The sequence below is a fragment of the Streptomyces sp. NPDC000345 genome, assembly GCF_042898825.1.
Taxonomy (GTDB): Bacteria; Actinomycetota; Actinomycetes; order Streptomycetales; family Streptomycetaceae; genus Streptomyces.
The window spans coordinates 169,218-282,923 of record NZ_JBIAZE010000010.1; the positions used below are offsets into that span (position 1 = coordinate 169,218).

Sequence of the window (113,706 nt, forward strand, 5' to 3'; positions counted from 1 at the left end):
CCCAGCCCGCACAATAGATGCGATGCCGGAATACGAATTTGTCGACGTCTACGTACCGCGCGGGGTTTCCCGCAAGGAGGCGACACGTCTGCTGACCGACCATGCCGAGTACGGACACTGGGAGTTGCACCGCCTCAGCCTGATGCGTGACGGCAGCCGCAGGGTGCGGCTGCGCCGGCGGATCATCCGTCAGGTGCGCGCCACCTGGTGAGGTGAGCGACACGGACGGAGCGGGCCCCGCCGAGGCGGGGCCCGCTCCGTCGTGCGGCGCCGGGGGGGCGTCACAGGGAGGCGCGAGCCTTGCGGTAGATCAGCGAGCCCGCGAGCAGCGCGCCCGCCCCGGCGGACAGGGCGAGGCCGATCGGCAGCTCGCTTCCGGTCTCCGCGAGCTGCGCGCCGCTCGCGAGGGAGGTCCCGGTGCTCTGGTGGCCGGTCACGGAACGGGCCGGCGTCACATGGCCCGGGGTGGACGGCACGGCCTCGGGGCCGGAGGGGGTGGTCCGGCCGTGCTCGGCCGGCTTGCCGGGGGTCTGGTGTCCCGGCTTGCCGGGGGCCTGGTCGCCCGGCTTGCCGGGGGTCTCGTGGCCGCCGGCCGGAGGCGTGCCGTAGCCGTGGTCGTGGCCGCCGCCGTTGTCGCAGTCGTTGCCGTACGTCGGGTTCAGGATCCCGACGGCGCCGACACTGTTGCCGCACACGTTCACCGGTACGTCGACCGGTACCTGGACGTGGTTGCCGGAACCGACGCCGGGCGAGCCTACGGTGTGGCCGCCCGCGTGCGCGCCGCCCGAGCCCGAGCCCGTGCCGTGGCCGCCGTGACCGCCCCAGCCGCCGTTGTGGCCGCCGCCGTGGCCGCCGCCGTGACCGGTGTGGCCTCCGCCGTGCCGGCCGCCCCCGTGGCCGCCGCCGTATCCCTGGTCCTCGTCGCCGTGGCCCGCCGGTGCGCGGTGGCCGCCGCCCGTGTTGGCGCACGAGTTGCCGAACGCCGGGTTGAGGATCCCGACGACGTCGACGGTGTTGCCGCACACGTTGACCGGGACGTTCACCGGCACCTGGACCGAGTTGCCGGACACGACGCCGGGCGAGTCGGTGGCTGAGCCGATCGCGCCCGAGTCTGCGTGGGCGTAGCCGCCTGCGGCGGCGATCACCCCCGTGGCAGCCGCCACGGTCATGAGGCTTTTGCGGGTGACCTGTCGCATTTCTGTTTCCTGCTTTCGATCTCGTCCTCGACTCGAATTCCCGCATCATTCCAGTTCTCGTGGACATTCGAGTCGTTCGACTTCTTCGGCCATTCCTTCGGAAAAGACCGGTCGGCCCCGGAGCGCATGGCGCGCGCTCCGGGGCCGACGGTGTGGACGGCCCCTCAGCGGGTCGACGTCACTTGTTGATGCAGACGTTGCCGAAGGCGGGGTTCAGCAGCCCGATCGCCGAGATCGTGTTGCCGCAGACGTTCACCGGGACGTGCACCGGAACCTGGATCACGTTGCCGGACACGACACCCGGGGAGTGCACCGCGGCACCCTGGGCACCGGAGTCGGCGACGGCCAGGCCCGCACCCGCGAGAACCAGCCCACCCGTGGCAGCCGCAGCAGCGACGACCTTCTTGATCATTATTCCTCCTTGTTGGCAAAGCGATTCCAAGCAGCGAATCGCATCAGCAACAACGAGGCGGAATTAATGAGGCTACGCGCTTATCGTCGCATTCACTCTTCCCAGTCATGTCCGCACAGGCGACCGATTCATGAAAACCCGGTTCCACCGGGACGATTCAGGACGCGTCGATGAACCGGTCGAGCACCCGCACGCCGAACTTCAGCCCGTCCACCGGCACCCGCTCGTCGACCCCGTGGAACATGCCGGCGAAGTCCAGCTCCGGGGGCAGCTTCAGCGGCGCGAAGCCGAAGCCGCGGATGCCGAGGTCGTCGAAGGACTTGGCGTCGGTGCCGCCCGAGAGCATGTAGGGGATCGCCTTCGCGGTCGGGTCCTCGGCGAGCAGCGCCGACTGCATGGCCTCCACGAGCGCCCCGTCGAAGGAGGTCTCCAGCGCCTTGTCGGAGTGCACGTCCTCGCGCCGCACCTTCGGGCCGAGGATCCGGTCGAGGTCGGCGAGGAACTCCTCCTCGTGCCCCGGCAGGAACCGTCCGTCGACGTGCGCGGTGGCCTCGCCCGGGATGACGTTGACCTTGTAGCCGGCGCCGAGCTGGGTGGGGTTGGCGGTGTTGCTCAGGGTCGCGCCGATCAGCTTGGCGATGCCGCCGAGCCTGGCGAGCGTGGCCTGCATGTCCTCGGGGTCGAGCTCGGTGCCGAGCGCGTCGCCGAGTTCGTCGAGGAAGGCGCGGGTCGTCTTGGTGACCCGCACCGGGAAGGTGTGCCGGCCGAGCCGGGCGACCGCCTCGGAGAGCTCGGTGATGGCGTTGTCCCGGTGGATCATCGAGCCGTGTCCGGCGGTCCCGGCGACGGTCAGCTTCATCCAGTGCATGCCCTTCTCGGCCGTCTGGACGAGGTAGAGCCGCCGTTCCTCGCTCACGGTGAACGAGAACCCGCCCACCTCGCTGATCGCCTCGGTGACGCCCTCGAAGAGGTCCGGGTGGCGGTCGACGAGATAACGGGCGCCGTACGTGCCGCCGGCCTCCTCGTCGGCCAGGAACGCGAGGACGATGTCGCGCGGCGGCCGGCGCCCGGAGCGCAGCCGGTCGCGGACGACCGCCAGGGTCATCGCGTCCATGTCCTTCATGTCGACGGCGCCCCGGCCCCAGACGCACCCGTCCGCGATCTCACCGGAGAAGGGGTGGTGGGTCCAGTCGACCGCGTTGGCGGGGACGACGTCGGTGTGGCCGTGGATGAGCAGCGCGGGCCGGGACGGGTCCTCGCCCTCGATGCGGGCCACCGTGGAGGCGCGCCCCGGATGCGACTCGAAGATCTGGGGTTCGAGACCCACCTCGGCGAGCTTCTCGGCGACCCACTCGGCCGCCTTGCGCTCGCCCGGACCCGAGTGGTCGCCGTAGTTGCTGGTGTCGATCCGGATCAGCTCGCGACAGAGGTCCACGACCTCGTCCTCGCCGGTGACGCTCCTGGCCGTGTCGCTCACGCTGCTTCCTCCCGCTGTCCCTGCCGACGGTCGCCGTCCCTGCCGACGGTGACCGTCACCGCCGGTGGCCGCCGTGACTGCCGGTGGCCTCCTTCATCCTCCCCCTCCGTGCCGCCCCGGCCCAAGACCGCTCCCGGCCCGTCACACGCCGTTCACGCCGTTCACGCCGGGCGCGTCCGCCCGCCGGCCACCTGTGATCGGGGCACCCCGGAAAGCCTGGTAATGTTTACGACGTCGCCGCGAGGGAAACCCCGCACGACAGACACCTTGTCCGGGTGGCGGAATGGCAGACGCGCTAGCTTGAGGTGCTAGTGCCCTTTATCGGGCGTGGGGGTTCAAGTCCCCCCTCGGACACGCGAGATGAGCGAGGGCCGCGACCACTGGTCGCGGCCCTCGCTCGTGTGTGTGGCCGATGTCTCCCCGGCCGAAGATCACGCAGGTCATCTCCCCCGCCCTGCCGTCCCGGCAGCCCCCGAACGGCCGTCCCGGCTGGCTGACACAAGGGGACGACCCTAGCGTCGTACTAAAATTTCCGGCTTGTTACGGAGCCGGCACGGACAACCCCAGGCAGACCTGCGGGCCCGTCGGCGCCCCGGAGGCTTCCGGGATCGAGACGCGAGGACCGATGGCAGCCATACACGAGAGCGGTGCTCTCGGCCTGCTCGACGAAGAAATCGCCCAGCTCGGTGACACGGCATGCTTCTCCGGCGGCCCGGCCACCTCTCCGCGCACGCTCGTCGACGTCTTCGACGCGTCGGTGCGGTCGTACCCGGACGAGCTCGCCCTGGACGACGGCACCACGCCCCTGACCTACCGCGCGCTCGCCGTCGAGGTGGAGCGGCTGCGGCGCCGGCTCGCCGCCGCCGGGGTCGGCCTCGGGGACCGGGTGGGGGTGCGGGTGCCGTCCGGCACCAACGACCTCTACGTGGCGATCCTGGCCGTCCTCGCCGCCGGTGCCGCCTATGTCCCCGTCGACGCCGAGGACCCCGACGAGCGGGCCGAGCTGGTGTTCGGGGAGGCGGGGGTGCGGGCCGTCGTCGGCGCCGGGCACGAGATCGCCGTGCACGGGGTGTCCGACGTGCCGGCCGCCCGGCCCGGTGTCGGGCACGACGCGTGGATCATCTTCACCTCCGGTTCGACCGGGAAGCCGAAGGGTGTCGCCGTCGGTCACCGCGCCGCCGCCGCGTTCGTGGACGCCGAGGCCGCGCTGTTCCTCGCCGAGGAGCCCCTCGGGCCGGGGGACCGGGTGATGGCCGGGCTGTCGGTGGCCTTCGACGCCTCCTGCGAGGAGATGTGGCTGGCCTGGCGGTACGGCGCCTGCCTGGTGCCCGTGCCCCGGTCGCAGGTCAGAAGCGGCGCCGATCTCGGGCCGTGGCTGGTCGAGCAGGAGATCACCGTCGTCTCCACCGTGCCCACCCTGGCCGCGCTCTGGGAGCCCGAGACCCTGAACGACGTACGGCTGCTGATCTTCGGCGGGGAGGCCTGCCCGCCCGAGCTGGCGCAGCGCCTGGTGACCGAGGGGCGGGAGGTCTGGAACACGTACGGGCCGACCGAGGCGACCGTGGTCGCCTGCGCCTCGCTGATGTCGGGAGAGGAACCGGTCCGGATCGGGCTGCCGCTGCGGGGCTGGGAGCTCGCCGTCGTCGACGAGGCCGGTGAACCGGTGCCGATGGGCGGGACCGGTCAGCTGGTGATCGGCGGGGTCGGGCTCGCGCGCTACCTCGACGCCGGGAAGGACGCGGAGAAGTACGCGCCGCTGCGGTCGCTGGGCTGGGAGCGGGCGTACCGCAGCGGGGACCTGGTCCGGGCCGAGCCCGGGGGGCTGGTCTTCCTCGGCCGGGCCGACGAGCAGATCAAGCTCGGCGGGCGGCGCATCGAGCTGGGCGAGGTGGACGCGGCGCTGCGGGCGCTGCCCGGGGTGGCGGGGGCGGCCGCGGCGGTGCGGACGGCGCGCGGCGGCAACCAGCTGCTCGTCGGGTACGTCGTCACGCAGGACGGCTGGGACCGGGCCGAGGCGGTGGAGCGGCTGCGGGCCGCGCTGCCCGCCGCCCTGGTGCCGCTGCTCGCGCCGGTCGACGACCTGCCGACGCGTACGTCCGGGAAGGTCGACCGCGACGCGCTGCCGTGGCCGCTCGACACTGTCGAGGTACCCGCGGGTGAGGACCTGTACGGCACCGAGGCCTGGCTCGCCGAGCAGTGGACGCAGGTGCTGGGCGTCCCGGTCGTCTCGGCCCGCGACGACTTCTTCGCGATCGGCGGCGGCAGCCTGGCCGCCGCCCAGCTCACCACCCGGCTGCGCACGCGCTACCCGAGCGCCGCCGTCCTCGACCTCTATCAGCAGCCGGTGCTGCGCAAGCTGGCCCGCCGGCTGGAGGAGTCGGCGCAGGACGACGGCGGCAGCCGCACGGTCGCGCCGGTTCCGAGGAAGGCGCAGCTCGTCCAGCTCCTGCTGCTCCTTCCGCTGTTCACCCTGCTCGCCCTGCGCTGGACGGTCGTACTGGCCGCACTGGGCCAGCTGCTGCCCGGCTACGGCTGGCTGCCGGCGGCGCCCTGGTGGCTGGTGGCCGCCGGGGCCCTGCTGTTCTTCACCCCGCCCGGGCGCATCGCCCTCGCGGCGGGCGGGGCGCGGCTGCTGCTGCGGGGGGTGCGGCCCGGCCGCCACCCGCGCGGGGGGCCGGTGCATGTGCGGCTGTGGGCGGCCGAGCGGCTGGCCGAGTTCAGCGGGGCGACCTCGCTGACCGGGTCCTGGCTGGAGCGGTACGCCCGTGCCCTGGGCGCCAGGATCGGGCCGGACGTGGACCTGCACGCGCTGCCGCCGGTCACCGGGCTGCTGAAGCTCGGGCGGGGTGCGGCCGTGGAGTCGGAGGTGGACCTGTCGGGGTACTGGCTGGACGGGGACCGGCTGGAGATCGGCGCGGTCAAGGTGGGCGCGCACGCCGTCGTCGGCACGCGCAGCATGCTCTTCCCGGGCGCCCGGGTGGGCAAGCGTGCCGAGGTGGCGCCGGGTTCGGCGGTCGCCGGGCAGATTCCGACCGGCCAGCGGTGGGCGGGGGCGCCCGCGGTCAAGCTCGGCAAGGCCAAGCGGAACTGGCCCGCGCAGCGGCCGCCGCGGGGCAGGTACTGGCAGGTGATGTACGGCCTGACCGGCGTCGCGCTGAACCTGCTGCCGGTGGCGGCGGCCGGGGCCGCGCTGCTGGTGGCCGGTGTGTTCGTCACCCCGGGCCCGGGGCTCGGCGGGGCGCTGCGCGGGGCCGCGGCGGCGCTGGTCCCGGCGACGCTCGCCTACGGGCTGGCGTACGCCCTGCTGCTCCTGGTCGCCGTACGGCTGCTCAGTCTGGGCCTGCGCGAGGGCACGCACCCCACGCACGGCCGGGTGGGCTGGCAGGCCTGGACGGTCACGCAGCTGATGGACCGCTCCCGCGAGACCCTGTTCCCGCTGTACGCCGGGCTGGTCACGCCGGTGTGGCTGCGGCTGCTGGGGATGCGGATCGGCAGGGGCGCCGAGGTGTCGACGGTGCTGGCCCTGCCCAGCCTGACGACGGTCGGCGAGGGCGCGTTCCTGGCCGACGACACCCTGACCGCGCCGTACGAACTGGGGGGCGGCTGGGTGCGGATCGGGCGCGCGCAGATCGGGCGGCGGGCCTTCCTCGGGAATTCGGGGATGACCGCGCCGGGCCGGAGCGTGCCGGACGGCGGGCTGGTCGGTGTGCTGTCGGCGACTCCGAAGAAGGCGAAGAAGGGCAGCTCCTATCTGGGTCTGCCGCCGGTGAAGCTGCCGCGCAGCACCGCCGGCGGCGATCAGAGCCGTACGTACGATCCGCCCGCGCGGTTGCTGTGGGCACGCGCGCTGGTGGAGCTGTGCCGGATCGTGCCGGTGTTCTGCTCGGCGGGCCTGGCCGTGCTGACGGTGGCCGCGCTGTGTGCCCTCGGCGGCTGGGCGCCGCTCCTCGGCGGGCCGGTGCTGCTGGGCGCGGGTGCGGCGGCCGGTCTGCTGTCGGTCGCCGCGAAGTGGCTGCTGGTGGGGCGGCACCGCAGCGGGGAGCATCCCCTGTGGAGCTCCTTCGTGTGGCGCAACGAGCTGGCGGACACGTTCGTCGAGGTGGTGGCGGTGCCGTGGCTGGCGGGCGCGGTGCCCGGTACGCCGGTGATGACGGCGTGGCTGCGGGCGCTCGGGGCGCGGATCGGCCGGGGCGCCTGGGTGGAGAGCTACTGGCTGCCCGAGGCGGACCTGGTGACCCTGGAGGACGGGGTCACGGTCAACCGGGGGTGCGTCCTGCAGACTCACCTCTTCCACGACCGGATCTTGCGGACGGATACTGTGGTCCTCCGTGAGGGCGCCACGCTGGGTCCTGGCGGGATCGTGCTGCCCGGCAGCACGATCGGGGCCCGTACGACCCTGGGTCCCGCGTCGCTCGTCATGGCCGCGGAGTCCGTCCCCGACGACACCCGCTGGCTCGGCAACCCGATCGAGGCATGGCGTCCCTGAATCGGGGCCACTCGGTGACCGCGGGCGGTGCAGCGACGGGTGGTTCGAGTACGGCGCAGGGAACGGACGGGGAAGTGGCAGTGCAGCAGTCGGTGGGTCCGGACCCGTATTTCCCGGGCAACGGCGATCCCCGTTACCGGGTGCATCGCTACGAACTCACGCTGGACTACCGTCCCGGCCCGAACCGGCTGTCGGGGACGGCCCGGATCAACGCGATCGCGGGACGCGCGGCGCTGACCGAATTCCAGTTGAACCTGGCCGACTTCAGGATCGGGCGGATCCGGGTGGACGGCCGGCAGCCGCACTACACGCACCGGGGCGGCAAGCTGCGCGTCCGGCCCGCCAAGGCCGTGCGGGCGGGGGCGGCGTTCACGGTGGAGGTGCACTGGTCGGGCAATCCCAAGCCGGTGTCCTCCCCCTGGGGCGGGCTCGGCTGGGAGGAGCTGGCGGACGGCGCGCTGGTGGCGAGCCAGCCGGTGGGGGCGCCCTCGTGGTACCCCTGCAACGACCGTCCCGCCGACAAGGCGTCGTACCTGCTCTCGGTCACCACGCCGTCGGCGTACGCGGTGGTGGCGGGCGGACGGCTGCTGACCCGTACGACGAAGGCGTCGACGACGACCTGGGTGTACGAGCAGTCGGCGCCGACGTCGAGCTATCTGGTCGGGTTGTCGGTCGGCAAGTACCAGACGGTGCTGCTGGGCGATCCGGGGCTCGGCGGGGTGCCGATGCACGGGCACATACCCGCGCACCTGCTGCCGGAGTTCTCGCGTGACTTCGCCCGGCAGCCGGGGATGATGGACCTGTTCCAACAGCTCTTCGGGCCCTACCCGTTCGACGAGTACGCGGTCGTGGTCACCGAGGAGGAGCTCGATGTCCCCGTCGAGGCCCAGGGGTTGTCGCTGTTCGGCGCCAACCATGTGGACGGGGCCCGGGGTTCGGAGCGGCTGGTGGCACACGAGCTGGCCCACCAGTGGTTCGGCAACAGCGTGTCCATCGCCGACTGGCGGCACATCTGGCTCAACGAGGGGTTCGCGAAGTACGCGGAGTGGCTGTGGTCGGAGCGGTCGGGCGGCCGCAGCGCCCAGCAACTCGCCGCCGCCGCACACCGGTTGCTCTCCTCCCTGCCGCAGGATCTGAAGCTCGCCGACCCGGGCCGCAAGTCGATGTTCGACGACCGGCTGTACGAGCGCGGCGGGCTCGCCGTGCACGCGGTGCGCTGCGCCCTCGGCGACGACGCGTTCTTCCGGATGCTGCGCGGCTGGCTCGGTCTGCACCGGGGCGGCGCGGTGACGACGTCCATGTTCGCCGTCCACGCGGCGCGGTTCACGCCCGAGCCGCTCGACGAGCTGTTCGAGGCGTGGGTGTACGGGACGGCGCTGCCGCCGCTGCCGATGGCCGAGACGCGTGCGAGCGCCTAGCACAATGGCCGTCATGACGACGCGTTCCTGCCCGTGCGGGCTGCCCCGGGCGTTCGAGGCCTGCTGCGGCCGCTACCTCTCCCCGTCCGGGACGAGCTCGACCGGGGGGACCGCCGGCGGTCCCGCCGGCCCCCCGACCGCCGAGGCCCTGATGCGTTCGCGCTACACCGCCTTCGTGAGGGGCGACGCGGCACATCTGATGCGGACCTGGCACCCGCGGACCCGGCCGGCGCGGCTGGAGCTCGATCCGGGGACGCGGTGGACGGGGCTGGAGATCCTCGGCACGAAGGACGGGTCCGCCTTCCACACGACGGGCACCGTGGAGTTCCGCGCGTCCTTCCGGGGCGGCTCGCTGCACGAGAACAGCCGGTTCGAGCGGGTGGACGGGGCGTGGGTGTACGTGGACGGGGACTTCCTGGACTGACCCGACCGGCCGGTCTACGGCGCCAGGACGTCCAGTTCCTGGAGGGCGCCGGCCGTGATCTCGCGGGTGAGGTGTTCGGCGCGCGGGGCGTCGCCCTCGCGGACGGCCTCGGCGAGCTGGACGTGGAGGGTGACGGCGGCCGGGTCGGGGTCCTCGAACATGACCTCGTGATGGGTGCGGCCGGTCAGGACCTCGGCCACGACGTCGCCGAGGCGGGCGAACATCTCGTTGCCGGAGGCCGTGAGGATCACGCGGTGGAAGGCGACGTCGTGCAGGAGGTAGCCCTCCAGTTGGTGGCCGCGTGAGTGGGCCACCATGCCGAGCGCGCACTCGGTCAGCTCGGCGCACTGCGCGGCCGTGGCGTTGCGGGCCGCCAGGCCCGCCGCGACCGGCTCGACGGCCGAGCGCAGGACGGTGAGCGAGCGCAGCTGGTGCGGGCGGTCGGCGCCGGCCAGGCGCCAGCGGATGACCTGGGGGTCGTAGACGTTCCACTCGGCCTTGGGGCGGACCGTCACGCCCACGCGGCGGCGGGACTCGACCAGGTGCATGGATTCCAGGACACGGACCGCCTCGCGCATCACGGAGCGTGAAACGTCGAAGCGCTGGGCCAGTTCGTCGGTCCGCAGCACACTGCCCGGCGGGTAGTCGCCCGCGGTGATGGCGGGGCCCAGGGTGTCCAGTACTCGGCCGTGCAGACCCCGGCCCGGAGTGGTCATGCACACAGAGTACGTGGTGGATCACAGCCTCAAAAAGTCAGATTTATTTGTCACAGGCTCTTGAATTAGTCGTACCTAATCGGTTTCAGTGTCGGTCGACATCAGGTGTCGTCGTCGGACGGCTCGGAAGACAGCGAGGCAGAGATGCACACCCCCCACGTCGTCGCGGTGATGGGCGTCGCCGGCACGGGCAAGACCACGATCGGTCCGCTGCTCGCCGCCCGGCTGGGCGTTCCCTACGCCGAGGGCGACGACTTCCACCCGTCGGCCAACATCGCCAAGATGTCGGCCGGCACCCCGCTCGACGACGCGGACAGGTGGCCGTGGCTGGACGCCATCGGGGCCTGGGCGCGGGAGCGGGAGGGGCTGGGCGGGGTGGTGAGCTGTTCGGCGCTGAAGCGCTCGTACCGGGACCGGCTCCGCGCCTCGGCCCCGGGGATCGTGTTCGTGCACCTCGCGGGCGACCGTGCGCTGATCGAGGACCGGATGGCGCGTCGGCGGGGTCACTTCATGCCGACCGCGCTGCTCGACTCCCAGTTCGCCACGCTGCAGCCGATCCAGCCGGACGAGGCGGGGGTCGTCGTCGACGTCTCCGGCACGCCCGAGGAGATCACCGGGCGGGCCGCGCAGGCACTCGCCGGGCTGTCCGACACCCGTCGTCAGTACCCCTCTCCCCCTCCCCATCACCGCAAGGGACCACCGTGACCAGACTCAGCGTCGAGATGCTGGCAGCGGACACCGCCGAGCCCATCACCTCGGCCGGCCACGCTCAGCTGGGCATCGCCGTACTGGCGGGCATCGCCGTCATCGTCCTGCTCATCACCCGGTTCAAGCTGCACGCCTTCCTGGCGCTGACCGTCGGCTCGCTGGCGCTCGGCGCGTTCGCCGGGGCGCCGCTGGACAAGGTCATCACCAGTTTCACGACCGGGCTCGGCGCCACGGTGGCGAGTGTGGGCGTGCTGATCGCGCTCGGCGCGATCCTCGGCCGGATGCTCGCGGACTCCGGCGGCGCCGACCAGATCGTCGACACGATCCTCGCCAGGGCGGGCGGGCGTTCGATGCCGTGGGCGATGGTGCTCATCGCCTCGGTGATCGGGCTGCCGCTGTTCTTCGAGGTCGGGGTCGTGCTGCTGATCCCCGTCGTGCTGATGGTGGCGAAGCGGGGCAACTACTCGCTCATGCGGATCGGCATACCGGCGCTGGCCGGTCTGTCCGTGATGCACGGGCTGGTGCCTCCGCATCCCGGGCCGCTGGTCGCGATCGACGCGGTCGGCGCCGACCTGGGCGTCACGCTGGCGCTCGGTGTGCTCGTCGCCGTCCCGACGGTCGTCATCGCGGGACCGGTGTTCTCCCGGTTCGCGGCCCGGTGGGTGGACGTCCCGGCGCCCGACCGCATGATCCCCCAGCGGCCCTCGGCGGAGCTGGAGAACCGCCCCGGCTTCGGTGCCACGCTGGCCACGATCCTCCTGCCCGTCGTGCTGATGCTGTCCAAGGCACTGGTCGACATCGTCGTGGACGACCCGACGCACACCGTGCAGCGTGTCTTCGACGTCCTCGGTTCCCCGCTGATCGCGCTGCTCGCGGCCGTCCTGGTGGGCATCTTCACGCTGGGCCGGCCGGCCGGGTTCACGAAGGAGCGGATATCGGGGCTGGTCGAGAAGGGCCTCGCGCCCATCGCGGGCATCCTGCTGATCGTCGGCGCGGGCGGCGGCTTCAAGCAGACGCTGATCGACTGCGGGGTGGGCCGGATGGTCCTGGAGATCTCCGAGGACTGGTCGATCCCGGCGCTGCTGCTGGCCTGGCTGATCGCGGTGGCGATCCGGCTGGCGACGGGTTCGGCGACGGTGGCGACGGTCTCGGCGGCGGGTCTGGTCGCCCCGCTGGCCGCCGACATGTCGGCCACCCACGCGGCCCTGCTCGTGCTGGCCATCGGCGCCGGCTCGCTGTTCTTCAGCCACGTCAACGACGCCGGCTTCTGGCTGGTCAAGGAGTACTTCGGCCTCAGCGTCGGCCAGAACCTCAAGACCTGGTCGGTCATGGAGACCCTGATCTCCGTGGTCGCCGGCGGCCTGGTCCTGCTGCTCTCCCTGATCCTGTGACTACCCCACCGGCCGTCCCCCGGGCCCCGAACCGGATCTCCGGGCGGGCCCGGGCCGGCCGGGTCAGTGGGGCCACAGAGGGTGTTCCCGGTCTGCCCAGTCGCGGCTCACCGAGCCGGTGCGCATGCCGCGGCGGGCCTCAGGGTCGCCGAGGGCCATGCCGATGTGGCCGGCGAGGACGACGCCGATGGTCAGGGCCAGCCAGTCGTGGACGAAGGTCGCGCTGGTGCGCCACATGATCGGGGTGAGATGGGTGAACCACATGATCAGGCCGGTGCCGAGCATCACCAGCGTCGCCCCGGCGATCCAGGCCGCGTAGATCTTCTGCCCGGCGTTGAACTTCGCCGCCGGACGGGACGCGCGCCGCTTGTCCCGGCGCAGGGCGGCGCGCAGCCAGCGGCGGTCGTGCGGGCCGAAGCGGTTGAGGTGACCGAGGTCGGCGCGGAACGCGCGGGAGGCGAGGCCCGCCAGGACGGGGAGGGGCAGGAGCACGCCCGCGATCTCGTGGACGCGGACCACCAGCTCGCGGCGGCCGACGAGCTGCGCGAGCTCGGGGACGTAGAGGAAGGACGCCGTCACCACGCAGACGCCCATCAGGGCGGCCGTGGTGCGGTGGATCCAGCGTTCCGCGCGGGTGAAGCGGGGGATCCTGGTCACGGGGGGTGCCTCAGCTCGTAGGCTCATCGTCCCGCCCGTTCGAACGGCCGACCCAGGCGTCGACGTCGTAGCCCCGGTCCTCCCAGTATCCGGGCTCCACGTCCTCGGTGACGGTGATGCCGGAGAGCCACTTGGCGGACTTGTAGAAGTACATGGGGGCGACGTACAGGCGGACCGGGCCGCCGTGGTCGTGGCCGAGGTCCTTGTCCTGCATGCGCAGGGCGACCAGGACGTCGGCGCGGCGGGCCTGGTCGAGGGTGAGGCTCTCGGTGTAGGTGCCGTCGAAGCAGGTGAAGCGGACGGCGCCGGCCTCGGCCCGGACGCCGGAGGCGTCGAGCAGGGTGGAGAGCCGTACGCCCTCGAAGGGGGTGTCGGGGACCCGCCAGCCGGTGACGCACTGGACGTCCTTGACCATGCGGGTCTGCGGCATGGCCCTGAGCCGGGCCAGGGTGTAGGTGGCGGGGCGGTCGACCAGGCCGTCGACGGTGAGACGGTAGTCCGTGGCGTCCTTGTGCGGGACGGAGGAGGCCACGGAGTAGTAGCGGAAGCCGCCCCCGTTGGGGAGCAGGCCGGTCAGACCGGTGGGGTCCTTGTCGGCGGCGTTGCCGAGGAAGGTCTCCAGGCCGCGCTGGAGCGGGGGCGCGGCGACGACCCCCAGGGCGCCGAGAGCGAGGGTGCCGAGGAAGACGCGGCGGCCGACGGGGGTGCCGCGTTCCTCGGGTGCTTCGGGATTCACGGGTCCATTCGAACACCCGCCGGCCGGGCCGGGCCAGGTTTCCCGGCAGCCGTCAGACTTCCGTCATCACTTCTCTTCCGTCATCACTGCTCACCCGGCTCCCAGCCCGAGGGCGGCGGCGCGGGCCGCGCGGAAGGCCCGGCCGGGGTCGCGGTCCGGGTAGGACCACGGCTCGGGGGTGAGGTGGTCGCCGATGCGCTGGAACAGGGCGGCCGCCTCGGCGCCCCGGCCCTCGCAGACCTTGGCGTGGGCGAGGAAGTTCAGGTCGACCAGCCGGCGGGGGTGGCCGTCGTGCTCCCACTCCAGCCACCAGTCGAAGGCGGCCTTCATCACGTCCCGGGCCCGGGCGTCCCGCCAGTGCCCGCAGGCGGCCGGGTCGGCGGGCGCGAAGCCGTGAGCGGCCAGGACGCGGTAGCGCTCGGCGTGCGCGACCACCGGGAGGATGGCCAGCGGGGAGTCCGCGGGTGCCTGCTCGGCGGCCCAGGCGGCGAAGTCGTAGACCTCGTGCAGCGGGTCGGGGCCGGTGGCCGCGCGGCGCTCGGCGAGCCGGGCGACCATCAGATGGTGCGCGTGGTGGTGGTCGCGGTGGCGGGCCCGGATCTCCTCGAAGATCCGGACGGCCTCCGCGCCGCCGTCGCGTTCCAGCAGGAGCAGGCCCAGCCAGGGGGTGGGGTCGGCGGGCGCGAGCGCGGCGGCGTCCCGGCAGGCCCGGCGGGCGACGGCCGGGTTCTCCTTGCCGCGCAGGGCGCGGCGCACCCGGGCGAGGGCGTGCAGGACGTGTCCGTCGGCGCAGCCGGGTTCGGCGAGCAGCCAGTCGCGGGCCCAGGCGGCGGCGTACGGTTCGAGGGCGAGGACGGCGACGCGGTGCGCGCGGCGGTCCCAGTCGTCGCCCGTGCGGGCGAGCAGGGAGCGGGCGGCCTGCCAGCGGCCCTGGGACAACGCGGCTCGGGCGGCACCCAGTTCGGTGTCGTCGAGAGCCGGGTCGGGGGTCCGTGCGGCGGCACGTCCGCGGCCGCGGCGGGAGCGTGGGAGTAGGGGCACCGCGGGACTTCCTCATCCTCCTCGGCGGCGGCTCTGGCATCGGCCCGCGATCGGCCGATCACGCACAGCAAATCCCCAGCCAACGCCCCCGTCAAGGGCCGGGGGAATGTGACAGGCGTCAAGTTCCTTGAGGAAAGCGGAACTTGGCATGTCCTCCCGCTGGTGGGGCGTCCTGTGGGCGGACCGCGGCCGCCGTGATGTGGCGTACGCCATGGCGCGGCCGGGCGGCAGCCCACACCATGGCCATACGGTCCCCGCGCCCTCGGGCCCTGTCCGTCGGGTGCCGCTGACCGAGTCAACCGCCCGGTTTCCGGGTAGCCCGGGCGCATCCGGGTACTCCCGGAAGCAGATTTCCGGGCGCTCCCGGGGCAGCCAGGGCGCCGGGAAGCTACAGTCGGCCACTACGCACCCCGTCCGTGGTCCGACCGGATGATCGAGGTACGCAGCGTGTCGGTTCTGGTTCTTGTTCTCGCCGTGAGCGCCGCCTGCTGCCTGGGCTTCGGGTTCGTGCTCCAGCAGAACGCGGCCCAGAAGGCACCGCTCGGCGACTTCCTCTCGCCCCGGCTGCTGCTGGACCTGATCAAGGTGCCGCGCTGGCTGGGCGGTATCGCCCTGATGGTGGCCGGCATGGTGCTGGGCGCGATCGCCCTCGGGCAGGGCGAGATCTCCCTGGTGGAACCGCTGCTCGCCACGAACCTGCTCTTCGCCCTCGCGCTGTCGCGGCACCAGACCAAGCAGCCGCTGGGCCGCCAGGGCTGGGCGGGCCTCGTGCTGCTCGCGGGCGGCGTCAGCGCCTTCATCGTGGCGGGTGAGCCGCGCGGCGGCAGCGCGGTCGGCGACCCGCTGCGCCACTGGCTGATCATCGGTGTGATGGTCGGCCTGGCCCTGCTGCTCACCACCTACGCCAAGCGCTCGCGGCTCAGCTCGGGCCCGGTCCTGCTCTCCCTCGCGGCCGGTCTGCTCTACGGCGTCCAGGACGCCCTGACCAGGGTGAGCGGCCAGCGTTTCGCCGCGGGCGGTCTCGGGGAACTGCTGACCGGCTGGCAGCCGTACGCGGTGCTCGCCCTCGGCGTCAGCGGTCTGGTGCTGGTGCAGAGCGCCTTCGAGACGGCGCCGCTGCGCATGTCGCTGCCCGCGCTGACCGCGGCCCAGCCGCTCGCCGGCATCATCTGCGGGGTGGGCTTCCTCGGCGACCAGCTGCGTACCGACACCGGCGCGCTGGCCTGGGAGGCCGCGGGTCTCGCGGCGGTCGTCGCGGGCATCGTGCTCCTCGGGCTGCATCCGGCGATGCCCCGGGGCGTGGCGCCGCGGGAGCAGGTGCCGAGCCTGCAGCCGCAGTAGCCGCGGCCCGGGTCCGGTCCGTCTCCGCCGTGGGCGCGCCTGCTTGGATGGCCCCATGAGCGCTGCTGACGAGATCCTCGACATCGTCGACGAGAACGACCAGGTCGTCGGACAGGCCCCGCGCGGGCGGGCGTATGCCGAGGGGCTGCGCCACCGCTGCGTGTTCGTCCAGGCCAGGGACGCCGAGGGCCGGATCTTCGTGCATCGCCGTACCCCGGCCAAGCTGGTCTTCCCTTCCCTGTACGACATGTTCGTCGGCGGGGTGGTCGGCGCGGGCGAGGCCTACGACGAGGCGGCCCTGCGCGAGGCCGAGGAGGAGCTGGGGGTGAGCGGGCTGCCCCGCCCGGAGTTCCTCTTCAAGTTCCTCTACGACGGCGGCGCCGGCGGGAGCTGGTGGTCGGCCGTGTACGAGGTCCGCTGCGATCTGCCGGTCAGTCCGCAGGTGGAGGAGGTGGCCTGGCACGACTTCCTGCCCGAGGAGGAGGTCGAGCGGCGCCTGTCCGCGTGGGAGTGGGTGCCGGACGGGCTGGCGGCCTACGAGCGGCTCAGGGAGCACCGGGGGACGGGCTCGGCAGGCTGAGCCGGCCGGGCAGGGACTGGTGTACGGGTGACCGCGCCGCGCTTCCGCCGCTGAGCGGGGTGCTGCCGGGGGCGTCCCACGACGGGCTCTCCCAGAGGGGATGCGTGCGCAGCCGCTCCGCCGCGCCGGGCGCCGCCTCCGGGTCCAGGCCCACGGCGACGAGCGCGGCCGCCAGCCTCTCCAGGGCCTGCTGGACGGGCGTGTCCGCGTCGCCGTGGGCGGGGAGCAGCAGGAGCAGCCGCTGGTCGGGGTCGCGCACGCCCTCGCCGTCGGGCGGTGCCGCGTCGGCCACGGCGAGCAGGTCGGGCCAGGACAGGCCGGGGCCGGTGCAGTGTCCGTCGATCGACGCCAGGCGCTGGACGCCCGGCAGCCGGGGATCGGTGCGCAGGTAGTCGACTCCGGGGTCGCCCGGGAGGTTGCGGTGCACGATCCACACCTGGCCGAGCGGGAGCGGTATCCGGTACGCGGGCCACACCCGCGTGGTGTCATGGAGCGCCTCCAGGGCCGCGTCCACGTCCGCCGCGTCCGCGCCGAACGGCTCGGGGTCGTACGCGAAGTCGCCCCAGAACGCGCCGAGGTGGGCCGGCCAGAATCCGGGCAGTCCGAGGTGGTGCTCGGCGGGAACGATGCCGTGTCCGGGCATCGCGTACCCGGCCAGTGCCGTGGGGACCTCCATCCCCGCAACCGTAGCGGGCAGCACCGACAACGCCGGTCCGGCGGGCGCCGGGTAGGGTCCTGCGGGTGATCGAGTTCGTACGGAACGTCCGGTTGTGGTTCGCGCCCGAGCAGGTGCGGGAGGAGGGCAGCACGCCGGACTACCGGTTCTCGCTGGCCAACGAGCGCACCTTCCTGGCCTGGCTGCGCACCGCGCTCGCGCTGATCGGCGGGGGGTTCGCGGTGGACCAGTTCCTGCCGGACCTGCGCTGGGGCTGGCGGGTCGGTCTCGCGCTGGCGCTGCTCGCGGCGGGTGTGCTGTGCTCGCTGCGTGCGGTGAACCACTGGATGCGCTGCGAGCGGGCGATGCGCCGGGGCGAGGATCTGCCCACGTCCCGTTTCCCGGCGCTGCTGAGCGTGGTGGTCGCGCTGGTGGCGGTGGCGATGGTCGTGGTGGTGCTGGCCGGGTGGGCCGGATGAGCGGCGCACCGGACCGGGATCCCGGGCTGCAGCCGGAACGGACCCGGCTGGCCTGGCGTCGTACGACCCTGTCGGGCACCGTCGCCACCGTGCTCGCCGTGAAGACCGCGCTGCACGGCGGCCCGACGGCCGCCGGGATCATCGCCTGCGCCCTGTGCTGCGCGCTGTGGCTGGCCTTCCTCCGCCTCGCCCACCTCCGGATCCGCACCCTGACGACGGCCCCGGCCCCGACGCCCCTCACCCCGCGCCAGGCCACGGCCGCGGTCCTGTGCGCCCTGGCCACGGCCATGTGCGCAGCGGCCCTGGTGCTCTGACCCCGCCCACCGTCCGCCCGGCACCGCGGGCGCCGTCCGGCTAGGTCGGCGGGTTCTCCGTTTCCCAGTCGACCGTCATCACGATCTTGCCGCGGGTGCGGCCCTCCTGGTTGAGGCGGTAGGCGTCGGCGGCGCGGTCCAGGGGGAACGTCTCGGAGACGTGGACGGAGACCACGCCCTGTTCGGCCAGTTCCGCCAGCCGGGTGAGGTCGTCGGCGTCGGGGCGCACGAAGGAGTAGCGGCCGCCGTAGCCGACGACGTCCGGGTCGGCGATCGACACCAGGCGGCCCTCCGGGGCCAGCAGCTGGGCGGAGACCTTCAGCGTCTCGCCGCCGACGGTGTCGAAGACCGCGTCGACGCCTTCGGGGGCCAGCCCGCGCACCCGTTCGGCGAGCCCTTCGCCGTAGGTCACCGGTTCGCCGCCCAGCGAGCGGACGAAGTCGTGGTTGGCCTCGCTCGCCGTACCGATCACCCGCGCGCCGATGTGCCGGGCGAACTGCACGGCGATCGAGCCGACGCCGCCCGCGGCCGCGTGCACGAGCAGCGTCTCGCCCCGCTTGGCCCGCAGTGCCTTGGTGAGCACCTGGTAGGCGGTGAGGCCGACCAGCGGCAGCCCGGCGGCCTCCTCCCAGGTGAGGTTGCGGGGCTTGCGGGCGAGGGTGCGCACGGGGGCGGCGACGTACTCGGCGAAGGTGCCGCGCGAGAGGAAGTCCTCGCGGACGTATCCGATGACCTCGTCGCCGACGGCGTACTCGGCGACGGCCACGCCGGGCTGGACGACGACCCCCGAGACGTCCCAGCCCGGGATCACGGGGAAGACGGCGTCGAAGATGCCGTCGAGATAGCCCTCGCGGGCCTTCCAGTCGACGGGGTTGACGGCCGCCGCCCGGACCTTGACCAGCACCGAGTCGGGCCCGACCTTGGGGTCGCGCACCTCGCCGAACTCGAGCACGTCGGGACCGCCGTAGCGGCTGTAGCTGATCGCCTTCATGGCCACGACCCTCCGGCGTGCGCGAACGCCACGCAACCCGGATGCCCGCGGATGCGCCGTCCTCGTGGGAGTCTGTCCGGCGGACGCCGTCACGGCGCGACCGGAAATCGCATGCCCCGGCTCCTCCCGCTTCTCCCCCGGACGGCCCTCGTCCTAGGGTGGGCCCGATCACGTTCGGTGCGACCACTGGACTACATACCGACCGGTCGGCATGATAGGACGAGTCTCGTTCACCCGTCCGTAGGAGCGACTTCATGAGCCCCGACCACCCGCCCGGACTCGACCTCGACCGGCTGCGCGCCCTCCTGGAACGCGAGCGCCCCGGTCTGGTCTCCGGCCCCCTCACCGGCCGGCTCATCGAAGGCGGCCGGTCGAACCTCACGTACGAGGTCGGGGACGGCACCGGCAAGTGGGTCGTACGGCGTCCCCCGCTCGGCCATGTGCTGGCCACCGCGCACGACATGAAGCGAGAACACCGGGTGATCAGCGCGCTGCACCCGACGGAGGTACCGGTGCCGCGTCCGGTGCTGCTGTGCGAGGACCCCGAGAACGGGGCGGCGCCCGGGGCGCCCTTCTACGTCATGGACTTCGTCGAGGGCACCCCCTACCGCACGGCCGCCGAACTCGCCCCGCTCGGCGAGGAGCGCACCCGGGGTGCGGTGCTGTCACTGGTGGACACCCTGGTCGAACTGCACGCGGTGGACCCGGCCGAGGTGGGGCTGGCCGACTTCGGGCGTCCCGAGGGCTTCCTGGACCGCCAGCTGCGCCGCTGGGGCAAGCAGCTGGACGCCTCCCGCAGCCGCGACCTGGCGGGGATCGACGAGCTGCACGCGGCGCTCGGCCGCGCGCTGCCCGGCTCCCCGGCGCCCGCGGTCGTGCACGGCGACTACCGCCTGGACAACGTCCTGATCGGCGACGACGACCGCATCAAGGCGATCCTCGACTGGGAGATGTCCACGCTCGGCGACCCGCTGACCGACCTGGGCCTGCTGGTGATGTACAGCGTGCCGCTGGAGGTGCCGCACTCGCCCGTCTCCACCACCGCCTCCGCCCCCGGCCACCCCTCCCCCGCCGAGCTGGTCGAGCGGTACGCGGCGCGCTCGGGGCGCGACGTCTCGGACGTCTCCTGGTACACGGCGTTCGCCTGGTTCAAGCTCGCCGTGATCCTGGAGGGCATCCACTACCGCTACACGCTGGGCCAGACGGTCGGGCGCGGCTTCGACCGGATCGGCGAGCTCGTCCCCGTCTTCATCGCCCACGGACTGACCACTCTCCAGGAAGGCTGACGGCCATGGACTTCGCGTTCGACGCGCGCACCGAGGAACTGCGCGCCAAGCTGCTCGCCTTCATGGACGAGCACGTGTACCCGGCCGAGGCGGTCGCGGAGGAGCAGCGGGCCGCGCTGGCGTCCCCGTGGGACACCCCGGCCGTGGTGGAGGAGCTGAAGGCGGAGGCGCGCAGGCAGGGCCTGTGGAACCTCTTCCTCCCCGACGCCGAGTACGGCGCCGGCCTCACCAACCTCCAGTACGCGCCCCTCGCCGAGATCACCGGCCGCTCCCCGCAGCTGGCGCCGACGGCCCTGAACTGCGCCGCGCCCGACACCGGGAACATGGAGGTGCTCGCCCAGTTCGGCGACGAGCGGCAGCGCAAGCAGTGGCTGGAGCCGCTGCTGGCCGGTGAGATCCGCTCGGCGTTCGCGATGACCGAGCCGGAGGTGGCCTCCTCCGACGCCACCAACATCACCACGCACATCGAGCGGGACGGCGACGAGTACGTCATCACGGGCCGCAAGTGGTACATCTCCGGCGCGATGAACCCGGACTGCGCCATCTTCATCGTGATGGGCAAGACGGACCCGGACGGCGACGACATCCGCCGCCAGCAGTCCATGGTGCTCGTGCCGCGCGACACCCCGGGCGTCACGGTCACGCGCGCGATGAAGGTCTTCGGCTACGAGGACCACTACCACGGCGGCCACGCCGAGGTGGTCTTCGACCACGCGCGGGTGCCGGTGACGAACCTGATCGGCGAGGAGGGCGGCGGCTTCGCCATCGCCCAGGCCCGGCTCGGTCCCGGCCGCATCCACCACTGCATGCGGCTGATCGGCATGGCGGAGCGGGCGATCGAGCTGATGTGCCGCCGGGCCGTCTCCCGCACCGCCTTCGGCGGCCCGCTGGCGCGGCAGGGCGTGGTCCACAACTGGATCGCGGACGCGCGCGTGACGGTCGAGCAGCTGCGGCTGCTGGTGCTGAAGACGGCCTGGATGATGGACACCGTCGGCAACCGGGGTGCCCACACGGAGATCCAGGCCATCAAGATCGCGACGCCGCGCGCGGTCGTCGACATCATCGACCGCGCGATCCAGCTGCACGGCGCGGGCGGGGTGAGCCAGGACTTCCCGCTGGCCGAGCTGTACGCCGGTGCGCGCACGCTGATGATCGCGGACGGGCCGGACGAGGTGCACCAGCGGTCGCTGGCGCGGCGGGAGCTGAAGAAGTACCTGTGACCCCGCAGGGGGCGGCGGGGGCGGCCGGGGGGGTCCGCCCCCACCGCCCCCGCCCGTCCCGTCGCTGCCCGGGCGCGCCTCTCGGCCGGCCGGGGGCGGCGCCTTACGGCCGCAGGGCGCGCAGCAGCAGGTCCGCCAGGTGGTCCGCGACCTCCTGCGGGCTCATCGGGCCGTCGGGGCGGTACCAGGTCGACAGGTGGTGCACGGACCCGAAGTGGTAGTCCACGACCAGGTCGGCCGGTGTCGCCGTGGAGAAGACGCCGGCCTCCTGGCCCTCCTCGACGAGCGCGCGGAAGCGTTCGTGGTAGCGCCGGCGCTCGGCGCGGACCTGCTTGTTCTTCTCGGGGCTCAGATGGTGCATCGAGCGGAAGAAGATCATCGCGTCGTCGAGGTTCTCGATCGTCGTGACGACGACGTCCGCCGCCGCGCCCCGCAGCCGCTTCTCGATCGGCTCGTCGGCGTTGGCGAAGGCGTCCAGGCGCTCCTGCTGGACGCGCAGCACGCGCGCGTACACCTCGTGCAGCAGGTCGTCCTTGGATCCGAAGTAGTGGTACAGCGCTCCCTTGGTGACGCCGGCCGCCTCGACGATCTCCTGGACGGAGGTGCGGTCGTAGCCCTGCTCGGCGAAGAGCCGGGTGGCGGCGGCAAGGAGCCGTTGCGGAACAGGGGCCTCTCCGCCGTCCGTCGTCCTGGGCACTGCCGCCACCCGCCTTCCTTGTCGTTCCTCGCCTTGCCGGCGTGGCCTCACTGGCCGTCGTGCGCGCGGGAACGCAGTTCCCGACGGAGGATCTTCCCACTTGCCGTCTTCGGCAGGTCGGGCAGGATCTCCACCTGACGCGGATACTTGTAGGCCGCCAGTCTGTCCTTGCAGTAGGCGGTGAGCGTATCGGCATCCGCGGCCGCGCCGGGACGCAGGCTGATGTACGCCTTGACGGTCTCCCCGCGGTAGCCGTCGGGGATCCCGACGACGGCCGCCTCCCGCACCGCCGGATGGGTGTACAGGACGTCCTCCACCTCGCGCGGCCACACCTTGAAGCCGGAGGCGTTGATCATGTCCTTCTTGCGGTCGACGACGTAGAGCCAGCCCCGCTCGTCCATGAACCCGATGTCGCCGGTGCGCAGTTCGCCGTCCGGGAAGGTCACGGCGGTCGCGTCGGGCCGCCGCCAGTAGCCGGGGACCACCTGCGGCCCCCGTACGACGATCTCGCCCTGCTCCCCGAAGGGCACCTCCGCACCCTGGTCGTCGACGATCCGTACGACCGTGTCGGCCCCGGGCACGCCCACGGCGAGCGTGCCGGAGGCCGGGTCGACCGGTGCCTCGTGCTGGGGCGGGACGGTGGCGCAGGGGGCGGTGCACTCGGTGAGCCCGTAGCCGTTGCGGATGTACGGCCCGAAGCCCGCGCGGAACTTCTCCACCAGGGCGGGCGGCACGGGGGCGCCGCCCGAGGAGATGTTCACGAAGGAGGAGAAGTGCTCCCGGGTCGCGGCCGGGTGGGCGGCCAGCGCCATGAAGGCCGTGGACGGGCCGACGGTGTAGTGCGGCCGGTGCTCGGCGAACGCGTCCAGCACCACACCCGCCTCGAAGCGGTACGTCAGCACCAGCGTGCCCGCGCTGTTCAGGCAGGCGCCGAGCTGGCAGACCATGCCGGTGATGTGGAACAGGGGTGCGAGGGCGTAGTAGACCGGCGCGTCGGGCAGGTGCAGGCCGACGCGCTGCCGCTCGGCGTTGGTCATGATGTTGCGGTGTGTGTTCGTCGCGCCCTTGGGGGTGCCGCTGGTGCCCGAGGTGTAGCTGATCAGGGCGATGTCGGCGGGGGTGAGGCCGCGGCCCTCGGGTGCCTGGTGGCCGGCCCGGGCGGCGGCGGTGAGGTCGTCGGCGTCGGGCGGCTGCGGAAGCCGCTCGAAGGTCAGCACGCGCGCGTCCCCGCGGGTCTGGAAGTCCAGCTCGCACGCGGTGAGCACGATCCGCACCGGCGAGTCGGCCGCCGTGTCCCGCAGATACGACTCCCAGGCCCGGTCGGAGCAGACCAGCGCGGCCGCCTCGGCGTCCCGCAGGACGTGGGTGACCTCCCCCGACTTGTACATGGGGTTGACCGGGACGACGGTCGCGCCCGCCTTCCAGGCGCCGAGCAGGGCGAGGACGAAGTGCGGGGAGTTCTGCAGCAGGACGGCCACCCGGTCGCCGCGCTCCAGGCCGCGGGCGGCGAGGTGGCCGGCGACGGAGTCGCTGAGCTCGTCCACCTCGCGGTAGCTGAGCCGCCCGTCGAAGTAGGCGAGGGCGGTGCGGTCGGGGGCCTCGGCGGCGGACCGGCGCAGGGCGTGCACCAGGGAGTCGTCCGGCGCGACCGGGGCGCGCTGGGCGTCGTCCAGGAGGTCCAGCCAGGGCCTGGCCGCGTAACGGGAGGCGGGCGGGGTCACTCGGCGGCCTCCCATTTCTGCTGGATGTGGTTCATGGTGGCCAGCCAGCGGTCCGGCTCGCCGGCGCGCACCTGGTAGTAACCGGCGACCTCGGGGTGCGGCAGGATCAGGAAACGGTCCTCCGCGATCCCCTTGAACAGGGCGTCCGCGACGTCCTGCGGCTCGATCGCGGTCGGCTTGAGCACCAGGTCGCCCGCGCTGCCGGTGGCGTCCAGCATGTCGGTGCGGACGCCCTGGGGGCAGATGGCGTGGACCTTGATCCCGCGGTGGCGGTAGGTGAGCGACAGCCACTCGGCGAAGGCGTAGGCGCCGTGCTTGGTGACGCTGTAGGGCGCGGCGCCGATCATGGTGAGCAGTCCGGCGGCGGAGACGGTGGAGACGAACCGGCCGCTGCCGCGCTCCAGCCAGTCCGGGAGCAGGGCGTGGGCCGCGCGGACGTGGGCCATCACGTTGACGTCCCAGGCCCGCGCCCAGACGGCCTCGTCGGCCGCTTCCGAGCCGCCGGAGGCGACTCCGGCGTTGGCGCAGTAGACGTCGACGGTGCCGCCGAGTGCCTCCCGGGCCTGCTCGATGACCGCCGAGGCGTCGCCGGGGACCGCGATCCCGCCGATCTCGTCGGCGACGGTCCGGGCACGGCCGGCGTCCAGGTCGTTGACGACGACCCGGGCCCCTTCGGCGGCGAACCCGCGGGCCAGCGCGGCCCCGATCCCGCCTCCCGCTCCGGTGACGACCACTCCGGCATCCTGCACGGTTCCCACCATCGGTCTCCTTCGACGCGCGCGAATCGGCTCAAGAGACAGACTAACCGGTCGGTATGTTGAGGGAAAGTGCCGCCCCAGGAGCGTACGTGTGCGACGCGGCGTGACGTATGGCCAAGTTCACCGGTTAGCAGGACGATGCGCCCCACATCGCACCGCTTCGGGGGACAGGAGCCTGCCATGGCACAGCCGACGATGAGCGTGAGTCCGTACTGGGAGCTGACCTTCGACGCGGACGGCGACGTCGACGCGGCACAGCGGGACCGGCTGCTGGCCGGGGCGAAGCGGCACGGGATCCGTGATCTGATCGTCTTCTCGCACGGCTGGAACAACGACCGCTCCGGCGCCCACCGCCTCTACAGCCGCTTCTTCGAGCCGATCCCCCGCCTGGCCCCGGCCGCGGCCAGGATCGGGTACGCGGGCGTGGTGTGGCCGTCGATGCGGTTCTCGGACGAGCCGATCCCCGACTTCCCGCGGTCCGTCGCGGCGGAGACGTCCCGGCGTCCGGCGCTCGACGAGGACACCAGGCACGCCCTGCTGGAGACGTTCCCGGGCCGGGCCACGGTGGTCGACCAGATCGCGCGGATGCTGGAGCAGCGGCCGCCGGAGGAGAGCGAGCTGGAGGAGTTCGGGCGGCTGGTGCGGCTGCTGGTGGACGCGGTGCCGCCGGGTCCGCAGGCGCTGTTCGCGGCGGACACGCTGGCGGAGGGTGTGCCGCAGGACGAGCCAAGGATGTTCGCCGGTCCGGCCGCGGAGGTCTGCGGGGAGTTCGCTGCGGCGCTGGCGCGGCTCGAATGCGGTGATGAGCAGCGGGAGTTCGGCATCCCCAACCCGTGGGACGGGGCGCACGAGCTGCTGCGGCAGGCGACGTACTACGCGATGAAGCGGCGCGCGGGGACGGTCGGCGAGCGCGGTCTCGGGCCGCTGATCGGGCGGTTGGCGCGTGCGGTGCCCGGGGTGCGGGTGCATCTGGTGGGGCACAGCTTCGGCGGGCGGCTGGTGTCGTTCGCGCTGCGCGGGCTGCCCGACGGGGTGCGCACCGTGAAGTCGGTGACCCTGCTCCAAGGGGCCTTCTCGCACTACGCGTTCGCCGCCCGGCTGCCGCACGACCCGCGTGCGGGGGGCGTGCTGCAGGGGCAGCAGAACCGGATCGACGGACCGCTGGTGTGCTGTTACTCGCGGCACGACTCGGCGCTGAGCACGATGTACCCGCTGGCCTCCCGGATGGCGCGGGACGCGCAGGGGGTGCTCCCCGAGCCCGGGGCCGCCGTGCTGAGCGTCGGGGGCGTGCTGGGCACCAAGTGGGGGGCCATGGGGCACGACGGGGTGCAGTCGGTGCCGGGCACGCGCGGGTACGGCCTCGCCGAGGCGCTGGCCGGGGAACTGCCGGTGTCGGGGTGTGTGAACGTGGACGTGGCCGAGGTGGTCCGACGGGGCGGGGCGCCGGCCGGGGCGCACAGTGACATCGTGCACCCCGAACTGGCGCGGGTGGTGCTGGCGGCGGGCCGTATCGCCCAGGACGGCCCGCCGCCGCGGGACCTACCGGTGTGAGGTGAACTCGACCACCTGCTGGAAGGTGGGCCGGTTCTGCCAGCTGATGTTGTAGTGCTTGATGCCGCCCAGGGTGCGCTGGACGATCGAGTCGGCGCACCACTGGTTGCCCGCCGAGCACAGGTCGTCACCCGGGTAGACCTGGGCCGCGGTCTTGCCGGCCGCCGTCTTCAGGGTGCTGATCAGGACGTCCCGGCAGCCGCTGAGGGTGCCGCCGCCGCAGTACTTCTGCGGCAGGGCGCCCCGCACCGACTCCCCGAGCACGGCCCGGATGTCCTTGTCGACATAGCTCCACCAGCCGTACTGGAAGGAGCTCCCGGCGTGCGCCCCGGTCGGGCCGTGGGCGGCCGAGGGGGCTTCGTCGACCGGCAGGTTGGCGGTGAACGCGGTGTACAGGCCGGTACCGAGCCCCGGTTCGAACTCCGCCTTCACCAGCAGGGGCCACCAGGCGTCGAGGATGCGGATCGCGTCGGCGTCGGCGTACGTCTTGGAACCGGCCGAGGTCTCCGTGCGCTTGCCGCCGGCCGTGAGCCAGGTCTGCAGTTTGCTCACGGCGGCCGCCGCCGTGGAGTCGGTGACCGTGGAGCTGTTGATCACCTTCAGCAGGTCCGGCAGGACGTCCTCGGCACGCAGGTCCGCGAGCGCCGCGTCCGCCATCGCCTTCACCAGCGACGCGCGCGTGACGCCGCCGGCCGCGACCAGTTTCCTCACCCGGTCCTCGAGGAGGTTGCCGCGGTGGACGGAGCCGTCGCCCCAGGAGGCGGTGGTGTAGTCCAGGGCCTGTTTGTTGTTCCAGGAGATGTAGTAGTCCTGGTCGATGGAGTTGGGGTGCTCCGAGGCCGGCGTGTAGGCGGCCGTGTTGGTGGCCGGCACCCAGTTCTTCCACTCGTACGCCGCCTGCGCCCACACCGGGAACTCGGAGTCGACGCCGGTCGCGCGCACCGGGTTGTCCCCGCTGTTGTAGTACGCGGTGTGCGTGGAGTCCGCGTAGAACCAGTTGAAGGTGTAGTTGATGTGCTGCACCGCGCTCTGGAAGGTCTGCGGGCTCTTGACGTAGTCCGGGTCGTTCAGCATCTGGAAGCCGATGATGGAGTCGGCCTCGTGCATGAACGACGAGCGCAGGGTGGTGTAGGCGACCTTCTTGCCGCCGACGGTCGCGCGGTACTCCACGGGGCCGTACTTCGTGCGGTACACGCGCATGGTGTAGGAGCCGGCCGCGGTGCCGTCGGCGGTGGTCGGCTTCCAGGAGTTCTTCTGCTCGACCACGTCCATGGCCGTGCAGGTGCCGCGGTAGAGGTAGTGGTAGTCGTCCTGGCACAGTTCGACCGCGTAGGTGTCGATGATGTCCTGGCCGGAGGTCGTGGCGCTCCACGCGTAGTCCTGGCCGCGGCCCAGTTCGACGTACATGCTCAGGCCCGCGAAGGAGGCGCCGCGGGCGCTGATGCCCGGGCCCTGGATCTCCTGGAGCATGAGCAGCTGCGGGGCGAAGTAGCCGGTCTGCGGGCCGAAGACGGCGATGGGGTGGCCGCCGGCGGTGGCCTTGCCGCTGACGACGAGGGCGTTGGACATGCCGCGCCTGGCCGAGCTGAGGGCGGTCGCGGTGGCGGCCTCGGCGGCGGCGGAGGCGCTCTGGTCGCCGCCGGTGCCGGTGGCGTCGTAGACCAGCGGCTGGGTGCTGACCGATCCGGAGTCCGGCAGCGCCTGGCCCTGCGCGGTGTCGGGCTTGGCGCCGTACGGGAAGCTCTCGCCGTTGTGGACGGTGAGGACGGCCTCGGGGTCGTTGCGCTCGCGGAACGCCTCCCAGGCCTTGGTGCCCTCCGTGACGCCGTACTTCTCCTGCGCGGCGAGCAGCGAGATGGCGTTGTTGACCTCGCCCCCGCCGCCGGAGCCGAAGAGCGCGCCGATCACCGAGGCGAGCGCCACCAGGTCGGTGATCTTGAAGTGGTCGATGGTGCCGGCGTTGGTGATTGAGTCCTTGTGGCCGGTCAGGACGTACTCACCGGGGAAGTAGCGGCCGCTGTCGGAGGCGTCGATGTACGCGTTGACGCCGGCGAGGTAGGCGTTCGCGTCGGCGAGTGCCTGCTGACCGCGGGCGCCGTTGGCGGCTACGGCGTTGTCGATCTGGGCCTGGAGGTCTGCCTCGGTGTACGGAGCGTTGCGCCAGAACTGCTGCTCGAGACCCTGGTTGGAGGGGTCGCCGCCGGCGAAGGCGGTGAGCTGGCCGCGGCCGACATGGCGGAAGACGTCCATCAGCCACAGCCGGTCCTGGGCGGCGGCATACCCGGCGCCGAACTCGGTGCCGTATCTGGTGGTACCGGTGATGTGCGGAACGCCCGTCTTCTTGTCGCGGACGATCGTCACGTCGCTGCGGCCCGCGGGATTCGTGGTGGAGGCGACTTGATCGGAGGCGACACCGAACGACGCGTCGTTGAAGAAGGTGTTGATCGTGGCGTTGGTGAGGGTGGGATAGCCCTTGGCCAGGTTGGCGTAGGGGCCGAGCTGGTCCTCGGCATGGTCGGGCTGGGTGCCGAAGGCCTGGTTGAGCAGGATCTGCGCGAGGGTGGCGTTGCCGTTCTCGCCGGGCGGCAGGATGTCGGAACACTGCCCACCGCAGTAGTCGTTCGCCGCCGTGGCCTCGGCCGCCGACGCGGTCCGGGCAAGTGGCGACAAAAGACCTGCGACAAGGGCGCATACGGAAGCGGTCTTCAGGAACCCGGGGAATCTGCCGGGAGTTCTCAGTCTGTCGAGAGTGAAGCGGGGGGTTCGCCGTGGCATGGGCTGCTCCTAGCGACGGGGGAGTCGGCGGAAGGTTACCGGCGGTATCCCCGGGATTGAAGATGAACATGCGTCAAGTTTTCGGCGGGTGGCGGCCACTGGAAAACGAAGGGAGCCGAATCGCATGTCGATACGTCTATTCGACGACGTCCGTACGACGACGCCGAAGTGACCGAAGTACAGGTGCAGATGTGACGGAGGTGCAAGGCGATGGCCGGTTTCCGGAGTCTGGCGAGACAGGTACGAGACGCCCGGTGCGATCTGGCACTGCGGCGCTACTCGCTCCGCAAGTGCCTTGAGCGGTTCGCCCCCTACGGGCACAGGGCGACCTGGGACCACCTGTGTTCCCGGGCCGGGTTCGGACCCGAGGACCGCTCCCCCGACCCAGCGCGGCTCGTGGCCGCGCTGGACGAGCTGGAGGAGGCGCGCGCGGTGTGGCTGGCCTACGAGGTCGAGTTCGCCGAGCGGCGCAAGAAGGAGAAGCACGACGGGCTGCGCAGGCCGGGCAGTGTCGACGACTGGCACCGGCTGACCTGGGGCGGCTTCGGCGTCGCGTGGTGCGACGACCCGCGGGTCCACCCCCGTGAACCGCTGGCCGAGGTGCTGCGCCGGCTGATCAGCGCGCTGGAGCGCGAACCGGGCTGCTCCTGCCCGGTCTGCGGCGGCGAACGGCTGCGGTGGAAGTACGACCTGGACCACGAACCGTCGACGGGTCCCGTCTGTTCGGACTGCGGCATCCTCGTGCCGCGGCCCGTGCTGACACCCGAGGCACTGGCGTACGCCCGGCGCGGACGGCTGCTGATGTCCGCCTGACGTCCCTCTCATCGATGTCCCACTCATCGATGTCCCTCCGAGAGCACGGCGGGGGTGCGCCGGGGATGCCGCACCCCCCGTTTCCGCCGGCTCCGGCCCACACGGGCGTCGTCCGTGGCGACCGGCACCATCGAGTCATGGCGCAGGTGTGTCTCGACGGGCGCCGCGAGGGCGCCGACGGCATGTGCGTACCCCTGTCGCCCGAGGCGCTCGCCGAGTCGGCGGCCGAGGCCGTCGCGGCGGGGGGGCCACGGAGGTCCATGTCCATCCCCGGACGCCGTGCGGACGGGAGAGTCTGTCCCCGCGCGTCGTCGCGGTGGTCGTCCACGCCCTGCGACGGCGGGTGTCGGTTCCGGTCGGCGTGACCGCGGGCGCCTGGGCCGAGCCGGATCCCGTGGCGCGGATGTCCCGGGTGGGCGGGTGGTCCGTGCTGCCCGACTTCGCCTCCGTCAACGGGCACGAGCCGGGCGCGCAGGAGGTCGCCGAGCAGCTGATCGCCCTCGGCGCGGGCGTGGAGGCAGGCATCCGGTCCGGGACCGACGGTGCCGCCCGGTTCGCCGGGTCCCCCTCGGCGCCGAAGGTGCCGCGGGTGCTCGCGCAGGTGACGGATCCGGACCCGGAGACCGCCGAGGCGTCGGCGCGGGCCCTGCCGGCCGAGCTGGGTGACGCGCACGGCCGGCCCGTGCTGCTGCACGGCGAGGAGGGCGGGGCGTGGCCGGTGCTGCGGCTCGCGGGGAGGCCGGGCCTGGCGACCCGCGTGGACCTGGAGGACACCCTGGTCCTGCCGGACGGTCAACGGGCCCGCTCCAACGCCGAGTTGGCGGTGGCGGCGTTGCGCGCACACGGGCGCGCCGCCGAAGGGCGTGACGTTACCAGCCGCTAATCGGCTCGCTCCAGCCCTTTCCCCTGTGGAGAGTTGAGGGTGATGAAACCGAACTGAGGCATCGAAGGAGCCCCACATGTCGACGCTGCGCGTCACCGCCGAAGTGCTGACCGTGCACGAGCATCCCAACGCCGACGCCCTCGAGCTGGCCCAGGTCGGCCTGTACCGGGCCGTCGTCGCCAAGGGCGCGTACCGCACCGGCGAGGCCGCCCTCTACATCCCCGAGCAGGCGGTGCTCCCCGTCGAGCTGGTCGAGGAGCTGGGACTCACCGGGCGGCTGGCGGGCAGCAGGTCCGACCGGGTCAAGGCGGTGCGGCTGCGGGGCGAGCTGTCCCAGGGGATCGTGTGCCGGCCCAAGGCGCTGGCGGACGTCGACCTGGTGCGGGCGGCGGCGGAGGGAACCGACTTCGCGGAGCGGCTCGGCATCGTGAAGTGGGTGCCGCCGATCCCGCCGACCATGAGCGGGGACGTCGAGGCGGCGGAGGATCTGCTGCCCTGGGTCGACATCGAGAACATCCAGCGCCACCCGGACATCTTCGAGCCCGGCGAGCCGGTGGTCCTGACGGAGAAGCTGCACGGTTCGGCGTGCCTGCTGACGTATGTGGCCGGCGAGGGGCGGGTGTACGTGTCCTCGAAGGGCTTCGGTGCGAAGTCGCTGGCGCTGGTGGAGGATCCGCGGAACCTGTACTGGCGGGCCGTGCGCGGTCACGGCGTCGCCGAGGTCGCGGCCCGCCTCGCCGAGCGGCTGGGCGCGCGCCGGGTCGGGGTCTTCGGGGAGGTGTACGGCGCGGGTGTGCAGGACCTGACGTACGGCGCGGACGGGCGGCGCGACACGCTCGGGTACGCGGTGTTCGACGTGTCCGCCGAGATCGACGGCACCGTGCGGTGGCTGGACGCGGCCGAAGTCCTCGGCGAGGAGCTGCCGTTGGTGCCCCGGCTGTACGAGGGGCCGTACGACAGCGATCGGGTGCTGGAGATCGCGTCCGGGCGGGAGACGGTGTCCGGGCGGGAGCTGCATCTGCGGGAGGGTGTGGTGATCCGGCCGGCGGTCGAGCGGTACAGCCCGGTGACGGGAGGCCGGGCCATCGCCAAGGCGGTGAGCGGGGCGTATCTGACGCGCAAGGGCGGGACGGAGTACGAGTAGGGCGCCCGGGGAGGGGCGGGGCGGAGGACGCGGCCCGGCGTCGGCGGGGTGCCGCCGCGCCCACCCGTGCCGCCCCAGCGGCACGACTGCCCGCGGCTCACCCGACCGGCCACGACCGACCCGCAGCCGTCCGGCGTCCCGCGTCCGTGTCACCGTCCTCGCCGGCGTCAGCCCTTTCTCCTCTCCGCCAGCAGCCGCGAGCCCGTCAGGCGTTCGCCGAAGACGTCGTCGGGGTTGGACAGGACGCAGGTGTCCAGGGAGAGGCAGCCGCAGCCGATGCAGTCGGTGAGGTGGTCGCGGAGGCGGTTGAGCTGCTGGATGCGCCGGTCCAGTTCCGCCCGCCAGGTCTCGGAGAGACGGGCCCAGTCCTCCCGGGTGGGGGTGCGTTCCTCGGGGAGGGCGGCGAGGGCGTCACGGATCGTCGCCAGGGGAATGCCGACCCGCTGGGCGGCGCGCACGAAGGCGACCCGGCGGAGCGTGTCGCGGTGGTAGCGGCGCTGGTTGCCCGCGGTGCGGCGGCTGGTGATCAGGCCCTTGGACTCGTAGAAGTGCAGGGCCGAGACGGCGGCGCCGCTGCGGGCGGAGAGCTGGCCGACCGTGAGCTCGTGGATCTTCTCGGGAATCTGGGGCACCCCTCGAACCCTACCCATCGTTGACACGGGCCCTCATCCCCACCATGCTAAGCAGTCGCTTAGCATGACATCGTGGGAGAGGGCCGGAGACACATGGCAGAGCCGAGGATCTTCACGTCCGCCGAGGAACTGAAGTCGGCGGTGGGCGAGCAGCTGGGACACACCGACTGGCTGGAGGTCGACCAGAAGCGGATCGATCTGTTCGCCGAGGCCACCGGCGATCACCAGTGGATCCATGTCGACCCGGAGAAGGCCGCCGCCGGGCCGTTCGGGACGACCATCGCGCACGGGTACCTGACCCTGTCCCTGCTGCCGCTGTTCGGGCCGCAGCTGATCAAGGTCGAGGGCGTGAAGATGGGCGTCAACTACGGGACGAACAAGGTGCGCTTCCCCTCGCCCGTCCCGGTCGGCTCCCGGCTGCGCGCCACCGCGACGATCACCGGGGTCGAGGACGTGACCGGGGGCATCCAGGTGACCGTCGCCTTCAGCGTGGCGCGCGAGGGCGGGGACAAGCCGGTGTGCGTCGCGGAGTCCGTCTCCCGGTACTACCTGTAGGCCCGGGGCGCGGCCCTACCTCGCCGCGCCCACCATCCTCAGTACGAGGTCGGCGTAGAGCTCGCCGACCTCGTCGGGCGTGCGCGGACCGTCGACGTTGAACCAGCGGGCCACGTCGATGCAGAGGGAGAGCACGGCGAGCGTGGTCCCGTGGATGTCCAGGACCTCGAACTCGCCCGCCGCCACACCGTCCTCGATGATCCCGCGCACCTCGGCGTCGACCTGCCGGCGCAGCGCGAGGATCTCGGCACGGGCCTCGGGGCCGAGGGCCTCCAGTTCGTACTGGACGACCCGCGCGGTGGTGCGCCGTCCGGCGTGCCAGCGGACGAACGAACTCACGGCGTCCGCGAGCCGCTGCGTCGCGCTGCCCTCACCGGCCGCCGCCGTGCGCAGGATGCCCAGCGCGCGGTCGTGGCCGATCCGGCTGATGCGGTGGAGCAGCTCTTCCTTGGTCTTGTAGTGGATGTAGAGGGCGGCCGGGCTCATACCCGCACGGCCCGCGATGTCGCGGGTCGTCGTCGCGTGGTATCCGCGCTCGGCGAAGGCCTCCACGGCGGCGACGAGCAGTCGCCGGGCCGCGTCGGGGGTGACCTCTTCCCACGGCTCGATCTCGCCGCCGGCCGTCTCCTGAGCCGTACTCATCCCTCGCTCGCCCCTCTCGGTACAGTCGCTCCACCATACCGCCGAAGGTGAGCGGTTGCTTAGCCTGGCCGCTCGGCCGAGGGTAAACCCTCAGATCTTCTCGAAGGGGTCGTGCTCGGCGAGCAGCTTCTCCAGGCGGGCCTGGTCGACACGGCTCACGATCGTCCCGGCCTCCTGGCGGTCGCGGATCACCTTCGACAGGGTGAAGGCGGAGGTGACGAGGTACAGGACCGCGATCGCCAGGAACGCCCGGACCCAGGCATCGGTGTTCAGCTGGTAGATGCCGATCGCCGTGGCCGCGATGGCGATGGCGAAGGAGGCGACGGCCTGTCCGTAGAAGGCGGCCGTGTTCTGCTGCTTGACCGGTGTGTCACTCATGCGGGAAGGATCCCGCCGGCGTGGCCCGCGCCACATCCGTACGCGTACTCAGAGGGGTACTCAGAACGCCGAGACCCCGGTCAGCGCCCGTCCGATGACCAGCTTCTGGATCTGGCTGGTGCCCTCGTAGAGGGTCATCACACGGGCGTCGCGCAGCAGCTTGCCCGCCGGGTACTCGTCGATGTAGCCGTAACCGCCGAACACCTGCAGGGCGTTGTTCGCGGCGCGGACGGCGGCCTCGGAGGCGAAGAGCTTGGCCTTGGAGGACTCCACCGCGAACGGCAGCCCGCGGTCGATCAGATCGGCGACCCGCCAGGTCAGCAGCCGGGCCGCGTCGACGTCCACGGCGATGTCGCTGATCAGCTCCTGGATCAGCTGGTGGTGGGCGATGGTCCTGCCGAACTGCTCACGCTCGCCCGCGTAGCGCACCGCCGCGTCCAGGGCGGCCTGGGCTATGCCCACACAGCCCGCGGCGACCGACATCCGGCCCTTGGCGAGCGCCGACATGGCCACGGAGAAGCCCTTGCCCTCCTCGCCCAGCAGTGCGGAGGCGGGCACCCGCACGTCCTGAAGGACCAGCTCGGCGGTGGCCTGGCCGCGCAGGCCGAGCTTGCCGTGGACGGTCCGGCGGGTGAGGCCGGGGGTGTCGGTGGGGACCAGGAAGGCGGAGACGCCCCTGTGGCCGGGCGCGTCCGTGGAGCGGGCGAAGAGCAGGACGACGTCGGCCCAGGTGCCGTTGGTGATGAACATCTTGCTGCCGTTGATCACGTACGTGTCGCCGTCGCGGACCGCGCGGGTGGCGAGGTTGCCGGCGTCCGAGCCGGTGCCGGGCTCGGTGAGGCCGAAGCAGCCGACCTGGGCGCCGGAGGTGAGGCCCGGCAGCCAGCGCCGCTTCTGCGCCTCGCTCCCCCACGACGCGATCGTCTTGGCGACCAGTCCCAGGGACACGGAGACGATCCCGCGCACGGACGAGTCGCCGCGTCCCAGCTCCTCCGTGACCAGGCAGTACGCGAGATGGTCACCGCCGCAGCCGCCGTACTCCTCGTCGATCGTCAGACCGAGGAAGCCGACCTCGCCGAGTTTCTTCACGACGCCCCGGTCGACCTCCTCGGCGCGGTCCCAGGCGACGACGTGCGGAGTGATCTCCCGCTCCACGAAGTCCCGGGCGAGCCGCCGGACGGCCTCCTGCTCGTCGCTGAGCCCCAGGTTCACCACGAGATCACCTCACAGAGGAAGGGCTTGAAAGGCGGAGCAAGGCCTTTGAAAGCCGGACTTTTAAATTAGCACTGCTAGTTTCCAGGTCGCAGCCCTACTATGTGCGCCATGGCCCGACCGCGCAAGCCCCTTCTCAGCACCGACCGGATCGTCGAGACCGCACGGGCGCTGGTGGACGCGGAGGGCCTGGCGGCCGTCTCCACGCGCCGGCTCGCCGCCGAACTGGGGGTCAGCGGGCCCTCGCTCTACAACCACTTCCGCACCAAGGACGAGATCCTGGAGGCCGTCGCCGACTCGGTGAGCGCCCAGATCGACCTGTCGATGTTCGAGGACGACCGGGACTGGCGGACCGCGCTGCACGACTGGGCGGTCTCCTACCGGGCCGCCCTGCGCGACCACCCGAACATCGTCCCGGTCCTCGCCCGGGGCCCCGGCCGCCGCCCGGCCGGCCTCAGGGTCGCCGACGCCGTCTACGGCGCGATGGTCGCGGCCGGCTGGCCGCCCGCGCAGGCCACCTCCATCGGCGCGCTGATGCGGTACTTCATCATGGGCTCCGCGCTCGGCTCGTTCGCCGGCGGTTTCGTCGACGACGCGAGCGCCTACGACCCCGCCGACTATCCCCATCTCGGCCAGGCGCACCTGCTCGCCGAGCAGCAGGAGAAGATCGACGAGCGGGCGTTCGAGACGGGCCTGGCGGCCCTGCTGGACGGGCTCGCGCTGCAGCACCGGCAGCTGGCCTGAAAAGTTCGGCGCGCGCCGAAGTGTCCGTCCCCCATGCTGGGATCCATGACCACCAGGGACGCACGGGCTCCGGGGCTGGCCACGCTGGCCGCGCTGCTGGCCGACGAGACGCGGGCCGTCTGCCTGCTGGCGCTGCTCGACGGGCGGGCGTGGACGGCCGGTGAGCTCGCCCGGCACGCGGGGGTGGCCCCGTCCACGCTGAGCGAGCACCTGGGCAAGCTGGTCGCGGGCGGGCTGCTGGCCGGGGAACGGCAGGGCCGGCACCGGTACGTACGGCTCGCCGACGCCGGGGTCGCCCAGCTCGTGGAGGACCTCGCCGCCCAGGTCGCCCCCGACCCGTCCGTCCGTCCGCGCACGCTGCGGGCCGCGACCGCCGGATCGGCGATGGCCCGCGGCCGCACCTGCTACGACCATCTCGCCGGCCGGCTCGGCATCGCGGTCACCGACGCGCTCACGGCACGCGGGCTGCTGCGTACGCGCAAGGCGGGGGAGGCCGGGTTCACGTTGACGGACGCGGGCCTGGCCTGGTTCGACGGAGTCGGCATCCCCCTGGAGCGGGCGGGCCGCCGTCCGCTGGCCCGGGCCTGTCTCGACTGGACCGAGCGCCGTCCCCACCTCGCGGGCGTCGCGGGCGCGGCCCTGTGCCGGCACGCCCTGGACACGGGGTGGTGCGTACGGATCGGCTCCGAGCGCGCGGTACGGGTGACGCCGGCGGGCGAGCGGGCGCTGGGCGAGCTGCTGGGGATCGAGGGGGCCGCGTTGAGCTGACCGCCCGCAGCCGCGGCTCCGCCGGCCCGAGAGCCGCCGGGGAGGCCGCCGTCCGCATTCCGCCGGACCTCTCCCCCTTCCTTCCTGACCTCGGGAGCATGATGAACCCCGCTCGTCGTACGCAGTTGCTCGCCGCCGGTGCGGCCGGCTTCACGGTCCTGGCCTGGGCCTCCGCCTTCGTCGCGATCCGCGGTGCCGGGACCGCGTACTCGCCGGGCGCGCTGGCGCTCGGACGGTTGCTGGCCGGTGCGCTGGTGCTGGGGGCGCTGTGTCTCGTCCGGCGGGAGGGGTGGCCGCCGAGGGCCGCGAGGCGCGGGATCGCCGTCTCGGGCGTGCTGTGGTTCGGGGTGTACATGGTGGTCCTGAACTGGGGCGAGCAGCAGGTGGACGCGGGGACGGCGGCCCTCGTGGTGAACGTCGGGCCGCTGCTGATCGCCCTGCTGGGCGCGCGCTTCCTCGGCGACCGGCTGCCGCCGCGGCTGCTCGCCGGGATGGCGGTGTCCTTCGCGGGGGCGGTGACCGTCGGGCTGTCGATGTCGGGCGGGGGCGGGTCCTCGCTGCTCGGCGTGGTGCTGTGTCTGCTGGCGGCCGTGGCCTACGCGGGCGGGGTGGTGGCGCAGAAGCCGGCGCTCGGGCACGCCGGCGCGCTGCAGGTGACGACGTTCGGTTGTGCGGTGGGGGCGGTGCTGTGTCTGCCGTTCGCCGGGCAGCTGGTCCACGAGGCCGCCGACGCCCCGCTGTCCGCCACCCTCGGCATGGTCTACCTGGGTGTCGTCCCGACCGCGCTCGCCTTCACCACCTGGGCGTACGCCCTGGCCCGGACGACCGCCGGACGCATGGGCGCGACCACGTACGCCGTGCCCGCGCTGGTCGTGCCGATGTCGTGGCTGACGCTGGGCGAGGTGCCCGGCGTGCTCACGCTGGCGGGCGGGGCGCTGTGTCTGGCGGGCGTGGCGGTGTCGCGGTCCCGGCCTCCGCGGGCCGACGCGCCGGTGCGGCGGCCCGAGGAGGAGGACGTCTCAGCGTGAAGGCGCCCGGTTCGCGAGGATCCTGATGGAGATCAGCGCGATCACGGACAGGGCGACGATGTAGGCGGACACCGCCAGGGAGGTGCCCGTCGCCTCCAGCAGCAGGACCATCACGAAGGGGGCGAGGCCGCCGCCGGCCACGGCAGCGATCTGGTAGCCGAGCGAGGCTCCCGTGTAGCGCATCTCGGGGGTGAACAGTTCGGCGAACAGGGCCGCCTGCGGGCCGTACATGATGCTGAGGAAGCAGCTCGCGACGAACGTGCCGACCGCCAGCCACAGCAGGGAACCGGTGTCGATCAGCAGGAACAGCGGTACGGCCCACAGGGCGATGCCGACCGCGCCGAGCGCGTAGACCCGGATGCGGCCGACGCGGTCGGAGAGGGCGGCGGAGGCGGGGATCAGCGCGAGCTGGGTGAGGCTGACCCCGAGGGAGACGGCGAGGACGGGGCCGCGGGCCATGCCGAGTTCGCGGGTGGTGTAGTCGAGGACGCCGGTGATGAGGATGTAGAACGCGGCGGTGTTCACGGCGAAGGAGCCGCCGGCCAGCAGGACCGTGCCGAGGTGTCCGCGCACGATCGCGCGGAGCGGGGAGCTCTGTTCGGCCTTCTCCTTCTCGGCCAGCTCCCGCTCGGCGGCCCGGAACTCGGGGGTCTCCTCGACCCGGGTGTGGATGTACCGGGCGAGCGCGAGCACGAACAGGCCGACCACGAAGGGGACCCGCCATCCCCAGGCCGCGAAGGCGCTGTCGGTGGTGAAGGCGCCGGCGAGGAGGAAGGCCGTGTTCGCCGTCACCACGCCGATGGGGACGCCGAGCTGGACGACGCTGCCGTAGACGCCCCGCTTGCCCTCCGGCGCGTACTCGGTGGCCAGCAGCATCGCACCGCCCCACTGCGCGCCGACCGCGATGCCCTGCACGACGCGGAGGGCGACCAGCAGGACCGGCGCGGCCACACCGATCGTGTCGTAGGTCGGCAGGAGGCCGATGGCCGTCGTGGCCACGCCCATGAGCGTCAGCGCGAGGACCAGCATCGGCTTGCGGCCGCGCTTGTCTCCGAGGTGACCGGCGACGATGCCGCCGATCGGGCGGGCGAGGAAGCCGACGGCGAAGGTGGCGAAGGCGGCCAGGACTCCGGCGGTGGAGCTGCCGGCCGGGAAGTACAGGTCGCCGAGGACGAGGGCGGCGGCGATGCCGAAGACGAAGTAGTCGTACCACTCCACTGCGGAGGCGAGCGCGGCGGCGGTGGCGACACGGCGGCGATGGGGGGTCGCGGGTGCCGTGGTGGGAGTCGGGTGAGCGGTGGGGAACGTGTCCATGCGTGCACACTCCAGTGGGTGCGGTGGGGACGTTCCGGGGAACATACTGACCGGACGGTATGCGGTCAACGGATGTGACAGAACAGGGTCGAGGTCGCTGCGCCGGGGGCCCGTGACCGGGCCCCCGGACCGCTAGAAGACGACCAGCGCCCGTCCGCCCTTGCCCGCCAGCATGTTCTCGAAGGCCGCCGGGATCCCGTCGAGGGCGATCCGCTCCGTCACCAGGGCGGAGAGGTCCAGCCGGCCCGCGCGGACGTGGTCGGCGAGCACCGGCAGGTCCTGGGCGGGGTTCGAGTTGCCGTACACGCACCCGGACAGGGTCCTGCCCCAGTGGAAGAGTTCCAGGGCGTTGAAGGTGACCTCCTGCTCCTTGCCGCCGATGCCGACGACGGTGGTGCGGCCGCCGCGCCGGGTCGACTCCCAGGCCGTACGGATGGTGACCGCGCGGCCCACGCACTCCACGGCCACGTCGACGCCCTGCTTGCCGGTGAGGGCGCGGATCTCGCGGGCCGTTCGCTCGGAGGCGAGCACGAACTCCGTGGCGCCCGCCGCCCGCGCCAGCTCCTCCTTCTCCGGGGAGACGTCCACGGCGACGATCGTCGAGGCACGGGCGATCCGGGCGGCCTGGAGCGTGGCGAGGCCCACCCCGCCCACGCCGAAGACGGCGACGGTCTCGCCGGCGCGGACGCGCGCGCAGTGGTGGACGGCGCCGTAGCCGGTGAGGACGGCGCAGCCCAGGAGGGCGGCGTCGGTGAGCGGGACGCCCTCGGGCAACGGCAGCACGCAGGACGCCCGGACGACCGTCTCCTCGGCGAACGCGGCGACGTTCAGCCCGGGGTGGAGGTCGGTGCCGTCGGCGGTGCGGGCGTACACGTCGGCCGAGCCGTTCAGGGCGTTGGCGCACAGCCAGACCTCGCCCAGTCCGCAGGCGTGGCAACTCCCGCAGGAAGGTGCCCAGTTGAGGACGACGTCATCGCCGGGCGCCACCTCGGTGACGCCCTCCCCGACGGCCGTGACGGTACCCGCGCCCTCATGACCGAGGACCGCGGGGACCGGCACCCGCATGGTGCCGTTGGTCAGGGACAGGTCGGAGTGGCAGACCCCGGCGGCGGCGAGACGGACGCGGACCTGGCCGGGGCCGGGGTCCGGGAGGTCGATGTCGGCGATCTCCAGCGGAGCGCCCACGGCGGGGAGTACGGCGGCACGGACCACGACAACCTCCTCAGAACTGCAGGGACTTGGTCTGGAGGTACTCGGCGAGACCGTGCGCGCCGAGTTCGCGGCCGACCCCCGACTGCTTGTAACCGCCGAAGGGGGCAAGGGGGTTGAAGCGGCCGCCGTTGATGTCGACCTGGCCGGTGTCCATGCGGCGGGCGAAGGCCACCGCCTCTGCCTCGTCGCCCGCCCAGACCGCGCCGGCCAGGCCGTAGACCGTGCCGTTGGCGATCCGCAGGGCGTCCTCCTCGTCCTCGTAGCGCAGGAGGGAGAGGACCGGGCCGAAGATCTCCTCCTGGGCGATGGTCATCTCCGGCGTGACGTCGGCGAAGACCGTGGGGCTGATGAAGTAGCCCCGCTCACGCGGGGATTCCGGGCCGCCGGCCACCAGCCGGGCGCCCTCGGCGACGCCCTTCTCGATGTAACCGCGCACGCGAGCCTGCTGCTTGGCGTTCACCACCGGGCCGATGCGGTCGCCGTACTTGGCGGCGGCGGCCGCGGCGAGCTCGACGGCCTCGTCGTACTGGTCGCGGTGGACCAGCATGCGGGTCCAGGCGCTGCACGTCTGGCCGGAGTTGGACATCACGTTGGCGACGCCGGCACCGACCGCCTTGGCGAGGTCGGCGCTCGGCAGGATGACGTTGGCGGACTTGCCGCCGAGTTCCAGGGCCACCTTCTTGATCGCGGCACCCGCCGTGGCGGCGATCTGCCGGCCCACGGCGGTGGAGCCGGTGAAGGAGACCAGGTCGACGCCGGGGTGTTCGGCGAGCGCCTGGCCGGCGACCGGACCGAGGCCGGTGACGAGGTTGAGGACACCGGCCGGGACCCCCGCCTCGTGGGCGGCCTCGGCGAAGAGCTGTGCGGTGAGCGGGGTGTCCTCGGCGGGCTTGAGGACCACCGTGCAGCCGGCGGCCAGGGCGGGGGCGACCTTGGCGACGATCTGGTGCAACGGGTAGTTCCAGGGGGTGATCGCGGCGACCACGCCGATCGGCTCCTGGAACACGGTCGAGTTGCCGACCTTCTCCTCGAAGCAGTGGGTGGCGGCGAGCTCGGCGTAGGAGCCGGCCACGGCGATCGGCAGGCCCGCGTGGACCACCTGGGCGAAGGCCGGCGGGGCGCCGAGCTCGGCGGTGACGGTCTCGGCGATCTCGCCCTTGCGGGCGGCCAGGACGTCCCGCAGGGCGGTGAGACGGGCGGCGCGCTCGGCGGGCGGGGTGGCCGCCCAGCCGGGGAGCGCGGCGCGGGCGGCCCGTACGGCGGCGTCGACGTCCTCGGCGTTGCCCGCCGGGACCCGGGCTATCACCTGCTCGTCGGCCGGGTTGACGACCTCGATCACGTCCCGGCTCGCGGCCGGACGCCAGGCGCCGTCGAGATAGATGCCGTCCTGTGCCTTCATCGCGTTCCTTCCGCCGGTGCTCCTCGTCCGGGCCCCAAACTAGCGTCGTTAGTTTTCCGGCACCAGGGGCCCCAGGGGTAATGCACCACGGCACGGGAGTGGGCCGTCTCACTCCCCGGCTCCGGGTCAGCGGGCCGTGGGTCCGACGAGGCGGACGAGGTGGGCGAAGACGACGAGGTTGCCGTTGTAGCCGGTCCTGCGGTCGAAGGTGCCGCCGCAGGTGATCAGCCGCAGTTCGGGGCGGCCCCGGTCGCCGTACACCTCCCCGTTGGGGAAGTGCGCCTTCTCGTACCTGCGGAGGGCGTCGACGGTGTAGACGGCCGTGCGGCCGTCGGCGCGGCGGACCTGGATCAGCCTGCCCCGCCGGAGTTCGGACAGGCCCGCGAAGACGGCCGGGCCGTGGTCGGTGTCGAGGTGGCCGACGGCGACGGCGGTCCCCCGCTCGCCCGGGGTCGGGCCGGCCGCGTACCAGCCGACGAGTTCGGGCTCGTCCTCCGGGGGTGCGGGCAGCCGGCGCCTGCCGTCGAGGCGGAGGTCCATGACGGGGGCGTCCACGCCGATGTAGGGGATGGCGAGGCGGGTGGCGCGGGAGCGCGGCAGGGGCTGGGGGCGGGGCCGGGCCGGGGCGGCACCGGGGCGGGGGGCCTGCCGGGGCGCGGGGCGACCGGCCGGGCGGGCGGGCCGGCCGGCTTGGCCCGGCCGGCCCTGCCGGCCCTGGCGCTGTGCCTCACCCGGGCGGGCTTGCTGAGCTCCCCGACCCGGCTGACCTGTTTCACCCGGGCGGCCCGGCCGACCCGATCCACCCGGCTGTCCCGGACGCTGCGGACCCCGCGGTCGACCGGCAGGATGCGGCTGCCCGGGTTCGCCCTGGCGGGCCGGCCCGCCCGCCGGGTCCCGCCGCCCCGGCCCCGGCCGGTCCGGGCCGCCCGGCCGGCCTGCGGGGTGGCGCGGCTCGCCGTGGGACGGCGTCCCCCGGGGCCGGGAGTCCCCGTCCTGCGGGCGGGGCGCCCCGGGCCCCCCGGAGACCGGGGCCCCCGAGGTCCCCGGTGCCCGGGCGGGCGTGCCCGGACCGGCCGGGGCAGAGGCGGCGGGCCCCGCGGACCCCACCGCCGCCACCCCGGCGGAGCCGCCCGGGCCGGCCACGGCCGCACCCGGGGGTTCCTCGTCCTGGGTCCAGTGGACGCACCCCGTGACCAGCGTGGCGCTCAGCACGACCGTCCGGGCCAGGCGGTAGGCGCGCGTCCGGTACCAGGGCCTGCGCCTGCGTCTACGCGGCGCCATGCGTACGGCGGCGGAGCCGGAACCAGACCACGCCGCCGACCGCGGCCGCACCCACGGTGGCGGCACCGGCCACCGGCCCGACGGCGGCGTCACGGGCGAGACCGCCACCGCCGGCCGGCGGGCCGCCGTTGGGTCCGCCGTTCGGGCCGCCGTTGCCCTGGCCGGGCGCGCAGTCGACCCAGAACGTCTTGAACTTGCCCTCGCCGTCGCCGTCCGGCGTGACCCAGGTGAGCCGGTAGTGCCCGTTGGGGAGGTGGATCGCGTCGGTGTGCCCCGCTCCCGTGTCGTCGAGGGTGATCGAGTCGTTGCGCCGGACACCGGTGGTGGTCGGCGGCTCGGCCACGATGGTCCAGTCGGCCGTCTCGTTCGGGTCGAAGTTGAAGGCGTCCAGGTAGAAGCCGCAGACGTGGGGGTCGTTGTCGGGCTCGGCGGTGTCCTTTCCGACCGCGTGGATCTTGACGTCTCCGTTCTCGCCGGGCACGGCGACCGCGGGCACCCCGAAGAGGGCGCTTCCCGCGACGGTGAGGGCCGCGAGGGCGGCGGTGCGGGCGCCGGCGCGGCGGGGACGGGGCGTGGCGTGCATGCAAGCTCCTCCAAGTCGGATGATTTTCATACAAATCACTCGTCATCCGACTCTTTGTCACATCCGCGCCCCGATCGGTGGGAGCATCGCCCTACGGTCCGTCAGGTGTCCCTCGTCCGGCCCATGGCCGATCCGGACCGCCGTGGCGGGGCCCCCTGCGCCGGGCCTTCCGGGGGGTTCGCGGGCTTCGCCGGTGACCGCAGTGCCACACCCGCCGACAGGGCCAGCAGCACGCCGAGCATCACGAAGGGCGCGGCCGCGCCCGTGATCCCGGCGACCAGGCCCGCGGTGGCGGGCGCCGCGACCTGGCCGAGGCGGTTGCCGGTCAGCCGCAGCGCCAGGGCCGTGGAACGGGCGCCGTCGGGCGCGGCCCGGACGACCGTCGTCATGGACAACGGCTGCCCCACCCCGAGGCAGAAGCCCAGGACGGCGAGCATCGCGCCCAGCGCCCGGACCGGTACCGGCAGCGCGATCCCGGCGCACAGCACGGCCGCCAGCAGACACGTCACGGCGAGCAGCGGGGTCCTGCCGAGCATCCGCAGCAGCGGGGTGAGGACGAGCCGGCAGGCGATGGTGGCCGCCGCGCGGACGCTGAGCAGGACACCGATCACCGAGGGGGCGATGCCCCGCTGCTCGCCCACCACCGGCAGGTAGGCGGTGAGGACGTCGGTCGCGGACAGCACGGCGAGGCTGACGAAGATTCCGGCCGGGACGCCCCGGGTGCGCAGGATGCGGCCGACGGGGACGCGGTCGCCGTCCGCCGTACCGGACGTGGGCGCCGTGTCGCGGTGTTCGATGCGCCACAGGGACGTGAACGCGACCGCGCAGCCCGCGCCCGCGACGAACAGGGCGAGCGCGCTGGTGCCCGCCATGTCGTCACCGCCGATCAGGGCCCCGGCCGCGATCGGGCCGACCAGTTGGCCGAGGGAGGCGCCGATCGTGAAGTGACCGAAGTTGCGGTCCTGTTCGTGCGGGGCGGACTGGCGGGCGACGAGCGACTGGGAGCCGATGACGAAGCAGAGATGGCCGAGGCCCATCACCCCGCTCCACAGGGCCATCGCCCAGAGGGAACCGGCGAGGCCGCTCAGGGCGCAGCCGCCGGAGATCAGCACCACGCCCACCGGCAGCAGCGGGGCGCACCGGCCGTGGTCCGTACGGCGGCCCAGCGGTACGGCGGCGAACAGCGGGAGCAGTGCGTAGACACCCGCGATGACGCCGACGGCCCGCTCGTCGGCGCCCAGGGCGAGGGCCCGGTAGGAGACGGCGGGCCGGGCCATCGACACCGCCCCCTGCGCGAAGGAGAAGGCGATGACGAGACGGAGCAGCCAGCCGCGGTTCCTGCCGGGCCTCACGAAGTCCTCCAGGTACGGGGAGCGGGTCAGATGATGCCGAACAGCAGGCCCGCCCCGAGGATCACCAGACAGGTGAGGGCGGCCCACTTGACCACGAAGCGGGTGTGGTCGCCGAACTCGACCTTCGCCATGCCGACCAGGACGTAGACGGCCGGGACGAGCGGGCTCGACATGTGCAGGGGCTGGCCGACGAGCGAGGCGCGGGCCATCTCCAGGGGCGAGACGCCGTGCGCCGCGCCGGCCTCGGCGAGGACCGGAAGGACGCCGAAGTAGAAGCCGTCGTTGGACATGAAGTAGGTGAGCGGGAGGCTCAGCAGACCGGTGACGAGCGCCATGTGCGGGCCCATGCCGGAGGGGATGACGTCGACCATCCACCTGGCCATGTGGTCGACCATGCCGGTGCCCTGGAGCACGCCGGTGAAGACGGCGGCGGCGAAGACCATGCCGGAGACGTTGAGGACGTTGTCGGCGTGGGCGGCGAGCCGGGCCTTCTGGTCGGGGATGTGGGGGAAGTTCACGGTGAGCACGAGCGCGGCGCCGAGCAGGAACAGCACCGGGATCGGCAGCCACTCCATGATCATGGCGGTGAGCAGGGTCACCGTGAGGAGCGCGTTGAACCAGTACAGCCTGGGACGCAGGGTGGCGCGCCGCGGGTCGAGGCCCTGGAAGCCCTCCTCGGGCTCGTCGTCGCCGAGGGCGGTGCCGGCGCCGGAACCGCCGGACCGGGACGTGCCGTTGCCGGTGCCGGAGCCGCCGGCGCCCACGAGGACGGTCTCGGTCTCCTTCTCCTCGACGAGCGCGGTCTCCTCCACCAGCACGTCGTCCAGCGTCAGCACGCCGAGCCGCTTGCGCTCGCGGCGGCCGAGGACGTACGCGAGGACGAAGACGAAGAGCAGGCCCACGGCCAGGGCCGGGATCATCGGCACGAAGATGTCGCTCGCGTCGAGCTTCAGCGCGGTGGCGGCGCGGGCGGTCGGGCCGCCCCAGGGCAGCGTGTTCATCACGCCGTTGGCCATGGCGGCGACACCGGTCATCACGACCAGGCTCATCTTCAGGCGCTTGTAGAGCGGGTACATCGCCGAGACGGTGATCATGAAGGTGGTGGAGCCGTCGCCGTCGAGCGAGACGATCGCGGCGAGCAGCGCCGTGCCCACGACGATGCGCAGCGGGTCGGCCTTGCAGAACTTCAGGATGCCCCGGACGATCGGGTCGAAGAGGCCGACATCGATCATCACACCGAAGTAGACGATCGCGAACATGAGCATCGCCGCGGTGGGGGCGAGGCTGCTGACGCCGTCGATGACGTAGTCACCGAGCTGGGCGCCCTTCCCGACGAAGACGCAGAACAGTGCCGGGATCAAGACGAGCGCCGCGATCGGCGACATCTTCTTCATCATGATCAGGACCAGGAAGGTCGCGATCATGGCAAAGCCGAGGATGGTCAACATGTGTGGATACCTAACGTTCGCCCTTGAACATCCCACCGGGCAGGCGGTGCGACGACGTTAGGTCCCGTCAAACGGCGTTAACAAGACGTTGACGTGCGAGCAATAAGCGCAAAATTCCAGGTCACAGGCTTGCCATGAGCTCGACGGGTACGCCGTTCAGCACCGCGTTGCCCGACAGGGGGTCGAGCAGGCTGCCGTCGAGCAGCTGGTTCACGTTGACGCCGGGGTCCGTCGAGGCGTGGCCGAGACGGGTGCCGGGCCGGTCGTGACCCCAGCCGTGCGGCAGGCTCACCACGCCCCGGCGCACGCCGTCGGTGACCTCCGCCGGAGCGGTCACCTCTCCCCCGGCGCCCTTCACGCGCACCGGCGCCCCGTCCCGCACGCCCAGCCGCTCCGCGTCCTCGGGGTGGATGTGCAGGGTGCAGCGGTTGGTGCCGCCGGTGAGGGCCGGGACGTTGTGCATCCAGCTGTTGTTGGAACGCAGATGGCGCCGTCCGACGAGGACCAGTCCGGTGGGCCGCTCCCGCAGGGCCGCGGTGAGCCGGGGCAGGTCGTCGGCGATCGGCTGCGGCAGCAGTTCGATCCGCCCGCTCCGCGTCTTCAGCGGCTGCGGCAGACGCGGGCCCAGCGGCCCGAGGTCGATGCCGTGCGGGTGGTCCAGCAGCCGGGCGAGGCTCAGCCCGTCCGGGCGTGCGCCGAAACCGTCGCCGTAGGGGCCGAGGCGCAGCATCATGTCGAGCCGGCGCTCGGGGCCGTTCTCGCCCGTGAGCAGGGTGGCCAGGTCCCGCGGGTCACGGCCGTGCACCGGCGAGTGCGGCTCCTTGACCGCCTTGCCGAGGGTCTGGCCGATGACCAGGTCGTCGACGGCGGACGGGTCGGCGCCGTGCATGCCGGTCACGGCCAGCGTCAGCCGGGCGAGGATCTCCGTCTCGGCCATCCTGCCGGGCTCCAGCGGGACGGCGGGGCGGGAGTAGCGGACCTGGTTGCGCACGGCGAGGGTGTTGAAGGCGAAGTCGTGGTGGGCGCTCTGGGAGGGCGGGGGCGGCGGCAGGACGACGTCGGCGTGGCGCGAGGTCTCGTTCAGGTACGGGTCGACGCTGACCATGAAGTCGAGGGAGCCGAGCGCCTTGTCGAGCCGGTCGCCGTCCGGGGCGGACAGCACGGGGTTGGCGGCCACCACGACGAGCGCCCGGACCGGCTCGCCCTCCTCGGTGGCGGTGTCGATCTCCTCGGCGAGCGCGGACAGCGGCAGCTCGCCCTTGGCCTCGGGGTGCCGGCTCACCCGCGAGTGCCAGCGGCCGAGCGCGAAGCCGTGGCCCGGCCCGGCCGGGCGGGGGGTGCGGTCGGTGGCGGCCTGCGGGAAGAGCGCGCCGCCGGGCCGGTCCAGGTTGCCGGTGAGGATGTTGAGGACGTCGACGAGCCAGCTGCCCAGGGTGCCGAACGGGACCGTGCAGCTGCCGATGCGGCCGTAGACGGCGGCGGTGGGGGCGGCGGCGAGTTCGCGGGCGAGGGCGCGGACGGTGCCGGCGTCGACGTCACAGGCGGGGGCCACCGCGTCGGGAGTGAAGTCCCGTACGGCTGCCCGGAGTTCGTCGAGTCCCTCGACGTGCGGGGTCAGCTCCCCCAGGTCCACCAGGTCCTCCTCGAACAGCACGTGCGCCATCGCCGCGAGGAGCAGCGCGTCGGTGCCGGGCCTGATCTCGACGTGCCGGTCGGCGAGCCTGGCGGTGCGGGTGCGGCGCGGGTCGATGACGGTGAGGGTGCCGCCGCGGGCCTTCAGGGCCTTGAGCTTGCCCGGGAAGTCGGGGGCGGTGCACAGACTGCCGTTGGATTCCAGGGGGTTGGCGCCGATGAGGAGAAGGTGGTCGGTGCGGTCCAGGTCCGGTACCGGGATGGCGTTGGCGTCGCCGAAGAGCAGTCCGCTGGAGACGTGCTTGGGCATCTGGTCGACCGTGGAGGCGGTGAACAGGCTGCGGGTGCCGAGCCCGGCCAGCAGCACGGGCGGGTAGAGGGCGCCGGCCATGGTGTGGACGTTGGGGTTGCCGAGGACGACGCCCACCGCGTGCGGGCCGTGCCGCTCGACGACCGGGCGGATCCCGGCGGCCACGGCGTCGAAGGCCTCCGTCCAGGTGGCCTCGCGCAGCTCGCCGTCCCGGCGCACGAGCGGGGTGCGCAGCCGGTCCGGGTCGCCGTCGACGGCCCCGAAGGAGGCGCCCTTGGGGCAGATGAACCCCTTGCTGAACACGTCCTCGCGGTCACCGCGGGCGCCGGTGACCCTGGTTCCCTCGACGGTGAGCGTCAGCCCGCAGGTGGCCTCGCACAGGGGGCAGATTCGCAGGGCGGTGCGGGACACGGGTCCTCCTGGGGGGGCGACGATGCCATCTTCCGGCCGAGCATACCGACCGGTATGCCCGACGGGGAGGGGGGCGCGGGGGTGAGGTCGGAAATCGGCGGGGGGAAGCAGGTCAGTCGAAGAGGACGAGGCCGTTGCGGGTACCGACGACGAGTTCGCCACCCGGTCCGGCGGCGAGGGCCGTACAGGGCGAGGGAAGCTCGAGCCCGCGCAGGACGACGCCGTCCCGCACCGAGGCGACGGCCAGCTCGTTCTGGGCCGCGACCGCGTAGGTCTGCCCGCCGGGCAGCAGTACGGCGTGGCGGGCCTTGTACGTCGGGAGGACGACCGCGTGCTCGTGGAGCGGGGGCGGTGGTGGAGCGGCGCGCCGCCCGAGACGGGTACGGGCGGTCACCGGCCGGATCTCGGACGGCCGCTCGCCGGGACGGGTGAAACAGGTGCGCAGGCTCTCCCAGGCGTACACCCTGGTGCTCTCACCCCCCACCACCAGGATCTCGTCCCCGTCCGCGGCGACGAGGGCGAACACCTCGACCAGGTCGTCCTCCGGCAGCGCGGCCCAGCGCCGCGTCCGTGTGTCGAGCACGCGCACCACCCGGCCGGGGAGGGGCACGAAGACGAGCAGGGTGCCGCCGCAGCGGACCGCCCGGAAGGGGCCCTGTGGCGTGTTCTCGCCCAGGGGGCGGCAGGGCTGGCTGTGCACGGGGCCGCGGGCCACGTCGAGGACGGCGAGGTGCGTGTCCTCGTCGGAGTCCCACAGTGGCCGGCTGGGGCGGGCGTCCCACGGTGCCAGCGACAGCACCGCCTGGGTTCCGTCCGCGGCGGGCTGCACCGACAGGGTGGCCCGCGGGTCCTGGTGGGCGACCGGCGTGGCCAGCGGCAGGCCCTGGGAGCGGATCCGGCCGGCCGTCCCGAAGTCCCAGCTCTCCAGGACTCCCCACTCGCTGCGCGCGAACAGCAGCGGCCGTGGCTGTCTGCCGGGTGACCGCCAGGACACACCGGCCAGTTCCCGCACCCCGCTCTCGCACACGGGCCGCAGCCGCCGCACCAGCCGCCCGCGCTCGCCCTCGCGCACCTGGAGCGAACCGTCGGGGCTGCCGGCGACGACCGCGGTGGAGCCGTCGACCGCAACGGTCGCGACGGCGGACACGGGCCGTACGGCGTCGAGCGCCTCGGCCACGGCCAGGCCCGCGTCGCCCGCCTCCACCCGCCACACCCGGCCCCGCTCGTCGCCGCCCAGAAGGGATCCGTCCGCGGCCTCGCCGAACGAGACCAGGGGCATGGGCATCCGGCGTTCCCCACCGTCCGCGTACGACACCAGACGGTGGTCGGCGCCGCATCCGACGAGGCGTCCCCCGGCGTAGGCCAGGGCGGTCACCCGTCGCCGGTGCCCGGGGCGGGCGGGGCCGAGCGGCCGGCACGTGGGCAGCGACCACTCCCGTACGGTGCCGTCCGCGCCGCCGGTCGCGAGTCGCCCCGAGCCGTCCGGGGCCAGCGCGAGCGCGGTCGTCCAGACCCGTCGGCGGGGCTCGGGGCCCAGGGCGTACATACGGGCGGCGCCGACGTCCCAGCAGGCGATCCGGCCGGATCCGGTGCCGACGGCGAGCACGTCCCGGCCGCGCACCCGGCCCGCGGCGAGGGCCGTGACCATGTCCGGCACGGTGAACTCCTGCTCGGCGACGGGCAGTCCGTCGCTCAGCAGCAGCACCCTGACGCGTCCCTGGTGCTCGCCGGTGGCCACGAAGTCCCGGCCGTCGGCCCTGCGTCCGGTCGTGGCGCAGGCGAGCAGCGGTACCTGCCAGGGCCCGGGGTCCAGGACTCTCCGGCGCCACAGCTCGTGCGACCGCTCGACGTCCCAGCAGCGGATCTCGTTGTCCAGGCCCACGCTCACGAGCGCGGGACGGCCGGACGGGCCGCGGACGCGGCCGAGCGCCAGGACCGCACCGTCGTGGGCCGTGATCTGGGTCGAGTCCGCCGCGTGCGGGGTGGGCCACAGGCGTACGACGCCGTCCGAGCCGCCCACGCACACCGTCCCGCCCGCCGCGCAGACCGCGGACGCCTCGTGCCGGAACTCCTGCCCGCCGACGCGAGCGCCGCTGACCAGGTCGTACACCTGCAGGCCCCGGGAGTCGCCCTGGACGGACACGCAGTCGGCGCCGCGCAGGGCGAACGTCTCCACCCTGACCGAGGGTCCCCGGTCCACCCGCAGCGGCAGTCCGATGGGACGCCCGCTGTCGAGGTCGATCCGGTGCAGCGAGCCGTCGGCCGTCGCGACGGCGACGATCCACTGGCGTCCGACGCGGCGCGCCGAGAGGGACGCGATCAGGAAGGCACTGGACAGCAGGGGCCGCACGGGCCGGCCGGTGGTGAGGGAGGAGACGCGGACGGTGCCGTCGCGGGCCGCGGTGACGAGCAGTCTGCCCCGGGGGTGGCCGGTGATCAGGCCGATGTGGGTGACCGGGGAGTCGTGGCCGGTGTTCACCCGGGAGAGCCGGCTTCCCTGTCTCAGGTCGGTTTCGAGGACCTCGCCGTCCTCGTACCCGACCAGGAGCGTCCGGGGGGCCAGGCCCCGCGGGGCCGCGCAGGCGGTGATGCGCCGGGGGTCGTCGGTGGCCCGCGGCCCGAGCGTCAGATGGTCCACGGCGGCCAGGTGCGAGAAGCGCGCCTGCCATTCCTTGGCCTCGTTGTCGTACAGCGAACGCCTCCGCTCCCGGGGGAGGGGTGGGTACGCCGTGCGGTCGCCGAGGAGGTACACGGCCGCCTGGCCGTCGTCGAAGCGGAGCACGGCCAGATCGGGGTTGCCGTCGTCGTCGGCGGTGAGCGCCAGTTGCCGGGGGGCCCGGGGGATGCGCCGCTCGGGCTCGGCGTCCACGAACGGGTCGGGCGGCAGGCACCAGGTCGTGCGCGACGTCCTCCAGACCGACCACAGGTGCATCAGGCGGGAGTGACGGATCCTCCGCAGGGTCCTGCCGCGGATCTCGACCTCGTCCCCGTAGGCCACGGCGGCGGCTCCACCGGGCAGTTGGGGAAGCACGGTCAGGGTCGACCGGTACGGATCACCGGTGTCGGCCGCGACCCGGCTCCACGTGCCGTCGTCGAGATCCCAGGCCCGTACCCCGTCCCACCAGGACAGTTCCAGGTACTGCGCGTCGCCGTCGCCCGGCACCACCGCCCCCGTCCGGGTCCCCACGGTCATCCCGGAATACCGCCGGGCGCCCTCGTGCGGGTTCCACGCCGCCCAGCGCGCCCGCCACGGCAGTGCCCCCTCCCCCGCGTCGCAGGAGTCGGCCAGTTCCCGCGCCTGGCGGCACACCGCAGCGAGGCGCAGCCGGGCGCGGGTCCCGGGGTCGGGGCCCGCGCCCTCGCGCCGTCTGAGCAGCTCCTCCAGGTCGCGTACCGCCTGCCCGGCCCGGCGCCCCTCCACGGTCCGCAGCCCGGGCAGAGCGGCCAGCAGCTGGCCCGGCTCGGCGCCCAGGACGAAGGCGGCGTCCTGGACCAGCGGGTCGAGGACCCCGCCCTCGCCCGCGTGCAGCGCCAAGTACCGGCGCACGTAGGGGTGTTCGATGTCGCGCAGCACCTCGGTCACCGTGCGCTGGATCGTCTCCGTGTCCCGGCCCTCGCGCAGGTACTCGATCAACGCCCGGTGGTAGACGCGGTAGACCGACCCCCCGCTCTCGACGCTCTCCACGACGTACGACCCCGCCGCCTGCCTCAGCCAGACGATGTGTTCGTCGCCGTACGGCTCGCCGGACAGGGCGGCGGCCAGCCGGGGCCAGACGGTCGCCCAGGGGAGGCCCGCGCCCTGGGCGTAGGCGAGCGGCAGGAGCAGGTCGCGGGCGCGGGCGGCCTGGGGGCCGAGGCGCTGGACCAGGTCGCGTTCCATGGCCTCGCCCGGCAGCCGGGGGAGTTCGTCGCGCCACCGCCGGTCGTACGGGTCGGGCGGCCGGGGCTCCCGTGCGATCGTGCGGGCGGTGATCCGGGCGACCAGGAAGGAGCGGCCGGCCGCCTCCGCGACCGCCTCGGCGACGGCGTCGACCAGGCGGGGCGCGGCGTCGCCGAGGACCGAGCCCGGGGCCCGCAGGAGCTTGCGGGTGTAGGTGCGGACGGCGTCGGGGTCGCCGTAGCGCTCCGAGTCGAGGTCGATGCGCGGGGCCCCGGCGGGCAGCCGGGCGGCGATGTGCGGGCGGGCGCCGATCAGCAGGCGCAGCGGGAGACGGCGTTCGGGGTCGGTGAGCGGGGTGAGGAGTTCGTCGACGGCCTCGTGGGGCGTCAGTGCCTCGTCCAGGGAGTCGACGAGGACGACGAGCGGGTCCGTCCTGGTCTGCAGGTGAGCCGTGAGGGCTCCGAGGGATGCGGCGGCGCAGCCCGCGGCCGCGGACAGCGCCTCCAGGAGCTGGCGGGTGGACAGGTGACTGGCGTTGACGCGCACGTCCACGTCGCCGGCGCGGGGCAGCAGTGCGGGCAGCCCGGTCCGGGGCACGGAGTCGTGACGGAGCGGATCGGTGAGCACCGCCACCATGCCGAGGAGGGACGATTTGCCCGAGCCGGGGTCGCCGGTGACGACGCAGAGCCGGTCCCCGGTGCGCCGTGGATCGAGCCAGGCGGTGATGTCGCCGAGAGCGGCGTGCCGGCCGGTGAAGTCCCAGACGTCCTCGGTGGGTACGTCGGTGCCGCGGGCACGGGGCACGAAGAAGCCGCGCATGTCCTTCTCCCGGGCGTCGCGTTCGCGGGCGCCGAGGGCGACGATGCGGTCGATCTCCTCCAGCTTCAGCCCGGCGGAGTCGGGGACGTGCCGGGGATTGGGGAGGAAGGCGGGGATGTCCCCGGTGGCATGGGCGAGGGACCAGACGGGCCGTTGTGCGGCCGGCACCTCGGGATCGCCGCGGATGGCCGCCATGACGTGTTCCAGGCTGATGTGCGCGGGCGCGTGACCGGCGGTGGCCTGACGGCGTACGGCGCGGTCGAAGGCGGCCGACAGGGCGCCGGTGTACGCCTCCTCCTTGCGGCGGGAGGACGAGACGAGCACGAGGCCGGTGGTGCCGTGCTCGGTGACCGGTTCCCTGAACCTGCGGGCCTCCAGCGCGCCGCGCAGCGCCCTGTCGGCTCCCTCCTCGGCGTAGCAGGCGTCGATCAGGACAAGGAGGCGTTCGACCGGGGTGTCCTCCCAGAGCTGGGCGACCAGGTCCTCGGTGGGCAGGGCGGTGCCGCGCAGGTCCCGGGCGTCGCTGTCGTGCAGGAGCAGGTAGTGGCGTCCGCTGTGCTCGGCGGTGACGCCGTGGGTGGCGAGGTAGAGGACCACGTAGTCCTCGGGGCGGCGGTCCGGGGCGGTGGCGAACGCCCGCAGGGCGTGCTGCAGTTGACGGCGCGTGGGGTTGAGGGCGGGGAGGTCGGTGGCCCGGTGGTAGCGGAGCTCGCCGAGGAAGAGGTCCTCCATCCGCCGTACGTCGGCGGCGAGTTCGGCGCGTTCGGCCTCGGGATGCGCCGTGACGTCGGTGACGGCGGCGGCGACGAGGAAACGGCGGTCGGCCGCGTCCGGGGCCGGGGCGGCCGTCGCGGGCAGGGCGGCCACCGCCGCTTCAGCGGGGCCCGGCACCGCGCCCCTCACCCGCCGCCCGGCCTGCGTCGGTCACCACCGAGCACCCGCGTCCACCGCGCGTCCCGCCTCCGCCGTGTTCAGGTACCGGGTCGCGTCGTGGGCCCGTGCCCCGTTGTGGACCACCTGGCACACGACCCGCTCGCCGAACAGCGGCCGCAGGTCCTTCACCAGGGCCACGACGTCGCCCTCGTCCGCGAGGTTGGTCCAGTGTTCGACGGCGCCCGGCCAGTCACCGGGGGATCCGGAGCCCGCGGCCCCGGCCCGCAAGCGGTCGAACACGAGGTTGCGGATGCCCAGCGGCGACCCCGCTGTCAGCAGTGAGCGCACCGGCCACTCGGGGTGGGCGCACAGCGCCTCGTAGGCGACGACGCTGCCCAGGGAGTGGCCGACGACGACCCGGGTGCGCCCGGTCACCGCGTCGGCGACCCGCTGCTGGACGGCGTCCCGCAGGGCCGGGTCGCACAGGTAGCCGCGGACCTGCTTGAGGTCGAGGACCATGCTCCGCAGGGCCACGCCGGCGAAGAAGCGGGAGCGGCTGAGGGCGTTGAGGGCCCGTTGCACCGCCTGGGGCGTGCGGGCGAGGGTGCGGGCGTCGGGCGGGAGGACGGCTGGGTCCGTGCGGGCCGCCTCCGCCCACCACTGCAGCAGCAGCTCGCTCTCCAGTCCCTCCTCCACGTCCGAGGCGTCGAGCGGCGGGTCGCCGAGGGCGAGGGTGCGGCCGGGCGGGCGGAACAGGTCACCGTAGAAGACGCAGCGCACGTCGTCCGCGCCGAGCGTGGCCGCGGCGCCCGCGCGGATCAGTCCGTCGGCCAGCGCGGGATGCCAGGAACGGTGCAGTTCCCGCTCCCCCGTGTGCTGCTGGCCGATCCCATGGACGCAGACCACCCGAGCCACAGCGTTCCCCCCATGCCCGCTTGACGACTCACCTCGGCAACGGGCACCTTCCCGTGAACGGGGCCGGTCAGTCCAGTGCGCGTGCCAGATAGGCCCGCAACAGCTCCCGGGTTTCCTCGATCACCTTCGGGTCCCCCTCCGGATCCATCCGGAAGGCCAGCTGGACGAGGGTGTCGGCGGTCTCCACGGCGATCAGGAAGGTGCGGCGCAGGTTCTCGTCGGGGTCGCGGTCGAGGTAGGCGGAGAGGAGGTCGGTGAGGCGGTCGGCGACGCGGTGGTTGGGTTCGGCCTGGCGGGCGCCGACCGGGATCTGGTTGCCGAAGTCGACGAGGGAGAACCCGGGCGCGGTGCGCTTCATGGCCAGGTACTCGTCGAGCACGGCGTCCATGGCGGCCCGCCAGCCCTCTCCGCCCCCGGCTCCCTTCAGCCGCTCGGTGACGCGTTCGGAGTAGCGCTCCAGGTTGCGCTGGGCGAGCGCGTCGGCCATCTGCCGCTTGTTGCCGAAGAAGCGGTAGACGGAGCCGATCGGGACGCCGGCGCGCTGGGCGACGGCCCGGGTGCTCAGGGCGTCGTAGCCGACCTCGTCCAGGAGGTCGGCGCAGGCGTCCAGGATCCTGGTCAGCCGTTCGGCACTGCGCCGCTGGACGGGCGCACGACGGAGCGATGTCGCTTGGGGCACGGACTTCATGATGCCTTTCCGTCGCGGGCGGGTGAACCTCGCCCCTCGGTACGGAGAAAGGTGGCCGTTGCACTCAACGGGGGCGTCGACGCGGTCACGGGGAGGGCGACGGTTCCGAGGCCGTGATGTCCGCCGTGCTCTGCACGGGCTTGCCGTCGACCGCCCACACCGTGCCGTCGTCCGCGTACAGCCGCGCGGTGACCCGGTGCGTCCCGTGCGGGAGATAGCCGGCCGGGATGCGGTAGGAGGGGCTGCGCAGATCGGCGACGGGCTGGTCGTCGACGTAGAGCCGGGCGGTGCCGCGTCCGGTGGCCGCCTTCTCGGGCGCTCCGGACGGGGAGAAGCGGAAATTGGCCAGCTTCAGCCGGACGTCCCAGCTGCCGTCGCTGTCGGGCTGGACCTCGACACCGACCCGGGGAGCCCCCTTGTCGCCCACTTCGCGGTAGTGCCTCCCGTCGTCGTCCGTGTCGTCCAGGACCTTGCCCACCGGTGAGGGCGACACGACGGTCCCCTCTTCCCGGGCATCACCGGAGCCGCACGCGGATCCGGCCAGCGGCAGGACACAGACCGCGAGCGCGGCGACGAGTACGCGCTTCCACGACATGCCCGGGAGATTAGAGCACCTGTCCGACACGCGGATCCTTCTGGGGTCTGGTTCCGGCCGGGTGTGATCGTCCTCCGTGAGGAGGACCGCCGGACCTCTTGCGTCTGCGAAAACGCAATCCTACGGTGATGCATAGGAATCGGCAGGGCAAGGAACCGCCACGCAAGGGAGCGACGATGAGCAGCGGGGACGCACGCAAGACCGCCGAGGGGCTGGCCCATCTCTCGGGGTTCGGCAACGAGCACGCCTCCGAGGCGGTGCCGGGCGCCCTCCCCGAGGGCCGCAACTCACCGCAGCGCGCGCCCCTCGGCCTGTACGCCGAACAGCTCAGCGGTACGGCCTTCACCGAGCCGCGCGCCCACAACCGCCGCTCCTGGCTGTACCGGATCCGCCCCTCGGCCGCGCATCCGGCGTTCACCCGCGCCGACAACGGCGCGCTGCGCACCGGCCCCTTCACCGAGACGGTCCCCGACCCCAACCGGCTGCGCTGGGACCCCCTGCCCGAGCCCGCACCGGGCACGGACTTCCTCGGCGGCCTGTGGACCCTCGGCGGCAACGGCGACGCCACCCAGCGCACCGGCGTGGCCGTGCACCTCTACCACGCGAACGCCTCCATGGACCGCGTCTTCAGCGACGCCGACGGCGAGCTGCTGATCGTCCCCGAGCGGGGCGGGCTGCTGCTGCGCACGGAGTTCGGCCTGCTGCACGCCGAGCCGGGTGACGTCGCGCTGGTCCCGCGCGGGGTGCGCTTCCGCGTGGAGCTGCTCGACGGCTCCGCCCGGGGGTACGTCTGCGAGAACTACGGCGCCCCCTTCCGCCTCCCCGACCTCGGCCCCATCGGCGCCAACGGGCTCGCCAACCCGCGCGACTTCCGCGCGCCGGTCGCCGCGTACGAGGACGTCGAGGGGCCGGTGGAGGTGGTCAACAAGTTCTGCGGCAACCTCTGGCGCGCGACGTACGGCCACTCGCCGCTGGACGTGGTCGCCTGGCACGGCAATCTCGTCCCCTACGTCTACGACCTGCGCCGTTTCAACGTCATCGGGTCGATCTCGTACGACCACCCCGATCCGTCGATCTTCACGGTGCTGACGTCGCCGTCCGACACCCCCGGGCTGGCCGGCGTGGACTTCGTGGTGTTCGCGCCGCGCTGGCTGGTGGGCGAGGACACCTTCCGGCCGCCGTACTTCCACCGGAACGTGATGAGCGAGTACATGGGCCTGATCGAGGGTGCCTACGACGCGAAGACGGCCGGAAAGGGCGGTTTCGTGCCGGGCGGCGGCTCGCTGCACAACATGATGTCGGCGCACGGGCCGGACCGGGAGACGTTCGACCGGGCGAGCGCCGCCGAGCTGCGGCCGCAGAAGATCGACGACGGACTGGCGTTCATGTTCGAGACGCGCTGGCCGCTCACCCTCACCCCGCACGCGGCGGGCGCGGACCATCTGCAACAGCGCTACGACGACGTGTGGGACGGCCTCGAACGGCACTTCCGCCCCTTGCACTGAAGATTCCCTCCAGGTACGGATGGCCCGTGACCTCCTTCGCCCCGGACTCCATCGTCCTCAACCGCAAGCTGCCGCTGTGGTACCAGGTGTCGCAGTCGCTGCGCGCCTCGATACTCGGCCGCTCGCCCCGCGACCCGCTGCGGCTGCCCACCGAGGAGCAGCTGGCGGGGCACTACGGGGTGAGCGTGCTGACCATGCGGCAGGCGCTGAAGGAGCTGGAGGACGAGGGGCTGATCACCCGGCACCGGCGGCGCGGCACGTTCATCGAGCCGGGCGTCCAGCGGGGTGCGCCCGTGCGGCTGCTCGGCTCGGTCGACGCGATCGTGGCCCAGCAGTCCGGCATGGTGACGGAACTGCTCGGCCACGGACAGGCGCCCGTGCCGGCCGAACTGGCCGAGCACTTCCCGGACCTGGCCGAGGTGGCGACGTACCACCGGCTGCGCGGCGACGAGAAGACCGGCGAGCCGACCAACCACGCCCGCAACTACGTCCGTCCCGAGGTCGCCGCCCGCATCGACCCGCAGGATCTGGTGCGCTGGCCGATGACCAAGGTGCTGCGGGACGTGGTGGGCGCCGGCATCGGCCGGATCACGGACACGGTCGAGGCCCGGCTCGCGGACCCGGAGACCGCCCAGCTCCTCCGGGTTCCGCTGCTGAGCCCGATCCTGCACTACACGGGCGTGACCTACGACGGGGACGGGCGGGTGCTCGACGCCGCGGTCATCCACTACCGGGGCGACCGTTTCTCCTTCACGGTCACCCTCGACGCGACGTGACCCTCCCGCGGGCGGTCCCACGTACCATGCCCAGCGTGACGCACGACGACGCTCCGCCGCTGGCGGACCTCATGCCGTGGTCCGTCGCACCGCCGCGGCTCGGCCGGGGGTGGCCGACGGCTCCCGACCCGGCTTCCCTGAAGGCCCGCTGGGACGCCCTGATGAAGGCCGAGGGCCCGGACCGCGAGGCGCTGTTCGAGCCGACGCGCTCGCGCACCCTGCGCACGGCGGTCGGCCAGCTGCCGGGCCGGGCGGGCGGCACGGAGCGGCTGGTCCGGGCAGCCGGCCCCTGCCCGGAACCGGTGAGGGTGCTGGCCGCTCCCTTCGACGAGCAGTGGCTCATCCCCGACCAGCGGCTGATCGACGCGGCCCGGCCGGAGTTGTGGCGGGTGGCGGACGACCGGCAGGTGTTCGTGGTGGAGACGCCGGACGCGCCCCTGCTGGTGACCTCCCTGATCCCGTTGCGGCGCCCCGGCCGGGTGCGTCCGCTGTACCGGCGGCCGGGCGGCTCGGACCCCAACCTCGCCCCCGGGCTGCTGGATCACCTGGGCCACTCCCCCGATCCGGTGGACTTCCTCGCCTGGACCCTGACCGCGATCCGCCCCGACGGCACCCTTCCCCTCACCCGGGACCGCGAACTGTGGGCCCGGGGCGTCGAACTGGGGCACCGCGCCCTGCGGCTCCTGCGCCGCGGCGGAGAGCGCCCCAAGCTTCCCGGCGGCCGGCGGCCCTACGTCCGTGCCCCGCTTCCGGCCCGTCCCCTCACCCTCCACTACGACCGCGACGAGGAGAGCCTGCACGTCGACGGCGGCCGCGTCTCCCCGGTGCCGCCGGAGGCCTGGGACTTCGAGAGCGCTCCGGGCGTCCGGGTCCTGGAACGGTGGTTCGCGGCCCGCACGGCGCAGGCGGAGCCGGGCACGCTCGCCGCGATCCGTCCGGCCGCCTGGCCCCAGGCCTGGACGTCGGAACTCCTGGAGCTGATCACGGTGTTGGCACTGCTGGCCGAAGTGCGCGCGCAGCAGGCGGAGTTGGTCCCGGCCGACCTGGTCACGACGGCGGAGCTGCGAGACACGGGGATCCTCCCGCCCCCGGAGCCGACCCGTCACCCGGCGACGGTCCTGGACCACCACGAGGAGGGCCCGGAGGGCCAGTTCGCGCTGCTCTGACCCCGGGGGACGAAACCGTCCAGCACCCGCTCCACCGCCGTCTCGAACACGGCCTCCGTGGTCTGGTGCGCGGCGCTGATCGCGGTGTCCGCGCCGCCCGCCGTGCGGCGGCACGCGCACCCCCGCGCATGACAAACCGCCGGCCCGGGAGCCATGATCCACCCCATGGACCAGCTCCCGCCGCCCCTGGAGGGCATCACCGTCGTCGCCGTCGAACAGGCCGTGGCGGCCCCCTTCGCCACCCGTCAGCTCGCCGATCTGGGCGCCCGGGTCATCAAGGTCGAACGGATCGACGGCGGCGACTTCGCGCGCGGCTACGACACCGCGGCCCGCGGCCTCGCCTCGCACTTCGTGTGGTGCAACCGGGGCAAGGAGTCCATCGCGCTGGACCTGAAGGACCCGCGCGGCCTGGACGTCGTACGGCGGCTGGTCGCGGACGCGGACGTGTTCGTGCAGAACCTCGCACAGGGCGCGGCGGCCCGGCTGGGGCTGGACGCGGCCACACTGTGCGCGGCGCATCCACGGCTGATCGCCGTCGACATCTCCGGCTACGGCGCCGAGGGCCCCTACGCGGACAAGCGGGCGTACGACATGCTCGTGCAGTGCGAGGCGGGGCTGGTGTCGGTGACCGGCACGCCGGAGCAGCCGGTGAAGGCGGGAATCCCGGCGGCGGACATCGCAGCGGCCATGTACGCCTTCTCGGGCGTGCTGGCGGCGCTGGTGCGGCGGGGGACGACCGGGCGGGGCGGGCCCGTGGAGGTGTCGATGCTGGAGGCCCTGGCCGAGTGGATGGGGCATCCGCTGCATCACACGCTGCACGGGGGCACTCCGCCGCGGCGCACGGGTCTCGCGCACGCGGTGATCGCGCCCTACGACGCCTACGCCACGGCCGACGGCGGCCGGGTGCTGCTGTCGGTGCAGAACGACCGGGAGTGGCGGCGGCTGGCCGACCAGGTCGTCGGCCGAGCGGAGTTGGGGACGGATCCGGCATTCGCGACGAACGCGGCACGGGTGACGAACCGGGAGCGCACGGACGCGCTGGTGGCGAAGGCGCTGGGCGCGCTGGACACCGACGAGGCGCTGGCGCGCCTGGAGGGCGCGGGCATCGCGTGCGCGCGCCTGAGGGATCTGCGGGAACTGGCGGAGCATCCGCAGCTGGCGGCCCGGGAGCGGTGGCGGGAAGTGGGTTCGCCGGTCGGGCCGTTGCGGGCGCTGCTGCCTCCGATCACTCTGCCGGGCGGGCCGGAGGCGAGGATGGGGGACGTACCCGCGCTCGGGGAGCACACCGAAGCGCTGCTGCGTGCCGTGGGGATGACGGACGACGAGATCGCAGCGCTGTGCCGGGACGGTGTGGCCGCCTGAGCGCGGGTCTCAGTGCCGGTGTCCGCCGAACAGCGAGCGGCGCAGTCGGCGCAGCGGCGCGAACAGCGACACGCGGGCCGTCCTGGAGTTGCGCTGGCGAGCGGGCTCACGCGCGGTCAGTTCCCGCATGAGCGAGGTCGCCTCGGCCGTCTCCCGTTGCGGTATGGCGGGACCCGCCAGTACCGACAGATGGCGGTCGAGCCGCGAACTGGTCGCAGTGCTCCCGCAGGTGATCGCAGGGACCCTCGCCCTGCTGCGCATCGTTATCTGTTCCATGTCACTCCCCACCCGTACGAGTCCACCCGGCCCGGGCAGGGTAACCCTATCGCCCCGTCCGGGCACGCGTGTATCGAGCTCTCAGGAATCACCTTCCCCGCAAGGGGGTTGACGTACTCCCTTCGATCACTCTCCGAATCCGACCGATTTCAGGGTGAGTTGGACAACCGGCTGACTGGTGGGCTGAGCTGACCCTCCGTCGGGCTCGACGGTCACGGCGAGTGATGTCGAGGTCTTGTCGAGGCCGGTCGCGACCAGGGGCGTGTCGCCGTCGAAAAGCCCGAGGGAGCGCGGTTGCACGTTGGGGCGCATGACCCAGAGCTGGTGCACCCGCCCCCCGGGCAGGTCTCCGTATCCGCTCAAGGTGACGATCGCCTCCCCCTCCGAAGCGGAAGCGATTACTCCGATACTGCGGCCCCCGGTGTCGGTGCCGGTGCTCGCCCGGGCGTCCGGAGCTGCCAGAACGTGGGCGATCTCACGTGCCTGGGCGCGCTCCGCGTTCAACTGCTCCTGGGTGCGGTCGGCCTGGACGGCGAAGAGCGAGGCGACGACGAGGGCCGCGGCGGCGGTGGCCGTGGCGAACGGCACGAACAGGGGGCGGCGCGCGCGAGGCGCACGGGAGCGTCCCGGCGGCGGCTGCGTGCCCCAGACGTGTGGAGGCAGTTGGGGCTCGTGCGCCCGCACCGGCGCACGCCCCGGCTCCTGCGGGGTGGTGCGTACGGCGGCCAGCACCCGGTCGCGCATCGCGGCCGGCGGCGGGACGGCCTGGGACCAGGCGAGCCGGACGGCGTCCTCGGCCAGGTCGCGCACCTCGGCGGCGCAGCGGTCGCACCCTCTGAGGTGTTTCTCGAAGCGGCGCCGCTCGTCCGGCTCGAGGGCGTCGAGGGCGTAGGGGGCGGCCAGCGAGTGCAGGTCCTCCCGGCGGAACAGTGATCCGAGGACGCTCACGCGACACCTCCCAAGCAGTCGCGCAGCCGCGTGAGTCCGTCGCGCATCCGGGTCTTCACCGTGCCCAGCGGCAGCGAGAGCCGCTCGGCCACCTCACGGTACGTGTAGCCGTCGTAGTAGGCGAGGGTGACGGACTGCCGCTGAAGGGCCGTCAGCCGGTCGAGGCAGCGCCGGACCAACTGGCGTTCCAGCCCGGCCTCGACCTCCTCCGCCACCTGGTCGAAGGCGGGGTCGTGGTAGCGCCGCCCCTCACGCTGCTCACGGTCGCTGGCCGCGCGGGCGCTGCGCACCCGGTCCACGGCGCGCCGGTGGGCCAGCGTGAGGATCCAGGACAGGGCGCTGCCCCGGCCGGGGTCGTAGCGGGCGGCGGAGCGCCAGGCCTCCAGGAGCACCTCCTGGGCGACCTCCTCCGACTGGGCGGGGTCGCGCACGACGCGCCGCACGAGTCCGAACACCGGCCCGGACACCAGCCCGTACAACTGCTCGAATGCCCTCTGGTCGCCCCCCGCGACGAGCACCATCAGCTCGTCCGCCTCCATCCGGTCCCCCTCTCCGCGGCCGCACCCGGGCCACCCCGTCACACCAGGCATTCGCAACGGACACACCTCCGGATGGGGTACGGATCAAAGAGCCCGAAACGCGGGTCGAGCAGCGAAAAAAAGTTTTTTGATTTCGACCAATCCGATCGGCCCTCCGCTGCGTATCACTGTCCGTCAGGCAAGTTGGCACACAGGACGGACGGCAGGACGGCATGACAGCAGCTATCTCCAAGAGCGGCACGGGACGCAAGGGCGTCGCGACTCTGATCTGCGGGGCACTTGCCGCCGGGGCGCTCACGGCCGCCGGCGTCGTGGTGCTCGCTCCGGGGGCTGCACAGGCCTCCAGCCACCGCGAGGCCCCCCTCATCTCCGGGACCCCGCAGTACGACAACACGGACCTCTACGCGTTCGTCAGCCCGGACCACCCGGACACGACGACCATCATCGCGAACGTGATCCCGTTCCAGGAACCCGGCGGCGGCCCGAACTTCTACCAGTTCGCCGAGGACGCCCAGTACGACATCCGCATCGACAACAACGGCGACGCGAAGGAGGAGCTGGTCTTCCGCTACACGTTCAAGACGAACGTCAAGAACCGGAAGTCGTTCCTCTACAACACCGGGGTCGTCGACAGCCTGTACGACCCGGACCTGAACGTCACGCAGACCTACGACCTCGAGCTGATCAAGGAGAAGAACGGCAAGGTCGTCCACGACACCAAGCTCGCGGACGACGTCCCGGTGGCGCCGTCCAACGTGGGCAAGGCGTCGATGCCGAAGTACTCCAAGCTGCGCGACCAGGCGATCTACAAGCTGTCCAACGGCGCCAAGACGTTCGCCGGACAGGCCGACGACCCCTTCTTCGCCGACCTGCGCGTCTTCGACCTGCTGTACGGCGGTGACCTCTCCGAGGTCGGCAACGACACCCTCAAGGGCTACAACGTCAACACGATCGCCCTGCAGGTGCCCAACGACATGATCGTCGAGGCGAAGCACCAGCCGATCGTCGGCGTCTGGACCACCACCCAGCGCAAGAACGCGCAGGGCTACTACTCCCAGGTCTCGCGCCTCGGCAGCCCGCTGGTCAACGAGGTCGTCAACCCGCTCAAGGACAAGGACAAGTTCAACGCGTCCCAGCCGAAGGACGACGGCCAGTTCCTGAAGAACGTCACCAACCCCGAGCTGCCGAAGCTCATCGAGGCGATCTTCAAGATCAAGGCTCCGGCGGAGCCGCGCAACGACCTCGTGGACGTGTTCCTGAAGGGCGTCAAGGGCCTCAACCAGCCGCCGTACGTGACGCCGTCCGAGGAACTGCGTCTCAACACCTCGATCAAGCCGGCCGCCAGCCCCAAGCGACTCGGTGTGCTGGACGGCGACAACGCGGGCTTCCCGAACGGCCGTCGCCTCACCGACGACGTGATCGACGCCTCCCTCCAGGTCGTCGAGGGTGAACTGGTCGGCTCCAAGAACGACCTGGGTGACGCGGTCGACAAGAACGACAAGAACTTCGAGAAGTACTTCCCGTACGTCGCCCTGCCGACCGAGGGTTCGCGCGGCAAGACCGCGAAGAGCGGCGCCGACGTCAAGAGCGCCCTCGGCGACGGTCTGACCGGTGCCACCTCGGAGAACACCCCGCTGATCGCGGCGTCCGCGGGCGCCGGCGCGGCGGGCATCCTCCTCATCGGCGGCGGCCTGATGTGGTGGCGCCGGATGCAGCGGCCGTCCTACCGGCGCCACTAGGCACCCGGTCGGACCCCACGTCCAGGTGGGCCGGAGGGAATCCTGCGCTCCCCGGCCCACCTCATCCCCACCGACTGGCGCGGCCCGCGTACTCATCCCCCACGGCGCGGGCCGCGCCGCCCCCCACACCCCGCAGGCCGAACCACCCCAGGCGACCTAGGAGAGGGCATGTCCCCGCGTACGAACGACGGCGCACCGGAGAGCGAGCGGCCGGGGTCCGGGCCGGCGTCCGAGGGCGCCGCCGTCGTGGACCCGGACCTGCCGGAAGGCGGGGAGGACCGGGCCGAGACCGACTCCGAGGACGCCTTCGCCCTGGAGGACACCGAGGCCACGCGGGCCCTGGAAACGGCGGACTCCGGCACGGACGACACCGACGTCAGGGTGGCCGCCGTACGCCGGGTCGCCGCCGCGGGCCGTCGCTGGCGGGGCGTCCAGCTCGGCGCCTGCGCCGCCATGCTGGCGGTGGCGCTCACCGCGGGGGCGATCGCGATCGGAGCCGTGCGGGACGGACAGGACCCGCACGTGGCCACCGCAGCCGCCGTGTCCCCCGGACTGCTCGCGAACGGTGACCTGGACTCGGGCATCACCGCCCTCCAGGCCCATCTCCGCGCCCAGCCGAAGGACTTCGGCAGCTGGGCCACCCTGGGTCTCGCCTACGTCGAGCAGGCCCGCACCAAGGGCGACCCCTCCCGCTACCCCCAGGCCGAGCAGGCGCTGAAGCGTTCCCTCTCCCTGCGGGCGGACAACGACCAGGCGCTGGCCGGCCGGGCCGCGCTCGCCGCCGCCCGCCATGACTTCGCGGGCGCGCTGAAGTACGCCGACCAGGCCCTGAAGCAGAACCCCTACAGCGAACGCGCCCTGTGCTCCCGTATCGACGCCCTCGTCGAACTCGGCCGCTACGACGAGGCCGGGAAGGCCGCCGACGACGCCGACGAACGGCGGCCGGGCGTCCCGGTGTTCACCCGCTACGCGTACGTCCGTGAACTGCGCGGCGACGTCACCACCGCGCGCCGCGTCCTCGACCAGGCGCTCTCCGCGTCCACCTCCCCGGGCGACATCGCCTACGTCGCCACCCAGCTCGGCCAGCTCGCCTGGAACCAGGGCCGGTACGAGGAGGCGCTCACCCACTACGCCCGCGCCCTCTCCGCCGACGACACCTACCTCCCGGCGCTGGAGGGCAGGGCCCGCGCCCAGGCCGCGAGCGGCCGGCAGGCCGAGGCGATCGAGGGGCTGGAAACCGTCGTCGCCCGCTACCCGCTCCCCGGCCCGCTCGTCGCGCTCGGCGAGCTGTACGAGGCCCGCGGCGCGAAGGGCGACGAGGAGAGGGCGGACAACCAGTACGCCCTCGTCGACGCCTGGACGGCGATCGCCCGCGCCAACGGCGTCAACGCCGACCTCGACACCGCGCTCGCCGCCGCCGACCACGGGGACCGGGCGACGGCCCTGCGCGCGGCCCGCGCCGACTGGGCCCGCCGGCACACCGTGCACACGGCGGACGCCCTCGCCTGGGCCCTGCACGTCAACGGCGAGGACGCCGAGGCGCTTCGCTACGCCCGGCAGGCGACGGCCACCGGCTACCGCAACGCGGCCTTCCTCTACCACCGCGGGGTGATCGAGAAGGCCACCGGTCATCCCGACGACGCCCGTACCCACCTCGCCGCCGCGCTGAAGCTGAACCCCGGCTTCTCCCCGCTGGGCGCCCGCGAGGCCCGTACGGCTCTCAAGACGCTGGAGGCGGACAAGTGAGGACCCGTCGTCTGTTCGCCTCCTGCGCGGCCGTGTTCACGGCCGGCGTCGCGCTCGCGCTGGTTCCTTCCGCCGGCGCGAGCGCGCACCCTCTCGGCAACTTCACCGTCAACCGCTACGACGGACTCGTCGCCGCCCCCGGACAGTTGCGCGTCGACCACGTCGAGGATCTCGCCGAGATCCCGGCGACCCAGGCGAAGCCGGACATCGAGCGGCTCGGCATGACCGAGTGGGCCCGGCAGCGCTGCGCGACGGCCGCGTCCGGCAGCAGGCTGACGGTGGGCGGCCGTGCCGCCACCCTCACCGCGGGCAGCGCCAAGGCGGTGCTGCGGCCCGGTCAGGCCGGACTGGACACCGTCCGGGTGGAGTGCCGGCTGACGGCGGAGCTGCCCGAGAAGGACACGGTCTCCCTGTCCTTCCACAGCGCGGGCGCCTCCTCCGGCCCCGGCTGGCGCGAGATCACCGCGCGCGGCGACCGGATGACGCTCACCGGGTCCGACGTACCGGAGACGTCCGTCTCGGACGAGCTGACCACGTATCCCAAGGAACTGCTCTCCTCGCCCGCCGACACCGCCACCGCCTCGCTCACGGTGCGGCCCGGTGGCGCGGCGCTCGTCGAGGAGGAGCGGGACGCGCCCGCCGCGTCCGTGCTGCCGCGCGGCGCCGACCGCTGGACGCGGGCCCTGGACGGGCTCGTCGCCCGGCAGGACCTCACCGTGGGCTTCGCCGCGCTGGCCCTGGTGATCGCCGTCGTTCTCGGCGCGCTGCACGCCGTCGCCCCGGGGCACGGCAAGACCATCATGGCCGCGACGGCGGCCGCCCGCGGCGGCCGGGCACGGATGAAGGACGTCCTGCCCCTGGCCGCTTCGGTGACCGTCACCCACACCCTCGGCGTGGTCGCCCTCGGTCTCCTCGTCACCGCGGGTTCGGCCGCGGCGCCCTCGGTGATCGCCTGGCTGGGCCTGGCCAGCGGCGCCCTGGTGCTCTGCGCCGGCGTGACGCTCGTCCGCCGCGCCTGGCACAACCGCGGACACGGCCACGGGCACGGACACAGCCACGGCGGCCGTGCGCACAGCCACGGCGGCCGTGCGCACAGCCACGGCCCCGACGGTCACCCGCACCCGCACGGCCCCGGCGACGACCACCCGCACGGCCACGACCACGGCCGGCCCCACGACCACGCCCCCGCCGTCAGCCGTCAGCCGGCCCTCGTCGGCGCTCCCGCGGGCCGTCCGCACAGCCTCACGAAGGCCCCCGCGCAGCCCCGGCACGACCACGACCACACGCACGAGCATGAGCATGAGCACAGTCACACCCACGACCACGAGCACGGTCACACCCACGACCACGACCACGGCGGGCACACCCACAGCCATGGCGGGCGCACCCACACCCACGCCGTCGCCCCCACCCTGCGCGGCACGATCCTGCTCGGCTTCGCCGGCGGCATGGTCCCCAGCCCCTCCGCCGTCGTGGTGCTGGTGGGCGCGGCGGCGCTCGGGCACGCCTGGTTCGGGCTGCTGCTCGTCGTCGCGTACGGCGTCGGCCTCGCCCTGACCCTCACGGCCGCCGGGTTCGCCGTCGTCAAGCTGGGCTCGGGCGCGACCCGTCTGCTGGACAGGCGTCCCCGCTGGACCAGCCGCCCCGTCGTGACGCTGGTCCGCCGCAGCCTTCCGCTGTGGTCCGCGCTCCTGGTCGTGGCACTCGGGGCCGGACTGGTGCTCAAGGGGGCCGCATCCGTACTCGGCTGAGCTACGTTGGTGGGGTTGCGGAGGTTTTCGCCCGGATGCGAAGTGCGAATGGGGGACGCGGTGTCCGAAGAACCGGGCCGTGAACGTCTGATCTCGGGCCGCTACCGTCTGCTGTCCCCGCTCGGCGAGGGCGGCATGGGGACGGTGTGGCGGGCCCGTGACGAGGTGCTGGGCCGCGAGGTCGCCGTCAAGGAGGTGCGCGCCCCGCACGGGCTGGCGGCCTCGGACGTCGAGCGGATGTACGCCCGGCTGGAACGGGAGGCCTGGGCGGCGGCCCGGGTCGCCAACCGGAACGTCGTCACGGTGTACGACGTGGCCATGCAGGACGGGCGCCCGTGGATCGTCATGGAGATCGTGCGCGGGATCTCCCTCGCCGAGCTGCTGGACGCCGAGGGTCCGCTGGAGCCGGCGCGGGCCGCGCACATCGGCGCCGAGGTGCTGTCCGCGCTGCGGGCCGCGCACGAGGCCGGGGTGCTGCACCGGGACGTGAAGCCGGCCAACGTGCTGCTGTCGAACGACGGCCGGGTGGTGCTCACCGACTTCGGTATCGCGACGGTGGAGGGCACCTCCGCGCTGACCATGACCGGCGAGGTCATCGGCTCACCCGAGTTCCTCGCGCCGGAGCGGGCGCTGGGGCGTACGCCGGGGCCCGAGTCGGACCTGTGGTCGCTGGGCGTGCTGCTGTACGCCGCGGTCGAGGGCAACTCCCCGTTCCGCCACGACACCCCGCTGAGCACCCTGCGCGCGATCGTCGACGAGGAACTGCCGCCGCCGCTGCGGGCCGGTCCGCTGGAACCGGTGATCGAGGGGCTGCTGCGCAAGGACCCGGCCGAGCGGTTGCCGGCCGAGCGGGCCGAGCGGGATCTGCGGGTCGTCGCGGCCGGGGGCGCCCCCTCCGCGGCAGGCGGCCCGCGGTCGGGCACGGCCCGTTCAGTGCCGTACGCGCCCTACGCGCCGACCGCCACGACGCCGCCGACCCCCGTCGAACCCTTCCGTCAGGAGGCTCCCCCGCCGTCCCCGCCGTGGGCGGCCACCGGCGCCACCCGGGAGGAGCCGGAACGCAACCGGCGGACCGGCGCGGTCCTCGTCACCGGCGTGATCGTTCTCGCGCTGGCGGTGGCCGGTCTGACCTACGGGCTGCTGAACCGGGACGACGGCGACCCGAGCGGCAAGGGCGAGGTCACCAACAGCCAGACGCAGGGCCTGAGTCCGACGCCGACAGCGCGGGAGTCCAGCGAGCCGCCGAGCCCCTCGGCGAGCCCGAGTCCCAGCGCCTCGTCCGCCGCCCCGGCGCAGACCGTCGCGGTCACGGTCTCCGGCGCCCACACGGACTACAGCGGATCCTGTCCGCCGCCCGACGCCTCCGCCCCCGCCTTCACGGCCACGCTGACGGTGGGCCGGCTGCCCGCGACGGTGTCCTACCGCTGGGTGGCGAAGGACGGCGAGCTGTCCGGCCAGACCTGGAAGACGCTGGACTTCCCCTCGGGCGGTGGGAAGTCGCGGCAGGACAAGGTCACCCTGTCGACGTACGCGGGGAGCGGGACGTACCAGAACGCGATCGGGGTCGAGGTGCGCGATCCGGTGAGCGCGACCTCGAACTACGTGCCGTTCTCGGTGACCTGCGAGGAGGAGACCCCGTCGGCCGGGACCTCCCCCTCGCCCTCGCTCACCGGGTAGGTCAGGCCAGGCCGTTCAGAACCGGCAGATAGCCGCCCGACTGGCCTGACGCGGTCGGGTGGTAGGACTCGCCGATGTTGAGCAGGTTGAGGCTGTGCAGCCAGGAGCTGCCGGAGCAGATCTCGTGGCCGCCGAACCGGGTGCGGACGTCGCCGAAGACGAAGCCGTGGGCGGCGGCGCGCCTGGCGACGGCGGCGTCGAGATGGTCGGCCGCGTTGTTGATGGCGGAGCGCTTGGTCTCGGACAGGCCGAGGCAGACGGTGCCCAGCTTGTAGAAGCGGGGGTAGCCGAGGACGACGACCTTGGCGTTCGGGGCCTTGGACCGGATCGCCGTGTAGACGGTGTCGAGCTTGCCGGGGAGGGTCGAGTCGACGTACGCCCTGGCCGTGTTGATGCGGTTGACGCAGGTGCTGTCGGAGCTGGTGACGCAGGTGGTCATGACGTCGGCGAAGCCCGCATCGTTCCCGCCGACGCTGATCGAGACGAGGCCGGTGGCGGAGTTCAGGCCGCCGAGCTGACTCGCCAGAACTTCATCCGTTCGGGCGCCCGAGCAGGCGGCGAAGGTGAACGAGGCGGGTGCGTGGGCGGCGTTCCACAGGTACGGGTAGGCCTTGGTGCTGCGCTTGCAGCCGCCGCTGGAGCTGATGTAGCTGCCGGCGCCGACACCGGAGGAGTAGGAGTCGCCGAGCGCCACATAGCCGCCGTTCGCGGCGAGTTGGGACGCGTGCGCCGCGCTCGCCCCGGTGAGGGCGGCGCCTGCGGCGAGGAGGAGTGAGCTGACGAATACGACAAGTCGGGAACGTCTCATGGAACCTCCCTTTAGCAGGATCTCTGCCACAACCGTCGTAGCAACTACGCGTGTTGACGGGAAGTGTCCATGCCAAGACTTTTCGGCTCACGCCGGGATCGCCGGGGCTCGTTCGCGCCCTCTACCGGACAGCCGGCGCCGCCACCGCGGCAACCGCCGCCCTCGGCGGCGGGCTCACCACCCTTCCCGCCCACGCCGCCCCGGCCGATGACGGGCCCTCACCGCGAACTCCCCCACCGCCTCCGGGGAACACTTTTTTCCCTTTCGAACAACGGGACACACCGTTGTGTAACGGTCAAACGAACAAAAAGGTGAGCGGGACCCCAAGGTCTTGCCATACGGGCGTAATCATCAATACCGTCATACATCTCACTCGCAGCGGACCGTCGGCAACGGCTCCAGGGGAGGGCTCAGGGACCGGGACGGCATCCGGGGCGAGAGCGCGGTAGGGGGGTGCCGTGCCCGGTGACCACATGGGTGACCGGGCCGTTCCGCGCGGTCGGCTGCCGTCGTTCGCCGGCGGCCGGTCAGCTTTGCCAGCTCACCCGTTGTGCGCGGAGAGCGCTCCGGCATGCGGCGGAGACACGTCCGCCACGGGTGAGAAACCCCCCTTTCGAACCGGACGTGGATCCGGGCCGCCCAGGGGCGGGCGGCCCACCGGACGAGAGGGACCAGACTCATGAGTTCCGTTCTGCAGCCGGCGACGCCGGGCCAGGACCTGACAGGCCCGTCCACCGCCGGCACGTACCGGCCGATCTCCTCTCACCTGGCCATCGCGCCACCGGTGAGCGTGGTCATCCCCGCGATGAACGAGGCCGAGAACCTTCCGTACGTCTTCAAGACCCTGCCGGACTGGATCCACGAAGTGGTGCTGGTCGACGGCAACTCCACCGACAACACCGTCGAGGTCGCCCGTGAGCTGTGGCCCGGCGTCAAGGTCGTCGGCCAGCGGGGGCGGGGCAAGGGCGACGCCCTGATCACCGGCTTCGAGGCGTGCAGCGGCGACATCATCGTGATGGTCGACGCCGACGGCTCGGCCGACGGCAACGAGATCGTGTCGTACGTCTCCGCCCTGGTCTCCGGCGCGGACTTCGCCAAGGGCTCACGCTTCGCCAACGGCGGCGGCACCGACGACATGACCTTCATCCGGTGGCTGGGCAACCGGGTGCTGTGCGCGGTCGTCAACCGCAAGTTCGGCGCCCGGTACACCGACCTGTGCTACGGCTACAACGCGTTCTGGCGGCACTGCCTGGACAAGATCGACCTGGACTGCACGGGCTTCGAGGTGGAGACCCTGATGAACATCCGGGTCGTCAAGGCAGGTCTGAAGGTGCAGGAGATCCCCAGCCACGAGTACCTGCGCATCCACGGCGTCAGCAACCTGCGCGCCGTGCGCGACGGACTGCGCGTCCTGCGGGTGATCCTCCAGGAGCGCTCCAACCGGCGGGCCCTGCGCCGCACCGGCCGCCGCTCGCCCCTGCTCGACTCGGTCCGGGGAGAGGTGTCTTGAGCACGCTCGGCATGTCGGTCGTCATCTGCGTCTACACCGAGGACCGCTGGGCGGACATCCTCGCGGCGGTCGCCTCGGTGCGCGCCCAGACCCACCCGGCCCTGGAGACCCTGGTCGTCGTCGACCACAACCCGGCCCTCCTGGACCGGCTGGCGCGGGAGTACAAGGAACACGACGAGGTGCGGGTGCTGCCCAACGCCGGCCCGCGCGGACTGTCCGCCGGCCGCAACACCGGCATCGCCGCCTCGTACGGCGAGGTCATCGCGTTCCTCGACGACGACGCCGTCGCGGAACGGGACTGGCTGCGCCGGTTCGCCGACCCGTACTCCGACCCCCGGGTCATGGCGGTGGGCGGCCGGTGCGAGCCCGTCTGGTCTTCGGGCCGGCGGCCCGACTGGTTCCCCGAGGAGTTCGACTGGGTGGTGGGCTGCTCCTACCGGGGCCTGCCGCCCGGCCGCGTCCGGGTGCGCAACATCCTCGGCGGCAACGCCTCCTTCCGGCGCACCGCCTTCGACATCGCGGGCGGCTTCGCCGGCGGCATCGGACGCGACGGCGGCAGACGGCCGATGGGCGGCGAGGAGACGGAGCTGTGCATCCGGCTCAGCCATGCGAGACCCGACGCGATCCTGCTGGTCGACGACCGTGCGGTGATCCACCACAGGGTGCCCGGGGCACGCGAGCACTTCGGCTACTTCCGCACCCGCACCTATGCCGAGGGCCTGTCCAAGGCGCTCGTGGCGCGCAGCGTGGGCTCCGACAAGGGACTGGAGACCGAACGCCGCTACACCACCCGGGTGCTGCCCGCCGGGGTGCTGCGCGGCCTGCGCGACGCGGCGCTGGCCCGGCCCGGCGGGGCCCGGCGGGCGGGCGCGATCGTGGCGGGGGTGCTGACGGCGGCCGGCGGGTACGTCGTGGGCAGCGTGCGGGCGCGCAGGAACGGGACGACGTTCGAGGTCGTGCGGATCGGGGACGCACGGGACCGGGAGGACGCCGTATGACGAAGACACGGGAGCGGGGGCGTGCCGTATGACCGAGACACGCGTGCCGATTCTGATGTACCACGCGGTCGCCGAGCGTCCGAGCGGGGCCACCCGCGCCCTCTCCGTCACTCCGGAGGCCTTCGACGAGCAGCTGGCGGTGATCGCGGACCGCGGCCTCACCCCGCTCACCACGGCCGCGCTGGCGGACCGCTGGCGGACCGGCCGGCCGCTGCCCGCCCGGCCGGTGCTGATCACCTTCGACGACGGCTACGAGGGCGTGCACCGGCACGCACTCCCGGCCCTCGCCCGGCACGGCTTCCCGGCCACGCTGTTCGTCTCCACCGGCTGGATCCAGGGCGCCTACGACACCGGCGGCGCCCTGGACACCATGCTGGACTGGCCGCAGGTACGCCAACTGGCGGACGCGGGCGTGGAGATCGGCGGCCACAGCCACAGTCACCCGCAGCTCGACCAGCTCGACGACCCCGCGCTGCGCGCCGAACTGACCCGCTGCCGGGACATCGTCGCCGGTGAACTGGGCGCGCTGCCGGTGTCGTTCGCCTACCCGTACGGCTACTCCAGCCGCCGGGTGCGCACGGCGGTGCGGGAGAACGGCTTCGCCCAGGCGCTGGCCGTCGGCAACGCCCTCGCCCGCCGCGCGCAGGGGCCGTACGCCCTGCGCAGGGTGACGGTGCGGCGCGCCACGGACGCCGAGGAGTTCGCCCGGCTCCTCGACGGCCGGGCCGTCGGCCGGGCGTTCGCCCGGGACAGGGCGCTGACGAAGGGGTACGCGGTGGTGCGCGGGACACGCCGGCTCCGGCGCCGGGCGGCCGGCGCCCTCGCCTGAGCCGCCCGGGTTCCGGAGTGCGCCGGCCGCCCGGCGCACTCCGGAACTAACCGGACAGGACCGACACACCGCGCGCACCACGGAAACCGGGTGCAGAGGGCGCCCGCGTGCCGGATCATGGCGGCTATGCCTGCACACCCACACGACGCTCTGCCGATCCGGCTCAACGTCGACGACTCCGACTCCCCGTCCGACGTCGTCGACGCGCTGTTCCTCGGCCGCTTCGCGACGGGCGAGCAGCCGTACTCGCACGCGGCGAACATCGACCGCGTCCGCTCCGGCGCGACGCTGCTGCCGCCACAGGCCCGCGTGCTGCGCGTCGCCCGCGACGACGACCGCAGCGCGACGCTCGCCGAGGGCGACGGCTGGACGCTGCTGGTCTCCCGCTGGAACCGCGGCGCCGACGTCACGGTCACCGCGACCACCGCCGAACTCGCCGCGAAGGTGCTGGACGAGGCCACCGACGGCGCGGCCGACGAGCCCGAACCCCAGCCCGAGAACGTGACGATGGGCTTCTGGTACGTCTCCCCGCGACGCGGCCCACACCGCACCACCCGCCAGATCTCCGCCGGTACGTGGGAGGAGGTGCGCCCCAACTACACGGCGCCCGTCGCCGAGGCGATGGACCGGCTGATGGGCACGACCCCGGAGGACATCGCCGGCCGGCTGCTCCTGCTGCACGGCCCGCCCGGCACCGGCAAGACCTCGGCGCTGCGCACCCTGGCCCGTTCCTGGCGGGACTGGTGCCAGGTGGACTGCGTCCTGGACCCCGAGCGGCTCTTCTCCGACGTCGGCTATCTGATGGACATCGCGATCGGCGAGGAGGACGCCACCGGCAAGGGCCGCTGGCGGCTGCTGCTCCTGGAGGACTGCGACGAACTGATCCGCGGCGAGGCGAAGCACACGGCGGGCCAGGCCCTGTCGCGCCTGCTCAACCTCACCGACGGCCTGCTCGGGCAGGGCCGCAACGTCCTGGTCGGGGTCACCACCAACGAGGACCTGGAGCGCCTCCACCCGGCCGTGGTCCGCCCCGGCCGCTGTCTGGCCCGGATCGAGGTGGGTCCGCTGACCCGCCCGGAGGCGGTCGGCTGGCTGGGCACCGAGGAGGGGGTCGGCCGTGAGGGGGCGACCCTGGCGGAGCTGTACGCGCTGCGCCGGGGCACCTCCCCGACCTCGCTGCCCGAGCCGCGGGGGCGGTCGGACGCGGGACTGTATCTGTAGCCGGCGGCCTCAGGTGTTTTGATGGAGGTATGACACTGCACATCGGCACCTCGGGCTGGCAGTACAAGGACTGGAAGGACGTCCTGTACCCGGCCGACGTGCCTCAGCGGCGGTGGCTGGAGGAGTACACCGAGCATTTCGCCACCGTCGAGATCAACAACGCGTTCTACCGCCTGCCGTCCAGGGACACCTTCACGTCCTGGGCCGAGCGCGTCCCGCCGGACTTCGTGGTCGCGGTGAAGGCCAGCCGCTATCTCACCCACATCAAGCGGCTGCGCGACCCCGAGGAGCCGGTGCACCGCCTGATGAACCACGCGGCCGGACTGGGCGCCCGCCTCGGCCCGGTCCTGCTGCAGCTGCCGCCCACCCTGCGGGTCGACCCCGTTCTGCTGGACACCTGCCTGGCCTGTTTCCCGTCGGGCACCCGGGTGGCGGTGGAGCCGCGCCACGAGTCGTGGTGGACGCCGGCGGTACGGCGGGTCCTGGAGTCCCGGGGAGCCGCGCTGTGCTGGGCCGATGTGCTGGCCCGTCCGGTCACGCCGATGTGGCGCACCGCCGACTGGGGGTACGTCCGCTTCCACCAGGGCCGCGCCCAGCCCTGGCCGCGCTACGGCCAGCGGTCCCTGGAGACCTGGATCGACCGCATCGCGACGACCTGGGCCGACGAGGACGACGTCTTCGCGTACTTCAACAACGACCCGGGCGGCGCGGCGGTGGGTGACGCGGCGCTGTTCGGCAGGACGGCACAGCGTGCGGGCCTGACGGTGACCCGGACGCCGCGCGCGCTCGCCACCCGCCGGTGATCACTCCCCGTAGGCCGCCCGCAGGGCGTCGCGCACCGCGGCCAGCGCGCCCTCCTCGCTGAGCCCGAGCCGTCGCACCCGCTCGGCGTAGGCCTGGGCCGCGGTCGCCGCCTCCCGCTCCGCCGCCGGTCCGGACGCCGCGACGAACGTGCCGTTGCGGCCCCGGGTCTCGATGACGCCGTCCGCCTCCAGCGCCCGGTAGGCCTTGGCGACGGTGTTGGCCGCCAGTCCCAGCGACTCGGCGAGCCCCCGGACCGTCGGCAGCCGGTAGCCGACCGGCAGCGCTCCGGAGCGGGCCTGCCCGGCGATCTGCGCCCGCACCTGTTCGTACGGCGCGGCGCCCTCATCGATGTGGATCTTCAAGGTCACGGCCCGATTGTCCCGCACCCGCAGGAAAATGAGAGGCAGGGGGGCGCGGGCCGCCCGTAGCGTGCGCTCACATGACCGTCATCGTGCGTGATCTCCGCCCCGAGGTGGCCCCCGACGTCGAGGGTTTCGTCCGGGTGCGCCATCTCGCTCTGCCCTTCGTGTACTTCAGCCCGCAGTCGGTGCGGCACTTCTTCGCCCACGCCCACCCCGACGCCCATGCCCGCAAGCTGGTCGCCGAGGAGGACGGCGAGATCATCGGCACGGCCCAGCTGGGCCTCGCCCATGAGAGCCCGGAGCACGGCCAGGGCTTTCTCAACGTGTACGTGGACCCGGCGCGCACCGGCCGGGGGGCGGGCACGCTGCTGGTGCGCACCGCCGAGGAGCATCTGGCGGCGCACGGTGCGACGAAGCTGTTCGCCTGGATCCTGGACGAGCCCGGCAACCGGGCGTTCGCCGAGCGGCACGGCTACCGGGCGAGCCGCTCCGCGCACTTTCTGCGCCTGGACCTGGCGCGCACCCCGCTGCCCCCGCTGCAGGACCCGCCACCGGGCGTCGAACTGCGCACGGCCGCGGACTTCGCGGACGACCCGCGCCCGCTGTTCGAGCTGGACGCGGCGGTGGTGGCCGACGAGCCGAGCGACATCGACACCGAGTTCACGGACTACGAGGCCTGGGTCGCGCAGACCTGGCACCACCCCCATCTCGACCGGGAGCTGACCTCGGTCGCCGTGGCCGACGGCCGTCCCGTCGCCTTCAGCGTGGCCCACACCCACGGCCCCGGCCGCTACGGCACCGGTATGACCGGCACCGCCCGTACCCACCGCGGCCGGGGCCTGGCCAAGCTCGTCAAGAACGACTCCCTGCACCGCGCCCGCGCGGCGGGGTACACGGAGGCGTACACCGGCAACGACTCGGACAACGGGCCGATGCTCGCGATCAACAAGTGGTTCGGCTACGAGATCTGCGCGACGGAGGTGCGCCATGTCCGCACACTCGGCTGACGCCGCCCGCCGGGTCGACGTCGTCCTCGTCAAGGCCGGCCGTACGAAGATCCGCTACACGGCCGAGCTGCTGGCGGACGACGGCACGCGCATCGCCGTACGCGCCCCCTGGGCCGGTGACGGGGTGCGCGACTTCGGCTTCGTACGGTTCGAGACGGGGGACGTGTTCACCGAGTACTACTGGCGTGACCGGTGGTACGCGGTGAAGGAGGTCCGGACCGCGACGGGCGCCCTGAAGGGCTGGTACTGCGACGTCACCCGCCCGGCCACGCTCCTCGGCACCGAGCTGGTCGTGGAGGACCTCGACCTTGACCTGTGGCGCTCCGCCGACGGCACGGACGTACGACGGCTCGACGAGGACGAGTTCGCCCAGAGCGGTCTGGCCGGGCGAGACCCCGAGGCGGCCGCGGCCGCCGTGGCCGCCCTCGACGAGCTGGAGGCGCTGGCCCGCGAGGGCGACTTCGCGGCGCTGCTGCGGTGAGGCGGCGCCCGGCAGGCACCCCTTGAGGGCGTGGGAGGCACCCCGCGCGCCGCACCGGCCGCCGTTCCTTCACGGGCGCGCCTCGCCCGCCATGGCACTCAGTCCGTCGCCACCACCGCGTACCGCTCGTCCCGCACCGGTCCGCCCCACAGACGCGGGTCGTCCGACAGCCTCTCCACGCGCGTCCGCACGGCGAGCGGGGCGAGGAGAGCCGTGAGGCGGTCCGCCGGTATGCCGACCGGGGTGACCGTCCCCCAGACGCCCTCCACCAGGACGAGCCGCCCTCCCGGGCGCAGCAGGCCCCGCCAGTGCGCCAGGACACGGGCGGGGTCGGGCAGGGCCCACAGCACATGGCGGACGAGCACGGTGTCGAAGCGCCGCCCGCCGACCGGTGGCGCCGCCGCGTCACCGAGGAGGAACACCGCGTCACGCCCGGCGAGTTTGGCGCGGGCCAGGTCGATCATGGGGGCCGACAGGTCGACCCCGGTGACGCGGTGTCCCTGTTCGGAGGCGAGGAGCGAGAGGCTGCCGGTGCCGCAGCCGAGGTCGAGGACCTCGCCGGCGCGCTCGGGGAGCCAGGTCCGCAGCCGCTCCGCCCAGGCGGCACGCACCCCGGGGTCGCGCAGTCCGTGATCGGGCTCCTCGTCGAAGCCCGCCGCCTCCGCGTCCCAGTCCACACTCACCGGCGTCATTTCGTCCCCGTTCTTCCTCATGTGCCCAAGAGTGACACCTGCCACTGACACTCGAATCGTGACACCCGCCACTGACAGACCAGGGGGCGATGAGGAACTCTCCCGGAAAGGGTCTACCTCCGTGAGAACGCGGAACCCGGTGTCCCTGAAGGAGGCAGTCATGCGCCGCACTACCGTGCAGAAGCCCCTGAAGAAGACGGAATCCCGCCGGATCCGCGACGAGGCGGACGAGCGCCCCGCCGGGCGTCCCGAGGTGCGACAGGACATCGCGCGCACCTGGTGGCCGGACGGGTGAGACACCCTGCGGCTCCCGTCAGCCGAGCCGCTTGCGGTAGTGGAGACGCTCGTAGGGGCCGTCCACCCGTCGCCCCACCAGTTCGTAGCCGTACTTCGGGTAGATCCTCTGGTTCTCCCACATCAGCACGTTCGTGTAGAGCCTGACCTCGGGCAGTCCGCGTGCACGCGCGTGTGCGTCCACGAAGTGCAGCAGCCGCCGTCCGACGCCCCTGCCGTGGGCGTCGGGGTGGACGGCGATGCTGTCGAGGAACAGGTGGTCGGCGAACTCCTCGACGACCACCAGTCCCGTGACGGGCTCCCCGGTCACGAAGACCTTTCCCGCGGCCACGTTCGCCGCGTGGTCCGCCCGCATGGGCAGCGGCACGACGCCGATGCGCTCGATGTAGTGCGTGTACGCCGCGTCGGTGACCGCTTTCACGGCCGGTACGTCGGCCGCGGTGGCGGGCCGGATCTCCTCGCTCGTCATACCGGACACGCTAGTGCCGCGGCAGGCAGCGTCTGCCCGACGGAGCGAACGTCGCCTGTCGCGGCACCGGCTGCCTGATCTCCGTCTGAGCGCTTCCTTAAGGCAACCCTAAAGATCGCTCCGGGCCTCCCCCAGCAGGCGTTTTCGCGGTTTCGTGGTGACGGCACGCAGCAGCGTCGCCCGCAGCGCACCCCCTGCACGGTTCCGAGGAGATCCCCCATGCCCGCACGCCGCAAGGCCGCCGTCGTCGCCGCCCTCGCGCTGACCCCACCGGCCCTGACCGCGCTGTCCGCCGCTCCCGCGGCCGCGCACGGCACGCTGGGCGATCCGGTCAGCCGGGTGGCGCAGTGCTACGCGGAGGGGCCCGAGAGCCCGGCGTCCGAGGCGTGCCGGGCGGCGATCGTGGCGGGCGGTACGCAGGCGCTCTACGACTGGAACGGCGTCCGCATCGGCGACGCGGCCGGGCGCCATCAGGAGCTGATCCCGGACGGCGCGCTGTGCAGCGCCGGCAACGAGGAGTTCAAGGGCCTCGACCTGGCCCGGACCGACTGGCCGGCGACCGGCGTGAGCAGCGGGGCGTACACCTTCAGGTACCGCGTGACCGCCCCGCACAAGGGCACCTTCACGGTGTACCTCACCAAGGCCGGCTACGACCCGGCGCAGCCGCTGGCCTGGTCCGACCTGGACCTGGCGCATCCGGTGGCGACGGCCACCGACCCGGTCGCGGCGGACGGCTTCTCCACGTTCTCCGGGACCCTGCCGGAGCGTTCCGGCCGGCAGCTGCTGTATGCCGTCTGGCAGCGCTCGGACAGCCCGGAGGCGTTCTACTCCTGCTCGGACGTCACGTTCGGCGGCGTCTCCTCGGCGGCACCGGCCGCCTCCGCGCCCTCCGAGGAGCAGATCGAGGACGGTGCCGACAAGTCGACGATCGAGCACCACGGACACGGGGACGACGACGCCACGACGACGGCGGACCCCGCCGCGGACCCGTCGCCCGCCGGCTCGTCGTCCGCGGCCCCGGCGGCGGCCGCGGACGACGGCCTCGGCGGCCCGGCGGCGCGGACCGCCGGCCCGGCGGAGGACCTCGCCGAGACGGGCGCCGGCTCCGGCACCTCCTCGCTCGCGGTGGGCGGTGCCGCCGTCCTGGCCCTGGGCGCGGCGCTGCTGTTCGCGTCGGTGCGCCGACGGGCCGTGGGCGGCGGCCGGCGCGGCCGCTGAGCGGCCGCGACCGACAGGACTCCGGGGCCTGACCGGCGGCTCAGGCCGGACAGGCCCCGGCGGACCGGCCTGTGCGTCAGCTCAGCGCGGACGCACAGGTGGTGGCGGTGGCGTGGGCCGGGTCGAGCGCGTTGGCCACCTCATGGAAGGCGATGCGGTCGAACAGGCCGATCGCCACGTGCTCCGAGAGATCGAGCGGGCACAGGTCCTGCAGCAGCACGTTGCGGACGCCGGTTCCGCTGAGGTACCCGCTGCGCCAGGGTGTCACCACCTCGTCGTACTTGGTGGCGATGACCGTGTAGCGGACGCCGGGGACGGTGTCGCCGCCGGCGTTGAGCTTGGTGAGGAAGGCCGAGCCGGCGATCTGGTCGGCGAGGCCGGGGGTGGCGGACGAGAGCAGGTCCTCGGCGCCCGGGAAGTAGGGCAGCAGGTGGGTGAGGCCGCTGAGCGTGGTGCCGTGGTTGTCGGGGGCGATCCCGACGAGCGCGTTCACCTTGGCGGCTCCGCCGAGGAACTTCAGGTAGTAGCGGGGCATCATGCCGCCCTGTGAGTGGCCGACGAGGTCGGCCTCGGCGGCGCCGGTCGCGGTGAGCACCTTGTCGACGAAGGCGGAGAGCTGCTCGGCCGACTTGTCGATGGGGCCGAGGCCGTGGAAGAAGGGGACGCCCGGCAGTTGGCCGTAGTCGAGGGAGTAGACGCAGTAGCCCCGGACCTCGAGGTAGGGGGCGAGGGACAGCCAGTTGTCGATCGAGTTCCCGAGGGTTCCGTGGACCAGGACGACGGGGCGGGGGTGGGCGGCGGAGGGCTTGCAGGTGTAGTCGTTCCAGCCGCTCGACGAGGCGGCGGTCGTGGGGGAGGCATGGGCGGCGGAGGCGGGGACGGTGGCGGCGGCGGCCGCCAGCAGCACCGCGGCGAGGGGTCTGAGCAGGCGCTTCCAGGGCAGCATCGGGTGATCTCCTTGCGGCTCAAGGGAGGTGCGATGGCCGTACGCCCTGTGACCCGGATCACGAGGATGCTGTTCACTCATCAAGTTACGGACGAGTAGCTGAAGTGTGAAGTTACGCGTCGGTAAAAACTTCCAGTGGTAGTCAGGGGCGGCCGAGACCCCTGACCTTCCGTCACCAGGCAGGCCTGATGGGACCATGGGGGGCGATGCGCATCAACTGGCGGCACAGCGCGCCCGCTTCACCCTCCCCGAGCACCTCGCCCCAGCCCCGCACCGCCTCGGCGGCCGCCTCCTCCGCCGCCCGGGTGCACTCCCACCCCCGCTCGGTGAGCACGATCAGCCGGGCCCGGGCGTCGTCCGGATGCGCCCACCGCTCGACGTACCCCTTGCGCACGAGCTCGTCCACGAGCTGGCTCGCCGCCTGCTTGGTGACGCCGAGATGGACGGCGAGGTCGGTGACCGTGGCACCGTCCGGGGCGAGCCGGGCGAAGGCGAAGCCGTAGACGGGCCGCCCCTCGAACCCACGGGCGACGACACCCTCGTTGATGCGCCGCGTCAGCTCGCCGGCGGCGGAGAGGAGGGCGGCGGCCAGGGCCAGGGCTTCGGAGTTCTGCACGCGTGCATTGAAACACCCTTGACGGATTGGTCAAGCTGCTTGACCATGAGCCATATAGTCAAGCAGCTTGACCTTTTCTCCGGCCCTCGCGGCCCAGCTCACCGGAGGCACCCCATGCCCGTCGTCCGCCCGTCCGACGCCGTGACCCACGAGATCCACGGCGCCCGCTTCGTCTCGTACGCCACCCCCCTGACCGGCAGCGAGGAGCTGTGCGCCTGGCGCGGGGAGATCCCCGCCGGGACGAAGGCCCCCGCGCACACCGTCAGCCGGGAGGAGATCTTCCATCTGCTCATCGGCGAACTGCTCATCACGCTCGACGGCCGTACCGAGCGGATCACGGCGGGCGACACGGTGATCGTCAACCCGGGAGCGACCCTGTCGGTCGAGAACCCGACCGGTCACACCGCGCTCTCCTGGGTCACCACGTCCATCGGCCTGGAGGCGGAGCTGGCCGACGGCACGCGGATCGCTCCGCCGTGGGCCAACTGACCCGTCCGGCACGGATCACACGGGCGCCCCGTGCCGCCCGTTCCGTCTCACGCCGCCAGCGCCCCCGGTATCACCGCCCCCGGCCCGAACTTCGCCCGCACCCGGTCGGCGACCTCCTCGATCCGGCGGACCTTCTCGTCGACGGGGTCGAAGCTGAGCTGGTGGGAGGCCTGGTCGGCGGGGCCGAGCGCCTCGGCGCGCAGGACGATCGCGCGGACCCGGGCGCGCTGCAGCCCGAGCGCCTCGTACAGGCCGTACGCCGTCCTCGTCAGGGCCGCCGAGTGCGCGGTCGGCTCCCCGAGGGTGCGACTGCGGGTGGTGGAGGAACGGTCGGCGTAGCGCACGGTGAGGGTCAGGGTGCGGCAGACCTTCTCCAGGGCGCGCAGCCGGGCGCCCAGTTCCCCGGCGGCCGACAGCAGGGCCCTGCGGTGCCGGTCGGGGTCCAGCTCGTCGCGCCCGAAGGGGCGTTCGGCGGCCAGAGAGCGGGAGACCGCGTTCGGCACCACCCGGCCGCGGTCGACGCCGTTCGCCTTCTCGTGCAGTTCGCGGCCCGTCTTCGCGCCGACCAGGCGCTGGAGGGTGGACAGGGGTGCGGCGGCGACCCGGCCGAGGGTGTCGAGGCCGTAGTCGCACAGAGTGCGGGCGGTGGCCGCACCGACGCCGGGCAGCGCGACGACCGGCTTCTCGGCGAGGAACTCCCGCACCCGGTCCTCGCCCTCAGGGACCGCGCGGGTCAGCCCCGGCCGGGCGTCCCGCAGCGCCATACGGGCCAGCATCGGGCCGGGCCCGGCGCCGATGACGCAGTCGACGCCGTGCAGCGCGAGGGCACGGACGCGGATCACCGACGCCAGCTCCACCGCGCCGCGCCCGAAGTACCGTTCGGCGCCGCGCAGATCGGCCAGCGCCCCGTCCGGCGGCAGCGCCTCGACGACCGGCGTGAACTCCTCCAGCAGTCCGAGCAGCCCGGGCAGGGCGGCTTCGGCTTCGCGCATCGGAGGCAGCTGGAAACGTACGCAGAGGATGGTCATCCCGCACTCCCCGGACTCTGGTGCCACAACTTCCTTACCGTCGAAGGCCCTTGAGAGGCCTCCTGTCCCGCGGGCCGCAGATCGGCCCACGGGTGGAGTTCGTATCCGGTGGACAGACGGATCCGCCTGCCCCCTGTCGCGTCGCCGGTCCCTTCCGGCGCGGGCGCGGGCGCCGGCGCCGCGAGCCGGGCCGCCACCTCGTCCAGCCCTCCCTCGGCGCGCAGTTCGACGAGTTCGGCGAGGTTCCAGGCGGCGGCGCCCACCACGCTGAGGCTGCGCGGGCCGCGCCGCTGGACCACCCCGCGCACCAGCAGCAGCCAGGAGTGGAAGACGGTGTGGGCGCAGGCCTCGTGGGAGTCGTCGAAGAAGGCGAGGTCGACCAGGCCCGTGCCGTCGTCCAGGGTGGTGAAGACGACCCGTCTGCCGGACCGGACCGGCGGGGTCTGGGTGGCCGCCTTGGCGCCCGCGACCAGCACGGTCTCCCCGTGCCGCGCCTCCCGCAGCCGCCGCGCCGAGACCACTCCCAGCTCGTCGAGGAAGGCCCGGTGGTCGTCCATCAGGTTGCGCGAGGCGTCCATGGACAGCACACCCAGCTCGGCGCTGAGCCTCTCGGCGAAGGACAGGTCCGGCAGCCCGGCCGGAGCCGTCTTGCGGCCGCCCGCCAGGGGGAGCTGGCCGCCGCCCGCGCCCCGCGCGCCCCGGTGCAGCTCGGCCAGGTGCAGTTGCAGATCACGGCGGTTGGCACCGAACTCGTCCAACGCGCCCACCTGCGCGAGCCGTCCGGCCAGCGGGCGGCTCGGGCGCGCCCGCTCCCAGAAGTCGAGGAGCGAGGCGTACGGCTGCCCGTCGGCGACCCGCGCCGCCTCGGCCTCGCTGATGCCGTGCACGTCGGAGAGGGCCAGCCGGAGTCCCCAACGCCCGCACCCACCAGGAGAATCAGACACCAGTTCGATACGGTGTGCGACGCCCGACTTGTTCACGTCCAGCGGCAGGATCGGCACCCCGCGCCGCCGCGCGTCCGCCAGCAGCAGCCGCTTCGGGTACATCCCGGGGTCATGGGTGAGCAACCCGGCGTAGAAGGCGGCCGGGTGATGCGCCTTCAGCCACGCCGACTGGTACGTCGGGACGGCGAAGGCGACCGCGTGCGCCTTGCAGAAGCCGTACGAACCGAAGGCCTCGATGATCTCCCAGGTCCGCCGAATCGTTTCTGCGTCATATCCGCGGGCCTCCGCGTGCTGCGCGAACCACACCTTGATCCGCCCCTGCGCCTCCGGATCCGACAGCCCGCGCCGCACCCGGTCCGCCTCCCCGCGCCCGCAGCCGGTCATGATCGCGACGATGTCGATGATCTGCTCGTGGAAGACGACCACCCCGTACGTCCCCTTCAGCGGCTCCTCCAGATCGGGGTGCGGGTAGCGGACGGGGGCCCGTCCGTGCCGCGCCTCGATGAACGGACGCACCATGTCGGCGGCGACCGGCCCGGGCCGGAAGAGCGAGATGTCCACGACCAGGTCGTGGAAGCCGGCCGGCTGCAGCCGCCCCACCAGGTCCCGCTGGCCCGGCGACTCGATCTGGAAGCAGCCCAGCGTCTCGGTGGACCGGATCAGGCCGTACGTCGCCGGATCACCGCCCGCCACCGCGTCCAGGTCGATCCGCTCCCCCGTGGCCCGCTCCACCTCCGCCACCGCGTGCGCCATCGCCGACTGCATCCGCACCCCCAGCACGTCCAGCTTGAGCAGCCCGAGGTCCTCCACGTCGTCCTTGTCGAACTGCGCCATGGGAAACCCCTCGCCGCTGGTCGGCATCACCGGCGTACGGGAGAGCAGGGAGGCGTCGGACAGGAGCACCCCGCACGGGTGCATGGCGATCCCGCGCGGAAGGGCATCGAGGGCCTCGACCAGCTCCCACAGCCGTCCGTACTTCTCCTTCTCCGCCGCCAGGTCCTTGAGCTCGGGCAGTTCCTCCAGCGCCGCGCGGGCGTCCCGCGCCCGGATGTGCGGGAAGGACTTGGCGACCCGGTCGATGTCGGCGGGGTCCATGGACAGGGCCGCCCCCACGTCCCGGACGGCGTGCCGCACCCGGTAGGTCTCCGGCATCGCGACGGTCGCGACCCGCTCGCCGCCGAACCGGCCGATGATCGCGCGGTAGACCTCGAGCCGGCGCGCGGACTCCACGTCGATGTCGATGTCGGGCAGCACGACCCGCTCCTTGGACAGGAAGCGCTCCATCAGCAGCCCGTGCTCGACGGGGTCGGCGTGCGCGATGCCCAGGAGATGGTTGACGAGGGAGCCCGCGCCGGAGCCGCGCGCCGCGACCCGGATGCCCATGTGCCGTACGTCGTCGACGACCTGAGCGACCGTCAGGAAGTAGGAGGCGAAGCCGTGGTGGGCGATGATGTCGAGTTCGTGGTGCATCCGCTCCCAGTAGGCGCGCCGGTCGGCGTACCCGTGCAGCACCATCCCCGCCGCCGCCCGTGAGGCCAGCGCCCGCTGGGCGGTGCGGCGGCCCGCGCCGACGAGATGCGGTTCGGGGAAGTGGACGGTGCCCATGCCGAGGTCGTCCTCCGGGTCGACCAGGCACGCGGCGGCCGTGGCCCGGGTCTGCTCCAGCAGGCGGTGGGCGGTGTCCCGCCGGAAGCCGGCGGCCTCCACGATCCGCTCCGCCGCCCCGAGCATGGCGTCCGCGCCCTTCAGCCAGGCCTCCCCCGAGTCGAGCTCCCTGGCCGGATCGATGGGGACCAGCCGGCGGGCGGCGTCCAGGACGTCGGCGACCGGGCCCTGGCCGGGATCGGCGTAGCGGACGGCGTTGCTGAGCACCGGGCGGATCCGCTGTTCGGCGGCGAAGCCGACGGTGCGGGCGGCGAGGCGCAGGGAGCCGGGTCCCGTGCCGGTGCGGCCGTGCCAGACGGCCTCGAGCCGCAGGGCGTCGCCGTAGACCTCGCGCCAGGGGGCGAGGAGTCGGGCCGCGCGGTCCGGACGCCCCGCCGCCAGGGCGCGGCCGACGTCGGAGGCGGGGCCGAGCAGGACGGTCAGGCCGTCGCCGTGGTTGCCGGTCCAGGGCAGTACCGGGAGGTCCTCGGCGGCGTGGGCGGCGGTCACGATCCGGCACAGGTCGGCCCAGCCCCGGGCACCGTCGCGGGCGAGGAAGGTGACGCGGGGTGCCGACTCGTCGACGAAGGCACCGCCGCGCACGGGGGTGCGGCGCCTTTCCCGTCGTACGTCACTGTCCTGGCGGACCGGCGCGGCCACCGCGAGGTCCACCCCGAACAGCGGGCGCACCCCCTCCTTCGCGCAGGCCTTGGCGAAGCGGACCGTGCCGGCGAGGGTGTCGCGGTCGGTGAGGGCGAGGGCGTCCATGCCCCGCTCGGAGGCGCGCTCGGCCAGTCGCTCCGGGTGCGAGGCCCCGTACCGCAGGGAGAACCCGGAGACGGTGTGCAGATGCGTGAAGCCTGGCACACGCACCTCCCGCGATCCCGCTCTCGAACATCAGTTCCCTAATCCCTCACCCCCACCATACCCCCATCCCCGAACATCTGTACGACAACCGTGCGGGCATCCCTCACCTGCGGAAACACCGGGCGGACGGACGGCAGGAGGTCCCGCCCCGGCATGCGGGGCGGGACCTCACCGTTCGAAGGAGCCGGAGCCGGAGCCGGAGCCGGAGCCGTCAGCCGATCTGCGTCCCCGTCGCCGCCAGCGCCTCCGCCACCGGCTGGAAGAAGGTCTCCCCGCCGGAGGTGCAGTCACCGCTGCCCCCGGAGGTCAGGCCGACCGCGCTGCCGCCCGAGAAGAGGGAGCCGCCGCTGTCACCGGGCTCGGCGCAGACGTCGGTCTGGATCAGACCGTTGACGATGTCGCCGTTGCCGTAGTTCACGGTGGCGTCCAGGCCGGTGACCGTCCCGGAGTGGACCTGGGTGGTGGAGCCGCTGCGGGTGACCTTCATGCCCACGGTGGCCGCGGCCGCGCCGGTGATCTGCTGGGCGGACCCGTTGTAGAGGTCGACCTCGCTGGGGTGGTCGACGTCGGCGGTGTACTTGACCAGGCCGTAGTCGTCGCCCGGGAAGCTGGAGGTCTCGTTGGTGCCGATCTCGGTGCCGGAGGAGTCCGACCAGGTGGAGATGGCGTCGGTGCAGTGGCCGGCGGTCAGGAAGTACGGCTCACCGCCCTTGACCACGTTGAAGCCGAGCGAGCAGCGTCCGCTGCCGCCGGTGATCGCGTCGCCGCCGGCGATGAAGGGCTTGAACTCCCCCTTGGCGCGCTGGAGTTCGGCCATCTGCCCAAGTCCGTCGACGACCTTGGTGAGCCTGGCCCACTCGGCGGCGGAGACGGTGCGGTCGGCGGTGACGACGACCTTGTTGGTGCGCGGGTCGGTCACCCAGGCGGTGCCGGGGATGGTCGCGTCCGCCTTGAGCGTCGCACGGGCGCCGGTCAGTTCGGCGAGGGAGTTCTCGACGATTCTCGCCTTGGCCCCGGCCGCCTCGACGGTCTTCGCGGCGGCCGCGTCGAGCACGTTCACCACGAGACTGCGGCTCTTCGCGTCGTAGTAGGTGCCCGCCGCGTCGGCGCCGAGATCCTCGCCGAGCGCCGAGGCGAGCTTTCCGGCCCCGAGGGCCGAGAGGGTGGCGGGCTGCGGGGTCTTCGCGGGTTCGCTGGCGTTCGCGGTCTGGAAGGTGACTCCCGCCGCGACGAGCGCGGCGATCCCCGCGCCCGTCATGATCATCCGCCGCCTGGGTATGCGTCGGTGCTGCAACTCACGTCCTCCTGTGGGGGGTCGGCCCGCGGCGGTGATGGGGACCGCGGCGGGCCGGAAGGCTGGTTGACGGGCGCCCACTCTTCCGAATCGCACAGAGAGCACACAAGGTCGACTTCGGGACGCGCACAGAGTGAACACCGCGCGCCCTCCGCGCCTTCACCACCTCCGCACCTCGCCGGGCCGGGCGGGCGGTCTCTTGTCACACAGGGACGAACCCCGTCCCCAGGAGACTCATCTCGCGCACACAGAGAGGCGATCCACCCGGTCCTCCCCCGGGCCGCTGCCATATTCGAAGCCACTTTTCGGAGGTGGCTGTGACGCTGGAGGCGACAACATCCCCGGTGCGGGAGACGGCGACGGGCGGGCCCGACGGCACCGCCGAACGCCTGGCGGGTCTGGAGAGCCGTCGGGCCCGGGCGCTGGCTCCCGGCGGGCCCCGGCGACGCGGGGAGTACGGCGCCCGCGAGCGGATCGACCTGCTGCTGGACGCCGGCTCGTTCACCGAGACCGGCCTGTTCGTCCGGGGCCGGCCCACCGGGGACGGCTCCCGCGGGCCGTACGGCGACGGGGTGGTGACCGGGTACGGCACGGTCGACGGGCGTCCGGTCTGTGTGTTCGCCCAGGACCCGACCGTCTTCGGCGGCAGCATGGGCGAGGCGTCCGGGGAGAAGACGATCGCCCTGATGGACCTCGCCCTGAAGACCGGCTGTCCGGTCGTGGGGCTCAACGACGGCGGTGGCGCCCGCATCCAGGAAGGGGTCGCCTCGCTCGCCCTCTACGCCGAGCTGGTGCGCCGCAACGTCAAGGCGTCCGGCGTGATCCCGCAGATCTCGGTCGTCCTGGGGCCGTGCGCGGGCGGCGCCGCCTACTCGCCGGCCATCACCGACTTCACCGTGATGGTGGACGGCGCCTCGCACATGTTCGTCACCGGACCCGACGTCATCGAGGCGGTCACCGGCGAACGCACCAGCGCCGAGAGCCTGGGCGGCGCCCGCGCCAGCAACACCGTCAACGGCAACGCCCACTTCCTCGCCGCCGACGAGGTGGACGCCCTCGACACCGTCCGCGACCTGCTGTCGTACCTGCCCGCCAACAACCTCGAACGGCCCCCGCAGTACGCGCCGGGGTCCGCGCCCGCCGACGCGCGGCTGGACCAGGCCGTGCCGGACCGGCTCGAACAGGCCTACGACATGCGCGACATCCTGCGCGCGGTCGTCGACAACGGCGAACTGCTGGAGATCCAGGAGCTGTTCGCACCGAACATCATCTGCGCGCTGGCCCTGGCCGAGGGCGCCCCCGTCGGTGTCGTCGCCAACCAGCCGCTGCACGCGGCGGGGGTCCTCGACATCGACGCCTCCGAGAAGGCCGCGCGTTTCGTGCGGTTCTGCGACGCGTTCGGCATCCCCCTGCTGACCTTCGCCGACGTCCCCGGCTATCTCTCCGGCGTCCGTCAGGAACAGGCCGGCATCATCCGGCGCGGCGCCAAACTGCTGTACGCGTACGCCGAGGCGACCGTCCCGAAGGTCACGGTGGTGGTGCGCAAGGCGTACGGCGGCGGGTACGCGGTGATGGGCTCCAAGCACCTCGGCGCCGACGTGAACCTCGCCTGGCCCACGGCCCGTATCGCGGTCATGGGCGCCGAGGGTGCCGTCGGCGTCCTGCACCGCCGTGAACTCGCCGCCGCCGCCGACCCGGACGCGCTGCGGGCCCGTCTCGTCGCCGCGTACGAGAGCACGCACGGCACCCCCTGGGTCGCCGCCGAGCGCGGATACGTCGACGCCGTCATCGCCCCCCGCGACACCCGCACCCAGGTCTGCCGTGCCCTGCGGGCGCTGCGCGGCAAACGCGCCCCGATGCCGGAGCGCCGGCACGGCAACATCCCGCTCTGACCCCCGCACCCGCCCCACCCGCGACGTGAGGAGCCATCCCCGATGGACACCCCCCGCCCCCCGCTCGCGCCCGCGCACCGGACCCTGCCCGCGTATGTGCGGCACTGGGCCGAGACCACCCCCGACCGCCGGGCGTTCACCTTCGTCGACCACCCCGCTCCGCACGCGCGGGGCGTCCACCGCACCCTGACCTGGCGCCGTCTGGACCTGCGGGTGCGGTCCCTGGCCGCCCGGCTCGCCGAGGAGGCCGAGCCCGGCGAACGGGTCGCGCTGCTGTGCCCGCAGGGCACGGAGTACGTCACCGCGTTCCTCGCGGCGCTCGCCGCCGGGCTGGTCGCCGTACCGCTGTTTCCGCCCGGTCTGCCCGGGCACGGCGACCGGCTCTCGGCCGTGCTCGCCGACGCCCGCCCGGCCGTCGTCGTGACGACGGGCGGCGCCCTCGACGAGGTGCGTCGGTTCTGCGCGGGCACCGCGGTGACGGTCGTCGCCGCCGACCAGGTGCCCGACGACGCCGGGGACCGGCGGCCGGACCCGCCGGACGACGCGGCGGTCGCCTACCTGCAGTACACGTCCGGCTCGACCCGCACCCCGGCGGGCGTGGAGATCACCCACGCCAACGTCGTCGCCAACGCCCGGCAGGCGCTGACCGCCTACGGTGCCGACGACCGTCCGGTGACCTGCGTGGGCTGGCTGCCTCTGTACCACGACATGGGGCTCGTGCTGAGTGTCGCCGCCCCGGTGGTGCGGGGGCTGCTGTCGGTGCTCATGGACCCGGTCGCGTTCCTGCACGAGCCCGTGCGCTGGCTGCGGCTGCTCGCCGCGCACCCGCGGGCGGTGAGTGCCGCGCCCAACTTCGCCTACGACTACTGCGCCTCGGCCGTCACCGGCGCGCAGAAGGCGGGTCTGCGGCTGGAGGGGGTCGCCGCGCTGATCAACGGCAGCGAGCCGGTCCGTCCCGGCACGGCCGACGCCTTCCACGCCGCCTTCGCCGCCCAGGGGCTCGCACCGGACACCCACTGTCCGTCGTACGGGCTCGCCGAGGCCACCGTCTTCGTCAGTGCCGCCCGGCCCGGGGAGCCGCTGCGCCGGTTCGCGCTCGACCGCGACGCCCTGGCCACCGGGAAGGCCCTGCCCGCGCGGCCCGACGACCCCGCGGCCGTCCTGCTCGCGGGCTGCGGCACCCCGGCCGGCCAGCAGGTGCGCGTCGCCGATCCCGTCTCCCGCGCCGCCCTGCCCGAGGGAGAGGTCGGTGAGATCTGGGTGCGGGGCCCCAACGTCGGGCGCGGTTACTGGAACCAGGACCGGCTGACCGAGGCCGTCTTCGGCGCCGGGGCCACCGGCGCGGCGGCCGGCGCCGACGGCTCGGGCGACTGGCTGCGCACCGGTGACCTGGGGACCTTCCTGGACGGGCAGTTGATCGTCACCGGCCGGCTGAAGGACCTCATCGTCGTCGACGGCCGCAACCACTATCCGCAGGACGTGGAGGCGACGGCCCAGGAGGCGCACCCGGCCGTACGGCGCGACCGCCTCGCCGCCTTCGCCGTACCGGGCGCGCAGGGCGAGCGGGTGGCGATCGTCGCGGAGCACGTACGGACCACGAGCCTGGTCGGGCTCGACGTACCGGCCCTGGTGCGCGCGGTGCGGGCGGCCGTGTCCGTAGGGCACGGGCTGCGGCTCGCCGACGTCGTCCTCGTGCCGCCGGGCACCGTGCCCCGCACCTCCAGCGGCAAGGTGTCGCGGGCGCTGACCCGCGAGCGGTATCTGGCGGGCGCCTACACGGCGGGGACCGCGCGGTGAGCGGCGTCGACGAGGCAGCGCTGCGCCGGCTGATCGCCGAACGGGCCGCCTCCTGGACCGGCGGGTCCGCCTCGGACGTCCCGATGGACCGGCCGCTGGCCGACCTCGGCATGTCCTCGCGGGACGCGGTGATACTGGCCGGGGAACTCTCCGGTGCCACGGGACGCGAACTGCCGGCGACGCTGCTGTGGGAGGCGTCCACCGGGGACGCCCTGGTGGCACACCTGTGCGGCGGCACCACGGCACGGTCCGCGTCCCCGGCCGCGCCCCCGGCCGCACCGGGACCGCCCGGCGAGCCCGTCGCCGTCATCGGGGTCGGCTGCCGGCTGCCGGGCGGAGTGCACGGGCCGGCGGACTACTGGCGGCTGCTGAGCGAGGGCGTCGACGCGATCCGGCGGGTCCCGGAGGACCGGTGGCGCGACTTCACCGCCTTCCCGCCCGCCGACGCGCCCCGCTACGGCGGCTACCTCGACGACATCGCCGGGTTCGACGCGGACTTCTTCCGCGTCACCCCGCGCGAGGCCGCGGTGATGGACCCGCAGCAGCGGATCCTGCTGGAGGTCGTCCACGAGACCCTCGACCACGCGGCCGTCCCCGCCGCGTCCCTCGCCGGCACCGCCACCGGCGTCTTCGTCGGCGTCTCCGCGCCGGAGTACGGCGCGCTGACCGGCGCGGATCCTGCCGCGGTCGATCCCTGGGCACCGGCCGGCGGGGCGCTGAGCGTGACCGCGGGACGCCTCGCGTACGTGCTGGACACCCGGGGGCCGAGCATGGCCGTCGACACGGCCTGTTCGTCCTCGCTGGTCGCCGTGCACCAGGCCTGCGTCAGCCTGCGCACCGGCGAGGTCGACACGGCGATCGCCGCCGGGGTCAACGTGCTGCTCTCCCCCGCCGTCGGTGTCGCGTTCCGGCGGGCCGGCGCCCTCGCCCCGGACGGGCGGTGCAAGCCGTTCTCACGGGCGGCCGACGGCATCGGGCGCGGCGAGGGCTGCGCGGCCGTGCTGCTGAAGCGGCTGTCCGACGCCGAGCGGGACGGCGACCGCGTCCTCGCCGTCGTCCGGGCCACCGCCGTCAACTCCGACGGCCGCTCCAACGGTCTTCTGGCACCCCACCCGGCAGCCCAGCAGGCCCTGTTGACCACGGCCTACGCGCGGGCCGGGCTCGACCCGGCCCGTATCGACCACGTCGAGGCGCACGGCACCGGCACCCCGCTCGGCGACCCGATCGAGGCGGGTGCCCTCGCCGCCGTTCTCGGTGCGGGCCGCGACGCCGACCAGCCGCTGCTGCTGGGATCCGTCAAGGGGAACCTGGGCCACCTGGAGTCCGCCGCGGGCGTCGCCGGACTGGTGAAGGCGGTGCTCGCCCTGCACCACGACCTCGTTCCGCCGTCCCTGCACTGCGCCGAGGGCAGCGCCCTGGACGACGTGAGGCTGCGGGTGGTGACCGAGCCGGAGCCGTGGCCCCGCTACGGCGGCACGGCCACCGCCGGGGTCTCCGGGTTCGGTTTCGGCGGCACCAACGCGCATGCGGTGCTGGAGGAATGGCGGCCGGGCGCGCTGCCGCCCCGGGCCCCGGACGTGGAACCGGCCGCCCGGCTCCACGTCCTCTCCGACCTCGACACCGCGCGCCTGGCCGACACCGCGGCGCGGCTGGCCGTGTGGCTGCGTACGCCCGAGGGGAGCGCCGCGCACCCCGCCGACGTGGCGCGTACGCTGGCCGGGCGGGCCGGGCGAGGGCCCGTGCGGGCCGCCGTCGTCGCCCACGACGGTCCCGAACTCGCCGACGCCCTGCACGCGTTGGCGCAGGGCCGGTCTCACCCCCGGGTCGTCACCGACGACCGCGGGCCCGCCGGGCGCGGGCCGGTGTGGGTCTTCTCCGGATACGGCAGCCAGTGGGCCGGCATGGGACGCCGTCTGCTGGCCGAGGAACCCGTCTTCGCCGCCGCCGTGGAGAAGCTCGACGCCCAGCTGGCCCCGGAGTGCGGTCTGTCCCTGTACGACCATCTCGCCTCCGGTGCCGCCCCGGAGCGCGTGGAGGTCGTCCAACCCGTCCTGTTCGGGATCCAGTTGGCGCTCGCCGAGCTGTGGCGTGCCCAGGGTGTCGAGCCCGCCGCCGTCATCGGGCACTCGCTGGGCGAGGTGGCCGCCGCGGTGTGCGCGGGCGCCCTGGACGTGCCGGACGCGGCCCGGGTCGTCGCCGTACGGGCCCGGCTGCTCAGCGGGCTGCGGGGCGGAGCCATGGCCGTCGTCGACCTCGACGACAGCGAACTGGACGCTCTGCGGGCGGAGTTTCCCGGGGTCCAGGTCGCCGTCCACTCCTCGCCCGGCCAGAAGGTCGTCACCGGTGAGGAGGCGGCGGTCGCCCGGCTGGTGCGGGAGCTGGAACGACAGGGCCGGGCGGCCCGCGGCCTGCGGGTCGTCGGCGCCGGGCACTCGCCCCAGGTCGATCCGCTTCTGCCGGAGCTGACCGAGGCCCTGGCCGACGTCCGGGGCGGGCGGCCGCGCGTCCCCGTGTACTCCACCGTCCTGGACGACCCGCGCGGCGACGGGGTGTTCGACGCCGCCCACTGGGCCGCGAACCTGCGGCGGCCGGTGCGCCTGGACCGGGCCGTCGCGGCCGCCGCGGCCGACGGCCACACCCTCTTCGTCGAGATCTCGCCCCGTCCGGTCCTGACCCGGGCCGTCACCGACACCGCCCCCGGGGTCGTCGCCCTCGGCACGCTGCGCCGCGACGCCGATGACCCCGCCGGGTTCCTCACGCAGGTGGGCGCCCTGTACGCCGCCGGCGGACGGCTGCCGGTGCCGCCGGGCCGCGTCGTCGACCTGCCCGCACCGCGCTGGCGGCATGTGCGGCACTGGTGGACGGACGGGCGTCCGGCCGCCGCGCCCGTGGCGGCGCAGGAGCCGGCGGCGGCGCAGGACACCTCCCTCACCGCCCGGGTGCGCCACCACATCACCGTCGTCACCGGCCACCCCGCGACCCGTGTCACGCCCACCACCGCCCTGACCGACCTGGGCCTGGACTCCCTGATGGCCGTGCGCATCCGTACCGCCCTCGAGCGTGAGTTCGGCGTCGAACTGCCCCTGCGCGCTCTGCTCGGCGCCGGCACCGTCGAGGGGGTGGCCGAGCACCTGGGCCGGGAGCTCCCGGCCCGGGAGGAGGACTCCCCGCTGCGGACCCTGCGCGCCACGGGCACCCGGCCCCCGCTCTTCCTCCTGCACGCCGCGGGCGGCACGACCGACGTCTACGGGGCGCTCACCGAACGGCTCGGGGACGACCGGCCGGTGTACGGGCTGGAGCGGATCGAACAGGCCCGTACGGTGACCGAGAAGGCCCGCCGGCACGCCGAGCAGATCACCGCCGTCCACCCCGACGGGCCCTGTGTGCTGGGCGGCTGGTCCTTCGGGGGCTTCGTCGCCCAGGAGACCGCACGGCAGCTCACCGCCGCCGGCCGGGACGTGGAGCTGGTGGTGCTGATCGACTCCGTACGCCCCCTGCCCCGGCCCGGCGTGACGGCGGCCGACCGGATCCGCGCCCACTTCTCGGGCTTCGCGCGGCACGTCGCCGACGCCTACGGGGTCCGGCTGGAGCCGCCGTACGACGAACTCGTCGCGATGGACGACGACGGCGAGCGCATCGACACCGTGCTGCGTGCGCTGCGCGAGGCCGCCGAGGTGCCGGCCGCCGTCCTGGAGCACCAGCGGTCTTCCTACCTGGACCTCAGGATCGGCGAGGCCCACCAGCCGGGGCGCCACGACGGACGGGTGGTCCTGTACCGGGCCGCCGAGCCCGCTCCGCACACCGTGCGCGACCCCGCCTACGAACGGGACGACGAGGCGCTGGGCTGGGACGAGGTGTGCCCCCGCCTGACGGTCGTACGGGTCGCCGGACACCATCTGTCGCTGCTCGACCCCCCGCACGTCGACGAGATCGCCGCCCATCTGCGGCGCGCGCTCGCCGAGCACAGCCGCTGAACCGGACGACGAGGAGCCGCCATGCCCCACCCCACCACCGGAGTGTCCCGACGTGCCGTCGCCAAGGCCGCGACGGCCGCCGGTCTGACCGCGCTGCTGGGCACCCGGGCCACCGCCGCCCGGGCCGTGACCCGGCTCGGACCCCGCACCCTGGACCTGTCCGTGTCCTCCGCCGCGCTCGGCCGCAGCGCGCCGGTACGGCTGATCCTGCCGTCGGACTTCGAGACCCGGACCACGCGCACCTATCCCGTCCTCTACCTGCTGCACGGCGCCCACGACGACTACACCTCCTGGACCCGGGAGACGGACATCGAGGCCTTCACCGAGGGCCGGGAGCTGATCGTGGCGATACCGGACGCGGGCCCCACCGGGATTCCCACCGCCTGGCGCAGCGGCCCGGACTACGAGACCTTCCAGGCCGAGGAGATCCCGGCGCTGCTCGCCCGGGACTACCGGGCCTCCGGGGTACGGGCCGTCGCCGGGGTCTCCACCGGCGGCTACGGCGCGATGGCGCACGCGGCCCGGCATCCGGGCGGGTTCGCCGCGGCGGCCTCCTACAGCGGCATCCTCGACACCACGGCACCGGGGGTGCCGCCGCTCGTGGACGCCATCGTCGCCCGCGAGAACCTGCCGCCGCTCTCCCTGTGGGGCAACCCCGTGCTGAACCTCCTCACCTGGCGCGACTTCAACCCGCGCGCCCGGGCCGCGGGGCTGCGCGGCACCGGCCTGTACGTCTCCAGCGGCAGCGGTGTGGTCGGCGGCAGCGGCGACTGGCTGCCCGAGGCGCTGGAGAGCGCACTGTGGCCCTCGGCGCACGGCTTCACCGACACCCTCGCGCGGCTCGGCATCCCGGTCACCACCCACTACTACACGGGAGGAGGACACAGCTGGGAGTACTGGAAGCGGGAGTTCACCGCCTCGTGGCCGATGCTCGCCCGGGCGCTGGGGGTGCCGGAGTGACGGGAGTACCGTCGGGACACGGAACGGAGCGCAGGGGGCGTTCGTCCTACAAGGGACTGGCCTCTCGTCCCGCGGGCAACGGCCCGCGGGTGAGCCGCTTCCGCCTGAAAGGAGCCGCCGTGGCCGTCCCCACCCCGCACGGCGTACCGGACGGCCTCGGAGCCGCCCTCGTGCCCCCGGATCTGGCCCAGCTGCTGCGCGAGGACCTCCAGGCCGTCGCCGACGAGGTGGAGGAGGAGGTGCGCCGCCAGGTTCCGGAGTACGCGCGGCCGACGGACGGGACGTACGGCGCGCACCTGAGAGCCGGGGTGGTGCAGGCGCTCACCCTGTTCGTCGACCACATCGCCGATCCTCGCGGCCGGGGGGACGCGATCGCCGCGACGTACTACGAACTCGGCCGCGGCGAGGCTCTGGAGGGCCGCAGTCTTGACGCGCTGCAGTCCGCGCTGCGCGTCGGCGGGCTGCGCGCCTGGCGGCGGCTGGGGCGTACGGCGGAGGAGCTCGGGCTGGACTCCACGGTCGTGTCGGCGCTGGGCGAGCTGGCGTTCCGCACCGTGCACGAAGTGGCCGAGGCCGCCGCGGCCGGTTACGCGGAGGCCCGGCTGCACAGCACGGACGAGCTGGAACGGCGCCGCAGGCGCCTGCTCGACCTGCTCTTCGAGGACGGGCCGGTGTCCCCGGAGGCGGTGCGGGACCTGGCGCACGGCGCGCGGTGGCCGGTGCCGCGGCAGGTCGCCGTCGTCGCGCTCGCGACCGGCCCGGACGACCGGGAGGAGGAACGGCCCCTGGCCGCGGCCGGAGCGCTGGTGGACATGGAGTCCCGACCGCCCCGGATACTGTTGCCCGTTCCGGACGGTGCCGGCCACCTCGGCGGCCGCGGGTTCGCCCTGGCGCCGCGCGACCGCCCGGCCGCGATCGGCCCCACCGTCCCGCTCACCGAGGCCGCGCGGTCGCTGCACTGGGCCACCCGGGCCCTGGGGCTGATGGGCCGCGGGATCCTTCCCCGGCAGGGACTGGTGCGGTGCGCCGACCACCTGTCCACCCTGCTGCTGCACAGCGACGAGCCGCTGCTCGCCCGGTTGGCGGCGGGTGTTCTCGCGCCGCTCGACGCGGTCTCCGAGGGGCAGCGCCCCCGGCTCGCCGAGACGCTGCTGGCGTGGCTGCTCAGCGGCAGCAACGTGCCCGAGGTCGCCGCCCGGCTGCACGTCCATCCGCAGACGGTCCGCTACCGCCTGCGCCAGCTGGAGAAGCTGTTCGGTGACGCGCTGCACGACCCGGACGCCCGGCTGGATCTCATCCTCGCGCTGCGTGCCGAGGAACTGCGGAGCCGGAGCGACTGTGCCATGTGAGGTAATTCCCCGCTCACGTCGGCAACAAAAAGCGGGGACTTTCTGAATTCCCGTCCATAACACCCCGCCAGAAAACACGAATACGTTCGGGACGTCCTTTCCCTCGGCGCACCCTCGCGCCCCACCCGCAAAGGATCCCCATGCGTATTCGCCTGTGTCTCGCCGCGCTCTCGCTGCTCGGCGGGGCCGGACTGGCCACCCTCACAGCGCCCGCCGCGTCGGCCGCCGCCTGCTCGGACCTCGACGTCGTGGCGGCCCGCGGCACCTTCGAGCCGGGCACGCTCGGCCTGATCGTCGGCGACCCGGTGTATTCCGCCCTGCAGAAGAAACTGACGGGCAAAAGCCTCTCCAGCTACAAGGTGAACTATCCCGCGGACCTTTCCCTCACCTCGGCCGCGCAGGGCAACGCGGACCTGGTGAACCACGTCAAGAGCCAGGCTGCCGCCTGTCCGAACCAGCGTTTCGTCCTCGTCGGCTATTCGCAGGGCGCGAACGTCGTCGACAACTCCATCGGCATCAGCAGCGCCGGCGCGGTGGTCGGCAGCCCCATCGTCGCCACCATCCCCGCCGCTCTCGAACGGAGGGTCGCCGCCGTGCTGCTGTTCGGCAACCCGATCCGGGCCCTCGGCAAGAGCGTCACCGGCACCTACCAGAGCCGCACCATCGACTTCTGCGCCGAGGGCGACCCCATCTGCGAGAACGGCGGCGACGACGTGCTGGCGCACCTCGGCTACACCGCGGACGCCGACGCGGCGGCCGTCTTCGCGGCGGGCAGGGTCTGAGCACGAGCCCGAGCCGGAGTCCGAGCCACGGCCCCATGTCGAAGGGCCCGGGAGGACATCCTCCCGGGCCCTTCCTCCGTGCGGGTGCGGCCGGTCAGCGGAGATCGCGGGCGAACCGCGTGAGGCCGGCCGAGACGGGCTCGGGCCGGCCGTCGTTCTGCACCGGGGCGGCGGTCAGCACGTCGAGGTGCTGGTAGCCGTCGGCGACCACGGGGTCCAGGTCGGCCGGGATGCGGCCGGCCAGCAGTCCGTCGCCCGCGAGCACGGTGAGCGTCGGGTTGGCGGTGAGCCCCTCGGGGTGCGCGACGAGCTGCTTCACCTGGGGTGAGCCGGCCAGTTCGAGGTCGGTGACGAGCTTGGTCGGGAAGTACTGCTCGGTGAAGTCCAGCGGCTGCTCGGCGAGACTGCGCGCCAGCTCCTGGAGGTCGGTGACCTCCTTGTCCGCGCCGGTGAACGGCGTCCCGTCGGCCGACCGGTACTCCGGGTCGTCGGGGTCGCCGACCCGGTCGTAGTCGCGCCAGGTGTACAGCGGCCCGTGGGGCCGGTCCGGGATGGCCCTGTACGCGGTGCCGAAGAGCCCCGGCCGCTGGTCGCCGCCGTTGGCGACGGGGAAGCTCTTGTCGGCGATCGGTCCGCCGTCGAAGAAGCCGACACTGCTCTGCAGGAACGCCAGCGGTACGGAGTTGTCGTCCAGCAGCGCCCCCAGCACCGCCGCGTTGGTGAGCCGGAAGTCCTTCACCGCGGGGGAGCCGGTGAGGAAGGCGGCGGTGTCCTTGGAGAACAGGAAGCGGTTGGTCGCCTCGATGTTGAGGCCGGAGGGCAGATAGGCCGGCAGGTCGGCCTCGCCGCCCGGATCCCGTACGGCGCCCAGGCCGGCGATGGCCAGCAGGGTCATGGTCTCGGGGTTGAGCAGCACCGGCGCGGACAGCGAGCGCGGCAGCACTCCGCTGTCCAGCCCGGCCTGGACCACTCCGTATCCGAGGCCGACGTCCGGCAGGTCGGTGTCGTCCGGGATGCTGCCGCTGAGGTCGGCGAGCGAGGTGGAGACGGTGGTGTCGAGGGCGAAGTAGCCGGCGCACTGGTTGTACCCGGCGTCGGCGGTGGTGGCGCGGTCGCCGTCGAAGTCGGCGGCCGCGAAGTACCCGGTGACCACGCCGCCGAGGGAGTGGCCGCCGCACAGCACCTTCCGCTTGCGCAGGCCCTGGTCGGGCAGTTCGGCGGCGAGCAGGTCGTACTGGTCGCGGACGGTCTGCCCGATGCCGAGCTTCGCCATCCACCCCAGCCGTTCGTTGCCGACGAAGCCGGCGAAGGTGCGCCCGTCGGTCTGGCGGCCGCGGTAGTAGTAGTCGACGGCGGTGTGCTGGTCGCCGGAGTCGATGCCGGTGTGGTCCTCCAGACAGTTGGAGCGTCGGTCCAGGGCCCAGAACTCGATGTGCCGGCCCTGTCCGGCGGCGCGGGCCACGGTGTTGCGGGCGACGCTGTCGAACGCTCCGGCGCCTTCCAGGATGCCCGGCTGGGCGACGAGGATCCGGTCCGCGTCGGCCGCCGCGGCGGGGCCGCCGGCGGAGCGGTAGCGCAGGTACGACAGCCAGTCGCAGGCCGCCGGACGCGCTCCGAAGGAGGCCGGCAGCGGTGCCTTCACCCGCACCACCGTCTCGGTCACACCGGCGACCGGGCTGCTCGACGCCACGGGCGTCTCGGTCCTCCCGGTCTGCCCCCGCGCGTCCGGGGCCGCGGTGAGGGCCCCGGTGGTCAGCAGCACCGCCAGCGCGGCACTGCGCAGGACTTTCGTGGTTCTCCCTGTGCTGCGACTCGTCTTCATGGCCGGACCGTAGGACGGGGAGGACCACGCGCTCAGGCGGTGCTCACCAGAACGCAGCTCCGGGCGGCGCCTTTGTCAGCGCCGGACGAACCGGTTCGCGGACAGGGGCGGGCCCCCGCACGACGGTTCCCGTGCGGGGGCCCGGTGTACGCGGCCGGGCTAGAAGACGCTGACGCCGTAGGCGTTCAGGGCCTCCACGACCGGCTGGAAGAAGGTCGTGCCGCCGGAGGTGCAGTCGCCGCTGCCGCCGGAGGTCAGACCGTAGGCGACACCGTTGGTGCCGTACATCGAACCGCCGGAGTCGCCGGGCTCGGCGCAGACCGTGGTCTGGATCATGCCGTACACGATGTCGCCGCCACCGTAGTTGACGGTCGCGTTGAGCGCGGTGACGCGGCCGCTGTGGATACCGGTGGTGGAACCGTCGCGGTAGACGGTGGTGCCCACGCTCGGCGTGCCCGCGCTGGTGATGTCCGTGTTCCCCGCGGTGCCCGACTTGGTGACCGACGTGTTGGTGTACCGGACGATGCCGTAGTCGTTCGTCGGGAAGCTGGAGCCCGCCGTGGTGCCGAGCGTCGTGGTGTGGGACGAGTTGGACCACCACGTGCCGGCCCCGTCGGTGCAGTGACCGGCGGTCAGGAAGTAGTAGTTGCCCGCGCTGTCGCGGACGTTGAAGCCGAGGGAACAACGCCAGCTACTCGCATAGATGGCGTCGCCGCCTGCGATGTACTTCTGGAACTTGCCCGAGGTCCGCTTGATCGTCAGCGCGTCGGCGTTGCTGCCGGCCTGCTCCTTGATCTCGGCGATCTCGGCCTGCGAGACCGTGCTGTCGACGGTGACGACGACACGGTTGGTCTTGCTGTCGACGGCCCAGGCGGTGCCCGGGACGTCCGCCTGGAGCACCGAGTTGCCGGCACTCTTCAGCTGGGCGGCGCTGAAGGTGGCGGTGTCGGCCGCACTCGCGTGGGGGATCGCGACGGCGGCCGCGGCGACGAGGCCGGTGGCGACGGCGATCAGCCGGTTCCGTCTCGAGGTGCCGCGCGTGGGGATGGTGGGGGTGGTGCGCTTGATCCTCACGTTTCGTTCCCTCCCAGGGGAAGTCGGGGGCCCGTCGAGTGGGGTCGGGGCCCGTGAGGCGCAGCCAGGACCGACGTTCGCCCGGATTCCGGACACGTCGTGCCCCTGACAAGCGCTGAGGGGGAGTATTCGGCCGAACGGCCGGTCGGCGCAAGGGCGCCTTTCGGCCGTCAGATCTTCAACGAACTGCGTGGGTCGGTCCCTCTTGCCGCCCTCTTGCCCCAGCTCAGACCGGCTTGCGCCCCCGTGCCGACCGCCGCCCCCCGACGTGTTCCCCGGTACGGGAAGGAGCAGTTGAAGGCGGCGGCGCACGCACCCGGAGGCGGCGCCGCCCGGAGGGAATCGGCCGTCGGCCGGCCCGCCGGTCCCGGCCGCGGTGGGCACCGCCCCGGCCTCCTCGGTCCACCGGACCCCGGAGTGTCCGGAAGTCGACCGTCCGCAAAGCCATCCGGCCGGGGTCCCCCAGGGCCCCGCGGCGGGCCGAAGCCGCGGGCGCCGCGGGCCTGCGCCGGCCCGCGGCGCCCGCGCTCCTTCCCCGGCCCGGCCCGGGGGCTTCGGCTCAACCGGCGGCGTCCACCCCGAGATCCCGCAGGAACACCAGGACGGCGCGCGCGGTGGCGTCGTTCTGCGGGAACGCGGGACCGCCCGTGCGGGGACGGGTGAACGCGCCGGGGGTCCGTCCGTCGGTGTGCGGGCCGAGCGCGAAGCGGCGCGGGTGGGGCCGGCCGGCCCCATCCAGGATCCGCCCGTCGGCCCGGTCCACCCGCAGCAGCCCGTCGGCCGTCTCCCCCGCGCCCTCGGCGTGCAGCTCCCGCACCAGGGGGTCGCGGGCGCGCCGCAGCGTCGGCTCGGGCAGCCGGGCCTCCACCAACGCCCGTGCCTCGACCGAGAATCCGGGCACGGTCGGGCTCGACGCCCGGAACACCCCGTCCTCGGCGCGTACGGCCATGTCGGCGCCGACGAACCGCAGCACCCCGGCCCGGGACAGCGCCCCCAGCTGCCGCAGCCGGGGCCCGGGCGGACCCGAGGCGAGGAAGCTGAAGAACCCGTGCCACCAGGATCCGATGTCCCCGAGCCGCACGAGCTGCCCGTAGACGGACAGCAGCCCGAGGAAGACGGACAGGTCGGGGCTGTACGACGGATCATGACGGCGGCTCAGGTCGTCCTCGACACCTCCTGACCGGGGGGCGCCTTTCGTGTTCTCCCTCCCGCGCCTTCACACGTGCCCCCTCCCCCTCGCCTCACCCCCACCGCTGACGGCGGGCGCGTTCGCGCCCCGCGGCGATCAGCGGACCGCCACCGCCCTCCGCTCGGGACCGGCTCCCGACCCGATCACCCGGTCCAGCAAAGCCGCCGGCACATCCCGCACGGACCCCCGTTCCCGCGCGTCGCACTCCAGCACGGGAACCTCGGGGTCCAGCCCCCGTGCCCGCCGGACCTCCTCCAGCCCGAACCGCTCGGCCCCGTCGAACCGGTTCACCGCGAGAACGAACGGCACCCCCCGCGCCTCGAAGTAGTCCACGGCCGCGAAGGACTCCTCGATCCGCCGGGTGTCCGCGAGGACGACCGTCCCCAACGCGCCCTCGACCAGGTCGTCCCACAGGAACGAGAACCGGCCCTGCCCGGGCGTCCCGAACAGATACAGCGCGATGGCCGGATCGAGGGCGATCCGCCCGAAGTCGAGCGCCACGGTCGTCGTCCTGGCCTCCACGCCCTCCGGCGACTCGACCCCCACCGACACCTGCGTGATCGCCGCCTCGGTGCCGAGCGGCTCGATCTCGGAGACGGCCCCGATGAAGGCCGACTTGCCGACCCCGAGCCCTCCGCTCACCACGATCTTCACGGCGAGCGGCACGATCCTGTCGGAGCGCCCTGACATGGTCCCTGCTCCTTTCGGGCATCCGCGTCTCGACAGGAGATACGTTCCAGGGCAGCTCGGCACTCAGCGTGACGCCCCTCACAGAACGCGACACGGACAGGGAAGTGACGCCATGTCAGCAGGAGCAGTCGCAGGCGCAGCACTCACAGCACTCGCACCCGTCGCAGCAACTGCTGCAGCAGTCGCAGCCACAGCCGTCACTGCACCAGCCTTCCCGCCTCCTGCGCGACCAGGGCCCCTCGAACTCGTCGGCGCAGCACGCCTTGCAGGTGCAGCACAGCCCGAGCGCGACCGCGCACCCGGCCCAGAAGCCCCGCTTCTCGGGGCGCGGCGGCTCGCCGCCGAAGGGATTGCCGTAGGGGTTGCCGGGCGTGTTCGGGTGCGCCGGGTTCTGCGGGGCGTACGGTCCGGTCGGCGGCCCGAAGGCGCCCTCGGGCCCGTGCGCGTGTCCGCACGAGGACGACCCGAACGCCCGGTCCACCGACCGCTCCAGCTCGTGCGCGAGGAGCAGGTGCGCCAGCTTGCCGTCGGTGAAGTCGACGTCCTTCAGCGCGAGCCGTATCCCGTGCAGGGCGTCGTCGGCGAGCCGGCGGGCCTCGGTGAGCGGGGTCCGCGTGGCGGTCAGCGGGTTCCAGGCACCGGCCGCCGCGTCGGCGGCCCGGTCCTCCACGGCGTCCAGCAGATGCGCGAGGCGGCCGAACAGCCGCCCGGCCTCGGCGAGCGGTGCGGCGTTGCCCGGCCGGCCCGCCAGGACGGCGGTGTGCGCGAAGGCGGCGGCGGTGGCGGTCTCGGTCGGCTCGGTGACGGTCAGCAGCGAGGTGCCCGGTCCGGCGAGGGTCTCGATCCCGGCCTGCCGGTCCACGGCGTCCACCAGGACCGCCGTGTCGAACCCGACCGCGGCCCCGCCGCGCTCCCCCGCCCGGCCCCAGCTCCGCGCCACCCTGCGCGCGGCGACGGCGACCGGCCGCCGCGCCAGCAGCCCGTCCCCGTCGACGACATGGTCGCGCACCTTGGCCGAGGCCAGCACGAGCGAGACGGCCGCCGCGAGCCGCGCGCCCTCGCCCTGGGCGACGGAGGCGGTGCGCATCCCGCGCAACGGGCACGGTCCCGCCGTACGACGCCATCCGGTGGCGGTCTCGGCCTGAGCCTCCGTCAGAACCGAGATGAGCAGGCCGTCGTAGTTGGTGACGACCCGGGCGAACTGCCCGTGGTCCCCGCGCAGCGCGAGACACAGTCCGCACAGGTGCGCCATCCACTGGGTCTTGAGCCGCTCACCGAGCCGGTGACGGCACGGTCTGACGATTCCGAACATGACAACCCCCGCAGTCGGCAGTCCGAGTTCCCTGATCCTCGGGACATTGAGCTGCCGCATGCTATCGGCCGATAATCGCCGTTGGACGATCCGGTCTGTTCACCCGTACGCACCGTGCATCACCCGTACGCCGCGAACAGTCATATTTCACTCTCAGTCAGCAGCCGTGCACGGCAGGACCCTTGGGAGACGCGGGCTCTCGACGGATCCACTGTGCACCAGTACCGTCACAAACCCCCCGCGCGGCGTCTATCCACTTGGCGCGACATCCGCATCATGGACGACCATGGGATGCGGAAAGCATGAAAGACCGCTGTGAGAGGAGGCGTCCATGGGATCGGTGCGCAAGGCGAGTGCCTGGCTTGGCCTCGTCGACGACAACGATGACGAGCGTTACTACGACGACGACTACTCCGAGGGGACCGACTCCGGAGACGCCTGGGTCACCGACCCGCGGGTGAAGGTCGCCACGGACACGGCCGAGGAGAAGGGCCGCCGGATCGGCACCGTCACCCCGGACAGCTTCCGGGACGCGCGGCTGATCGGTGAACTGTTCCGCGAGGGCGTGCCGGTCATCGTGAACCTCACGGCCATGGAGGCCGGGGACGCCAAGCGCGTCGTCGACTTCGCGGCCGGCCTGATCTTCGGTCTGCGCGGTTCGATCGAGCGGGTCTCCACCCGGGTGTTCCTGCTGACCCCGTCGAACACGGAGATCGTCAACGGCGACCCGGCCGCCCACCGGGCGGACGGCTTCTTCAACCAGAGCTGAGGCAGGGCCGCTCACCGGCCCTGCCTCGGCCCCCGGGGGGGCCGGGTCAGCGGAAGGCGTCGAGCCCGGTGAGCGCCTTGCCCAGCACGAGCTGGTGCATCTCGACGGTGCCCTCGTAGGTGAGCACCGACTCCAGGTTCGTCGCGTGCCGCATGACGGGATACTCGAGCGAGATCCCGTTGGCCCCGAGGATCGTCCGCGCCGTGCGGCAGATCTCGATGGCCTCTCGTACGTTGTTGAGCTTGCCGAAGCTGACCTGCTCGGGACGCAGGCGGCCGGCGTCCATGCGCCGCCCCAGATGGTGGGCGAGCAGAATCCCCTTGTGCAGCTCGACCGCCATGTCGGCGAGCTTGGCCTGGGTCAGCTGGAACCCCCCGATGGGCCGCCCGAACTGCTCCCGCGTCCGCGCGTAGCCGACGGCGGCCTCGAAACAGGTGCGCGCCGCCCCCATCGCCCCCCAGACGATCCCGTACCGCGCGTGCGACAGACAGCTCAGCGGCCCCCGCAGCCCGACGACCTCGGGCAGCACGGCGTCGGCGGGCAGGCGCACCTCGTCCAGCACGAGCTCACTGGTCACACTGGCCCGCAGCGACCACTTGTGCTTGATCTCGGGCGCGGAGAACCCGGCGCTGTCGGTGGGCACGACGAACCCGCGGATCCCTTCCTCGGTCTGCGCCCAGACGACGGCGACCCCCGCCACGGACCCGTTGGTGATCCACATCTTCCGCCCGGTCAGCACCCAGTCCGAGCCGTCCCGCTTGGCGTACGTCCGCATGCCGGCCGGGTCGGACCCGTGATCGGGCTCGGTGAGCCCGAAGCACCCGATGACCTCACCCGCGGCCATCCGGGGCAGCCACGTCTGCTTCTGCTCCTCGCTGCCGAACCGGTGGACGGCGTACATGGCGAGGGATCCCTGCACGGACACCAGGGACCGGATCCCGGAATCGGCGGCCTCCAGTTCCAGACAGGCCAGTCCGTACTGCACGGCGCTCGCCCCGGCGCACCCGTAGCCGCTGAGCGACATCCCGAGCGCACCGATGCCGCCGAGTTCCCGGGCCAGCTCCCGGATGCCGGGCAGCTCCCCCTTCTCGTACCACTCGGCCACGTGCGGCAGCACACGGTCGGCGGCCCAGCCGCGCACGGTGTCGCGGATGGCGAGATCCTCGGGGTCGAGCAGTTCGTCGAGACCGAGGGGATCGGTGGGATCGAACGGGGGCAACTTCGAGGACGCGGACATACGGGATCCTCCGGCAGGACGAAAACTAGCGCCGCTAGTTACGATGTCCGGTCGAAGGTACCACCCGAGCTGCCGGGGAGAGCCGCCGGAGGCGAACCGCCCCGGCCGGACGGGCCGCCGCTCAGCGGACGGTCACCGGCGGGGCATGCGCGGCCGACCCGACCTCGCGCGGAGCGGGCAGCTCCACCGCGGCCGACTCGCAGTGCATCACCCTCGGCAGCCTCAGCGCCATCACCGCTCCCAGCAGCAGCAACCCGGCGCTGACCAGCAGCGTGACATGCAGCCCGTGCACGAAGCTGTCCTTCGCGACCCGCCGCAGCGCGGCCCCGGCCGGCCCGCCCAGCTGCCCCGCGACCTCATAGGCCTCGCCCAGCGAGTGCCCCGCGGCCGCCGACGCGGACGCCGGCACCCCGGGCACGGAGGCCAGTCCGGGCGTATAGGCGGCGTTCATCACGCTCCCCAGCAGGGCGATGCCGATGCCGGCACCCAGCTGGTAGGAGGTCTCGCCGATCGCCGCGGCGCCCCCCGCCCGCTCCGCCGGAGCCTCGCTCAGCATCGACTCGTACGCCGCGAACAGGGTCGTCTCCAGGCCGAAGCCGAGCAGCACGAACCCGGACAGCAGGAGCCCGGCGTTGTCCGATCCGCCCATCGCGGTCAGGACCAGCACGGCGAGCGCGGTGAGGACGAACCCCCCGCACACCATCCGCCGCGGCCCGAACCCCCGCAGCAGCCGCGCCCCGGCCAGCCCCGCCGCCATCGCGGCGAAGGTCAGCGGCAGCAGGCGCAGCCCCGTCTCGAGAGGGGAGAGCCCCAGCACCAGCTGCAGATACTGCGCGGCGATCAGTTCCAGCCCGACCAGCGCGAGCATCGCCAGCACGATGCACCCCACCGAGGTGCTGAACGCCGGCCGCGCGAACATCCGCAGGTCCACCAGAGGATGTGCCCGCCGCCGCTGACGCCGTACGAAGAACACGATCAGTGCCGCGCCCAGCAGCAGCGGCACCACGGTGAACGGCCCCGGCTCCCCGCCGCCCAGCCGCTTCACCCCGAGGACGAGACCGAACAGCCCGGCGGCCGCCGTCAGCGCGCCGACCACGTCCCAGGGCCCGTCGCCGGCCCCCCGGGACTCCGGCAGCAGCAGCCGCCCGACCGGAAGGCTGATCAGCATCAGCGGGATGTTGACGAGGAAGACCGAGCCCCACCAGAAGTGCTCGAGGAGGAAGCCGCCCAGCAGCGGCCCGACGGCGGCGCCGACCGCGGCCACGGCACTCCAGATGCCGATCGCCAGCGCCCGTTCCCGCCGGTCGGGGAAGACCTGCCGCAGGATCGACAGGGTGGCGGGCATGATCATCGCGCCGCCGACGCCGAGCAGCGCCCGTGCCACGATCAGCACCTCGGCGCTTCCGGCGAACGCCGCCAGCGCCGAGGCGACGCCGAAGAGCGCGTACCCGAGCAGCAGGATCCGCCGTCGGCCGACCTTGTCGCCGAGTGTGCCGAAGAGGATGAGCAGCGAGGCGCAGACCAGTGGATAGGTGTCGACGATCCAGAGCAGCTCGATCGCGCCGGGCCTCAGGTCCTCGGTGACCGCGGGTACCGCGACGTGCAGCACGGTCGCGTCGACGGCGACCAGGAGCAGGCTGACACACAGCACCACGAGCACGACCCAGCGGTTGGCACCGGCCCCGGCCGCCCGACGGCGCAGCCCAGCGGCGGCCGTGGTCGTCCCGGACATGTACGTACCTCCCAGGTGATCCCTCGGTCCGGCGGGCTCGCGGGGTGGGGACTCCCCGCGACTCGGCCGGAGAGGAGCGGTGGTCTCCGGCCCGCGCAAACGAACACGAGTGAATGGCAGCGTACGCGAGTTCGCGCCAGGGCCACGTGGCGGAACTCTCACACCGCACGGCCAACCCGTGTGGCGTACGCCACTCCCCGGGCGTCCGCTTTCCCGGCCCCTGTGCCGCCCGGTCGATAATCGGGCCCGTGACCGATCTTGAAACGCGCGTGGCGCCCTCCGGCCCCGCCGGCCTGCGCCGGGCGGCCCCCGCCCTGCTCGGCTACGCGGCCGTACGGGCCCTGGGCCTGCTCGTCCTGGCCCTGTGGAGCGCCGCCCGCGACAAGAGCGCGTACACCCTGCTGACGGCCCGCTGGGACGCCCTCTGGTACACGAGGGTCGCCGAGCTGGGGTACGGCTACGAGGTCCGGCTGCCGAACGGCGACGTCCACTCGAATCTGGCGTTCTTCCCGCTGCTGCCGTGGCTGGAAAGACTCCTGCACGGGGTGACCCCGCTGTCGTACGCGGGCGCGGGTCTCGCCGTCTCCCTGTCGGCCTCGCTCGCCGCGGCGTGGGGGATCTTCGCGGTCGCCGATCACGTGTACGGCCGTCGGGCCGGCGTGTGCGCGGTGCTGGTGTGGGCGCTGCTGCCCGTCGGGATCGTGCAGTCGATGGCGTACAGCGAGTCACTGTTCACCGCGCTGGCCGCCTGGTCGCTGTACGCGGTGCTGACCGGACGGTGGGTGACCGCGGGTGTGCTCGCGTCCCTGTCGGGTCTGACCCGTCCGGTGGGGCTCGCGGTGGTCGCGGCGGTCTGGGCGGCCGGCCTGGCGTCCTCCCCGGCGATCCGGGGTCTCCCCTCGCGGATCCCGTTCGTGCGGAACCGCAGCACGGCGCCCGCGCCGGGCGCGCCCGCCCCGGAGCGCGCCCCCCGCACACCCGTGAACGGTCCCCTCGGGCGCGAACGGACAACCGAGGGCGCCCGCCCCGGAGCACGCGCCCTCGGCATGCTGCTCGCCCCGCTGGGCGTCGCCGGGTACGTCCTGTGGGTCGGGCACCACACCGGCAAGGGCCCGCTCGGCTATCTCGACGTCCAGGCGGGCTGGCGCAACGGCTTCGACGGCGGCTACGCCTTCGCCCGGTTCGTCGCCGACAAGTTCACGTCACTTCCGTCCGTCCCGGCCGGCCTCGGGCTGGTCGTCGGGGTCGCGCTGCTGATCCGGCTGTACGTCGCCTGTGTGCGGCAGCGCCAGCCGCTGGAGCTGCTGGTGTACGGGGGCGCGGTCCTCGCGCTGGCCCTGTGCGCGTCGAGCTACTTCGGCTCGAAGCCGCGTCTGCTGCTGCCCGCCTTCCCGCTGCTGTTCCCCCTCGCCCTGGCGCTGGCCCGGCCGCGGACCTCGCGGGCGGCGCTGGTGGCGGGCGGTGTCGCGGTGGCGTCGGCCGTGTACGGGGCGTGGTGGCTGAACGGTTCCGGTCCCCCGTGAGTTTCCGGTGAACTCATTCATAAGTTCCTTAAAACTATCCCCGCCAATGATCAAAGGAATTGAAGGGACCGGTGTTCGAGGATTAGCGAATCCGTAGGAATAAAGCCCCTTCTGAGAGCAATCCCACATCACATCGTCATCACAAACCAGCGGAATCGGCCGAGTGCCGAGCTCACTCGCTGTAACGTCGTTTAGGTGCGTACCGAACGAAACCTCACCCGTCTGGACCGGGTGTTCGCCAGGCTGGACCGTGAGCCGGAACGACCGGCCCACATCGATGTGCCGAGGATGAGCAGGCACAGGATCGCGCTGTTCGCGGCGACCCTGGCCTTCTATCTGGCGATCGTGTGGCTCGTGGTGATCACCTCGTGGCTGGTCCGCCTCGACTGGCAGGTCATGTTCTTCCGGCCGTACCAGCAGTGGCCCGAGATCCACGCGTTCCTGGACTACTACGTCGTCCTGGGCCAGCGCGGCCCGACCGCCGTGATGGTCGCCGCCTGGCTCGGCTGGAGATCCTGGCGCCAGCACACCCTGCGCCCGCTGCTGACGCTGGGCGCCTCGTTGCTGCTGCTGAACATCACCGTCGGCGCCGCCAAGCTCGGCATGGGCCGGCTCGGACCGCATTACGCGACCACCATCGGCTCCAACGAGATGGGCCTGGGCGGCGACATATTCCCCAGCGGCCACACCGCCAACGCGGTCGTGACCTGGGGAATCCTGGCGTATCTGGCCTCCACCCCGAGAGCCCGCCGCTGGCTGTCCGCCGTCTCCGCGGTGGTCTCGCTCGGCGTCGGCCTCACCACCGTCTACCTCGGTACGCACTGGCTGAGCGATGTCGTGCTCGGCTGGGCCGCCGGTCTGCTGATCCTGCTGGCCCTGCCCTGGTGCGAACCGCTGATCGCCCGCGCCGAGGTGCGGATCCTCGCCCTGCGCGACCGCCTGCGCGACCGCCGCGCCGGTACCGCCCCGGTTCCCGCCGCCCCTGTCCCGGTGCCCGTGCCGTTCACGCCGCGCACGGCCCAGGACGAGGCCGCCGCTGCCCGCGAGACGGTCGCCGCGGCCCGCCCGCCCCGAGCGCCGGTGTACCTGGCCCCGGGCCCGCACACGGCCCGCTCCGAGCGCACTCCGGTCACCCCCGTCGGCAGCCGCAGACCCCCGCACCCCGAGCGCGTCCCCCGCGGCGCGACCGCATCGGCGGCCCGCCCGCTGACCGGCGGCTGACCCCTGCGACCAGCGGGACCACCGGTACGCACAGCCCGGTCCCGCATCCGAAGGCCCCGGTTCCCGTCTGACGGGAACCGGGGCCTTCGCCGTGTTCTCCCCGGCCGCCGCCGTGTTCCGCTCAGCCCTTCCAGGCCCGCGTCACGCGGCCGTCGCGCACCTCGAAGTTCAGGCGTCCGAAGCGGTACTCCATGGTGATGATCGCCCCCGGCGGCAGCGAGCGCACCGTCGGCCATCCCCGTTCCCGGGCGAGCCGCTCGGCCCGCCCGGCGTCGAGGCCGACGTATCCGTCCGGGCTGTCCTCGGGCTCCGCCGGCGGAGTGGGTTGCGGTGTGGGATTCGGTGCCATACGGCCCACGCTAGGCCGCGGGCCGTGGCGGCGGGAACCCCGGAACGGCGAGGTGGATCACTCCGGTCACACTTCTGTCACAGGATCACGACACATGTTTCGGCCGAAGTCCGTCACACGTACGAGCGGTTCCCGAGCACTTACGCACCCCTTCCCGACGCATTCGAACGTAATTCCCGCAAGGCTCCGCGGTGGCTCGAATAGCCCGGCGCGGACTTCCCGGAAAGCGGTTCCCCAAACCCGTTCCTCACCCGATTCCGCACGGTTCCGGAACCTGACACCTCATAGGAAATACACCGCTTCCCCACACAATCTCCCTGCTCCGCGGCGGCCGGGGAGCGGGTTCCCAGGGGCTCACGGTGTGTAGGCGAGTTGTGGCACCTCGAAGCAGTTCCTGGTCATCTCACCCTGTGTCACCCAGCCCTCGCCGTCCTTCCAGCGGGCCACCGACAGACACGTCCGCCGGGTCCGCGGGGGCTCGGGGAGCCGCTCGAAGCGCACGGGGAGGAGCAGTCCGCCGGCGTCGTAGTCCTGGCTGTGGTTCATGAAGTCGTCGACGCACGCGCGCGTGATGCCGTCGGCCGCGCACGCCCGGGCCGCCTCCGTGAACCACCGGGCGGCCGCCCAGCCCTCCAGCTGCCACTGGGAGTGGGTGCCGAGGCGCCGGGTGGCGTCCCGGAACTCCCGTACGGCCGGCCGGGAGGTGTCGTCGTGGTTGCGGCTGGATCCGGTGACCCACAGGGCGTTGCGGCAGGCCGGGGAGTCCTGGTAGTCGTCGGGGACGGTGGACGTCCAGTTCTGCACGTTGGTGACCTTGGCGGTGACCCGGGCCCCGACCGCGTCCATCGCCTCGCACAGCTGCGCGTTGCCGTGCGTGTCGAGGGCGTCGAAGACGAGGTCGGCGCCCTCCGCCTTGAGGTCGGCGGCGGCGGCGCGGAAGTTGGGCAGCGCGAAGTCGACCTGTTCGCTCACCACCCGGTAGCCCTCGGCCTTCAGCCCCCGCTCGACGAGCCGGGCGTAGGCGGCGGACGCGGACTGGTTGTAGGAGACGACCGCGGCCGTGCGGGCGCCGTGCTCGCGCTTGAAGTACCGGTAGACCTCGGTGCCGCCGTACAGCCTGCCGTCCCAGCCGGGGGTGCCGTCGCGGGGCGCGAGGCTGCCGTAGACGCCGTACAGGTGCGGCCAGGTGTCGTAGGCGGCGCCGAGGGGCTGGCCGCCGATGTCGGGCACGCGCGCGCGGGAGACACGGGAGGCTCCCGCGTAGTCGAGGGCGGTGGTGGCGACGAGGGCGACGACCTTGTCCTCGTCGATGAGCTTGTGCACGCACGTGTTGTTGCCGACGCCGCTGCCCCCGTCGTCGCACAGCCGCACCTCGACCCGGCGGCCGTCGATGCCCCCGCGGGCGTTGAGCCGGTCGAAGTACGCCACCGCGCCGTCGCGCGGCCCCGTGAACGCGGCGCCGCCCACGGGGCTGGTGGCGCTGGTGA

The 113,706-nt window shown here is 73.2% G+C and carries 95 protein-coding genes, 1 tRNA gene and 2 pseudogenes (1 of these 98 cut by a window edge); 48 read left to right on the top strand and 50 right to left on the bottom strand.

What is annotated here, in order from left to right; all coding sequences use genetic code 11:
* The first annotated feature begins 22 nt into the window (after positions 1-22).
* Positions 23-211, top strand: a complete 189-nt coding sequence (locus ACFY30_RS24665; RefSeq protein WP_040896034.1) for a DUF5703 family protein — start codon at positions 23-25, stop codon at positions 209-211.
* A gap of 70 nt (positions 212-281) precedes the next feature.
* On the opposite strand, the gene ACFY30_RS24670 is transcribed toward ACFY30_RS24665, so the two are convergent.
* From ACFY30_RS24670 to ACFY30_RS24680, 3 genes are all read right to left on the bottom strand, one after another.
* On the bottom strand, positions 282-1,196 hold the full coding sequence (locus ACFY30_RS24670; protein ID WP_390847298.1) for a chaplin family protein: 915 nt from the start codon (positions 1,194-1,196) through the stop codon (positions 282-284).
* Positions 1,197-1,374: 178 nt separating this feature from the next.
* Positions 1,375-1,608: a chaplin ChpH gene (gene chpH, locus ACFY30_RS24675; RefSeq protein ID WP_390660745.1), complete on the bottom strand. Its 234-nt coding sequence runs from the start codon at positions 1,606-1,608 to the stop codon at positions 1,375-1,377.
* Between the two features lie 157 nt (positions 1,609-1,765).
* Complete coding sequence (locus ACFY30_RS24680) at positions 1,766-3,085, bottom strand: M20/M25/M40 family metallo-hydrolase (RefSeq protein WP_390847299.1); 1,320 nt, start codon at positions 3,083-3,085, stop codon at positions 1,766-1,768.
* A 269-nt stretch (positions 3,086-3,354) separates the two neighbouring features.
* Here ACFY30_RS24680 and ACFY30_RS24685 point away from each other — a divergent pair.
* From ACFY30_RS24685 to ACFY30_RS24700, 4 genes are all read left to right on the top strand, one after another.
* Positions 3,355-3,439: transfer RNA gene (locus ACFY30_RS24685), tRNA-Leu, on the top strand.
* Positions 3,440-3,710: 271 nt separating this feature from the next.
* Positions 3,711-7,571 (top strand): Pls/PosA family non-ribosomal peptide synthetase, encoded by a 3,861-nt coding sequence (locus ACFY30_RS24690; RefSeq protein ID WP_390847300.1) that lies wholly within the window; start codon positions 3,711-3,713, stop codon positions 7,569-7,571.
* A gap of 74 nt (positions 7,572-7,645) precedes the next feature.
* Complete coding sequence (locus tag ACFY30_RS24695; RefSeq protein ID WP_390847301.1) at positions 7,646-8,989, top strand: M1 family metallopeptidase; 1,344 nt, start codon at positions 7,646-7,648, stop codon at positions 8,987-8,989.
* Between the two features lie 13 nt (positions 8,990-9,002).
* Complete coding sequence (locus ACFY30_RS24700; protein WP_390847302.1) at positions 9,003-9,413, top strand: YchJ family protein; 411 nt, start codon at positions 9,003-9,005, stop codon at positions 9,411-9,413.
* A 14-nt stretch (positions 9,414-9,427) separates the two neighbouring features.
* On the opposite strand, the gene ACFY30_RS24705 is transcribed toward ACFY30_RS24700, so the two are convergent.
* Positions 9,428-10,129: a FadR/GntR family transcriptional regulator gene (locus ACFY30_RS24705; protein ID WP_390847303.1), complete on the bottom strand. Its 702-nt coding sequence runs from the start codon at positions 10,127-10,129 to the stop codon at positions 9,428-9,430.
* Positions 10,130-10,273: 144 nt separating this feature from the next.
* Here ACFY30_RS24705 and ACFY30_RS24710 point away from each other — a divergent pair, with 144 nt between their 5' ends.
* Complete coding sequence (locus ACFY30_RS24710; protein ID WP_390847304.1) at positions 10,274-10,834, top strand: gluconokinase; 561 nt, start codon at positions 10,274-10,276, stop codon at positions 10,832-10,834.
* Positions 10,831-12,228 carry a gluconate:H+ symporter gene (locus ACFY30_RS24715; protein ID WP_390847305.1) on the top strand — a complete coding sequence of 466 codons (1,398 nt, stop codon included), beginning with the start codon at positions 10,831-10,833 and terminating at the stop codon, positions 12,226-12,228. Before ACFY30_RS24710 ends, ACFY30_RS24715 begins: the two co-directional genes overlap by 4 nt.
* A gap of 63 nt (positions 12,229-12,291) precedes the next feature.
* Here the strand turns inward: ACFY30_RS24715 and ACFY30_RS24720 are convergent, their stop codons facing one another.
* From ACFY30_RS24720 to ACFY30_RS24730, 3 genes are all read right to left on the bottom strand, one after another.
* Positions 12,292-12,912, bottom strand: coding sequence for a cytochrome b/b6 domain-containing protein (locus ACFY30_RS24720; protein ID WP_390847306.1), 621 nt, complete (start codon positions 12,910-12,912; stop codon positions 12,292-12,294).
* Positions 12,896-13,621 carry a molybdopterin-dependent oxidoreductase gene (locus ACFY30_RS24725; protein WP_390847307.1) on the bottom strand — a complete coding sequence of 242 codons (726 nt, stop codon included), beginning with the start codon at positions 13,619-13,621 and terminating at the stop codon, positions 12,896-12,898. Before ACFY30_RS24725 ends, ACFY30_RS24720 begins: the two co-directional genes overlap by 17 nt.
* A gap of 90 nt (positions 13,622-13,711) precedes the next feature.
* Positions 13,712-14,662, bottom strand: coding sequence for a hypothetical protein (locus ACFY30_RS24730; protein WP_390847308.1), 951 nt, complete (start codon positions 14,660-14,662; stop codon positions 13,712-13,714).
* A 447-nt stretch (positions 14,663-15,109) separates the two neighbouring features.
* Here ACFY30_RS24730 and ACFY30_RS24735 point away from each other — a divergent pair, with 447 nt between their 5' ends.
* Entirely contained in the window at positions 15,110-16,003 is an 894-nt protein-coding gene (locus tag ACFY30_RS24735) for a DMT family transporter (RefSeq protein ID WP_390847309.1), read from the top strand.
* 55 nt (positions 16,004-16,058) lie between these two features.
* Positions 16,059-16,583: an NUDIX domain-containing protein gene (locus ACFY30_RS24740; protein ID WP_390847310.1), complete on the top strand. Its 525-nt coding sequence runs from the start codon at positions 16,059-16,061 to the stop codon at positions 16,581-16,583.
* Here the strand turns inward: ACFY30_RS24740 and ACFY30_RS24745 are convergent.
* Positions 16,549-17,259: a hypothetical protein gene (locus ACFY30_RS24745; protein WP_390847311.1), complete on the bottom strand. Its 711-nt coding sequence runs from the start codon at positions 17,257-17,259 to the stop codon at positions 16,549-16,551. The genes ACFY30_RS24740 and ACFY30_RS24745 overlap by 35 nt on opposite strands.
* A 65-nt stretch (positions 17,260-17,324) precedes the next feature.
* Between ACFY30_RS24745 and ACFY30_RS24750 the strand changes: the two genes are divergently transcribed.
* Together ACFY30_RS24750 and ACFY30_RS24755 are read left to right on the top strand one after the other, a co-directional pair.
* Positions 17,325-17,717, top strand: coding sequence for a YidH family protein (locus ACFY30_RS24750; protein ID WP_390847312.1), 393 nt, complete (start codon positions 17,325-17,327; stop codon positions 17,715-17,717).
* Complete coding sequence (locus ACFY30_RS24755; protein WP_390847313.1) at positions 17,714-18,031, top strand: DUF202 domain-containing protein; 318 nt, start codon at positions 17,714-17,716, stop codon at positions 18,029-18,031. Before ACFY30_RS24750 ends, ACFY30_RS24755 begins: the two co-directional genes overlap by 4 nt.
* Before the next feature lie 40 nt (positions 18,032-18,071).
* Here ACFY30_RS24755 and ACFY30_RS24760 read toward each other — a convergent pair whose 3' ends face one another.
* On the bottom strand, positions 18,072-19,022 hold the full coding sequence (locus ACFY30_RS24760) for an NADP-dependent oxidoreductase (protein ID WP_390847314.1): 951 nt from the start codon (positions 19,020-19,022) through the stop codon (positions 18,072-18,074).
* Between the two features lie 254 nt (positions 19,023-19,276).
* Between ACFY30_RS24760 and ACFY30_RS24765 the strand changes: the two genes are divergently transcribed.
* Both ACFY30_RS24765 and ACFY30_RS24770 read left to right on the top strand, forming a co-directional pair.
* A complete protein-coding gene (locus ACFY30_RS24765) occupies positions 19,277-20,308 on the top strand; it encodes a phosphotransferase family protein (RefSeq protein WP_390847315.1) in 1,032 nt (343 codons plus the stop codon).
* A gap of 5 nt (positions 20,309-20,313) precedes the next feature.
* Positions 20,314-21,528, top strand: coding sequence for an acyl-CoA dehydrogenase family protein (locus tag ACFY30_RS24770; RefSeq protein WP_390847316.1), 1,215 nt, complete (start codon positions 20,314-20,316; stop codon positions 21,526-21,528).
* A 103-nt stretch (positions 21,529-21,631) separates the two neighbouring features.
* Here the strand turns inward: ACFY30_RS24770 and ACFY30_RS24775 are convergent, their stop codons facing one another.
* From ACFY30_RS24775 to ACFY30_RS24785, 3 genes are read right to left on the bottom strand one after another with little or no spacing between them, the layout of a single operon-like run.
* The gene (locus tag ACFY30_RS24775; protein ID WP_390660935.1) at positions 21,632-22,225 is read right to left on the bottom strand and encodes a TetR/AcrR family transcriptional regulator; all 594 of its coding nucleotides are present in this window, start codon (positions 22,223-22,225) and stop codon (positions 21,632-21,634) included.
* Positions 22,226-22,272: 47 nt separating this feature from the next.
* Positions 22,273-23,961: a class I adenylate-forming enzyme family protein gene (locus ACFY30_RS24780; RefSeq protein WP_390847317.1), complete on the bottom strand. Its 1,689-nt coding sequence runs from the start codon at positions 23,959-23,961 to the stop codon at positions 22,273-22,275.
* Complete coding sequence (locus tag ACFY30_RS24785; protein ID WP_390847319.1) at positions 23,943-24,707, bottom strand: SDR family oxidoreductase; 765 nt, start codon at positions 24,705-24,707, stop codon at positions 23,943-23,945. Before ACFY30_RS24785 ends, ACFY30_RS24780 begins: the two co-directional genes overlap by 19 nt.
* Positions 24,708-24,884: 177 nt before the next feature.
* Between ACFY30_RS24785 and ACFY30_RS24790 the strand changes: the two genes are divergently transcribed.
* Positions 24,885-26,255: a serine-threonine protein kinase gene (locus ACFY30_RS24790; protein WP_390847320.1), complete on the top strand. Its 1,371-nt coding sequence runs from the start codon at positions 24,885-24,887 to the stop codon at positions 26,253-26,255.
* Here the strand turns inward: ACFY30_RS24790 and ACFY30_RS24795 are convergent.
* Positions 26,244-29,030: a penicillin acylase family protein gene (locus ACFY30_RS24795; RefSeq protein WP_390847321.1), complete on the bottom strand. Its 2,787-nt coding sequence runs from the start codon at positions 29,028-29,030 to the stop codon at positions 26,244-26,246. The two genes, ACFY30_RS24790 and ACFY30_RS24795, sit on opposite strands and share 12 nt — an antisense overlap.
* Positions 29,031-29,240: 210 nt before the next feature.
* On the opposite strand from ACFY30_RS24795, the gene ACFY30_RS24800 reads away from it, so the two are divergent.
* From ACFY30_RS24800 to ACFY30_RS24810, 3 genes and pseudogenes are all read left to right on the top strand, one after another.
* Entirely contained in the window at positions 29,241-29,843 is a 603-nt protein-coding gene (locus tag ACFY30_RS24800) for a hypothetical protein (RefSeq protein ID WP_390847322.1), read from the top strand.
* A 137-nt stretch (positions 29,844-29,980) separates the two neighbouring features.
* A pseudogene (locus tag ACFY30_RS24805) lies at positions 29,981-30,726 on the top strand (3-keto-5-aminohexanoate cleavage protein).
* 76 nt (positions 30,727-30,802) lie between these two features.
* Positions 30,803-31,870, top strand: coding sequence for an RNA ligase (ATP) (locus tag ACFY30_RS24810; RefSeq protein ID WP_390847323.1), 1,068 nt, complete (start codon positions 30,803-30,805; stop codon positions 31,868-31,870).
* Positions 31,871-32,037: 167 nt separating this feature from the next.
* Here the strand turns inward: ACFY30_RS24810 and soxR are convergent, their stop codons facing one another.
* Positions 32,038-32,502: a redox-sensitive transcriptional activator SoxR gene (gene soxR, locus ACFY30_RS24815; protein WP_390847324.1), complete on the bottom strand. Its 465-nt coding sequence runs from the start codon at positions 32,500-32,502 to the stop codon at positions 32,038-32,040.
* 93 nt (positions 32,503-32,595) lie between these two features.
* Here soxR and ACFY30_RS24820 point away from each other — a divergent pair, with 93 nt between their 5' ends.
* Complete coding sequence (locus ACFY30_RS24820) at positions 32,596-33,057, top strand: MaoC family dehydratase (RefSeq protein ID WP_390847325.1); 462 nt, start codon at positions 32,596-32,598, stop codon at positions 33,055-33,057.
* Positions 33,058-33,072: 15 nt separating this feature from the next.
* Here ACFY30_RS24820 and ACFY30_RS24825 read toward each other — a convergent pair whose 3' ends face one another.
* The 3 genes from ACFY30_RS24825 to ACFY30_RS24835 all read right to left on the bottom strand — a co-directional run bounded on the left by ACFY30_RS24825 (position 33,073) and on the right by ACFY30_RS24835 (position 35,289).
* Positions 33,073-33,699, bottom strand: a complete 627-nt coding sequence (locus tag ACFY30_RS24825) for a TetR/AcrR family transcriptional regulator (RefSeq protein ID WP_390847326.1) — start codon at positions 33,697-33,699, stop codon at positions 33,073-33,075.
* Positions 33,700-33,789: 90 nt separating this feature from the next.
* Positions 33,790-34,077: a YiaA/YiaB family inner membrane protein gene (locus ACFY30_RS24830; RefSeq protein ID WP_390660717.1), complete on the bottom strand. Its 288-nt coding sequence runs from the start codon at positions 34,075-34,077 to the stop codon at positions 33,790-33,792.
* Positions 34,078-34,137: 60 nt separating this feature from the next.
* On the bottom strand, positions 34,138-35,289 hold the full coding sequence (locus ACFY30_RS24835) for an acyl-CoA dehydrogenase family protein (RefSeq protein ID WP_390847428.1): 1,152 nt from the start codon (positions 35,287-35,289) through the stop codon (positions 34,138-34,140).
* 111 nt (positions 35,290-35,400) lie between these two features.
* On the opposite strand from ACFY30_RS24835, the gene ACFY30_RS24840 reads away from it, so the two are divergent.
* The 3 genes from ACFY30_RS24840 (at position 35,401) to ACFY30_RS24850 (ending at position 37,829) form a co-directional block, all read left to right on the top strand.
* Complete coding sequence (locus ACFY30_RS24840) at positions 35,401-36,033, top strand: TetR/AcrR family transcriptional regulator (protein ID WP_390847327.1); 633 nt, start codon at positions 35,401-35,403, stop codon at positions 36,031-36,033.
* A gap of 45 nt (positions 36,034-36,078) precedes the next feature.
* On the top strand, positions 36,079-36,801 hold the full coding sequence (locus tag ACFY30_RS24845; RefSeq protein ID WP_390847328.1) for an ArsR/SmtB family transcription factor: 723 nt from the start codon (positions 36,079-36,081) through the stop codon (positions 36,799-36,801).
* A 98-nt stretch (positions 36,802-36,899) separates the two neighbouring features.
* Positions 36,900-37,829, top strand: coding sequence for a DMT family transporter (locus ACFY30_RS24850; protein WP_390847329.1), 930 nt, complete (start codon positions 36,900-36,902; stop codon positions 37,827-37,829).
* On the opposite strand, the gene ACFY30_RS24855 is transcribed toward ACFY30_RS24850, so the two are convergent.
* The 12 genes from ACFY30_RS24855 to ACFY30_RS24910 form a co-directional block, all read right to left on the bottom strand.
* Positions 37,821-39,143, bottom strand: a complete 1,323-nt coding sequence (locus ACFY30_RS24855; protein ID WP_390847330.1) for an MFS transporter — start codon at positions 39,141-39,143, stop codon at positions 37,821-37,823. The genes ACFY30_RS24850 and ACFY30_RS24855 overlap by 9 nt on opposite strands.
* A 132-nt stretch (positions 39,144-39,275) precedes the next feature.
* On the bottom strand, positions 39,276-40,355 hold the full coding sequence (locus ACFY30_RS24860) for a Zn-dependent alcohol dehydrogenase (RefSeq protein ID WP_390847331.1): 1,080 nt from the start codon (positions 40,353-40,355) through the stop codon (positions 39,276-39,278).
* Positions 40,356-40,365: 10 nt separating this feature from the next.
* Positions 40,366-41,754: an aldehyde dehydrogenase family protein gene (locus ACFY30_RS24865; protein WP_390847332.1), complete on the bottom strand. Its 1,389-nt coding sequence runs from the start codon at positions 41,752-41,754 to the stop codon at positions 40,366-40,368.
* A 126-nt stretch (positions 41,755-41,880) separates the two neighbouring features.
* Entirely contained in the window at positions 41,881-42,309 is a 429-nt protein-coding gene (locus ACFY30_RS24870) for a class F sortase (RefSeq protein ID WP_390847333.1), read from the bottom strand.
* Between the two features lie 712 nt (positions 42,310-43,021).
* Positions 43,022-43,618 (bottom strand): hypothetical protein, encoded by a 597-nt coding sequence (locus ACFY30_RS24875; RefSeq protein ID WP_390847335.1) that lies wholly within the window; start codon positions 43,616-43,618, stop codon positions 43,022-43,024.
* Positions 43,619-43,719: 101 nt separating this feature from the next.
* Positions 43,720-44,970, bottom strand: a complete 1,251-nt coding sequence (locus ACFY30_RS24880; RefSeq protein ID WP_390847336.1) for an MFS transporter — start codon at positions 44,968-44,970, stop codon at positions 43,720-43,722.
* Positions 44,971-44,996: 26 nt separating this feature from the next.
* The gene (locus tag ACFY30_RS24885) at positions 44,997-46,418 is read right to left on the bottom strand and encodes a CitMHS family transporter (protein ID WP_390847337.1); all 1,422 of its coding nucleotides are present in this window, start codon (positions 46,416-46,418) and stop codon (positions 44,997-44,999) included.
* 121 nt (positions 46,419-46,539) lie between these two features.
* Entirely contained in the window at positions 46,540-48,771 is a 2,232-nt protein-coding gene (locus ACFY30_RS24890) for a molybdopterin oxidoreductase family protein (protein ID WP_390847338.1), read from the bottom strand.
* Between the two features lie 112 nt (positions 48,772-48,883).
* Positions 48,884-54,361: a caspase family protein gene (locus ACFY30_RS24895; protein WP_390847339.1), complete on the bottom strand. Its 5,478-nt coding sequence runs from the start codon at positions 54,359-54,361 to the stop codon at positions 48,884-48,886.
* A gap of 33 nt (positions 54,362-54,394) precedes the next feature.
* Positions 54,395-55,258 (bottom strand): hypothetical protein, encoded by an 864-nt coding sequence (locus ACFY30_RS24900; RefSeq protein WP_390847340.1) that lies wholly within the window; start codon positions 55,256-55,258, stop codon positions 54,395-54,397.
* Between the two features lie 67 nt (positions 55,259-55,325).
* On the bottom strand, positions 55,326-55,946 hold the full coding sequence (locus ACFY30_RS24905) for a TetR family transcriptional regulator (RefSeq protein WP_390660704.1): 621 nt from the start codon (positions 55,944-55,946) through the stop codon (positions 55,326-55,328).
* Positions 55,947-56,031: 85 nt separating this feature from the next.
* On the bottom strand, positions 56,032-56,541 hold the full coding sequence (locus tag ACFY30_RS24910) for a hypothetical protein (RefSeq protein WP_390847341.1): 510 nt from the start codon (positions 56,539-56,541) through the stop codon (positions 56,032-56,034).
* Between the two features lie 176 nt (positions 56,542-56,717).
* Between ACFY30_RS24910 and hmgA the strand changes: the two genes are divergently transcribed.
* The 4 genes from hmgA to ACFY30_RS24930 all read left to right on the top strand — a co-directional run bounded on the left by hmgA (position 56,718) and on the right by ACFY30_RS24930 (position 61,350).
* Positions 56,718-58,046 (top strand): homogentisate 1,2-dioxygenase, encoded by a 1,329-nt coding sequence (gene hmgA / locus ACFY30_RS24915; RefSeq protein ID WP_390847342.1) that lies wholly within the window; start codon positions 56,718-56,720, stop codon positions 58,044-58,046.
* A gap of 26 nt (positions 58,047-58,072) precedes the next feature.
* Complete coding sequence (locus tag ACFY30_RS24920; protein WP_390847343.1) at positions 58,073-58,822, top strand: GntR family transcriptional regulator; 750 nt, start codon at positions 58,073-58,075, stop codon at positions 58,820-58,822.
* A 26-nt stretch (positions 58,823-58,848) separates the two neighbouring features.
* Positions 58,849-59,988 (top strand): type ISP restriction/modification enzyme, encoded by a 1,140-nt coding sequence (locus ACFY30_RS24925; RefSeq protein WP_390847344.1) that lies wholly within the window; start codon positions 58,849-58,851, stop codon positions 59,986-59,988.
* A gap of 165 nt (positions 59,989-60,153) precedes the next feature.
* On the top strand, positions 60,154-61,350 hold the full coding sequence (locus ACFY30_RS24930; protein WP_390847345.1) for a CaiB/BaiF CoA transferase family protein: 1,197 nt from the start codon (positions 60,154-60,156) through the stop codon (positions 61,348-61,350).
* A 9-nt stretch (positions 61,351-61,359) separates the two neighbouring features.
* On the opposite strand, the gene ACFY30_RS24935 is transcribed toward ACFY30_RS24930, so the two are convergent.
* From ACFY30_RS24935 to ACFY30_RS24945, 3 genes are all read right to left on the bottom strand, one after another.
* Positions 61,360-61,626, bottom strand: coding sequence for a hypothetical protein (locus ACFY30_RS24935; protein ID WP_390847346.1), 267 nt, complete (start codon positions 61,624-61,626; stop codon positions 61,360-61,362).
* A gap of 126 nt (positions 61,627-61,752) precedes the next feature.
* Positions 61,753-62,574: an anti-sigma factor domain-containing protein gene (locus ACFY30_RS24940; protein WP_390847347.1), complete on the bottom strand. Its 822-nt coding sequence runs from the start codon at positions 62,572-62,574 to the stop codon at positions 61,753-61,755.
* Positions 62,571-63,113, bottom strand: coding sequence for a sigma-70 family RNA polymerase sigma factor (locus tag ACFY30_RS24945; RefSeq protein WP_390847349.1), 543 nt, complete (start codon positions 63,111-63,113; stop codon positions 62,571-62,573). The genes ACFY30_RS24940 and ACFY30_RS24945 overlap by 4 nt, the downstream gene beginning before the upstream one ends.
* Before the next feature lie 212 nt (positions 63,114-63,325).
* On the opposite strand from ACFY30_RS24945, the gene ACFY30_RS24950 reads away from it, so the two are divergent.
* From ACFY30_RS24950 to ACFY30_RS24965, 4 genes are all read left to right on the top strand, one after another.
* On the top strand, positions 63,326-64,852 hold the full coding sequence (locus ACFY30_RS24950; protein ID WP_390847351.1) for a DUF4331 domain-containing protein: 1,527 nt from the start codon (positions 63,326-63,328) through the stop codon (positions 64,850-64,852).
* Positions 64,853-65,020: 168 nt separating this feature from the next.
* Positions 65,021-66,598: a tetratricopeptide repeat protein gene (locus tag ACFY30_RS24955; RefSeq protein WP_390847352.1), complete on the top strand. Its 1,578-nt coding sequence runs from the start codon at positions 65,021-65,023 to the stop codon at positions 66,596-66,598.
* Positions 66,595-68,349, top strand: a complete 1,755-nt coding sequence (locus tag ACFY30_RS24960; RefSeq protein WP_390847353.1) for a sulfite exporter TauE/SafE family protein — start codon at positions 66,595-66,597, stop codon at positions 68,347-68,349. Before ACFY30_RS24955 ends, ACFY30_RS24960 begins: the two co-directional genes overlap by 4 nt.
* Before the next feature lie 60 nt (positions 68,350-68,409).
* Positions 68,410-70,026, top strand: a complete 1,617-nt coding sequence (locus ACFY30_RS24965; protein WP_390847354.1) for a serine/threonine-protein kinase — start codon at positions 68,410-68,412, stop codon at positions 70,024-70,026.
* Between the two features lies 1 nt (position 70,027).
* Here the strand turns inward: ACFY30_RS24965 and ACFY30_RS24970 are convergent, their stop codons facing one another.
* Complete coding sequence (locus tag ACFY30_RS24970; protein WP_390847355.1) at positions 70,028-70,834, bottom strand: SGNH/GDSL hydrolase family protein; 807 nt, start codon at positions 70,832-70,834, stop codon at positions 70,028-70,030.
* 679 nt (positions 70,835-71,513) lie between these two features.
* Here ACFY30_RS24970 and ACFY30_RS24975 point away from each other — a divergent pair.
* The 5 genes from ACFY30_RS24975 (at position 71,514) to ACFY30_RS24995 (ending at position 76,195) form a co-directional block, all read left to right on the top strand.
* A complete protein-coding gene (locus ACFY30_RS24975) occupies positions 71,514-72,344 on the top strand; it encodes a glycosyltransferase family 2 protein (protein WP_390847356.1) in 831 nt (276 codons plus the stop codon).
* Between the two features lie 11 nt (positions 72,345-72,355).
* Complete coding sequence (locus ACFY30_RS24980; protein ID WP_390847429.1) at positions 72,356-73,342, top strand: glycosyltransferase family 2 protein; 987 nt, start codon at positions 72,356-72,358, stop codon at positions 73,340-73,342.
* Positions 73,343-73,370: 28 nt separating this feature from the next.
* The gene (locus ACFY30_RS24985; RefSeq protein WP_390847357.1) at positions 73,371-74,171 is read left to right on the top strand and encodes a polysaccharide deacetylase family protein; all 801 of its coding nucleotides are present in this window, start codon (positions 73,371-73,373) and stop codon (positions 74,169-74,171) included.
* A gap of 126 nt (positions 74,172-74,297) precedes the next feature.
* The gene (locus ACFY30_RS24990) at positions 74,298-75,392 is read left to right on the top strand and encodes a DUF5925 domain-containing protein (RefSeq protein WP_390660688.1); all 1,095 of its coding nucleotides are present in this window, start codon (positions 74,298-74,300) and stop codon (positions 75,390-75,392) included.
* A 29-nt stretch (positions 75,393-75,421) separates the two neighbouring features.
* The gene (locus ACFY30_RS24995; RefSeq protein WP_390847358.1) at positions 75,422-76,195 is read left to right on the top strand and encodes a DUF72 domain-containing protein; all 774 of its coding nucleotides are present in this window, start codon (positions 75,422-75,424) and stop codon (positions 76,193-76,195) included.
* On the opposite strand, the gene ACFY30_RS25000 is transcribed toward ACFY30_RS24995, so the two are convergent.
* Entirely contained in the window at positions 76,196-76,564 is a 369-nt protein-coding gene (locus ACFY30_RS25000; protein ID WP_390847360.1) for a GntR family transcriptional regulator, read from the bottom strand.
* 71 nt (positions 76,565-76,635) lie between these two features.
* Between ACFY30_RS25000 and ACFY30_RS25005 the strand changes: the two genes are divergently transcribed.
* On the top strand, positions 76,636-77,565 hold the full coding sequence (locus ACFY30_RS25005; protein ID WP_390847361.1) for a GNAT family N-acetyltransferase: 930 nt from the start codon (positions 76,636-76,638) through the stop codon (positions 77,563-77,565).
* The gene (locus ACFY30_RS25010; RefSeq protein ID WP_390847362.1) at positions 77,546-78,046 is read left to right on the top strand and encodes a DUF402 domain-containing protein; all 501 of its coding nucleotides are present in this window, start codon (positions 77,546-77,548) and stop codon (positions 78,044-78,046) included. The genes ACFY30_RS25005 and ACFY30_RS25010 overlap by 20 nt, the downstream gene beginning before the upstream one ends.
* A gap of 98 nt (positions 78,047-78,144) precedes the next feature.
* Here the strand turns inward: ACFY30_RS25010 and ACFY30_RS25015 are convergent, their stop codons facing one another.
* Entirely contained in the window at positions 78,145-78,759 is a 615-nt protein-coding gene (locus ACFY30_RS25015) for a class I SAM-dependent methyltransferase (protein WP_390847363.1), read from the bottom strand.
* Positions 78,760-78,898: 139 nt separating this feature from the next.
* Between ACFY30_RS25015 and ACFY30_RS25020 the strand changes: the two genes are divergently transcribed.
* On the top strand, positions 78,899-79,033 hold the full coding sequence (locus ACFY30_RS25020; protein WP_390847364.1) for a hypothetical protein: 135 nt from the start codon (positions 78,899-78,901) through the stop codon (positions 79,031-79,033).
* Between the two features lie 18 nt (positions 79,034-79,051).
* On the opposite strand, the gene ACFY30_RS25025 is transcribed toward ACFY30_RS25020, so the two are convergent.
* Positions 79,052-79,501, bottom strand: coding sequence for a GNAT family N-acetyltransferase (locus ACFY30_RS25025; RefSeq protein ID WP_390847365.1), 450 nt, complete (start codon positions 79,499-79,501; stop codon positions 79,052-79,054).
* A gap of 219 nt (positions 79,502-79,720) precedes the next feature.
* Between ACFY30_RS25025 and ACFY30_RS25030 the strand changes: the two genes are divergently transcribed.
* Positions 79,721-80,719, top strand: coding sequence for a lytic polysaccharide monooxygenase (locus tag ACFY30_RS25030; RefSeq protein WP_390847366.1), 999 nt, complete (start codon positions 79,721-79,723; stop codon positions 80,717-80,719).
* Between the two features lie 76 nt (positions 80,720-80,795).
* On the opposite strand, the gene ACFY30_RS25035 is transcribed toward ACFY30_RS25030, so the two are convergent.
* Both ACFY30_RS25035 and ACFY30_RS25040 read right to left on the bottom strand, forming a co-directional pair.
* Positions 80,796-81,665, bottom strand: a complete 870-nt coding sequence (locus ACFY30_RS25035) for an esterase/lipase family protein (RefSeq protein WP_390847367.1) — start codon at positions 81,663-81,665, stop codon at positions 80,796-80,798.
* Positions 81,666-81,837: 172 nt separating this feature from the next.
* Positions 81,838-82,281, bottom strand: coding sequence for a MarR family winged helix-turn-helix transcriptional regulator (locus ACFY30_RS25040; RefSeq protein WP_390847368.1), 444 nt, complete (start codon positions 82,279-82,281; stop codon positions 81,838-81,840).
* 114 nt (positions 82,282-82,395) lie between these two features.
* On the opposite strand from ACFY30_RS25040, the gene ACFY30_RS25045 reads away from it, so the two are divergent.
* Positions 82,396-82,770 carry a cupin domain-containing protein gene (locus ACFY30_RS25045; protein WP_390847369.1) on the top strand — a complete coding sequence of 125 codons (375 nt, stop codon included), beginning with the start codon at positions 82,396-82,398 and terminating at the stop codon, positions 82,768-82,770.
* A gap of 47 nt (positions 82,771-82,817) precedes the next feature.
* Here ACFY30_RS25045 and ACFY30_RS25050 read toward each other — a convergent pair whose 3' ends face one another.
* The 3 genes from ACFY30_RS25050 to ACFY30_RS25060 all read right to left on the bottom strand — a co-directional run bounded on the left by ACFY30_RS25050 (position 82,818) and on the right by ACFY30_RS25060 (position 88,547).
* Positions 82,818-83,798 (bottom strand): hypothetical protein, encoded by a 981-nt coding sequence (locus ACFY30_RS25050; protein WP_390847370.1) that lies wholly within the window; start codon positions 83,796-83,798, stop codon positions 82,818-82,820.
* Entirely contained in the window at positions 83,795-87,253 is a 3,459-nt protein-coding gene (locus ACFY30_RS25055; protein WP_390847371.1) for a DNA polymerase III subunit alpha, read from the bottom strand. The genes ACFY30_RS25050 and ACFY30_RS25055 overlap by 4 nt, the downstream gene beginning before the upstream one ends.
* A 211-nt stretch (positions 87,254-87,464) precedes the next feature.
* The gene (locus ACFY30_RS25060; protein ID WP_390847372.1) at positions 87,465-88,547 is read right to left on the bottom strand and encodes a S1 family peptidase; all 1,083 of its coding nucleotides are present in this window, start codon (positions 88,545-88,547) and stop codon (positions 87,465-87,467) included.
* Between the two features lie 317 nt (positions 88,548-88,864).
* On the opposite strand from ACFY30_RS25060, the gene ACFY30_RS25065 reads away from it, so the two are divergent.
* The 6 genes from ACFY30_RS25065 (at position 88,865) to ACFY30_RS25090 (ending at position 99,301) form a co-directional block, all read left to right on the top strand.
* Positions 88,865-90,439 (top strand): acyl-CoA carboxylase subunit beta, encoded by a 1,575-nt coding sequence (locus tag ACFY30_RS25065; protein WP_390847430.1) that lies wholly within the window; start codon positions 88,865-88,867, stop codon positions 90,437-90,439.
* A 42-nt stretch (positions 90,440-90,481) separates the two neighbouring features.
* Positions 90,482-92,236 (top strand): fatty acyl-AMP ligase, encoded by a 1,755-nt coding sequence (locus ACFY30_RS25070; protein WP_390847373.1) that lies wholly within the window; start codon positions 90,482-90,484, stop codon positions 92,234-92,236.
* Positions 92,233-96,210 carry an acyltransferase domain-containing protein gene (locus ACFY30_RS25075; protein WP_390847374.1) on the top strand — a complete coding sequence of 1,326 codons (3,978 nt, stop codon included), beginning with the start codon at positions 92,233-92,235 and terminating at the stop codon, positions 96,208-96,210. Before ACFY30_RS25070 ends, ACFY30_RS25075 begins: the two co-directional genes overlap by 4 nt.
* 21 nt (positions 96,211-96,231) lie before the next feature.
* Positions 96,232-97,170 carry an alpha/beta hydrolase gene (locus ACFY30_RS25080; protein ID WP_390847375.1) on the top strand — a complete coding sequence of 313 codons (939 nt, stop codon included), beginning with the start codon at positions 96,232-96,234 and terminating at the stop codon, positions 97,168-97,170.
* Positions 97,171-97,289: 119 nt separating this feature from the next.
* Positions 97,290-98,519: a PucR family transcriptional regulator gene (locus ACFY30_RS25085; protein WP_390847376.1), complete on the top strand. Its 1,230-nt coding sequence runs from the start codon at positions 97,290-97,292 to the stop codon at positions 98,517-98,519.
* A 140-nt stretch (positions 98,520-98,659) separates the two neighbouring features.
* A complete protein-coding gene (locus ACFY30_RS25090) occupies positions 98,660-99,301 on the top strand; it encodes a cutinase family protein (RefSeq protein WP_390847377.1) in 642 nt (213 codons plus the stop codon).
* A gap of 94 nt (positions 99,302-99,395) precedes the next feature.
* Here the strand turns inward: ACFY30_RS25090 and ACFY30_RS25095 are convergent, their stop codons facing one another.
* The 5 genes and pseudogenes from ACFY30_RS25095 to ACFY30_RS25115 form a co-directional block, all read right to left on the bottom strand.
* A complete protein-coding gene (locus ACFY30_RS25095; RefSeq protein ID WP_390847378.1) occupies positions 99,396-101,123 on the bottom strand; it encodes a hypothetical protein in 1,728 nt (575 codons plus the stop codon).
* 159 nt (positions 101,124-101,282) lie between these two features.
* On the bottom strand, positions 101,283-102,197 hold the full coding sequence (locus ACFY30_RS25100) for a S1 family peptidase (RefSeq protein WP_390847379.1): 915 nt from the start codon (positions 102,195-102,197) through the stop codon (positions 101,283-101,285).
* A 559-nt stretch (positions 102,198-102,756) separates the two neighbouring features.
* A pseudogene (locus ACFY30_RS25105) lies at positions 102,757-103,368 on the bottom strand (adenylate cyclase); the annotation flags it as partial.
* A gap of 114 nt (positions 103,369-103,482) precedes the next feature.
* The gene (locus tag ACFY30_RS25110; RefSeq protein ID WP_390847380.1) at positions 103,483-104,076 is read right to left on the bottom strand and encodes an ATP/GTP-binding protein; all 594 of its coding nucleotides are present in this window, start codon (positions 104,074-104,076) and stop codon (positions 103,483-103,485) included.
* A gap of 115 nt (positions 104,077-104,191) precedes the next feature.
* Entirely contained in the window at positions 104,192-105,388 is a 1,197-nt protein-coding gene (locus ACFY30_RS25115; protein WP_390847381.1) for a DUF5685 family protein, read from the bottom strand.
* Between the two features lie 331 nt (positions 105,389-105,719).
* Here ACFY30_RS25115 and ACFY30_RS25120 point away from each other — a divergent pair, with 331 nt between their 5' ends.
* The gene (locus tag ACFY30_RS25120; RefSeq protein WP_390660670.1) at positions 105,720-106,157 is read left to right on the top strand and encodes a cell division protein SepF; all 438 of its coding nucleotides are present in this window, start codon (positions 105,720-105,722) and stop codon (positions 106,155-106,157) included.
* 46 nt (positions 106,158-106,203) lie between these two features.
* Here ACFY30_RS25120 and ACFY30_RS25125 read toward each other — a convergent pair whose 3' ends face one another.
* Both ACFY30_RS25125 and ACFY30_RS25130 read right to left on the bottom strand, forming a co-directional pair.
* Positions 106,204-107,394: an acyl-CoA dehydrogenase family protein gene (locus ACFY30_RS25125; protein WP_390847382.1), complete on the bottom strand. Its 1,191-nt coding sequence runs from the start codon at positions 107,392-107,394 to the stop codon at positions 106,204-106,206.
* 121 nt (positions 107,395-107,515) lie between these two features.
* Positions 107,516-109,126 carry an MFS transporter gene (locus tag ACFY30_RS25130; RefSeq protein ID WP_390847383.1) on the bottom strand — a complete coding sequence of 537 codons (1,611 nt, stop codon included), beginning with the start codon at positions 109,124-109,126 and terminating at the stop codon, positions 107,516-107,518.
* A 248-nt stretch (positions 109,127-109,374) separates the two neighbouring features.
* Between ACFY30_RS25130 and ACFY30_RS25135 the strand changes: the two genes are divergently transcribed.
* Both ACFY30_RS25135 and ACFY30_RS25140 read left to right on the top strand, forming a co-directional pair.
* The gene (locus ACFY30_RS25135; RefSeq protein WP_390847384.1) at positions 109,375-110,649 is read left to right on the top strand and encodes a mannosyltransferase family protein; all 1,275 of its coding nucleotides are present in this window, start codon (positions 109,375-109,377) and stop codon (positions 110,647-110,649) included.
* Between the two features lie 195 nt (positions 110,650-110,844).
* Positions 110,845-111,870 (top strand): phosphatase PAP2 family protein, encoded by a 1,026-nt coding sequence (locus tag ACFY30_RS25140; protein ID WP_390847386.1) that lies wholly within the window; start codon positions 110,845-110,847, stop codon positions 111,868-111,870.
* Between the two features lie 121 nt (positions 111,871-111,991).
* Here the strand turns inward: ACFY30_RS25140 and ACFY30_RS25145 are convergent, their stop codons facing one another.
* Together ACFY30_RS25145 and ACFY30_RS25150 are read right to left on the bottom strand one after the other, a co-directional pair.
* Positions 111,992-112,219: an I78 family peptidase inhibitor gene (locus tag ACFY30_RS25145; protein ID WP_390847387.1), complete on the bottom strand. Its 228-nt coding sequence runs from the start codon at positions 112,217-112,219 to the stop codon at positions 111,992-111,994.
* Positions 112,220-112,573: 354 nt separating this feature from the next.
* On the bottom strand, positions 112,574-113,706 hold the 3' portion of the coding sequence (locus ACFY30_RS25150) for an ABC transporter substrate-binding protein (RefSeq protein WP_390847388.1). Its footprint extends 148 nt past the window's final position; the window shows 1,133 of its 1,281 coding nt (coding positions 149-1,281); its start codon lies beyond the right edge, outside the window; it ends in the stop codon at positions 112,574-112,576.

What these genes read in the sequence shown, in the direction of transcription:
- chpH (WP_390660745.1), bottom strand. Translation starts at nt 1,608, where the DNA reads ATGATCAAGAAGGTCGTCGCTGCTGCGGCTGCCACGGGTGGGCTGGTT.
- ACFY30_RS24810 (WP_390847323.1), top strand. Translation starts at nt 30,803, where the DNA reads ATGTCGACGCTGCGCGTCACCGCCGAAGTGCTGACCGTGCACGAGCAT.
- ACFY30_RS24665 (WP_040896034.1), top strand. Translation starts at nt 23, where the DNA reads ATGCCGGAATACGAATTTGTCGACGTCTACGTACCGCGCGGGGTTTCC.
- ACFY30_RS24720 (WP_390847306.1), bottom strand. Translation starts at nt 12,912, where the DNA reads ATGAGCCTACGAGCTGAGGCACCCCCCGTGACCAGGATCCCCCGCTTC.
- ACFY30_RS24975 (WP_390847356.1), top strand. Translation starts at nt 71,514, where the DNA reads ATGAGTTCCGTTCTGCAGCCGGCGACGCCGGGCCAGGACCTGACAGGC.
- ACFY30_RS25050 (WP_390847370.1), bottom strand. Translation starts at nt 83,798, where the DNA reads ATGACCATCCTCTGCGTACGTTTCCAGCTGCCTCCGATGCGCGAAGCC.
- ACFY30_RS25080 (WP_390847375.1), top strand. Translation starts at nt 96,232, where the DNA reads ATGCCCCACCCCACCACCGGAGTGTCCCGACGTGCCGTCGCCAAGGCC.
- ACFY30_RS24930 (WP_390847345.1), top strand. Translation starts at nt 60,154, where the DNA reads ATGGACCAGCTCCCGCCGCCCCTGGAGGGCATCACCGTCGTCGCCGTC.
- ACFY30_RS24830 (WP_390660717.1), bottom strand. Translation starts at nt 34,077, where the DNA reads ATGAGTGACACACCGGTCAAGCAGCAGAACACGGCCGCCTTCTACGGA.
- ACFY30_RS24950 (WP_390847351.1), top strand. Translation starts at nt 63,326, where the DNA reads ATGACAGCAGCTATCTCCAAGAGCGGCACGGGACGCAAGGGCGTCGCG.
- ACFY30_RS24745 (WP_390847311.1), bottom strand. Translation starts at nt 17,259, where the DNA reads ATGGAGGTCCCCACGGCACTGGCCGGGTACGCGATGCCCGGACACGGC.
- ACFY30_RS24840 (WP_390847327.1), top strand. Translation starts at nt 35,401, where the DNA reads ATGGCCCGACCGCGCAAGCCCCTTCTCAGCACCGACCGGATCGTCGAG.
- ACFY30_RS25070 (WP_390847373.1), top strand. Translation starts at nt 90,482, where the DNA reads ATGGACACCCCCCGCCCCCCGCTCGCGCCCGCGCACCGGACCCTGCCC.
- ACFY30_RS24995 (WP_390847358.1), top strand. Translation starts at nt 75,422, where the DNA reads ATGACACTGCACATCGGCACCTCGGGCTGGCAGTACAAGGACTGGAAG.
- ACFY30_RS25095 (WP_390847378.1), bottom strand. Translation starts at nt 101,123, where the DNA reads ATGAAGACGAGTCGCAGCACAGGGAGAACCACGAAAGTCCTGCGCAGT.
- ACFY30_RS24980 (WP_390847429.1), top strand. Translation starts at nt 72,356, where the DNA reads ATGTCGGTCGTCATCTGCGTCTACACCGAGGACCGCTGGGCGGACATC.
- ACFY30_RS24850 (WP_390847329.1), top strand. Translation starts at nt 36,900, where the DNA reads ATGATGAACCCCGCTCGTCGTACGCAGTTGCTCGCCGCCGGTGCGGCC.
- ACFY30_RS24760 (WP_390847314.1), bottom strand. Translation starts at nt 19,022, where the DNA reads ATGAAGGCGATCAGCTACAGCCGCTACGGCGGTCCCGACGTGCTCGAG.
- ACFY30_RS25045 (WP_390847369.1), top strand. Translation starts at nt 82,396, where the DNA reads ATGCCCGTCGTCCGCCCGTCCGACGCCGTGACCCACGAGATCCACGGC.
- ACFY30_RS25145 (WP_390847387.1), bottom strand. Translation starts at nt 112,219, where the DNA reads ATGGCACCGAATCCCACACCGCAACCCACTCCGCCGGCGGAGCCCGAG.
- ACFY30_RS24795 (WP_390847321.1), bottom strand. Translation starts at nt 29,030, where the DNA reads ATGCCACGGCGAACCCCCCGCTTCACTCTCGACAGACTGAGAACTCCC.
- ACFY30_RS24670 (WP_390847298.1), bottom strand. Translation starts at nt 1,196, where the DNA reads ATGCGACAGGTCACCCGCAAAAGCCTCATGACCGTGGCGGCTGCCACG.
- ACFY30_RS25010 (WP_390847362.1), top strand. Translation starts at nt 77,546, where the DNA reads ATGTCCGCACACTCGGCTGACGCCGCCCGCCGGGTCGACGTCGTCCTC.
- ACFY30_RS24820 (WP_390847325.1), top strand. Translation starts at nt 32,596, where the DNA reads ATGGCAGAGCCGAGGATCTTCACGTCCGCCGAGGAACTGAAGTCGGCG.
- ACFY30_RS24905 (WP_390660704.1), bottom strand. Translation starts at nt 55,946, where the DNA reads ATGAAGTCCGTGCCCCAAGCGACATCGCTCCGTCGTGCGCCCGTCCAG.
- ACFY30_RS25110 (WP_390847380.1), bottom strand. Translation starts at nt 104,076, where the DNA reads ATGTCAGGGCGCTCCGACAGGATCGTGCCGCTCGCCGTGAAGATCGTG.
- ACFY30_RS24935 (WP_390847346.1), bottom strand. Translation starts at nt 61,626, where the DNA reads ATGGAACAGATAACGATGCGCAGCAGGGCGAGGGTCCCTGCGATCACC.
- ACFY30_RS24700 (WP_390847302.1), top strand. Translation starts at nt 9,003, where the DNA reads ATGACGACGCGTTCCTGCCCGTGCGGGCTGCCCCGGGCGTTCGAGGCC.
- ACFY30_RS24705 (WP_390847303.1), bottom strand. Translation starts at nt 10,129, where the DNA reads ATGACCACTCCGGGCCGGGGTCTGCACGGCCGAGTACTGGACACCCTG.
- ACFY30_RS24845 (WP_390847328.1), top strand. Translation starts at nt 36,079, where the DNA reads ATGACCACCAGGGACGCACGGGCTCCGGGGCTGGCCACGCTGGCCGCG.
- ACFY30_RS24740 (WP_390847310.1), top strand. Translation starts at nt 16,059, where the DNA reads ATGAGCGCTGCTGACGAGATCCTCGACATCGTCGACGAGAACGACCAG.
- ACFY30_RS25020 (WP_390847364.1), top strand. Translation starts at nt 78,899, where the DNA reads ATGCGCCGCACTACCGTGCAGAAGCCCCTGAAGAAGACGGAATCCCGC.
- ACFY30_RS25120 (WP_390660670.1), top strand. Translation starts at nt 105,720, where the DNA reads ATGGGATCGGTGCGCAAGGCGAGTGCCTGGCTTGGCCTCGTCGACGAC.
- ACFY30_RS24885 (WP_390847337.1), bottom strand. Translation starts at nt 46,418, where the DNA reads ATGTTGACCATCCTCGGCTTTGCCATGATCGCGACCTTCCTGGTCCTG.
- ACFY30_RS24945 (WP_390847349.1), bottom strand. Translation starts at nt 63,113, where the DNA reads ATGGAGGCGGACGAGCTGATGGTGCTCGTCGCGGGGGGCGACCAGAGG.
- ACFY30_RS24955 (WP_390847352.1), top strand. Translation starts at nt 65,021, where the DNA reads ATGTCCCCGCGTACGAACGACGGCGCACCGGAGAGCGAGCGGCCGGGG.
- ACFY30_RS25025 (WP_390847365.1), bottom strand. Translation starts at nt 79,501, where the DNA reads ATGACGAGCGAGGAGATCCGGCCCGCCACCGCGGCCGACGTACCGGCC.
- ACFY30_RS25005 (WP_390847361.1), top strand. Translation starts at nt 76,636, where the DNA reads ATGACCGTCATCGTGCGTGATCTCCGCCCCGAGGTGGCCCCCGACGTC.
- ACFY30_RS24910 (WP_390847341.1), bottom strand. Translation starts at nt 56,541, where the DNA reads ATGTCGTGGAAGCGCGTACTCGTCGCCGCGCTCGCGGTCTGTGTCCTG.
- ACFY30_RS24710 (WP_390847304.1), top strand. Translation starts at nt 10,274, where the DNA reads ATGCACACCCCCCACGTCGTCGCGGTGATGGGCGTCGCCGGCACGGGC.
- ACFY30_RS24990 (WP_390660688.1), top strand. Translation starts at nt 74,298, where the DNA reads ATGCCTGCACACCCACACGACGCTCTGCCGATCCGGCTCAACGTCGAC.
- ACFY30_RS24770 (WP_390847316.1), top strand. Translation starts at nt 20,314, where the DNA reads ATGGACTTCGCGTTCGACGCGCGCACCGAGGAACTGCGCGCCAAGCTG.
- ACFY30_RS25090 (WP_390847377.1), top strand. Translation starts at nt 98,660, where the DNA reads ATGCGTATTCGCCTGTGTCTCGCCGCGCTCTCGCTGCTCGGCGGGGCC.
- ACFY30_RS24875 (WP_390847335.1), bottom strand. Translation starts at nt 43,618, where the DNA reads ATGCACGCCACGCCCCGTCCCCGCCGCGCCGGCGCCCGCACCGCCGCC.
- ACFY30_RS24785 (WP_390847319.1), bottom strand. Translation starts at nt 24,707, where the DNA reads ATGGTGGGAACCGTGCAGGATGCCGGAGTGGTCGTCACCGGAGCGGGA.
- ACFY30_RS24865 (WP_390847332.1), bottom strand. Translation starts at nt 41,754, where the DNA reads ATGAAGGCACAGGACGGCATCTATCTCGACGGCGCCTGGCGTCCGGCC.
- ACFY30_RS24690 (WP_390847300.1), top strand. Translation starts at nt 3,711, where the DNA reads ATGGCAGCCATACACGAGAGCGGTGCTCTCGGCCTGCTCGACGAAGAA.
- ACFY30_RS24985 (WP_390847357.1), top strand. Translation starts at nt 73,371, where the DNA reads ATGACCGAGACACGCGTGCCGATTCTGATGTACCACGCGGTCGCCGAG.
- ACFY30_RS24755 (WP_390847313.1), top strand. Translation starts at nt 17,714, where the DNA reads ATGAGCGGCGCACCGGACCGGGATCCCGGGCTGCAGCCGGAACGGACC.
- ACFY30_RS24855 (WP_390847330.1), bottom strand. Translation starts at nt 39,143, where the DNA reads ATGGACACGTTCCCCACCGCTCACCCGACTCCCACCACGGCACCCGCG.
- ACFY30_RS24765 (WP_390847315.1), top strand. Translation starts at nt 19,277, where the DNA reads ATGAGCCCCGACCACCCGCCCGGACTCGACCTCGACCGGCTGCGCGCC.
- ACFY30_RS24970 (WP_390847355.1), bottom strand. Translation starts at nt 70,834, where the DNA reads ATGAGACGTTCCCGACTTGTCGTATTCGTCAGCTCACTCCTCCTCGCC.
- ACFY30_RS24800 (WP_390847322.1), top strand. Translation starts at nt 29,241, where the DNA reads ATGGCCGGTTTCCGGAGTCTGGCGAGACAGGTACGAGACGCCCGGTGC.
- ACFY30_RS24825 (WP_390847326.1), bottom strand. Translation starts at nt 33,699, where the DNA reads ATGAGTACGGCTCAGGAGACGGCCGGCGGCGAGATCGAGCCGTGGGAA.
- ACFY30_RS25125 (WP_390847382.1), bottom strand. Translation starts at nt 107,394, where the DNA reads ATGTCCGCGTCCTCGAAGTTGCCCCCGTTCGATCCCACCGATCCCCTC.
- ACFY30_RS25130 (WP_390847383.1), bottom strand. Translation starts at nt 109,126, where the DNA reads ATGTCCGGGACGACCACGGCCGCCGCTGGGCTGCGCCGTCGGGCGGCC.
- ACFY30_RS24780 (WP_390847317.1), bottom strand. Translation starts at nt 23,961, where the DNA reads ATGGGAGGCCGCCGAGTGACCCCGCCCGCCTCCCGTTACGCGGCCAGG.
- ACFY30_RS25015 (WP_390847363.1), bottom strand. Translation starts at nt 78,759, where the DNA reads ATGAGGAAGAACGGGGACGAAATGACGCCGGTGAGTGTGGACTGGGAC.
- ACFY30_RS25035 (WP_390847367.1), bottom strand. Translation starts at nt 81,665, where the DNA reads ATGCTGCCCTGGAAGCGCCTGCTCAGACCCCTCGCCGCGGTGCTGCTG.
- ACFY30_RS24925 (WP_390847344.1), top strand. Translation starts at nt 58,849, where the DNA reads ATGCCCAGCGTGACGCACGACGACGCTCCGCCGCTGGCGGACCTCATG.
- ACFY30_RS25030 (WP_390847366.1), top strand. Translation starts at nt 79,721, where the DNA reads ATGCCCGCACGCCGCAAGGCCGCCGTCGTCGCCGCCCTCGCGCTGACC.
- ACFY30_RS24790 (WP_390847320.1), top strand. Translation starts at nt 24,885, where the DNA reads ATGGCACAGCCGACGATGAGCGTGAGTCCGTACTGGGAGCTGACCTTC.
- ACFY30_RS25115 (WP_390847381.1), bottom strand. Translation starts at nt 105,388, where the DNA reads ATGTTCGGAATCGTCAGACCGTGCCGTCACCGGCTCGGTGAGCGGCTC.
- hmgA (WP_390847342.1), top strand. Translation starts at nt 56,718, where the DNA reads ATGAGCAGCGGGGACGCACGCAAGACCGCCGAGGGGCTGGCCCATCTC.